General features: G+C 69.2%; 101 protein-coding genes and 4 pseudogenes (2 of these 105 running past the window's edge). 59 read left to right on the forward strand and 46 right to left on the reverse strand.

Annotated features, from left to right (window positions below):
* Positions 1–739, reverse strand: partial view of a transcriptional regulator gene (locus O7634_RS12825; RefSeq protein ID WP_278150368.1) — the 5' portion only. The gene continues 293 nt to the left of window position 1, outside the view; 739 of the gene's 1,032 nt are visible here — the first part of the coding sequence; it begins with the start codon at positions 737–739; its stop codon lies off the left edge, out of view.
* Positions 740–1,531: 792 nt separating this feature from the next.
* On the opposite strand from O7634_RS12825, the gene O7634_RS12830 reads away from it, so the two are divergent.
* The 11 genes from O7634_RS12830 to O7634_RS12880 all read left to right on the forward strand — a co-directional run bounded on the left by O7634_RS12830 (position 1,532) and on the right by O7634_RS12880 (position 11,697).
* Positions 1,532–2,737, forward strand: coding sequence for an FAD-binding oxidoreductase (locus O7634_RS12830; protein WP_278150369.1), 1,206 nt, complete (start codon positions 1,532–1,534; stop codon positions 2,735–2,737).
* Complete coding sequence (locus tag O7634_RS12835; RefSeq protein WP_278150370.1) at positions 2,734–3,441, forward strand: N-acetyltransferase; 708 nt, start codon at positions 2,734–2,736, stop codon at positions 3,439–3,441. Before O7634_RS12830 ends, O7634_RS12835 begins: the two co-directional genes overlap by 4 nt.
* A 149-nt stretch (positions 3,442–3,590) precedes the next feature.
* Complete coding sequence (locus O7634_RS12840; RefSeq protein ID WP_278150371.1) at positions 3,591–3,914, forward strand: hypothetical protein; 324 nt, start codon at positions 3,591–3,593, stop codon at positions 3,912–3,914.
* 11 nt (positions 3,915–3,925) lie between these two features.
* Positions 3,926–5,371, forward strand: coding sequence for an APC family permease (locus O7634_RS12845; RefSeq protein ID WP_278153954.1), 1,446 nt, complete (start codon positions 3,926–3,928; stop codon positions 5,369–5,371).
* 124 nt (positions 5,372–5,495) lie between these two features.
* Positions 5,496–6,353 (forward strand): hypothetical protein, encoded by an 858-nt coding sequence (locus O7634_RS12850; protein ID WP_278150372.1) that lies wholly within the window; start codon positions 5,496–5,498, stop codon positions 6,351–6,353.
* Complete coding sequence (locus O7634_RS12855; RefSeq protein WP_278150373.1) at positions 6,350–7,558, forward strand: histidine decarboxylase; 1,209 nt, start codon at positions 6,350–6,352, stop codon at positions 7,556–7,558. The genes O7634_RS12850 and O7634_RS12855 overlap by 4 nt, the downstream gene beginning before the upstream one ends.
* A 146-nt stretch (positions 7,559–7,704) precedes the next feature.
* The gene (locus tag O7634_RS12860) at positions 7,705–8,649 is read left to right on the forward strand and encodes a hypothetical protein (protein WP_278150374.1); all 945 of its coding nucleotides are present in this window, start codon (positions 7,705–7,707) and stop codon (positions 8,647–8,649) included.
* Entirely contained in the window at positions 8,646–9,407 is a 762-nt protein-coding gene (locus O7634_RS12865) for a methyltransferase domain-containing protein (protein ID WP_278150375.1), read from the forward strand. The genes O7634_RS12860 and O7634_RS12865 overlap by 4 nt, the downstream gene beginning before the upstream one ends.
* Positions 9,408–9,923: 516 nt before the next feature.
* Positions 9,924–10,175: a DUF397 domain-containing protein gene (locus O7634_RS12870; protein ID WP_278150376.1), complete on the forward strand. Its 252-nt coding sequence runs from the start codon at positions 9,924–9,926 to the stop codon at positions 10,173–10,175.
* An 84-nt stretch (positions 10,176–10,259) separates the two neighbouring features.
* Complete coding sequence (locus tag O7634_RS12875) at positions 10,260–10,781, forward strand: hypothetical protein (protein ID WP_278150377.1); 522 nt, start codon at positions 10,260–10,262, stop codon at positions 10,779–10,781.
* Positions 10,782–10,794: 13 nt separating this feature from the next.
* Positions 10,795–11,697 (forward strand): cupin domain-containing protein, encoded by a 903-nt coding sequence (locus O7634_RS12880; RefSeq protein ID WP_278150378.1) that lies wholly within the window; start codon positions 10,795–10,797, stop codon positions 11,695–11,697.
* Between the two features lie 948 nt (positions 11,698–12,645).
* Here the strand turns inward: O7634_RS12880 and O7634_RS12885 are convergent.
* Entirely contained in the window at positions 12,646–13,461 is an 816-nt protein-coding gene (locus tag O7634_RS12885; RefSeq protein ID WP_347404313.1) for a helix-turn-helix transcriptional regulator, read from the reverse strand.
* Between the two features lie 403 nt (positions 13,462–13,864).
* Between O7634_RS12885 and O7634_RS12890 the strand changes: the two genes are divergently transcribed.
* The gene (locus O7634_RS12890; RefSeq protein ID WP_278150380.1) at positions 13,865–14,080 is read left to right on the forward strand and encodes a DUF397 domain-containing protein; all 216 of its coding nucleotides are present in this window, start codon (positions 13,865–13,867) and stop codon (positions 14,078–14,080) included.
* Positions 14,081–14,562: 482 nt separating this feature from the next.
* Here the strand turns inward: O7634_RS12890 and O7634_RS12895 are convergent, their stop codons facing one another.
* The 8 genes and pseudogenes from O7634_RS12895 to O7634_RS12930 form a co-directional block, all read right to left on the reverse strand.
* Positions 14,563–15,336 carry a hypothetical protein gene (locus O7634_RS12895; RefSeq protein WP_278150381.1) on the reverse strand — a complete coding sequence of 258 codons (774 nt, stop codon included), beginning with the start codon at positions 15,334–15,336 and terminating at the stop codon, positions 14,563–14,565.
* A complete protein-coding gene (locus O7634_RS12900; RefSeq protein ID WP_278150382.1) occupies positions 15,336–16,364 on the reverse strand; it encodes a hypothetical protein in 1,029 nt (342 codons plus the stop codon). The genes O7634_RS12895 and O7634_RS12900 overlap by 1 nt, the downstream gene beginning before the upstream one ends.
* Before the next feature lie 566 nt (positions 16,365–16,930).
* Positions 16,931–17,650 carry a PaeR7I family type II restriction endonuclease gene (locus tag O7634_RS12905; protein WP_278150383.1) on the reverse strand — a complete coding sequence of 240 codons (720 nt, stop codon included), beginning with the start codon at positions 17,648–17,650 and terminating at the stop codon, positions 16,931–16,933.
* A gap of 3 nt (positions 17,651–17,653) precedes the next feature.
* A complete protein-coding gene (locus O7634_RS12910) occupies positions 17,654–19,330 on the reverse strand; it encodes an Eco57I restriction-modification methylase domain-containing protein (protein WP_278150384.1) in 1,677 nt (558 codons plus the stop codon).
* Positions 19,331–19,531: 201 nt separating this feature from the next.
* Positions 19,532–20,848 (reverse strand): AAA family ATPase, encoded by a 1,317-nt coding sequence (locus O7634_RS12915; protein WP_278150385.1) that lies wholly within the window; start codon positions 20,846–20,848, stop codon positions 19,532–19,534.
* Positions 20,848–22,014, reverse strand: coding sequence for a DUF262 domain-containing protein (locus O7634_RS12920; RefSeq protein ID WP_278150386.1), 1,167 nt, complete (start codon positions 22,012–22,014; stop codon positions 20,848–20,850). The genes O7634_RS12915 and O7634_RS12920 overlap by 1 nt, the downstream gene beginning before the upstream one ends.
* A 220-nt stretch (positions 22,015–22,234) precedes the next feature.
* A pseudogene (locus tag O7634_RS12925) lies at positions 22,235–22,343 on the reverse strand (IS5/IS1182 family transposase); the annotation flags it as partial.
* A gap of 46 nt (positions 22,344–22,389) precedes the next feature.
* A complete protein-coding gene (locus O7634_RS12930; RefSeq protein ID WP_278150387.1) occupies positions 22,390–25,737 on the reverse strand; it encodes a hypothetical protein in 3,348 nt (1,115 codons plus the stop codon).
* Positions 25,738–25,799: 62 nt separating this feature from the next.
* Between O7634_RS12930 and O7634_RS12935 the strand changes: the two genes are divergently transcribed.
* The 3 genes from O7634_RS12935 to O7634_RS12945 all read left to right on the forward strand — a co-directional run bounded on the left by O7634_RS12935 (position 25,800) and on the right by O7634_RS12945 (position 29,052).
* Positions 25,800–26,951, forward strand: a complete 1,152-nt coding sequence (locus O7634_RS12935) for a hypothetical protein (protein WP_278150388.1) — start codon at positions 25,800–25,802, stop codon at positions 26,949–26,951.
* A gap of 703 nt (positions 26,952–27,654) precedes the next feature.
* Positions 27,655–28,212: a hypothetical protein gene (locus O7634_RS12940; protein WP_278150389.1), complete on the forward strand. Its 558-nt coding sequence runs from the start codon at positions 27,655–27,657 to the stop codon at positions 28,210–28,212.
* A gap of 165 nt (positions 28,213–28,377) precedes the next feature.
* On the forward strand, positions 28,378–29,052 hold the full coding sequence (locus O7634_RS12945) for an HNH endonuclease family protein (RefSeq protein ID WP_278150390.1): 675 nt from the start codon (positions 28,378–28,380) through the stop codon (positions 29,050–29,052).
* Positions 29,053–29,219: 167 nt separating this feature from the next.
* Here the strand turns inward: O7634_RS12945 and O7634_RS12950 are convergent, their stop codons facing one another.
* On the reverse strand, positions 29,220–29,819 hold the full coding sequence (locus O7634_RS12950) for an ATP-dependent Clp protease proteolytic subunit (RefSeq protein ID WP_278150391.1): 600 nt from the start codon (positions 29,817–29,819) through the stop codon (positions 29,220–29,222).
* A 137-nt stretch (positions 29,820–29,956) separates the two neighbouring features.
* Positions 29,957–30,442, reverse strand: coding sequence for a helix-turn-helix transcriptional regulator (locus tag O7634_RS12955; RefSeq protein WP_278150392.1), 486 nt, complete (start codon positions 30,440–30,442; stop codon positions 29,957–29,959).
* Positions 30,443–30,639: 197 nt separating this feature from the next.
* On the opposite strand from O7634_RS12955, the gene O7634_RS12960 reads away from it, so the two are divergent.
* Entirely contained in the window at positions 30,640–31,653 is a 1,014-nt protein-coding gene (locus O7634_RS12960) for a potassium channel family protein (RefSeq protein WP_278150393.1), read from the forward strand.
* A 39-nt stretch (positions 31,654–31,692) separates the two neighbouring features.
* Here O7634_RS12960 and O7634_RS12965 read toward each other — a convergent pair whose 3' ends face one another.
* Positions 31,693–32,172 carry a MarR family winged helix-turn-helix transcriptional regulator gene (locus O7634_RS12965; RefSeq protein WP_278150394.1) on the reverse strand — a complete coding sequence of 160 codons (480 nt, stop codon included), beginning with the start codon at positions 32,170–32,172 and terminating at the stop codon, positions 31,693–31,695.
* An 82-nt stretch (positions 32,173–32,254) separates the two neighbouring features.
* On the opposite strand from O7634_RS12965, the gene O7634_RS12970 reads away from it, so the two are divergent.
* Entirely contained in the window at positions 32,255–32,899 is a 645-nt protein-coding gene (locus tag O7634_RS12970; protein ID WP_278150395.1) for an NAD(P)H-dependent oxidoreductase, read from the forward strand.
* 69 nt (positions 32,900–32,968) lie between these two features.
* Here O7634_RS12970 and O7634_RS12975 read toward each other — a convergent pair whose 3' ends face one another.
* The 3 genes from O7634_RS12975 to O7634_RS12985 form a co-directional block, all read right to left on the reverse strand.
* Positions 32,969–34,036 carry a 2-oxoacid:ferredoxin oxidoreductase subunit beta gene (locus tag O7634_RS12975; RefSeq protein ID WP_278150396.1) on the reverse strand — a complete coding sequence of 356 codons (1,068 nt, stop codon included), beginning with the start codon at positions 34,034–34,036 and terminating at the stop codon, positions 32,969–32,971.
* Positions 34,029–35,876 carry a 2-oxoacid:acceptor oxidoreductase subunit alpha gene (locus tag O7634_RS12980; RefSeq protein WP_278150397.1) on the reverse strand — a complete coding sequence of 616 codons (1,848 nt, stop codon included), beginning with the start codon at positions 35,874–35,876 and terminating at the stop codon, positions 34,029–34,031. Before O7634_RS12980 ends, O7634_RS12975 begins: the two co-directional genes overlap by 8 nt.
* A 290-nt stretch (positions 35,877–36,166) precedes the next feature.
* Complete coding sequence (locus tag O7634_RS12985; protein ID WP_278150398.1) at positions 36,167–37,621, reverse strand: hypothetical protein; 1,455 nt, start codon at positions 37,619–37,621, stop codon at positions 36,167–36,169.
* A 126-nt stretch (positions 37,622–37,747) separates the two neighbouring features.
* Between O7634_RS12985 and O7634_RS12990 the strand changes: the two genes are divergently transcribed.
* The gene (locus tag O7634_RS12990) at positions 37,748–38,125 is read left to right on the forward strand and encodes an NADH-quinone oxidoreductase subunit A (RefSeq protein ID WP_278150399.1); all 378 of its coding nucleotides are present in this window, start codon (positions 37,748–37,750) and stop codon (positions 38,123–38,125) included.
* Between the two features lie 67 nt (positions 38,126–38,192).
* Here the strand turns inward: O7634_RS12990 and folP are convergent, their stop codons facing one another.
* A complete protein-coding gene (folP, locus tag O7634_RS12995; RefSeq protein ID WP_278150400.1) occupies positions 38,193–39,062 on the reverse strand; it encodes a dihydropteroate synthase in 870 nt (289 codons plus the stop codon).
* Positions 39,063–39,216: 154 nt separating this feature from the next.
* Here folP and O7634_RS13000 point away from each other — a divergent pair, with 154 nt between their 5' ends.
* The 4 genes from O7634_RS13000 to O7634_RS13015 are packed head-to-tail and all read left to right on the forward strand — an operon-like array spanning position 39,217 to position 41,586.
* Positions 39,217–39,828, forward strand: a complete 612-nt coding sequence (locus tag O7634_RS13000) for a DivIVA domain-containing protein (RefSeq protein WP_278150401.1) — start codon at positions 39,217–39,219, stop codon at positions 39,826–39,828.
* Positions 39,825–40,322, forward strand: coding sequence for an SRPBCC family protein (locus O7634_RS13005; RefSeq protein ID WP_278150402.1), 498 nt, complete (start codon positions 39,825–39,827; stop codon positions 40,320–40,322). The genes O7634_RS13000 and O7634_RS13005 overlap by 4 nt, the downstream gene beginning before the upstream one ends.
* A gap of 45 nt (positions 40,323–40,367) precedes the next feature.
* Positions 40,368–40,949: a DNA-3-methyladenine glycosylase I gene (locus O7634_RS13010; RefSeq protein WP_278150403.1), complete on the forward strand. Its 582-nt coding sequence runs from the start codon at positions 40,368–40,370 to the stop codon at positions 40,947–40,949.
* 13 nt (positions 40,950–40,962) lie between these two features.
* Complete coding sequence (locus O7634_RS13015; protein WP_278150404.1) at positions 40,963–41,586, forward strand: hypothetical protein; 624 nt, start codon at positions 40,963–40,965, stop codon at positions 41,584–41,586.
* On the opposite strand, the gene O7634_RS13020 is transcribed toward O7634_RS13015, so the two are convergent.
* The 4 genes from O7634_RS13020 to O7634_RS13035 are packed head-to-tail and all read right to left on the reverse strand — an operon-like array spanning position 41,583 to position 45,810.
* On the reverse strand, positions 41,583–42,824 hold the full coding sequence (locus O7634_RS13020; RefSeq protein ID WP_278150405.1) for a DUF1501 domain-containing protein: 1,242 nt from the start codon (positions 42,822–42,824) through the stop codon (positions 41,583–41,585). The genes O7634_RS13015 and O7634_RS13020 overlap by 4 nt on opposite strands.
* A 14-nt stretch (positions 42,825–42,838) precedes the next feature.
* On the reverse strand, positions 42,839–44,137 hold the full coding sequence (locus O7634_RS13025) for a DUF1800 domain-containing protein (RefSeq protein ID WP_278150406.1): 1,299 nt from the start codon (positions 44,135–44,137) through the stop codon (positions 42,839–42,841).
* A gap of 58 nt (positions 44,138–44,195) precedes the next feature.
* Entirely contained in the window at positions 44,196–44,987 is a 792-nt protein-coding gene (locus O7634_RS13030) for an enoyl-CoA hydratase-related protein (protein WP_278150407.1), read from the reverse strand.
* A gap of 4 nt (positions 44,988–44,991) precedes the next feature.
* Positions 44,992–45,810, reverse strand: coding sequence for a PaaX family transcriptional regulator C-terminal domain-containing protein (locus O7634_RS13035; RefSeq protein ID WP_278150408.1), 819 nt, complete (start codon positions 45,808–45,810; stop codon positions 44,992–44,994).
* Positions 45,811–46,000: 190 nt separating this feature from the next.
* On the opposite strand from O7634_RS13035, the gene O7634_RS13040 reads away from it, so the two are divergent.
* The gene (locus O7634_RS13040) at positions 46,001–46,168 is read left to right on the forward strand and encodes a DUF3117 domain-containing protein (RefSeq protein ID WP_007455245.1); all 168 of its coding nucleotides are present in this window, start codon (positions 46,001–46,003) and stop codon (positions 46,166–46,168) included.
* A gap of 150 nt (positions 46,169–46,318) precedes the next feature.
* Positions 46,319–47,793 (forward strand): annotated as a pseudogene (locus O7634_RS13045) (leucyl aminopeptidase family protein).
* 9 nt (positions 47,794–47,802) lie between these two features.
* On the opposite strand, the gene O7634_RS13050 reads toward O7634_RS13045, so the two are convergent.
* The gene (locus O7634_RS13050; protein ID WP_278153955.1) at positions 47,803–48,372 is read right to left on the reverse strand and encodes an O-methyltransferase; all 570 of its coding nucleotides are present in this window, start codon (positions 48,370–48,372) and stop codon (positions 47,803–47,805) included.
* A gap of 299 nt (positions 48,373–48,671) precedes the next feature.
* On the opposite strand from O7634_RS13050, the gene O7634_RS13055 reads away from it, so the two are divergent.
* Together O7634_RS13055 and O7634_RS13060 are read left to right on the forward strand one after the other, a co-directional pair.
* Positions 48,672–50,000, forward strand: coding sequence for a trypsin-like peptidase domain-containing protein (locus O7634_RS13055; RefSeq protein ID WP_278153956.1), 1,329 nt, complete (start codon positions 48,672–48,674; stop codon positions 49,998–50,000).
* 76 nt (positions 50,001–50,076) lie between these two features.
* Complete coding sequence (locus O7634_RS13060) at positions 50,077–50,499, forward strand: preprotein translocase subunit TatB (RefSeq protein WP_278150409.1); 423 nt, start codon at positions 50,077–50,079, stop codon at positions 50,497–50,499.
* A 201-nt stretch (positions 50,500–50,700) separates the two neighbouring features.
* Here O7634_RS13060 and O7634_RS13065 read toward each other — a convergent pair whose 3' ends face one another.
* The 3 genes from O7634_RS13065 to O7634_RS13075 form a co-directional block, all read right to left on the reverse strand.
* Positions 50,701–51,849, reverse strand: coding sequence for an Mrp/NBP35 family ATP-binding protein (locus O7634_RS13065; RefSeq protein WP_278150410.1), 1,149 nt, complete (start codon positions 51,847–51,849; stop codon positions 50,701–50,703).
* Positions 51,850–51,936: 87 nt separating this feature from the next.
* Positions 51,937–52,569: a DUF1003 domain-containing protein gene (locus O7634_RS13070; protein WP_278150411.1), complete on the reverse strand. Its 633-nt coding sequence runs from the start codon at positions 52,567–52,569 to the stop codon at positions 51,937–51,939.
* Positions 52,562–53,848 (reverse strand): CBS domain-containing protein, encoded by a 1,287-nt coding sequence (locus tag O7634_RS13075; protein WP_278150412.1) that lies wholly within the window; start codon positions 53,846–53,848, stop codon positions 52,562–52,564. Before O7634_RS13075 ends, O7634_RS13070 begins: the two co-directional genes overlap by 8 nt.
* Positions 53,849–53,881: 33 nt before the next feature.
* On the opposite strand from O7634_RS13075, the gene O7634_RS13080 reads away from it, so the two are divergent.
* Both O7634_RS13080 and O7634_RS13085 read left to right on the forward strand, forming a co-directional pair.
* Positions 53,882–54,751, forward strand: a complete 870-nt coding sequence (locus O7634_RS13080; protein ID WP_278150413.1) for a PhzF family phenazine biosynthesis protein — start codon at positions 53,882–53,884, stop codon at positions 54,749–54,751.
* Positions 54,752–54,763: 12 nt separating this feature from the next.
* Positions 54,764–55,294, forward strand: coding sequence for a hypothetical protein (locus tag O7634_RS13085; RefSeq protein WP_278150414.1), 531 nt, complete (start codon positions 54,764–54,766; stop codon positions 55,292–55,294).
* Positions 55,295–55,460: 166 nt separating this feature from the next.
* Here the strand turns inward: O7634_RS13085 and O7634_RS13090 are convergent.
* Positions 55,461–56,021, reverse strand: a pseudogene (locus O7634_RS13090) (HAD family hydrolase); the annotation flags it as partial.
* Positions 56,022–56,128: 107 nt separating this feature from the next.
* On the opposite strand from O7634_RS13090, the gene O7634_RS13095 reads away from it, so the two are divergent.
* The 11 genes from O7634_RS13095 to O7634_RS13145 all read left to right on the forward strand — a co-directional run bounded on the left by O7634_RS13095 (position 56,129) and on the right by O7634_RS13145 (position 69,914).
* Positions 56,129–57,085, forward strand: a complete 957-nt coding sequence (locus tag O7634_RS13095; protein ID WP_278150415.1) for a DMT family transporter — start codon at positions 56,129–56,131, stop codon at positions 57,083–57,085.
* 303 nt (positions 57,086–57,388) lie between these two features.
* Positions 57,389–57,829: a SigE family RNA polymerase sigma factor gene (locus tag O7634_RS13100; protein WP_278150416.1), complete on the forward strand. Its 441-nt coding sequence runs from the start codon at positions 57,389–57,391 to the stop codon at positions 57,827–57,829.
* 52 nt (positions 57,830–57,881) lie between these two features.
* Complete coding sequence (locus tag O7634_RS13105) at positions 57,882–59,444, forward strand: recombinase family protein (protein ID WP_278150417.1); 1,563 nt, start codon at positions 57,882–57,884, stop codon at positions 59,442–59,444.
* A 920-nt stretch (positions 59,445–60,364) separates the two neighbouring features.
* On the forward strand, positions 60,365–60,571 hold the full coding sequence (locus tag O7634_RS13110; protein WP_029536984.1) for a hypothetical protein: 207 nt from the start codon (positions 60,365–60,367) through the stop codon (positions 60,569–60,571).
* Positions 60,572–61,044: 473 nt separating this feature from the next.
* Complete coding sequence (locus O7634_RS13115) at positions 61,045–61,662, forward strand: class I SAM-dependent methyltransferase (RefSeq protein WP_278150418.1); 618 nt, start codon at positions 61,045–61,047, stop codon at positions 61,660–61,662.
* A 501-nt stretch (positions 61,663–62,163) separates the two neighbouring features.
* Complete coding sequence (locus tag O7634_RS13120) at positions 62,164–64,509, forward strand: hypothetical protein (protein WP_278150419.1); 2,346 nt, start codon at positions 62,164–62,166, stop codon at positions 64,507–64,509.
* A 1,511-nt stretch (positions 64,510–66,020) separates the two neighbouring features.
* Entirely contained in the window at positions 66,021–66,857 is an 837-nt protein-coding gene (locus tag O7634_RS13125; protein ID WP_029536974.1) for a DUF2637 domain-containing protein, read from the forward strand.
* 444 nt (positions 66,858–67,301) lie between these two features.
* Positions 67,302–68,237 carry a replication-relaxation family protein gene (locus O7634_RS13130; RefSeq protein WP_278150420.1) on the forward strand — a complete coding sequence of 312 codons (936 nt, stop codon included), beginning with the start codon at positions 67,302–67,304 and terminating at the stop codon, positions 68,235–68,237.
* A gap of 461 nt (positions 68,238–68,698) precedes the next feature.
* Positions 68,699–68,983: a hypothetical protein gene (locus O7634_RS13135; protein ID WP_029536970.1), complete on the forward strand. Its 285-nt coding sequence runs from the start codon at positions 68,699–68,701 to the stop codon at positions 68,981–68,983.
* A 112-nt stretch (positions 68,984–69,095) separates the two neighbouring features.
* A complete protein-coding gene (locus tag O7634_RS13140) occupies positions 69,096–69,446 on the forward strand; it encodes a hypothetical protein (RefSeq protein WP_155273804.1) in 351 nt (116 codons plus the stop codon).
* Between the two features lie 123 nt (positions 69,447–69,569).
* Positions 69,570–69,914 carry an STAS domain-containing protein gene (locus O7634_RS13145; RefSeq protein WP_278150421.1) on the forward strand — a complete coding sequence of 115 codons (345 nt, stop codon included), beginning with the start codon at positions 69,570–69,572 and terminating at the stop codon, positions 69,912–69,914.
* A 269-nt stretch (positions 69,915–70,183) separates the two neighbouring features.
* Here the strand turns inward: O7634_RS13145 and O7634_RS13150 are convergent, their stop codons facing one another.
* Entirely contained in the window at positions 70,184–70,885 is a 702-nt protein-coding gene (locus O7634_RS13150) for a DUF3800 domain-containing protein (protein WP_051669291.1), read from the reverse strand.
* A gap of 110 nt (positions 70,886–70,995) precedes the next feature.
* Between O7634_RS13150 and O7634_RS13155 the strand changes: the two genes are divergently transcribed.
* Entirely contained in the window at positions 70,996–71,406 is a 411-nt protein-coding gene (locus tag O7634_RS13155; RefSeq protein ID WP_278150422.1) for a very short patch repair endonuclease, read from the forward strand.
* On the opposite strand, the gene O7634_RS13160 is transcribed toward O7634_RS13155, so the two are convergent.
* The 9 genes from O7634_RS13160 to O7634_RS13200 all read right to left on the reverse strand — a co-directional run bounded on the left by O7634_RS13160 (position 71,393) and on the right by O7634_RS13200 (position 82,542).
* Positions 71,393–72,610: a DNA cytosine methyltransferase gene (locus O7634_RS13160; protein WP_029536961.1), complete on the reverse strand. Its 1,218-nt coding sequence runs from the start codon at positions 72,608–72,610 to the stop codon at positions 71,393–71,395. The genes O7634_RS13155 and O7634_RS13160 overlap by 14 nt on opposite strands.
* A gap of 63 nt (positions 72,611–72,673) precedes the next feature.
* Positions 72,674–73,264, reverse strand: coding sequence for a hypothetical protein (locus O7634_RS13165; RefSeq protein ID WP_278150423.1), 591 nt, complete (start codon positions 73,262–73,264; stop codon positions 72,674–72,676).
* A 17-nt stretch (positions 73,265–73,281) separates the two neighbouring features.
* Entirely contained in the window at positions 73,282–74,937 is a 1,656-nt protein-coding gene (locus tag O7634_RS13170) for a DEAD/DEAH box helicase family protein (RefSeq protein ID WP_029536958.1), read from the reverse strand.
* A gap of 2 nt (positions 74,938–74,939) precedes the next feature.
* The gene (locus O7634_RS13175) at positions 74,940–77,243 is read right to left on the reverse strand and encodes an ATP-binding protein (RefSeq protein WP_029536956.1); all 2,304 of its coding nucleotides are present in this window, start codon (positions 77,241–77,243) and stop codon (positions 74,940–74,942) included.
* A 132-nt stretch (positions 77,244–77,375) separates the two neighbouring features.
* A complete protein-coding gene (locus O7634_RS13180; RefSeq protein ID WP_051669289.1) occupies positions 77,376–78,605 on the reverse strand; it encodes a tetratricopeptide repeat protein in 1,230 nt (409 codons plus the stop codon).
* Positions 78,606–78,731: 126 nt separating this feature from the next.
* Complete coding sequence (locus tag O7634_RS13185) at positions 78,732–79,412, reverse strand: GNAT family N-acetyltransferase (protein ID WP_278150424.1); 681 nt, start codon at positions 79,410–79,412, stop codon at positions 78,732–78,734.
* Between the two features lie 24 nt (positions 79,413–79,436).
* Entirely contained in the window at positions 79,437–80,114 is a 678-nt protein-coding gene (locus tag O7634_RS13190) for a GPP34 family phosphoprotein (protein ID WP_278150425.1), read from the reverse strand.
* Positions 80,111–81,139, reverse strand: coding sequence for an acetamidase/formamidase family protein (locus O7634_RS13195; protein ID WP_278150426.1), 1,029 nt, complete (start codon positions 81,137–81,139; stop codon positions 80,111–80,113). The genes O7634_RS13190 and O7634_RS13195 overlap by 4 nt, the downstream gene beginning before the upstream one ends.
* Positions 81,136–82,542 carry an APC family permease gene (locus O7634_RS13200; protein WP_029536947.1) on the reverse strand — a complete coding sequence of 469 codons (1,407 nt, stop codon included), beginning with the start codon at positions 82,540–82,542 and terminating at the stop codon, positions 81,136–81,138. The genes O7634_RS13195 and O7634_RS13200 overlap by 4 nt, the downstream gene beginning before the upstream one ends.
* 365 nt (positions 82,543–82,907) lie before the next feature.
* On the opposite strand from O7634_RS13200, the gene O7634_RS13205 reads away from it, so the two are divergent.
* Positions 82,908–84,740 (forward strand): prolyl oligopeptidase family serine peptidase, encoded by a 1,833-nt coding sequence (locus tag O7634_RS13205; RefSeq protein WP_278150427.1) that lies wholly within the window; start codon positions 82,908–82,910, stop codon positions 84,738–84,740.
* Here the strand turns inward: O7634_RS13205 and O7634_RS13210 are convergent.
* Positions 84,716–86,092 carry a helix-turn-helix transcriptional regulator gene (locus tag O7634_RS13210; RefSeq protein ID WP_278150428.1) on the reverse strand — a complete coding sequence of 459 codons (1,377 nt, stop codon included), beginning with the start codon at positions 86,090–86,092 and terminating at the stop codon, positions 84,716–84,718. The genes O7634_RS13205 and O7634_RS13210 overlap by 25 nt on opposite strands.
* Positions 86,093–86,629: 537 nt before the next feature.
* Between O7634_RS13210 and O7634_RS13215 the strand changes: the two genes are divergently transcribed.
* The 9 genes from O7634_RS13215 to O7634_RS13255 all read left to right on the forward strand — a co-directional run bounded on the left by O7634_RS13215 (position 86,630) and on the right by O7634_RS13255 (position 94,526).
* Positions 86,630–87,064, forward strand: coding sequence for an NUDIX domain-containing protein (locus tag O7634_RS13215; protein WP_029536942.1), 435 nt, complete (start codon positions 86,630–86,632; stop codon positions 87,062–87,064).
* Between the two features lie 37 nt (positions 87,065–87,101).
* The gene (locus O7634_RS13220; RefSeq protein WP_278150429.1) at positions 87,102–89,006 is read left to right on the forward strand and encodes a radical SAM protein; all 1,905 of its coding nucleotides are present in this window, start codon (positions 87,102–87,104) and stop codon (positions 89,004–89,006) included.
* Positions 88,982–89,605, forward strand: coding sequence for a hypothetical protein (locus O7634_RS13225; protein WP_029536938.1), 624 nt, complete (start codon positions 88,982–88,984; stop codon positions 89,603–89,605). Before O7634_RS13220 ends, O7634_RS13225 begins: the two co-directional genes overlap by 25 nt.
* Complete coding sequence (locus O7634_RS13230; protein ID WP_029536937.1) at positions 89,602–90,330, forward strand: hypothetical protein; 729 nt, start codon at positions 89,602–89,604, stop codon at positions 90,328–90,330. Before O7634_RS13225 ends, O7634_RS13230 begins: the two co-directional genes overlap by 4 nt.
* A 9-nt stretch (positions 90,331–90,339) precedes the next feature.
* Positions 90,340–90,975 (forward strand): hypothetical protein, encoded by a 636-nt coding sequence (locus O7634_RS13235; RefSeq protein ID WP_029536935.1) that lies wholly within the window; start codon positions 90,340–90,342, stop codon positions 90,973–90,975.
* An 11-nt stretch (positions 90,976–90,986) separates the two neighbouring features.
* A complete protein-coding gene (locus tag O7634_RS13240; protein WP_278150430.1) occupies positions 90,987–91,871 on the forward strand; it encodes a protein kinase in 885 nt (294 codons plus the stop codon).
* Positions 91,872–91,980: 109 nt separating this feature from the next.
* Positions 91,981–92,145 (forward strand): hypothetical protein, encoded by a 165-nt coding sequence (locus O7634_RS13245; protein ID WP_196246416.1) that lies wholly within the window; start codon positions 91,981–91,983, stop codon positions 92,143–92,145.
* Positions 92,146–92,247: 102 nt separating this feature from the next.
* Positions 92,248–93,171: an HEXXH motif-containing putative peptide modification protein gene (locus O7634_RS13250; protein ID WP_051669288.1), complete on the forward strand. Its 924-nt coding sequence runs from the start codon at positions 92,248–92,250 to the stop codon at positions 93,169–93,171.
* Complete coding sequence (locus tag O7634_RS13255; protein WP_029536930.1) at positions 93,168–94,526, forward strand: serine hydrolase domain-containing protein; 1,359 nt, start codon at positions 93,168–93,170, stop codon at positions 94,524–94,526. Before O7634_RS13250 ends, O7634_RS13255 begins: the two co-directional genes overlap by 4 nt.
* A 114-nt stretch (positions 94,527–94,640) precedes the next feature.
* On the opposite strand, the gene O7634_RS13260 is transcribed toward O7634_RS13255, so the two are convergent.
* The 3 genes from O7634_RS13260 to O7634_RS13270 form a co-directional block, all read right to left on the reverse strand.
* Positions 94,641–95,345 carry a hypothetical protein gene (locus tag O7634_RS13260; RefSeq protein ID WP_278150431.1) on the reverse strand — a complete coding sequence of 235 codons (705 nt, stop codon included), beginning with the start codon at positions 95,343–95,345 and terminating at the stop codon, positions 94,641–94,643.
* Positions 95,346–95,425: 80 nt separating this feature from the next.
* Positions 95,426–96,664 carry an IS701 family transposase gene (locus O7634_RS13265; protein WP_278150432.1) on the reverse strand — a complete coding sequence of 413 codons (1,239 nt, stop codon included), beginning with the start codon at positions 96,662–96,664 and terminating at the stop codon, positions 95,426–95,428.
* Between the two features lie 165 nt (positions 96,665–96,829).
* Entirely contained in the window at positions 96,830–97,879 is a 1,050-nt protein-coding gene (locus O7634_RS13270; RefSeq protein WP_029536926.1) for a hypothetical protein, read from the reverse strand.
* Between the two features lie 276 nt (positions 97,880–98,155).
* On the opposite strand from O7634_RS13270, the gene O7634_RS13275 reads away from it, so the two are divergent.
* Positions 98,156–99,529: a hypothetical protein gene (locus O7634_RS13275; RefSeq protein WP_278150433.1), complete on the forward strand. Its 1,374-nt coding sequence runs from the start codon at positions 98,156–98,158 to the stop codon at positions 99,527–99,529.
* Here the strand turns inward: O7634_RS13275 and O7634_RS13280 are convergent.
* Positions 99,526–99,801 carry a hypothetical protein gene (locus tag O7634_RS13280; protein ID WP_278150434.1) on the reverse strand — a complete coding sequence of 92 codons (276 nt, stop codon included), beginning with the start codon at positions 99,799–99,801 and terminating at the stop codon, positions 99,526–99,528. The genes O7634_RS13275 and O7634_RS13280 overlap by 4 nt on opposite strands.
* A gap of 9 nt (positions 99,802–99,810) precedes the next feature.
* Positions 99,811–100,635, reverse strand: a complete 825-nt coding sequence (locus O7634_RS13285) for an SDR family NAD(P)-dependent oxidoreductase (RefSeq protein WP_278150435.1) — start codon at positions 100,633–100,635, stop codon at positions 99,811–99,813.
* A gap of 130 nt (positions 100,636–100,765) precedes the next feature.
* Between O7634_RS13285 and O7634_RS13290 the strand changes: the two genes are divergently transcribed.
* On the forward strand, positions 100,766–101,722 hold the full coding sequence (locus O7634_RS13290; protein WP_278150436.1) for a CoA ester lyase: 957 nt from the start codon (positions 100,766–100,768) through the stop codon (positions 101,720–101,722).
* 74 nt (positions 101,723–101,796) lie between these two features.
* On the opposite strand, the gene O7634_RS13295 is transcribed toward O7634_RS13290, so the two are convergent.
* Positions 101,797–102,393: a DUF4190 domain-containing protein gene (locus tag O7634_RS13295; protein WP_278150437.1), complete on the reverse strand. Its 597-nt coding sequence runs from the start codon at positions 102,391–102,393 to the stop codon at positions 101,797–101,799.
* Between the two features lie 117 nt (positions 102,394–102,510).
* On the opposite strand from O7634_RS13295, the gene O7634_RS13300 reads away from it, so the two are divergent.
* Complete coding sequence (locus O7634_RS13300; protein WP_278150438.1) at positions 102,511–103,416, forward strand: SDR family NAD(P)-dependent oxidoreductase; 906 nt, start codon at positions 102,511–102,513, stop codon at positions 103,414–103,416.
* Between the two features lie 17 nt (positions 103,417–103,433).
* Here O7634_RS13300 and O7634_RS13305 read toward each other — a convergent pair whose 3' ends face one another.
* Complete coding sequence (locus O7634_RS13305) at positions 103,434–103,976, reverse strand: DUF4190 domain-containing protein (protein ID WP_278150439.1); 543 nt, start codon at positions 103,974–103,976, stop codon at positions 103,434–103,436.
* A 175-nt stretch (positions 103,977–104,151) separates the two neighbouring features.
* Between O7634_RS13305 and O7634_RS13310 the strand changes: the two genes are divergently transcribed.
* The 4 genes from O7634_RS13310 (at position 104,152) to O7634_RS13325 (ending at position 110,091) form a co-directional block, all read left to right on the forward strand.
* The gene (locus O7634_RS13310) at positions 104,152–105,348 is read left to right on the forward strand and encodes an acyl-CoA dehydrogenase family protein (protein WP_278150440.1); all 1,197 of its coding nucleotides are present in this window, start codon (positions 104,152–104,154) and stop codon (positions 105,346–105,348) included.
* 176 nt (positions 105,349–105,524) lie between these two features.
* Complete coding sequence (locus O7634_RS13315; protein ID WP_278150441.1) at positions 105,525–105,998, forward strand: hypothetical protein; 474 nt, start codon at positions 105,525–105,527, stop codon at positions 105,996–105,998.
* Positions 105,999–106,258: 260 nt separating this feature from the next.
* Positions 106,259–109,672 (forward strand): ALF repeat-containing protein, encoded by a 3,414-nt coding sequence (locus O7634_RS13320; RefSeq protein WP_278150442.1) that lies wholly within the window; start codon positions 106,259–106,261, stop codon positions 109,670–109,672.
* A gap of 2 nt (positions 109,673–109,674) precedes the next feature.
* On the forward strand, positions 109,675–110,091 hold the full coding sequence (locus O7634_RS13325) for a hypothetical protein (protein WP_278150443.1): 417 nt from the start codon (positions 109,675–109,677) through the stop codon (positions 110,089–110,091).
* A gap of 134 nt (positions 110,092–110,225) precedes the next feature.
* On the opposite strand, the pseudogene O7634_RS13330 reads toward O7634_RS13325, so the two are convergent.
* A pseudogene (locus O7634_RS13330) lies at positions 110,226–110,417 on the reverse strand (CoA-binding protein); the annotation flags it as partial.
* Positions 110,418–110,653: 236 nt separating this feature from the next.
* Between O7634_RS13330 and O7634_RS13335 the strand changes: the two are divergent.
* Both O7634_RS13335 and O7634_RS13340 read left to right on the forward strand, forming a co-directional pair.
* Positions 110,654–114,259, forward strand: coding sequence for an ALF repeat-containing protein (locus tag O7634_RS13335; RefSeq protein WP_278150444.1), 3,606 nt, complete (start codon positions 110,654–110,656; stop codon positions 114,257–114,259).
* Between the two features lie 44 nt (positions 114,260–114,303).
* Positions 114,304–114,690, forward strand: coding sequence for a hypothetical protein (locus O7634_RS13340; protein WP_278150445.1), 387 nt, complete (start codon positions 114,304–114,306; stop codon positions 114,688–114,690).
* Positions 114,691–114,947: 257 nt separating this feature from the next.
* On the opposite strand, the gene O7634_RS13345 is transcribed toward O7634_RS13340, so the two are convergent.
* Positions 114,948–115,343, reverse strand: partial view of a CoA-binding protein gene (locus tag O7634_RS13345; protein WP_278150446.1) — the 3' portion only. It continues 12 nt past the right edge of the window; only the last 396 of its 408 coding nucleotides appear in the window; its start codon lies off the right edge, out of view — the gene reads right to left on this strand; its stop codon occupies positions 114,948–114,950.

Genomic DNA, 115,343 nt, shown 5'->3' on the forward strand with positions numbered 1-115,343 from the left:
GCAGGTAGCATGCCGCAACCTGGGCGGAGTACTCCGCATGATCAAAGTAGCTGGCCCAGGCCGGGCTTGCTTCGTCGTCAGCGCATGACATCTCTGTTTCGGCCTCTGCGAGTCGGCGCTCGCACGCTACTGATTCACCAAGCACCGCATGTGTGCGAGCCAAACGCGTCGTGAGCATCGCTCGCACGCGGGCGGGCGCATCCTTGGCCCCAGCTCGCGCGGCGTCGGCCAGACGGAGAGCCTCGGTGGGGCGTTCCGTGTCAACCCGCTGAAGGCTCATGCACTTCAGGATGTTTGCGCCTGCCGCGCGGTCAGCTGCGGAGTGGGCAGCGTGGAGGGCGGCAAACCAGTAACGCTCAGCCGCCGCGTGGAATCCTGCATCGAAACTTGCCCAGCCGGCGATTCGCCCCAACTCGGCAGCGACAACCAGTAGACGATTTCCGGCAACCTCCGAGTAACTGCTGTGGCGCAGGAGATCCGTTACCAGCCGAAGCTCGGCGTCAACTAGCGACCGCACGCTCCCGCCGCCGAGGCTGGCGTCCATGCGGCGCAGGGCCGGCAGCCGCTGTTCAAAGCAATCTAGGAGATCTGCGTCGACGCGGCCTCCCTCAAGCGCTGCGTTGATCTTCGGAGGCTCGGTTGCGAGCCAATGTTGGGCTATCGCGACAGCCAACCCAGCCTGCATGATCAGAAACCCACGGCGATCTAGCACTGCTGGTCCTGCAGTGTCGTCAAGCAAGGCCACTGCTCCCTTGACAGTCCAGGGTGCTGACGCACTGATCGGGGGACCAGTAGGGAGCCAATGGGGCCACCCGAGCGCCTTAACTGTCTGTCTATCAACGCCGAGTTCGTCGGCCAATGCGACCTGTGAATCCTCATCCGGCACCACGCCCCATCGCTCCCAGCGCCAAGCCTTCTCGCGCCGGGCTGCAGTGTTTAGACGGCGCGCGATGACATCGACGAGATCTTGCTGCGTCCAGCTTCGCTGTTCTCGAACGTAGCTCAACGGATGCACCAAGAGCTGGCCTCGTGGCGATGGTGTCCGCGTCATCCTGCCTCCCGATCGTCGCCGTCACTCTAGTCCGATCCGGTCAGTGAAACCTGCTCCCAACTGCGGGAACTGCTCGGATTTGGCATGAGACAACAGTGAGACAACAAGCTAGGCATCGATTTGGTCTAGTCGTTCAGCTTTCCTGAATAGGCCAATCCGCATCGCTGTTGATAGGTCGCTGTAGGTGATGGACCGTGCTGGCGGAACTCATGTCGCCTGGCTCGACGGTGACCAAAGGGAGTCGCGCCCGAGATGCGCTGGCGAACCTCCTAGCTGGGGGGATGAGAGGAAGGGGGAGAGAGATGTGCCGGCGGAAGTGGTTCGTTCCGGCCGATGAGCGGTCGTTCGATCCCGTGGGCGGCGACCTGACGCGACAGAGGGAGATCGACGCGCGGGTCGGGCCGTATGCGGAGGGCACGAAGCCCAGTCGGGCGGTGCCGGGCGTTCCTAGTGCCCGCGATTCCAGGATCAGTCGGCGCGATGGCTGACCTGGGGAAATCACTGATGGTCACCCTCGGCGCACCTGATCGTGCCGCAGGCCATTTCTGGTCGTTCATGGAGGACCGCAGCGTGCGGCTACTTCCGCACCAGTTCGCGGCGGTGTTCTTTTCGACGCTTGGGCAATTGGTCGCTGGTCGGGGTGATCCGGCTGGTCGGCGTGCGGCGTTGGCGGTGTTGGGTCGGATGTACCGGCGTTTTGGTCTTCAGCCGTATCACGGGACGGCCGTTGCGGCTGCGTTGGTCGATACGGTGCGCCGGTTCTCGGGCGAGGGTTGGGAGCCTGAGCTGGCGGGGCAGTGGGAGGTGGGGTGTCGTCGGGCGCTTCGGCTCGCGGAGCGGGCGGCGGGGGCGTTGGGTGATGGTCCGCATGTGACGTTCGGCGAGGTAGAGGCGTGCGAGCCGCTCTCGGAAGGCGTCTCGGTGTTGACTGTCCGGCCTATGCGGAGGCTTCGGTATGTGCCTGGTCAGGCGATGCCGGTGTGTACTCCTCGGTTGCCGGGGTTGTGGCGGTGGTATTCGCCGGCGAGCGTTCCGCGCCCGGATGGGCGGGTGGAGTTCCACGTTCGTGCCGTACCGGGGGGTGTGGTTTCGCCTGTTCTGGTAGAGCGGGTGGCTCCGGGGGAGCTGTTGTGGCTGGGGCCGGCGTCCGATGTCGGGTTGTCGCTGGAGACCGCTGGTGACGCCGATCTGCTGTTGGCTGCCGGGGGTACCGGTCTTGCGCCGTTGCGGGCGTTGGTCGAGCAAGTCGCCGCGTCGCCCGGCGGGCGGCGAGTGACGTTGGTGGTGGGCGCGCGGACGCTTCTGGACCTTTACGACGTGGTCGCGTTGGACAAGCTTCAGCAGGCCCATGGTGACTGGCTCACGGTCGTGCCGGCTCTCTCCAACGACCGGGATGTGGAGCTGGCAGCGCAGGGCGATCTGCTCAGCTTGGCCCTGTATCACCATCAGCCGGGGCAGGCGTTCTATGTGTGCGGTTCACCGCGGTTGATTGAGGCGGCGCGGAATCGGCTGCCGGCCGCAGGGGTCGCTGCGGACAGCCTGCACCTCGCGGCGACCTTCCATCGAGCGCTCGATTCGGCGCTGTGGGTGGCTCGCCAACGCTCAGCGTCCGCTGCCCGCCTGGGGACCGTGGAGGCGGCCGGCGGCGGTAGCTCGCTCGGCCAACCCAGAGGGGATGTGCCATGAGCTTGATGGAGATGGCAGTCCGTCGCGCGACCGGCGAGGACGTTGACGCATTGTCCTCGGTTATGGCTGAGGCACTCATGGCCCAGCCCATGGGTGTTTGGCTGGTTCCTGATGTGGCCGAGCGCGCAGTGGTTCTGCGCCGTTGGGCACAACTTGTGCTGTTGCAAGGGCTGGAGCACGGTCGAGTCGATACGACCGACGATCGCGCGGCGGTGGCGGTGTGGTACGCGCGGTTGGAGCCGCCCCCGCCGGCTGCCGCATGGGTGTACGACCTGGACAGGCTCCTCGGCCCGCACGCCGCCCGGTTCGCCTTGCTGCATGCCTGTGTCGATGGGCTGCGTCCCCACCGTCCTCATCACCAGCTCGCGCACGTCGCGGTCCGTCCTGGGCATGGGGACGCCGTGCAGGCGTTGCTGGCTGCCCATCACCAGACCCTGGACCTCGCGGGGTTGCCGTCGTGTGCGGAATACAGCGGCGACCGGCCCGGAGACGGACTGCTTGCAGAAGTCGGTTATCAGCCACGCTCGCCGATCCTGCTCGCGCCAGGAGGTCCCGTTCTGTGGCGGATGTGGCGCCCTCAACCTTGCGACGAGCAGCCCTGCCGATCGGCTGGCGGCGGACTGCCGCGACGAGTCCGCCTGCACCGCAACGTGACTCCTTTCCTTGGCCGGGTCATCCCGACGGCATCGCCGCGTTCTCCCTGACCACCCGGTAAGGCACCGGTTCATCACCTGCTGGCGGCGACGTCTCGGCCAGCGGGCCACGTCCTCGCACCCTCATGACAAAGGAAGGCACCCCCATGCTGACCCGAGCCGCTCAGCCCACCACCGCACTGCGACCAGGGAGTCCCGCCTTGGGGCGCTGGTTGAGGTTGCCAGCCCGGTTCGCGCCTGCCGACCACACGCTCGAAGGCGACATGACGTCGACGGAGTACGCGTGGGGTTATGCGATCCGGCGGGAGTGGCCGGACGGAACGCATGACCTGTTCGGGTTCACGGCCGACACCGACACCGCGACTCGCCAGCTCAACCGCGACCGGAGCTTCTGGCGTTCCGGCCCGGTGCGACCGACGGCGGTCTACCTCGTGCCGGCCAACGCCGCCGATGTGGGCGCGCATCCGGTGGATGGATGCCGTAGATCGGGGTGCCCGGACTCGCCGAAGCGGGGGCAGCGGTGAAGTCGGTGCAGGTGCAGGTGGGGCTCGCTCGTCGGACGCTGACGCCGTTCGGGTTGTGGATGTTTGGAGCAGCGGCCTCAGCGCCCATGGTGGTGCTCAGCGGAGGCATTGTCGCCACCTATGCGACGACGAAGGTAGTGGCGCTTCCCTTGATCTTTGTGCTCGTGGCGGGCACGGTCGCGCTGCTGGCGGTGGGGTACGCGGCGATGGCCCGCCAGCTCGGGCACCCGGCGGCCTACTACGGGATCCTCGCGCACGGGCTGGGCCGGAGTTGGGGTGTCGCTGCCGGCGTGGTCGCCCTGGTGGCCTACAACGCGATCCAGATCAGCCTGTATGGGCTGTTCGGGGCGACGATGGCCGCGCACCTGGGCGGCACGTGGTGGGTGTGGGCGGGCCTCGCCCTGGTCGTCGTCGGGGTGCTGGGTGTGCGGGCGATCGTGTTGTCGACCCGGGTCTTGGCCGTCGTGCTGGCCGTGTCCTTGCTGATCGTCGCGGCGTTCGTCCTCGCCGGGGTGGCACAGCCAGCGGCCGGCAAGGTGTCCTGGGACGGCTTTCACGCCTCTGCGCTAGCGGCCACCGGCATCGGCGGTGCGGTCGCCTTCTGCGTGGCTGCCTACATGGGCGTCGACGCGCCGGGGTCGCTCGTCGAGGAGGCCGTCGACCGTAGGTCGGTCGGCCGGGCCACCATCGGCGGGGTCCTCGTTCTCGGCGGAGTGTATGCCGTTGCCGCGTTCGCGATGGGAGCGGCGGTCGGCCCGGACGTCGTTGGGGAGGTGGCCGCTGATCCGGCGGCGGGGCTGCCGTTCTCGGTCCTAGCGCGCCTAGGCGACTGGTGGACGACCCTCGCGAACGTGGTGCTGATCTTCGCGATCGTCACGTCGATGCTGGCGTTTCACTCGGTCCTCGCCCGGTACGTGTTCGCCATGGCCCGGGAAAAGGTGCTGCCGGCGAGTCTTGCCCGCAGCAGTAGCGCGACCCGGGTCAGTGCGCCGCGTGGTGGGTCGTTGATGCAGACGACCGTCGCCGTGGCGGTGGTGGCGGTGTTCGCGTTCAGCGGCGCTGACCCGGTGGCGGTGATGTTCACGTGGCTGTCGGCGTTGGGGGCGATGGGCCTGCTGTGTCTGTTGCTGGCCGCGTCGGTGGCCGCGATGACGGCACCGGGCAGGGTGCGCGGCCCGCAGGCCGGCGCGTGGGAGTGGCGGCTCGCGCCCGCCTTGGGGGTGCTCGGTGGGTCGGTGGTGCTCGCGCTGATGATCGGCAACGCCGGGTCTCTGCTCGGTGCCGCTCCCGGGTCGCTGTATCCGTTCCTGCTGCCGGTGATCCTCCTTGCCACTGCCGTCGCGGGCGGCGTGTGGGCCGGGCATCTGCGGCGGGCCCGCCCGGAGGTCTACGTCGGCATCGGCCGTGGCACACCCAAGAGACATGCCGTTCCGGACGCCATGAACCTCTCGATCTGAGGAGGCGATGATGAGGACCCACGCAGCCACGTCCCCTGGCAGGCACCACGGCGTCGATCCGCTGGACCCGCGCTGGCAAGCGGGTTACCCGCCCGCCGCACCACCTGCCAGTCACCGCGAACCCGTGGTCGCTGTGCCGCCGCCCGGCTACGGCGCGGCACCTGTCCCCACCGGCTACCAGCGGCCACCCGGCGCCGCCGTTCCCCCTATCCCACCCGAGGGCCCGGCCGGCTCTGACCAGCACGCCGTCGACGGCGACGGGCCGGATGACCTGCGCTGGACTGACCTGCGACTCCAGGTCGTCTACCGGTCCAAGCGGCTGAACACCGGCCACCTCATTGAAGCCGATCAGGCGTTCGGAGGGCGTGGCGCGGTCGGCCCCCACGCGCTGATGCTGTTCTTCGTCTCCGACGCCCCCAACGAGCCGCACGGCTACCGCTTGCACACCGCCCACCGCACATGGCTGCAGTCGCCGGACTCCGACGTCTTGCCGCAACTGCTCGCGGAGATGACTGAGGTCGCCGCGGACAACATCGCGTCCATCGGACGCGAGTGGAGTCCCCTCGGCCCAGAGGGTTCCATGGTCAACGGCGGAGACATGATCCTGCCTCCACGTGTCTGGTACGTCGGCGTGGGTGTCAGCACCCTCGACTCCGCCCAGGGCCGCTGGTACCAAGTCGCCCGGACAGTACGCGAAGCCGCTGCCGCCGGCCGTCACATGTCAGCGTTCAACCTCAAAGGGCAGTGCTACGTCCTGTTGACCGACGGCACCGCCCTGCACATCGACCGTGACCCGCAGGCCCGCATCGGCGACGACGGCGTGCGCTGCAACAAGACCCTCAACCCGGACCGAATCACCTACTACAACCCCTACGAGCATCTCACCGAGCAGGGCGACGACGAAACCCGCGACATCTGGCGGCATCTCGGCGCACTGCACCACACCCTCACCGCGCACCTGCTCACGGGGCGGCAGGCGTGACCCATCATCAGAGCCTCAGCCTCGCCGACGCCGCGGACCTCAGCCGCGCGCCGATCGATGTCACGGCCGTGCTCGACCACCTGATCCATGAGGCCGACGCCGCCGCCGCGACGAGCATCGGGTTTCCCGGCGCCGTGGACCTCGACTACGGCGAGGTCCTGACCCGCCTCGGCAACCGGCTGTGGAACAACATCGGCGACCCCGCAGACCTTGGCGGAGTCGCCCACACCCGAGTGCTGGAACGGGCCGTCATCGCCTGGGTCGCCGACACCCTCGCCATGCCCCCCGATGACCGATGGGGCTACGTCACCACCGGCGGCACCGAAGGCAACCTCTCCGCCCTGCACACCGCCCACCACCGCCACCCCACCGCCCGGATCTACTACTCCACCGCCGCCCACTACTCCATACCCAAGATCATCCGAATGCTCGGGGCGCGAGGCGTATTGGTCAACGCTGACGCGAGCGGAGAGATGGACTACGCCCACCTCGCCGCCCAGGTCAGCCGCCACCGACGCTGGCCCGCGATCGTGGTCGCCACCGCCGGCACGACCCTGACCGAAGCCGTCGACAACACCACCTCCATCCGCGCCGTCCTCGACGAGCACCAGGTCACCGGATACCTGCACGTTGACGCGGCCCTGTCCGGCATCCCCCTCTCACTCGATGGCCGACTACGTCTCGATGACGACAGCGGCATCAGCAGCATCGCCATCAGCGGCCACAAATTCCTGGGAGTACCAACGCCCTGCGGAGTCGTCCTCATCCGCGACCATGCGCGCCACACGGCCCGCCACGTCGCCTACACCGCCACCCTCGACACCACCATCACCGGCTCCCGCTGCGGCCTGGCCGCCGCCTTGCTCTGGCACGCCATCGCCACCCACGGCCACGAAGGGCACCGCTGGCGGGCCACCCAAGCCCGCCGCCTCGCCGCCTACACCGTCGATCAACTGAACGCCGCCGGCTGGCCCGCGTGGCGGCACCCGCACGCCTTCACCGTCGTCATGCCCACCCCACCCGAGCAGGTACGCAAAAGGTGGCTACTCGCCAGCGACGGAGCCACCAGCCACCTCATCTGCATGCCCGGAATCACCCACGGCCAAGTCGACGCCTTCCTCGCCGACCTCACCGCCATCGCACCACCACGGTCGATCCCACGACCCCGAGCGCACGGCCTACCCACCCCGAGCAGGACGCTATGAGCACCACCCCCACCAGCCCTCCGAGCCGTCCCGGCGATGCCATGGCCACACCCCGTGCTGTCCTTTCGGACGGTGCGGACACCCGCATGGAGTCTCTGCCGTCCGTCGCCGCCTCTAGCCGGCGAGCACATCGCGGGAAAGTCGGGGTGACCGTCCTCGTCACTGCCCTCATCGCCGGGCAGGTACCCCCGCCGCCCAGTCAAGAATCGCCACTCCTGCTCACCGCATCTGACGGCTGCGACGTGCCAACGCCGAACCATGATCTCGCCGACACCGCACACACCCCGACGGCGACAAACCTGCGGCCCGGTCAACCGGCCCGCCCGATCCTGCTCCGCCTAGCGCGCCACACCGCAGCGGACCCCTGCGACACGGCTGCCGGCCGTTTCAATCTCGTCCACCACCGCACCTGGTACGACAACGAAGGCGAACAAACCACGCGGGATGTCGTGCGCTGGTACGCCGACGACGACTCCGGCGCCGAGTTGATGACCCAGCACCCGAGCCATGGGTTCGATGTCATAGAGGATTTCTGGCTACCAGGGTGGCTACGCGACAGACATTTGTTCCCCGCCTACCGCAGCACCGATTGGCTCCGTGCCCAGTCAAGCCTGCAAACGGCACAGGTCAACAGAACCACACAACTCGTGGCCGGTCTCGCCGCGCTCGCCACCTGGCACAGCCCCGGCCCGCCGCAACGCGCCCTCGCCACGCAGGCCCTCGCGGACACCACCGGGCTGACCGCACACCCCCACACGCTCGACCACGCCGGCCGCACCGGCATCGCCGTAGCCGCCACCAGCGACAACGGCCGTGAACGGCACCTGCTGATCCTGCACCCCAGCACCGGCGCTGTCCTGGCCTACGAACGCGCCACCCTCACGCCGACCGGCTGGCGCACACGCGTCTACCTGCTTGTGCTCACCCGCACCCACGCGCCCTACCGCTACTGGGAGCCACCCGACACCAACACGCCACCCGTGGCCTTCCCGGACCAGCGGGAAATGCCCAGCAGGCCCGGCGTGTGGCTTGTCCCCGCCGAGCACCCCTGCGCGCCCGAGCGCGAACCAGGAAAGGAATCACCGCGATGACGACTACTCACAGCGGCCAACTGCGCCCTGCCCGACTGCGTGAACTGCTCGACCCGATCATCCGCCAGCAGCTGGACCGGCTCGACATTCAACCCGGCCAGCGCGTCCTGGAGATCGGCGCGGGCGGCGGCGAGGTCACCGCCGACCTGGCCCGCCTCGTCGGCCCTCGCGGCAGGGTCACTGCGGTCGACAAGGATACGAGCTACCTCAACCCAACGAGCGTCATCGACGTTTATCAGCGGGACCTGAACGGTGACGATCTTCCCGGCGAGCCCGACAGCTTCGATGTCGTCGTCGCCCGATGGCAGCACGGCGCACTGCCACACCCCGCAGCGGCGCTGGAGCAGATGATCGCCCGGCTGCGTCCCGGTGGCTGGCTCGTCCTGGCCGACATCACCGACACCCCGCCACGAGTCTTCCGGGCAACCGAAGACGACACCCGGCTGATCCACACCGTCATGCGACGCGTCTACCGCATCATCGCCGGACTTGACGGTGGCGGCACCTGGACAACGGACGCCCCCGCCCTGCTCGTCGTCAAGGGCATGCCGCAGGTCTGTACCCACGCGTCCACCGAGACCTGGACCGGAGGCGGTCCCGGATGTCAGCTACTCGCCGACGTGATCGACCACCTCCGCCCCGCCCTGGCCGCACCCGACACCGACCTCGATCGGTTCATCGCGCTCATGGCCGACCCACACGTGCTCCTGGGCTCCTACGAACGCCGGGCTGTCCACGCTCGCAAGGCAACCCCATGAGATGCCTTGTACGAGGCGCTGCCGCAACCGAGCCCGCCGCAGGCGGATCGAGAAGCACCGAAATTCTCTGCTCCGAGACTAGGGCCGCTGGGAGGCCGGCACCTCCCACCAGCCCTCACCTGGTAGTCGCCGTGCGGCGACTGCCTGATCGGCCGCAGTTCGGCGCGGTGGCCGGTACCGGTCGGCGGCAGGGGTACCCCCGTCCCCTGCCGCCGACCGCCTCCGGCCCTTGCTGGAACGGGCTCCACGGCGGGCATCCCGACGATGAGTGAGCCCAGGCCCGGTCGAGGGCAACCGCGGAGCGCCTTCGGCCCGCCGCGGGTGCCGAATCGAGAGCCGGAAGCGGTGGCTATGTGGCGGCACCACCTGGTCATCGAGCGGATCGAGAGGGAGCCGTCAGCACGTCCATCCCATTGACCCCCGGGCAGGCCGCTGCTGTGAGGGACGCGGCCCGTCCGGGTGCACAACGGCGCGGAGACCGAATCTCCGTACACCATCGAGGATCGGAGGATCCTGATGAAGCACGACCCTAGTGCAATCGACCTGTACGGCCTGCCGGTCGAGGGGGTGCAGCTGAGCAACTTCTGCGGCGGCAACCTCGGCAGCGAGACCCAGCAGTGCGTCGAGGTCGGCGCGATCCCGGGCGTCGAGGGCGCATATGTCCTCGGCGACAGCAAGAACCCGGGCGCCGGGCAGCTCCGCTTCACCGAGGGCGAGCTGGACGACTTCGCCCTCGGCTACATCGCCAAGCGTGGCCTGACCGCCTGACCACTCGGCCTACGGCACCATCACAGCAGGAAGCGGGCCGCCTCGCCCCACCGGGGGCGGCCCGCCTGCCAGCGGGAGGCACAGATGATCCACTGGAGCGGACACTGGCATGGGTTCGGGCCCTGGGTCGGCGCCCGGGACGAGTTCAACAAGGAGTACCTGCGGCGACCAGGCGCGAACCTCACCGACGCGCACATCAGGGAGCACCTATCCCGCGAGATGGCACCCGGCGCCTTCCGTCAATGGCTGCTAACCCAGAGCGGAGCCAACGAGCACACCAGGACGTTCCTCGCGAACGACATGACCCCAGTGCAGCTCGGCCACTCACTGCTGAAATTGACGAAGGTGTCCGCCGATCGGACGTGGACCGATATCGATGACGCCCTGAGCTGGCTCGCCAAGACCTGGACCGACAACTCGCCTGGCGGCGACATCCTTCCGCTGGAAAAGACGATCGAGTACAACCGAGAAGCGCTCCTGCTCGGCAGCGACGTCAGCGCCGGCTACTACACCCCCGGCTTCAGCTACGTCGACTTCACGATCATCTGCTGCCCGAACCGCTTCTTCCCGAACATTCCCTGCCCCTTGCCACCCCCAACGCCATGAGAAGGGAGGGAGCATGTCGCTCAAGCTGCTGCTCCCCAAGGCCGGCGTCAAAGACCTGATCACCACCTGGCCGGACGAGGTCCGCGTCTACGACGGCGTGCCGGCTGAATTGGACCGCGTAGTCAGCACCGAGGATCTGTACGACTGGATCGACACCGGATGCGTGCCCGCCGCCGAGGTCGCGGTCGTGAAGTCGCCGAACCCGTCGATCAATCCGCTCTCGTTCAGCGCCAACGGACGGACCATGCCCGGTCGGCTGCGCTACCTGCTCAACAACGGCTACACCATCCGCTTCGGCCACATGGAACGCATCACTGCGAAGATCCATCGACTGGCGAAAGCCGTGCAGCAGGAGACGGGCTACAGCACCTTCGTTCACGCGTTCGTGACTCCGGCGGGTGAGCAGGGGCTGCGGCATCACTGGGACCAGCAGATGACCCTCGCCATCCAACTGGCCGGCGAGAAGCGATGGAACCTGTGGAAGCCGCTCTTCCCCGCCCCAATGCGTGACTATCACGACTCGTCCCTGACCTGGCAGGAGAAGTGGCGCGAGGACTGGACCGCGGCCGGCCCGGACGTCACCATCGACCTCAAGGTCGGCCAGGTCCTGGTCCTGCCCCGAGGATGGGTGCACGACCCGCACAACATCAGCGACACCGAGGACAGCGTGCACCTGACCATCGCCATCGGAGAGCGCACCCCGTACTGGGCAGCCGAAGAAATGATCAAGAGTGCGATCCGCGACGAGTCACTGCGGCGCGTCATCGCGCCCGCCGAGATGACCGGGCCCGGGCTGCATGACGTCGTCGAGGACACACGCAGCAAGCTGATCGCGTACCTGCAAACCTTGGACACGGAGGCGTTCACCAGTCACCTGCGGCACCTGGGCTACACCACGCTGGAGTACAACCACTGATCGAAGCCGCAGCGACACGCCCGTGCCCTCGGAGGATCGCCTCCAGGGGCGCGGGCGTGTCCAGTCGTTGAACCGGCTGTTGCTCACCGGCGGCTCGGCCCGCGACCCCTCGTGCGGCCTGTGGCAGGCAATCACATCTATCGAAGGGTGCGGCGCGCTCCGCCGTGTCTCCATCCGGGCAGGCTGGAGGGGGCTACAGCTGCACGGCGCGGCTATCCGCCGCTCCACCCGTCGAACGCGCTCATCTGGCCGTAGCCGCCGCAGACGCAGGTGAGCCCGTCGGAAACCGTTGGTGCCTCTCGAGTTGCAATCGTTCCAGGCGAAACGACCACTTCTCTCTGTGCGCCCACCGGCCGTTCACATGTCGATCTCGAAGCTGCTGTTGCTGGTCGGGTACTTGCCAATCTTTCTCCGCGTGGCGCGGCGGCTGACGCCTCGCTGCGGCGTAATCTGCCAGTGGCAGAAAGCCTGAGGCTGATGAGAAGTTGCAGGATGCAACTCTATGTGGCCTACGCGATGAGGAGGGCACTCGATGGTGAACGCAGGGGTTGACATGACGACGGACCAGATGTCCGGCGCACCTCGACTGCCTGAGAAGAGTCTTCCGGTGACTGCGCTCGGACGTCTGATGCCGACCGCTTGGTGGCTGGGCTCGATGACCGCCCAGAGGGAGCCGCTGCGCCGCGCGGTCTGCGCGGCGGTCGGGTTGACGGCCGGGGCTTGCCTTGACGACGTGCACGCCGCTGGGCTCGCTGGCGTAGCGCTGGTCGTCTCGGTGCTCATGGTTGGGCCTAGGTCGGTCGTGCTGCTTCTTCCGCCAGCCGCCGCCCCACAACGATGGAACCGGCTGTCAGGCGGGCGAGATGCCTCGCCGGCTTCCACCGTCCCGCGGATGAACGGGGCGCGGGTGCCGGGCCCTCGACATGCTTGGGGTGGCGGGGAGAGTGGTCAGTGAGGTGCGTCGAAGTCGAGTATCCGTCGACCATCTTTGGAGTCGGCCGCGACTGCCTGGGCGTAGAGGTTCGCGAATGAGACCTTATAGGCGTCCACCATGTCGGCGTCCTCGACGAGGGCCACGTCGTCAGGCTGGTTGTCGAGGTACACCACGTCTGGATCCCGTTCGGAGTCGAACTCGTGCAAAGAGAAGGGACCCACGAAGCCAGGATCTGCCGCGCTGTCGCGCTTAAGGATGACAAGGTCTAGGCGTGGGAGAAGATCCTGAATTTTCAAGAATTGTTCCCGCATGACTTCCTTGCTGCCGACGTGCTTGAGGGCGCGCTCGTCCAGCACGATCCGCACCGCTGAGTCGCGGCCGGCGGCAAAAACTCGCGCCTGTCGCGCCATACGCAGCCTCACCCTCGCCTGGGCGGCTTGCCCGTCCGAGCGGTAGTGCGGACGGGCGCTGACTACTAGTCGGGCGTATTCCTCAGTCTGCAGCAGTCCGGGGATCAAGAACGGATGGTATTGACTGATTCGCGAGGCGTCGTCCTCGTAGCCAAGGAAGTCCATGTAGGAGGGTGAAGCGTACTCCCGGTACTCGGCAGCCCAGTGCCGTCGACGTGCCAGGCGGGCCAGGTCAATCATTCGACCAAGCTCGCCAGGGTCGACTACCCCGTAGAACGACAACAACGCCCTCAGGTCGTTGACCGAAATGCTCACCGTGCCGCTCTCGATCCGAATGACCTTCGACAGCGACCACTCCATGGCCTGACGAACGTCCTCAAGGGAGTAGCCCCGCTCACTTCTGAGCTGGCGCAACGCCAGGCGAAGGCGACGACGATGTGTTGTGGGTCCCTGTCCTTCTACCGTCACGATCACGCCTTCCCGCCAATAATTGCAACGGGCAAATTGAAGGGAGAAGTTTGCCGCCGGCATCTTGCTTCTGCCCATTCGATTGAAGCCGAAGGTAGTAAGCTAGCAGACCGGCGCACTCGGCCAAGGGCTGGGTAATGCAGCCGGACATTTGTAGCCGAACGCCCCAGCCCCCTGCTATCTTGCTTACATAGCGCGAGCGCTGGTGTAACGCAAAGTAAAGGCCACGGTGGGTGGGCGGCGCACTGCTTTGTGCCCCGCCTCAATGCGGGCGGCCTAGCCCAAATCATCCAAAATTTGCAATCGCCCATGAAGCAACCCCTGCCACGATTGTCGCTCATTGGAGGTAAACGAAATGGAATCTGCAACCAAGCCGATCTGGACCCGGCGCAGTTCACGATGCGACAACGACCACTGCGTTACCGTGTCGCGCCACAACCAAGGCGTGGACGTCTTCGACTCGATCTCGCCCGGAACCGTCTTGTCCTTTCCTGAATCGTCATGGCACGCCTTCCTCCTCGGCCTTGGAACCCGCAAAGCACGAACATCCAGCGGGGAGCAGCAAGCCTGATCACCTGCAATGCGGCCCACAAGTCCGCACTCCGACACGTGACTGTCGGTTACCTGACACACGGAGCAGGGCGCCGAGGGTGTTGCCCTGCTTGGCTCCGTCCCGCCACCCCCGTGACGGCTAGCTCATGCTGGCTCACCAGCCGCTTCTTGAGCGAAGTCCCGTTGACTAGAGCCTACGAAGACGCCAAGCGATTGCCTTGTCACGACACGGCTTAGGCGGGTGTGGGCACCTGCCCTGGTGGCTCAAACTTCGTGGCGATCCGTCATGCCGTCGGTCGGTCTAGCATTCGGGAATAAACTGTGGCAGAGCGGAAGCATGGCGCTAACGTCAATTGCTGGTCACTGGACGGCGACCTGCGGCGGCGCTGTGGCTAGACCTATTCAGACGCCGAATCCATCCGCTATCAACGTCGCGAACCTTTTCTAGTCCCAGTGGAATAATCGCCGCGCAGTGGCTCGCTGCCAGGCGTCAGCGTCGAGTTACGGCAGTCGTATCTCGTAGGTGACCGGTTCGGCGTGTCCAAGGGCTTGGGGCCCGTCGAGTTCGACGAGGTCAGGTCCGTCCACGATGATGAGTCGCCAGTCCGGATCAGCCGCGGCAGCGACTTCGGGGCGTCCAAGGACGATCCGGCCAGCCGGGCGGGTGACGACCTGAAGTACTTGCGCACCCTGCCAGCACGTCAGGTCCGAGCCGTCTGTAGTCGAAGGTTCGACCTGCCAGCCCTTGCGCCGGTAACGGTGAGCGACGATGGCGCGAGCTTGTGCAATCGGTCCGTAAGTGGCGGTGACGTGGGGATCAAGGTATCGCCCAATCGTCCTCAACTGATCGGCCGTGACCCGTTGTGGGTTGGCGGCTCTTGGATTTTGGATGATCTCCAGGCTGCGCAGCCGTGGATCCTCGGCGAGGACGGTCCTGGGAACGGGGGCGGAGAACAGCGTGATGTCCACCGGTAGCCAGTGCATGGCGGCGCTTTTGGGGGGCGCGATTAGCCAGTACTCGTCGTGATGTCCATCGGTCTGAGGTGGGCCCGTGACGACCCCGGCGCCCCAGAGACCTGGTGTCGGGACGGCCCCGGTTGGTCCGGTGACCCAGAACAGCACCGGCTGGCCTGCCGCAAGCTGGTCGCGGTAGCGGCCGACTGTCCAGCTGCGGATGGTGAGGTTGCCGTCACGGATGAACCTGTGTAGGTCCCACTTGGCCGGGTTGCACCTGAGCAGCCACGCGCCGAGGTCGAAGGCGGCAGTTGAGGTCATCAGACGTCCTGCACGTGGGGCCGAGGTCCGTAGCGCAATTCATACGGCCGAGGTATGCCTTCAAACATCCGGTAGATCACGATTGTGGCGCGACCGAGAGGCTCAACCTGTCGGGTGCTCTGCCAGCCGATCATCAACCACTCGTCGAGGTAGTGCGGCAGGCTGAACCGGAGGGTGTAGGCAAAGTCGCCGTTATCAGCAGAGTTGCTGTCGTCAACTGGCCGGATGATCCATCCGGTCGCGGTGCGGTCCTCGGCGTCGCGAACGATGTCGATCCGATGGTCGCGTCGCCGGGCGGCGTGCCGCAGGAACCCGTCGATGTCTCCGGTGAGCGCGAGCATAAACGGCGCAGGCGGGAAGGCGAGCAGGATCTCGTCGCCGAAGCTGGCCTCCAGTTCTGACCGGAGCCGTCGGATCGCATCAAGCTGCGTTTGCTGCCCAGGTATCCCCGGAGGCAGCTGCGCGACCGCCGTGCCGAGGACGTGGCGGACGACCTGGCGGAATCGACCGACGGTGCCCGCCCCCACAACGTGGGGATGCACGGTCGAAGCGGCCTGCTCGACCCCAATGCGAAGCGCGTCAAACATCGGCAACGTCAGGTCAACGACGCTGATCTGGTGCGTCATCGCGAACTCGACCGCGTTATCCGTGAACCCCGATGTCGAGAACAGGGTGTACACGTACCGATACCTGTTCGACGTCATCCCGACGTCGAACTCGTTCACGTCGCAGACCGTGGCCCAGGCGTTGCGCACGACACCCAGCCCTACAGGCTCCTTGAGCTGATAGCTCTTTGCCTCCACGAACATCCGGATCGGAAGGGAGAACGGCGGCGTGAACGGGAACTCACCCAGCACGTCGGCCTGGTGCCGAGCACCACGCCCGCGCACCGCAAGCCCGGCGCCGGTCATCTCCAGCGCCGGGTCCCCGGACATTCGTTCAGTCAGGAGCTCGTAACCGCTGCGGCGTAACAGCCAGGCGATGACCTCTTCAAGGAGATAGCCGCCTACCTGCGCCTTGGTTGCCACCGATGCAGGCTACCGGCTCGAAGCGTTACCAGAGCGTCGCCCGGACGGACGCCGAACGACTCGGCACTGCAATCACCAAGGACGAGTTGGGCCCCGTCGGTTCAGGTTGCGAGCGCTCCGGGCGGTCCGGCTCTGGTACTTCACCGGCCGTCATGATCGATATCCGGTCGGACGGCCGCTTCGCGGCCTCCAAGGCTACGTCCATAGTGTCGCCCTCAGCCCCGACGGTCGCACCTTCCCGCGAGCAGCACGTGGGCTGCAGTACCCACCAAGGTCAACAACGTCGACCCGAACCCGGAGCCGTGCCGCTGCCCGATCTGCTTCCAGCTGGTCACGGGCGTCATCGAGTCCCCGGAGGGGGTCGCCCGGGTCCTGCCCCTAATCCGTCCCGACGGCACGGTCCACATGGTCGCCGAGGACGGCCCTGCCCACGTGGTGAAGCTGTCCAAGCGGCTGCCCAGCCGCATGGTAAGCGTCGTCATGGTCGGGGCGGTCCGCCGCACCGGCGTGGCGGTCAACGGCGACGGCAACCAGCGTACGAAGCGCGGAGCGCCAGCACTCCGGCGTTATGCGTTACGTAGAGCCTGCTTGGCGAACCTCACGCGAGCCTCGATCTGCGTCCACAAGGTTTCCGCAGTGGCCGTCGGGATTGGCTCGTCGTATCCGACGGTCTGGTCGGCATTGACCCAGGTGACGATCATCCAGCCGGCGTCGTAGACCTTCTGCGAGATGAATCGTTCGATGGCGGTCGCGTACTGGGTCGCATAGGTCATGTCCTGGAACGCGGTATCTATCGCCTTTACGCGCAACTGCCCCGGTGGAACCGGCTTGATCGGTTTGCCGCTTTCGCAGTCGCGGTTGAACGTGATGCACCAGGCGGACCAGACCCCGAGTGTGCCGAAGGCCTTGGTCATCTCCTGGACGGTCTTGGCGTCGACGGAGCTGCCGATGGCCTCCTCGATGCGGTTGTTCGCGTTGTTGCCTGGGCTCGACGCCTGCGACTTCAGCTCGACGACGCCTACCAGGTTGCCCTTGTGCATCGCTACGACGTCCCAGTTCTTTGACCGGCGGAAGTAGCCGGGGACGACGCTGTCGATGGTCACCTCGTGCTCGGGGAGCCCTGCGTCGATGAACATCTGTCGGACGAACGCGGAGATGCTCTGCATGTGCCTGGCGTCGCGGGCCTGGGCTCCGGTGTTCGACTTTCCGTCTGCGGCCAGCTTGGCGACGGCGGCGTTTTTCGCCTTCCACCAGTTCTCCAGCAGTGGCTGCACATCACGGGCCATGGGTCAGAGTCCTTCGGTGAGCTCGTAGCTGGAGAGGTCGATGTCGTAGGCCCTGGCTGCGGCCTGCGTGGCTGCAAGGACGTCCCGCCTGCGGAACGCGTCACGGAGCGCGTCGGCGATGTCACCGGGGATCGCGTCGGGTGCCGGCACGCGGATCTGCTTGAGGTACTGCGCCTGGAACCGGAGGGTTCCCCCGCGCATCCGCACGCAGTAGGCCTCGATAAACGCCTGCGCGACTCTGGAGAGTAGCAACCCTCCGAGTACCTCCATGTCCCAAGTGTCGGAGACGACGTAGTAGAGGTTGTGGTGCGGGTAGTAGCCGCCGCTTTCTAGAACGGGATGGATATTGGTCTTCATGTCCTGGATCAGTAGCTTCGGCCTGTCTGTGACCGCGGCGTTCACCTTGTCAATGGTCCGGTACCAGGAGCCCGGCGCTTTCTTGGCAACGAAGCGGTCCTTTAGGCTCGGGTGCTTCCCGAGGTACGCCGCCATCCGCGGGTAGTCGGCGAGGTTGACCAGCCGGCCGTCGGCGTCCCACGGGTTCACCAGGTAGTTGCCCTGCCAAGCGAACGAGCCGGTTTTCAGGTCCTGTCGCATTGCGAGCGGGAGCATCCGATCCGGCTCGACGGCGTCGTGATCCTTGGTGACGTACGCCTTGTCCGCGCCGGTCGCGATCCCGATAGCCACCCTGGTGCCGGTGTCGGGGTCATGGAGTGGGCCGAACTGGTCGTTGAGTAGCTCGATCAGGGCGAGTCTGGCTGGGGATCCGGTCGGCCAGAAGGATCCGCTGTTGAACCAGTGCGGCAGTCGGTGGGCCTTGACACCGACGTCGAGAAAGTCGTGGAACGAACTGTCCGAGGCGGCTTTCGCGAGTGCGAACGCCTGCGCCGCTCCGAAATCCGCGGTCGTGTTCGCGACGACCGCAGGGCCCTGCGGCCTGTTCGCGAGGACGGTGATCGCCGGGTAGGCGGATACCTGGGCCTCGAAGGCATCGACGTCGTGCATCGTCCAGATCTGCTCGACCGAGTAGCGCGACGCGACGAGCTCGCGCAGCGCAGCACCGTACTGGTTGCGCATCCACCTGTCGGCGCAGATGAAGCCGAGTCGGCCCTCCGGCTTGAGCATGGCGAGACAGCGTTCGATGAACCCGACGTAGATGTCCCCGCGGCCGCGCATCGTGGACCAGGTCCGGCGGTACGCGGCGGCGGTCACGTCGTCGAGGTCGTCGTAGCGGATGTAGGGCGGATTCCCGATCGCGACATCGACCTCGCGGTCTCCCACATCGTCGAGCAGGAAGTCATTGTTCCGGACCCAGGTCGCGGCCAGCGACGTTGCGGTCGGCTGTGCTGCGCCCGCGGCAACGAGGAGTTCCCGGCACAGAGCCCGCGACGTACGAACGTGCTCGGGCTTCAGGTCGTAGGCGCGGATCGCATCAGCCAGGGTTGCGAGGTCTCGCCCGCGGGAGCGCGCGGAGGCGATCAGACGCTCGACGGCGGGCCCGAGAAATGCCCCTGAGCCACAGGACGGTTCAATGAGGTAGAGGCCGCCGAGGTCGCGATCAGCCGTGTAGCCCGTAAGGTCGAGCAGCACGTCGACGACCCATCGCCTGGTGAACACCTCGCCGTAACTCACTGGGGAGACCGCGTCGCGTTCCAGAAACACCTGCTCGACTGCGCTCACTGTCACCCTCTGCTCGCCCGATTCATCACTTCAGCTCGTGAACGAGCGATGATCTCAGGTTACCCAGAGAGGATGACATCGACGGGAAGGCCACACGTGTCGGAGGTCGTCGCGTCCCGTCCCTGCCCCGAGTCCCCTGACCGATCCGGGGGTAGCCGCCGGCGCGGACCGAGTCCCTGCCGATTCACGCAGCCGGCCCGCCTACTTCCATCCTGTCGTGAGATCGGCGACGAACTGGGAAGCCTCCGATGGATTCTGCTCAACCCAGATCGCGGCGAGGCCCGCCAAGACCTCTACTCGTCCGAACTCTTTCCCTAGATCGTTGACCCAATCATGGGGATCGCTGCCTTCGATCCCATCGAGAAATCGGGCGACCTCTTCTTTCGATCGGCTCAGTCTGGAACTCAGCTTGCCGGGATCGAGCGCTATCTGTTTGAACAGCGTGTCTGGATCTTGGTTTGTGGGCAACAATACTGCTGGCCATCCGCCTTCGCGCTCCTTGAGATTTCCACGCTGGTCCCCGTCGAAGGCGAACGCAAAGCGGATATCCGGCCGCGGGTGGCGCGGCAGGTGCTCGTGGAGTTTGGTGAGATAGCCGTTCCCGGTTCCCCACACCACCGTAGTTCCGCGAAGGAGTTGTTGATCGGCGTATTCAATCAGTGCTCGGACCAGGTACCTAGCAGACTCGTCTTCGCAGAAAATCACATGCTCGACCGCTGGACGGGTAAGCAGCACATTAGCGATATTTGGGTCGTCGGCAGCGTGCTCCGCGAGGGTCACACCGTTTTCATCCATGCGCAGAAGGGTGAACGCCTTTTGCTCCAATGCCCGAACAATGATCTCTTCCGAATGTGTGGTGAGTACAACTTTCCATCCATTGAGCAGGCAAAGTTGCAAGATGCGCGCAAGCAAGGATGAGACCCCAACGGGGGGCAGGAAAGCATCGGGCTCGTCGAGAAGCAGTATGAGGTCCTTCGCCTCTCGATACTGTTCCAATATCCAGAACAAGAAATGGACTGAAAACTCTCCCATCCCCATATCACGTGAGGAGTAGTTGAGACCGCGGTATCCAACCCGGAAGTATGGCACCAGCGGCTGATCGCCTGACCACTTGAACCGCTGAGCAATCGCTTGATCACTTGGCTCGATCTCCAGCGCGTACCACTCCACAGAAGCGTATTCGCGTCCCACGACGCGCGTTAGGTCAGCTAACCGGTCGGCGCTAGGTCCGAGTTCGTCGTATTCGTCAACCATCGCATCCAAGTCGTCGCGCGACCGCAAGATCATGAGCGCCTGTTCGCACAAGTGGTGCAGGTCCAGCAGAAGTGCGCCGTCGCCGAGTTCGTCGGAAATCTGTCGGAGCAGTCTTGATTTACCTGCTCCGTTCTTGCCTCCTACAACAACGCAAGGGTTGGAGAGGTCAAGGAGTGAACCCCCTACAACCAAAGGCCGCGCTGCTGGATTGGAGTGCGACGACTTGAGCTTAGCCCAGATGCGATCTTCCGCAGATCTTCTCATCAGGCTTCCAGGGACTCAACGAGGGGGTCGCCCCATCCCGCATTCTCGACGTAGTCAAAAACCAGCGCGGGAGCAGGACGCACAAGATCGGATCGCAGTTGATTCAACAGATCACTTGAATGTTTACGTCCGGGAGTGTCGAAGAATGCTTGAGAGAAAAGGTGGACTACGACGTCTCGAGCGAGCACTGACGACACGTCAGTGACGCGGTAGGACGCTCGATCGTCGTAGAGGCTCACAAGCTCCAAGAGCCGGCGTACCTCGGGCCTTTCGTCGTTCACATCGCCACGCTTGAGCCGCCCGCGCTCGCGCTCGAAGCGGCCGAGCAAGTCCGGCGGCAACGGCCCGGTGACTATCGGGGCCCAATAGCAATAAACGAGCCATGTCTGCAAGGTGCCCTTATTGAATTTGATCCGAGCTTCCGAGCCATCTATCTGCTCCCGCAGTGCCGCGCCAGCCGCCCGGACACCGGCGATGGTCGAGTCCGAGAATGCATGGTCGCGGTAGCGCTGCTCGACGACAGTGTTATTAATGTGCCTGCGAAGAGTGCCAACTTCAATGGCAACGCAAGTGCGGGCAACGATGTCGTCGTAAGCAAGGCGGCCATTTGTAAACCCGATCCGATCCTTTTCGAGCAGTCCAAGATCGGAAAGCTCAACAACCAGATCTCTCACTTGATTACGCGCCGCGCCGTGGAGCGCATTCCGCTTCTCTGGTGGAGTGAGATTGTAAGATTGGTTTAGCCTGAAGAATAGCTCATTCGGCTCTTGGGGCTGATAGCCTGTAAGCGTGATAATTGGCAGAACAAAACGGTTGACGGCACGACGAACGCGATCAGGAAGGTTGCGATAACGCATCCCGCCGAGCGCTCTAATCTCGTCGCTATCCGGCTCGGCCTTGCCGTCGATAACGATCTTGTTGGCGAAGAAGTCGCGAATTGCGGCGAGTCGTTGCTGACCGTCGAGAACTACCTCGTTGCCATCCGGGTGGATAACAATATGAATGGCGGGAATGTACCATTCGCGCAAAATCGTATCGACCAGTCGCTGGCGCCGCTTAGAGTCCCAGATCTCGCCGCGTTGGAAATCAGGTTGTAGATCAAGCTCACCGGCGTTGATCCGGCTCACGATCGTCTCTAGCTGAAGATCGGACTTTTCGAGCTTCACGTTAGGTCCTTCTCGTCGGCGCCGTCGGTGCGGCCATCCCGATAATGCTGCCAGGTAATGGGCTCGTGGCGCGAACCGCCTCGCCGACGCTGGCCGGAAGCGGCTCGGAGGCCAGGGCTCCCAGTGGGGGCGTCTAAACGGGCTGCAACGGGGTGGGAGCTGGCCACGCTTTGGCGGACTGCATGATGATCAACTCGCGCCTCGACGTGGTCTTGCAGGACCAGGTGGTGGCGATAGCTCCTTCGCCGCAGGGCGCGGATCTTCGCGTGGGCGCGATTCACGGTCATCTGCCGGCGTGGCGGCTTCGGCCGGAAGCGGCGCCGCTTGAACAACGCTTCGCGCCGATGCGCGCATCCACAGCCCTGGACACGTCCCTCAGTCGGTGCAGCGATCGGTCTCAGCACTGGAACTGGCGTCGCCGTCGAGCGCCGAACGGAAGTCGAAACCGTCGACCGCGAAGGCGCTGACCAGCCGGCTTGCTGCGCTCGCTGCGGCGTCATCCGCTGTGCACGCCGTCGCGATGATCACGTGAATGAGCGCCCTGTGCCGAGAGGTTTTCCAATAGTGTCCAGGACTCCCGGGCACCCGGTCGAGAACATGGAGACACGCGTGCGGATGCGTGAGCGCGAGGGTGCGCAGCCGACGCAGGACGTGCACGTTGAGCCCCATATCCGGGGCGAGGCTGAGGACTTCGTACAACTGGTTCAGTGACCACGCGTCGTCGAATCGGCCGTTGACGAACCAGTCGTCGAAGGCTGACAGCTCGTCTGGGTCGGCTCCGCGTCGGACCGCGTCGATGCGGTACTCCCACAGCCGCACGAGTCGCTCGCGGCGCTCGGGGTCGGTGGGCTCGTCGCGGTTGAAGCTGCGACCGGCCGATTCGACGATGATGCTGGCGGCCTCGGCGGGTGCCTGCTCGTAGAACCGCTGCAGGAGATGGTCCGGGTCGTCGAGGTCGAGATGGCCGAACCAGAACCGGTTACCTAGGTGAAACGCCAGCAGGTTGGCTCGTGCTTGTTCCCATTCGTTGTTCGGGGTGGGTGTGAGAATGTCTACCGCGCGCAGGTAGTGCGGTCGAAGCAGCCCCCACGCGGTGTCGGTCAGCACCCGGTTCTCAAGGTGCCCGTTCCAGGCGGCGCGCCACGCCCGGGTGTGTTCGGGCTCGATCGGCAGGATGTCGCAGAGGTGGCGGGAGGTCCAGTCGGGATCCAGTCTCAGCAGCGCTTGCAGGAGCTGGCCGAACATCGCGCGGACTGCCAATGCTGGGTCGGCGGCTGGGGTGACGTGCGCGTCGAGGACCTGCGTCACGTCAGACACGCCGGTGTATTCGGGCCGCTGCTGGGCGCGCAGGCCCCAGAGGATCGCTGCACGCAGCGCCTCTGGGCGGACGGCGTCGAGTGAGGCCGACGACAACTCACCATCGTCCTGCTCGTTCGGTGTGTCCTCTCGCTGAGGGTCGGGGTCGGCGCAGGCGGCGCTGATGATGGACCAGATGGCAGGTTCGGCGTCCGAGGGGATTCGTTCTGGGTCGGCTGTCGGGTCGGCGGTAAACAGGCGCATCACGCTATAGCGGGCCGTGCGCCACTGCCGCTCACGACGCTGAACCACTTCGGCGGCGAGCTCCCTGGCGGCTTCGCCGTCGATCCAGGCCAGCAGGGTGGTCAGTGGCTTCCAGTCGAGGCATTCCTTGGCCCTGGCTGCTTCCCAGAACCCATCCAGGATCGACGTAACGTACTCCGGTGGTAGCCCGATGAAGGCCGCGGCGTCCGTCGACCACCGAGTGGCCTCACGCGCCACCGCAGCCGAGAGCGCAGGCCTGATCGCCGACCGGTCGAGCTCCCGCCGGTCTTGCGGTGGCTGCCACTCGTGCAGCAGTAGGGCCAGCGCCTCGGCCGTTAGCTGCTGCAGTTCGGCGACCCCGACGACATCCTCACCACCCCACGCCGTGAACGCTACAGGTGGAGGTACTGACCAGTCCGGGGCGGGACCGTACTGTGCGACGAGCGCCTCGTAGCGGGCGCGGCGGTCGCCGTCCAGCAGCGGTTCGAGAGCGGCGAACCGGTCGCGGCGCCAATGGTCGATTCGTTGACGTAGAAGGTCCTCGGCCTCGACGGCGCCTACGCCTTCGCGACGGATGCGCTGCTCCCACACCGTCGTGTCGGGTTTTCCGTCGAAGAAGTCGAGCAGACTGCGAACTTTGGGCGTCTCCAGCCAGGTGTGTCCGGCGGCGGCGAGCAGAAGGTACTCCCGCTCGACGGCGTGGTCGACGGCCAGCGTCGGGTCCAGCAGAGACTCCGCGACCAAGTCAGGCGCGTCGTAACCACGAAGGCGTAGCAGGTGCAGCCGGATCCGGCGCAGCACGTCTGGCCCGCCGACCGCAAGCTCACGCGCGGTGTCCCGCACCGAGAGGATGCCGTCGTCGTGCAACGCGGTGCCGATCTCGATGAGGACATCGACGAGGGCGTTGGAAACGTTTGTGTCACTGCGACGTTCGCGCAGCGGTTCGATCGCCGGCCGCCAGATCCGGGAACGCCCCTTCGCAGGGCTTGTGACAGCCCTGTTGAGCTCGTCGACCAGCAGCGCCAGCACCGGCCGGCCGACGATACGGGCCACCGGCGGCACGGACTCTCGCAGCACCTGGACGTGGTCATAGCTGCGTCCACTGGTTGCGCCCATGTTCGAAAATCCGCCGAGTACCGCGCGGAGCAGGTCCATTCCTGCGGCTGGGTGACCGCCTTCGACCAGGCGCACGGCCAGGTCACCAATCTGGTCTGCGGCGATGACACCGTACGGTCCGGGAATCGCCGCTACGAGTTTCGGCGCCAGCGTCGCGGCCTCGTCCGGCGGGATGGCCAGGGCCAGCCGGGTCAGGTCCCACACGACACGGCTGTTCTCGGTCGGTGCCATCTCCAGGACTGCTCGTACTACGTCGGCGGGCACGTCGGCCGCTACCCGCGCCAGATAGTCCGACTCCGGCCAGGCCGGGACTTCCACGCTGCCGTCCGTGGTATCGAGTCGCGGCTCAGGCGGGAACTTGAAGAATCCCTCCTCGGTCAGCGGGCCGATCCAGGCTGCGGCAGCCCGGCTGAAGAACCGCTGGCGGGTGACTGAGTTCGATGGAAGTCGCTGCCGCAGCTCCTTGGCCAGCTCAATAGTTGGCTCGCTGCCGAGCAACGCGTCGAGCCGGTCGAAGACACGGACGTATTGTTCCTCGAACCGACCCAGCACGAGTTCGAGCAGGTCCTCGAAACGGGCGAAGTAGTTCCGGAATTCGCGGTCGAGCGGACGGGCACGTTCCAGGGCGTGTCGGTGGGCACGACCCGCGAGGTTCGACGCTGAGTCGCGCTCGGCCTGTTGAAGCCAGAACACCGCAACGGGATGGTCGGTCGGCAGGTCCAGCGCCGCGCACACGGCGGTGATGCTTTGCAGATGTCCCCGTTTCTCCTCTTGCTGTTTCCGCTTTTTGCCGCGCTTGTCTGGACTGGGGGTGTTCGGCACCGTTCGGGGTTCAAGGATGTAGCGCAGAGAACTGTCAACCTCCCGCAGGGCGTGGCTGATCAGGTGCGTGGCGCTGCGGTGAGAGGGCGACTCCACCAACATCTCGCACGCGTCACGAAAGAAGTCTGCCGCACCGGACCCTACGAGACGCGATAGCTGTGCCACGATCCGCGCCTGGCGCGGCGACAAGGAGCGAGCGCCGTTACCGTCCTGAACGTCAAGCACCGACAACCTGATCGCTCCCCTGCTATTCCGTGCTACGCGGTGGCTGCTGCGACAACATGAGCATGAGTATCCGACTGCGGCCAGATGCTCGACCAGTCAGTTTCGACCGCCACACCCCGTGCTACGGCCGGGAATCCGGTTGCCGCGTCACGGAGAATGGAGTTGTGGAAGGCCACGGCCGGTTCGGCCCAGATTTTGTGACAGCACACCGGGGGATGCACGGCGCGCGCACACCGGAGCAGCGGCAGCTGACCTACGACATCGCGGTCGACTCCGGCTTCGAGCACTGGCGGCGCTGGTACGACGCGCAACTGGCGTTGCTGCCCAGCCCGCAGGCCGACGCGCTCGCCCGGCGCCTCTGGTTGGACGAGCACTTCTGGCCCGTCACCTTCGAGCTGGCGGCCGGCGCCGCGATCCGATCAGCCGGCTACACCGCCGTGTACGAACACGACCACGGCGGCCTGACCCCCGACTGGACCGCGCACACCCCCAGCGGAGAGCTGGCCTTCCTCGTCGAGGTCCACACCGACCAGCCTGCCAAGGAAACCTTCGGGCGTATCCGCGCGTGGAAAGCGCTCGAAAGGCGCATAGCGGAGATCCCCGTAGGCGTCGTGCTCGTACTCCAGGGCACCCGGCATCTCGCGCCGAAGCCACCCGACGCAGGAACTGCCAAGAAGATCGCCCGCGAAGTACGCGCCCGTTTGCTGGACGGACCCGGCACCTCGAAGATCCACGCACACGGCTACACCCTTGTCGTGCTCGCCGACAGGTTCGGACGACCCCTACAGTCAGCGAACGGGATCCGCGCCCAGTTCGCCGCGCCAAGCGGTGTCGCCGGACCAGTCGACGCCAGCCGGCTAGTCAAAGCCGTCGACGGGAAGGTCAGCAAGTACGCAGACCTCGCCAACCATCACAACGTGCCCCTGGTCATCGCCGTCGGATCGCACCGCTTCACAAGCGTCGACCTGGCAGACCTCGACGACCTGCTCGCCGGCGCCTCCACGATCGCCTTTCATTTCAACGTCGGAGACACATACATCGGCACCAAAACGGTCAACCCGGCACGGCCTACTCAGTGGACGATGCCGACCAACCTCGCCGGCCTGCTGTGGCTACACAACCAGCCGCCGTTCAACGCCACCGTACGTCCGAACCCCGACGCTCACCGCCAGATGCCACAGCACCTTGCTCCGATAACGACCGCCGCAGAATAGGTGCTTACGACTCCGGTCGCGAAGAGCGAGACAGTGCGGGAGCGAGGAAATCGGCCAGCCAGGCTTGGCGCGATCGTGTTGGGGCGGCCGTCCGCTCACCGATGGTCCAGGCGGGCTGCCGACACTGACCTGGGTCGACGACATCTCCAAGCTAGTCGCGCCCGAGTAAATGATCGTTGCTGGCGACGGTGCCCGCCGCCGACTACCCGGCGGCGGGCACAGACCCGCAGGGCTGCTGACCGTGGTCGTTCCCCATTGCAGACGGGACGAGTTACCCGCGCTCGCCCTGGGCGTCGGCGCTCTCTCCTTGCTGCCTCTCCCAGGGCGCCAACCTGCGCCAGCATGCGTTCGCTAATGGTGCCGGGCAAGGTGCCCCCGTTTACCCCCCGAAAACCCTTCCCAAGAGTTGACTACCAGTGACAAGCCCCGATCATTGCTAGACAGCGTTTGCACAGCTCAACGCGATAAAATGACTAGCGATGACATGCTCCGCGGAGCTACGGATGGTAACCGTGTGTCGCAGGTTCGAATCCTGCCGGGGGCACCGACATAAGGCGCTCAACAGCAAGAACGGCGCTGAGCCGTCCCTGAAGCCCCAACAACGCTGGTGGGCGATCGGGTGCTGGCGGGTCCGTGGTGGGGCATGCGTCGACGTGCGGGTCGAGGTGATCATGTGGCCCCGGTGCCGCTGTACCCTTCGCCGATGGCGTTACCTACCGACGACCGCGAGCGTCTGCTGGCGCTTTACCGAGGCCGGGTTGACGGCTACGTCGGCGTGGACGGGGGCTACGGGCGGCGTTGGCGGAGTTGGTGCGGGACTTTGCTGTCGTTCGGTGGCGCGCTCGTCGTTCCGCCGGTCGGGCCCGAGTCCGATCTTGAGGAACTGCTCGCCAGCGGGTCCGCGTTCGGATCGGCGGTGCGATACGTGCGGGGCGAGGCCAACGAGTGTCATCGCAACGTGGCGGTGGGCTGGATCGACGGAGCGATCGAGTCGATCGGCACGGGCTACGCGCTCTCCGACGACGAGCTCTGGCGGCAGCACTCGTGGGGCGTGGATCAGGACGGCGTGGTGGTGGAGACCACCGATGAGCGGCGCGCCTACGTGGGCATCGTGTTGCCCGCGGGAGCGCCGAGCGTGCGGTTCGCCGGGAGCAACGCGCAGGAGCACCTGAGGACGGCGTTGCGGCAGCGTGGTCCCCGCGCTCCGGAGCTGATCAGCATGATCCGCGAGCTGGCGAGCCTGGACAGGTCTTGGATCTAGCTGACTTCACCCGGCCGTGCGCCGGCCGGCACCCCGCGGTTTCGGGGCCGGGCGGCACCGCCAAAGGCTCGATGGATGGACGATTCCCCTTTACGCGCATGACCTTCGATGGACATGATCGGCCGAGACGGTTGCCGTACCCCCCTCACCGAAAGGCTGCCGCCCATGCCGATCGCATCCTCTTCCGCCCCCTCCCGCCGCGTTCCGCGCCAGGTCGCCGCCGTCGCGGTCGCCGCCCTCGCCGGTGCCTGCCTGGCTGTCGTGAACGTCCAGCCGGCCTCGGCGACGCCTCCCGGCATTCCGTCGAAGGCGACCGCCCAGTCGCAGCTCAACGCCCTGACCGTGGCGGCGCAGGGTTCGAGCAGCGGTTACTCGCGGGACCTGTTCCCGCACTGGATCACGGTCAGCGGTAGCTGCAATACCCGGGAGCAGGTGCTCAAGCGCGACGGCACCTCGGTCGTCGTGGACAGCTCCTGCGCGGCCACCTCGGGCCGCTGGTACAGCCCGTACGACGGGGCGACCTGGACGGCGGCCTCCGACGTCGACATCGACCACGTCGTGCCGCTGGCCGAGGCGTGGCGCTCCGGTGCCAGCTCGTGGACCACCAGCCGTCGGCAGAGCTTCGCCAACGATCTGAGTCGCCCGCAGTTGATCGCGGTGACCGACAACGTCAACCAGGCGAAGGGCGACCAGGACCCGTCGACCTGGCAACCGCCGCTGTCGTCGTACCGGTGCACCTACAGCAAGATGTGGATCACGGTGAAGTACAGCTGGGGCCTCACCCTGCAGTCTTCCGAGAAGTCCGCGCTGCAGAGCATGCTGAACACCTGCGGTTCCTGACCGTCGCGCCGACCCGGCCGGCACGAACCGCGCCACGACGACGCGGGCCGGCCGGGCTCACGGCTCGATCCACTCGATTTCCGTGGAAGTCGGGCCTACCGGTGCGCGGGGATGGCCCGGTTTTCAGGAAGTGGAGTCGATCAAAGCAAGGCAGCCACCGCACCGGCTCAGAGCGCCGGTAGCTGTTCGGCGCGGGTGACCACCTGGTCGATCAGACCGTACTCGCGGGCCTGTTCGGCGGTGAACCAGCGGTCCCGGTCCCAGTCACGCTGGATCTCGTCGAGCGTCCGTCCACTGTGCTCGGCGATCAGCTCCTGCATGGTGCGCCTCACGTGCAGCATGTTCTCCGCCTGGATGGTGATGTCCGAGGCGGTGCCACCCATCCCACCGGACGGCTGGTGCATCATGATCCGCGAGTGCGGCAGCGCGTACCGCTTGCCGGCCGCGCCCGCGCAGAGCAGGAACTGCCCCATCGAGCCGGCGAACCCGAGCGCCAACGTCGCCACGTCGTTGCGGACATAGCGCATCGTGTCGTAGACCGCCATCCCCGCGCTCACCGAGCCGCCCGGCGAGTTGATGTAGAGGTAGATGTCCCGGTCGGCGTCCTCGGCGGCGAGCAGCAGGATCTGCGCGCAGATCTGGTTGGCCGACTCGTCGGTCACCTCGGTGCCGAGGAAGACGATCCGCTCCCGGAGCAGCCGCTCGAACACGTGGTCACCGAAGGACGGTTGCCCACCGTCCAGCATGCGTGCGCCGTACCTCATCATGTGCCGCCGCCTCCCACGGTGCCGGCGGGTGGTTCGGACCACCCGGGGGACCGGCCCTCCCAGCGTGCGGGCGACGGCGGTGGCGGGCCCAGTGATTCTGCCGCCGGCAGATCCGCCGACGGCAGAACCGGCGCGGCCTACCCGACGGTCACCCGCCGCGCGCCCGCCCGGGCCCGTCCGCAGCCCAACCACGCGGAGGTACGCGGACCGGGGCGGGAGCAGCCAGCGGAGACCGTCGTCCGGACGGAGAGCGTCGGCCCGCTCGCGCCGGGGCCCCGGTGCAGGATCGGGCCGCCGGCCCGCAGCGTGTGCTGCCCGGCGTGCGGGTGGCCGACGCCGGCCCGCTCCAGGCGGGTGAGCGCGGCGCGCGGGCTGGCCGGGATGCGGGGTTCGACCCGGCGCAGGTCGTCCCGGGCCTCCTCCAGCAGGTCGGAGAGGCGGATGCCGAGCGCCCGGCAGATCGCCGCGAGCACCTCCGAGGAGGCTTCCTTGCGCCCTCGCTCCACCTCGGACAGGTAGGGCACGGAGACCCCGGCGGACGCGGCCACCTCGCGCAGTGTGCGGCCCTGGCTCTGCCGCAGGCGGCGGAGCACTCCGCCGATGACTCGTCGCAGCAACGACATGCCGGCCTCGCTTTCGCAGTCGTCGTCGGGAACACCCTCATCATGCCTGTTCCCGGACCCGTTGGCCGTCCCGTGCGGGCCGTACCACCTCGGCCCGCTCCCGCCGCCGAGCGGCGCCGGGCGTCCGGCACCCGGAGTGGACGTCGTACCCGCTATGTTGTGGGCGTGCAGCAGACGGCGGGGGAGCAGGTTCGACGGTGATCCATTTTCCCGCGCAGCGTCGGGGCCCGCTGAGCGCGCTGAGTCTCCGGCTCGCCGCCGCCCTGGGCCTGGTCTTCGCCGTGGTCGCCGCTGTCTACCTGGGCCGCGACGGCTACCGTGATGTCAACGAGGACGGGCTCACCCTCCTCGACTGCTTCTACTACGCGGTCGTCTCGCTGTCGACCACCGGCTACGGCGACATCACCCCGGCCACCCCCTCGGCCCGGCTGGTGAACGTCCTGTTCATCACCCCGGCCCGGGTGGTCTTCCTGATCATCCTGGTCGGCACCACCCTGGAAGTTCTGACCGAGCAGTACCGGACCGGCCGTCGCCTGTCGCGGTGGAGGAGAGCCGTGAAGGACCACGTCATCATCTGCGGCTACGGCACCAAGGGGCGCAGCGCGGTCAACGCCCTGTTGGAGAACGGTCTGGATCGTTCCCGGATCGTGGTGGTGGAGCGCAGCGCCACAGCCCTACGGCAGGCCACCTCGGCCGGACTGGTGGCGATCGAGGGCTCGGCGACCCGCTCGTCGGTGCTCGAGGAGGCGCACGTCCGTACCGCGAAGGCGGTGATCATCGCGACCGACAGCGACGACGCGTCGGTCCTGGTCGCGCTCACCGTACGGCAGCTCACGGCTGGGCAGGTCCGGATCATCGCGGCGGCCCGGGAGGCGGAGAACGCCCCGCTGCTCAAGCAGAGCGGCGCGCACCACGTGATCGTCTCCTCCGCCACCGCGGGTCGACTGCTCGGCCTGTCCACCTCCGCCCCGCCGTTGATCGACGTGGTGGAGGACCTGCTGACTCCCGGCCAGGGCATGGCGCTGGCGATGCGCTCGGCGGAGCGCGACGAGGTGGGCCGCTCGCCGCGCGAGCTGGACTCGTTGGTGATCGCGCTGGTCCGGCGTGGCAAGGTGGTCACCCTCGCCGACCGGGCCGGCGCGGTGATCGAGACGGGCGACATGCTCGTGCACGTACGCGACGACCGCCCGCAGTCGACCACGAGCGTCTGACCGGCGGGCCGCTGCCGGGGCGGCCTCGCCAACCCGACCTCAGCAGGTGTCGTCGGCGACGCAGATCGCCTCGGTGCAGTTGATCGTCGCGCCCGTTGAGGCCCGGCTGAGCAGCTTGTAGAGCGTCTCCCGCTCGGCGGAGTCCAGTGCGCCGAGCACCTCGTCCTCGGCGCTGGCAAGGGCGCATTCGGCCTCGTTGAGGCGTTTCGCCCCATCTTCGGTGAGCTCGACGACGTGTCGCCGCCGGTCCTCGGGGGAGCGCCGTCTCTCGACCAGCCCTTTCGCCTCGAGGTCGTTGAGCAGCCCCACGATGTTGGTGCTGTCCATCTCCAGGATGGTGGCGAGCGCCTGTTGGCCGGTGCCGCCACCCGCGCGGAGCACCGTCAGCGCGACCAGATGCCGGGGCCGTAGGCCCAGCGGCGCCAGCACCGACTCCGATCGCAGCCGCATCCGTCGGGCCAGATGGTCCAGGAGCGCGCCCGAGCGGTGTTCCGAGGAGTCGAGCGGCGTGGCGGGCATGTGACCCAGTCTACCGAGCTGTTGGAACATCTCCCTGCTATAAATAGTTGGTGCTGCACAGACGATCCTTGGAGGATGAATAATGCATCTGCTGCATATTGACTCGAGCATTCGGGGTGACTGGTCGGTCAGCCGCCGGCTCACCGCCCGCGCCGCCGACGCCTGGCGTGCGGCCCACCCGGACGGCACCGTCACCTACCGGGACCTGGGCGCCGATCCGCTGCCCCACCTGGACTCGGCGGGCGGCCTGGCCCGGATGACGCCGCCGGACGAGCACACGCCGGCGCAGCGCGAGTCCTGGGACCTCAGCATGCGGATCGTCGACGAGGTGAAGCAGGCCGACGTGGTGCTGCTCGGGCTGCCGCTCTACAACTACGGCGTGCCCAGCAGCGTCAAGTCCTGGGTCGACCACCTGATCGTCGCCGGGCACACCTACGACCCGACGACCCAGGAGGGTCTGCTCGCGGGCCGCGAGTTGGTGGTGCTGGCCACCCGGGGCGGTGGCTACGGCGAGGGCACCCCACGTCACGGCTGGGACCACGCCGAGCAGTGGCTCCCGCACGGTCTGTCGATGACCGGCCTGGAGCCGCGCTTCATCAGCACCGAGCTGACCCTGGCGCCGACGGTGCCGGCGATGGCCGAGCTGATCCCGCTGCACGAGACGAGCCTCGCGGCGACCGAGAAGGAGATCGACAACCTCTGGCTCCCGGCCTCCGCCCAGCGCTGAGCAGACGCCGGTACGACGAGAGCGGCCGCCCCCGGATCGGGGACGGCCGCTCTCGTCAGTGCCGTGGGATCAGAGGATCGTCCAGGTGTCGCCGCTGTTCAGCAGGCCGGCGAGCTGCTGCTCGGGCGTCTCGGTGACGGTCGCCCTGGCCGTCGCCAACTGCTCCTGCACCACGCTGTCGTAGGACGGCCGGGTCACCGACCGGAACACGCCGATCGGCGTGTTGCGCAGGTCCAGGCCGGGCAGCCGGGACAGCGCGAACGCGTACGCCGGGTCGGTCACCGTCGCGTCGTGCACGACGATCTCCTCGGGGCGGACCGAGCTGGTCTCCCGGACCTCAAGGCCGAAGCCGCCCGGCGGGTGCACCACGCAGAACCGCCCGTCGGCACCGCCGGGCTGGCCGTTCGGCTCGCGAGCAGCGCCGAAGGTGATCGGCTGGCCGTGCTCCAGGCGGATCAGGTAGTCGTCCCGGGTGGACGGGTCCTTGAGCTGGTCGAACGCGCCGTCGTTGAAGATGTTGCAGTTCTGGTAGATCTCCACGAAGGCGGAACCCTCGTGCTCCGCGGCGGCCCGCAGCACCGACTGCAGGTGCTTGCGGTCGGAGTCGATGGTGCGGCCGACGAAGCTGGCCTCCGCGCCGAGGGCGAGCGAGAGCGGGTTGAACGGGGCGTCCGCCGAGCCGGCCGGGGTCGACTTGGTGATCTTGCCGACCTCGGAGGTGGGAGAATACTGACCCTTGGTCAGGCCGTAGATCCGGTTGTTGAACAGCAGGATCTTGAGGTTGACGTTGCGCCGCAGCGCGTGGATCAGGTGGTTGCCACCGATGGAGAGCGCGTCGCCGTCACCGGTGACCACCCAGACCGACAGGTCCGGCCGGGACACCGACAGGCCCGTGGCGATCGCCGGCGCGCGGCCGTGGATGGAGTGCATCCCGTACGTGTTCATGTAGTACGGGAAGCGGGACGAGCAGCCGATCCCGGAGACGAAGACGGTGCGTTCCCGGGGAATGTTCAGCTCCGGCATGAACTGCTGGATGGCCGCCAGGATCGCGTAGTCACCGCAGCCGGGGCACCAGCGCACCTCCTGGTCGGACTTGAAGTCCTTGGCGGTGAGCTTGAGGGCGACGGGCTCAGACATTCTTCAGGACCTCTTCCAGCGTCGTCTCCAGCTCGGCGGCCGTGAACGGAAGACCGCGGACCTGGTTGTAGCTGATCGCGTCGACCAGGTAGCGGGCCCGGATGACGTGGGCGAGCTGACCCAGGTTCATCTCCGGGATGACCACCCGGTCGTACGAGCGCAGGACCTCGCCGAGGTTGGCCGGCATCGGGGCCAGGTGCCGCAGGTGCGCCTGGGCGATGGACAGCCCTCGCTGACGCACGCCCCGGCACGCCGCGCCGATCGGCCCGTACGTGGAACCCCAGCCGAGCACCAGCACCCGGGCGTCGCCGTCCGGGTCCTCCACCTCGATGTCCGGCACCGGGATCGTCTCGATCCGGGCGGCCCGGGTGCGCACCATGAAGTCGTGGTTGGCCGGGTCGTAGGAGATGTCGCCGGTCTTGTCGGCCTTCTCCAGCCCGCCGATCCGGTGCTCCAGACCGGCCGTGCCGGGGATCGCCCACGGCCGGGCCAGGGTCTCCGGGTCGCGCAGGTACGGCAGGAAGGTGGTGCCGTCCTCGCCGTTGGGCTTGGTGGCGAACTCGACCCGCAGGTCGGGCAGCGACTCCACGTCGGGCAGCAGCCACGGCTCGGAGCCGTTGGCGACGTAGTTGTCGGAGAGCAGGATCACCGGGGTGCGGTAGGTGAGCGCGATCCGGGCCGCCTCCAGGGCGGCGAAGAAGCAGTCCGAGGGGGACCGGGGCGCGATCACCGCGACCGGCGCCTCACCGTGCCGACCGTAGAGCGCCATGTTGAGGTCGGCCTGCTCGGTCTTTGTCGGCATGCCTGTCGACGGGCCGGCGCGCTGCACGTCGACGATCACCAGCGGCAGCTCCAGCGCCACCGCGAGCGAGATCGTCTCGCTCTTGAGCGCCACACCCGGCCCGCTGGTGGTGGTCACGCCGAGCGAACCGCCGTACGACGCGCCCAGCGCCGCGCCGACCGCCGCGATCTCGTCCTCGGCCTGCATGGTGAGGACGCCGAAGCGCTTGTGCTTGCTCAGCTCGTGCAGGATGTCCGAGGCGGGCGTGATCGGGTACGCGCCGAGGAAGACCGGCAGACCGGAGCGGACCCCGGCGGCGACCAGCCCCAGCGACAGCGCCGCGTTGCCGGTGATGTTGCGGTAGGTGCCCGGCTGCATCTTGGCCGGCTTGACCTCGTAGCGGACCCCGAAGTCCTCGGTCGTCTCGCCGAAGTTCCAACCGGCCTTGAAGGCGGCGACGTTCGCGGCGACCAGCTCCGGGCGGGCCGCGAACTTGCGCTCCAGGAAGCGCAGCGTCGACTCGTAGGGCCGGGAGTACATCCAGGAGAGCAGGCCGAGCGCGAACATGTTCTTGGACCGCTCGGCGTCCTTCTTGGACACCTGGTAGTCGGCCAGCGCGCCGATCGTCATCGAGGTCAGCGCCACCGGGTGCACGACGTAGCCGGCCAGCGTGTCGTCGTCCAGCGGGCTGGTCTGGTAACCGACCTTCGCGAGGTTGCGCTTGGTGAACTCGTCGGTGTTGACGATGATGTCCGCGCCGCGCGGCAGGTCGGCCAGGTTGGCCTTGAGCGCCGCCGGATTCATCGCCACCAGCACGTTCGGCGCGTCGCCGGGGGTGAGGATGTCGTAGTCGGCGAAGTGCACCTGGAAGCTCGACACGCCGGGCAGGGTGCCGGCGGGCGCCCGGATCTCGGCGGGGAAGTTCGGCAGTGTGGAGATGTCGTTGCCGAGCTGCGCGGTCTCGGAGGTGAACCGGTCACCGGTCAGCTGCATGCCGTCGCCGGAGTCACCGGCGAACCGGATGACCACCCGGTCGAGTTGACGGATCTGCTTGGTCACTGTGCCACCTTCGTTCGCGGCTGCGCGGCTCGCCAAACCAGCTCACTCCTCGCGCTCACGCCTGCACCTCGTGCCCGGCCACGGAACCTCCCTGACGCGACGTCGCGCCGCACCGCCCCAGGCTGGCTCGGCCGCTGACGTACCTCACCTGAGAGCCTACGTCTAAGGCAGCCCTAACAATGCCGGTGAATCGGCGACTCGAAACTGGCCACCCCGGAAAATGCCCGAGTTTGCGGTGTTACGGGCCACCCGCCGTAATTCAGATCACCCCACCTGTCCGGCCCGTCGTTTCATTCGGCGGGACGGGGCGCGGGCTCGGCCGCAGGCCCGGCGAGCCGGCGGCGCAGCGACGTCGTCGCCAGCGTGAGGGCCAGCACCACGAGCAGCGCGGAGACCCCGATCAGGAGGACGGCGGTGCGCTGCACCGAGGTCATCCCACCGTCCGCGCCGCCGGCGCCGGCCGGTAGCACGCCCTGGGAGCCGGTCGGCGCGGGCGGGGAGACCGGCGGCGTCGCCAGCGCGGCCGCCGCGGTGATCCGGAAGCTCATCTGCACCCGCCGGGTCGAGCCGCTGCGCGGATCGAGTTGGCCGATCACCGCGCCGGACAACGGCGCCTGCCGCTGGGCCTGTGGCGTCGCCTCCACCGGCAGCCGCAGCTCGGCGCTGGTGCCCGCCGCCACCACGCCCGTGTCACAGCGGGTGCGGGTGGGGTCGACCGCGTGGCAGCCGGGCGGTGGGGTCGGAACCGTCACCCCGGCCGGCAGGATGACCTCCAGCCCACCGGTGGCGTCCACCGTGCCGGTGTTGTTGAGCCGCAGCGTCAGGCTGCTGGCCCCGCCGCTGATGTCGAAGGCCACCTCGCTGGCGGCGAGCGTGATCCCGGGCGCCGGCGGACCCTGCGGGAAGAGCACCGCGAAACCCTGGTCGTCCACGGCCTCGCCGGGTGCCCCCGGCGCGTCCGCGACGACCTGCACGGAGCCGCTGAGCGGCATCTGCCGCCACGCGTCGCCCGCGACGCGCAGCCGCAGGACGGCGCTGAACCGGACGCCGGCTTCGGCCGTCCAGGCCCCACAGTGGTACGCCCCGCCGCCGGCGGCGGCGCAGCCCTTCGTCCCCGCGTCCGTCAGCCCGGCCGGCAGCGTGTACGAGAGTCGGATCCGCGCCGCGGTCGTGCCGGTGTTGTGCACGGTGACCCGCAACGTGGCGACCGTGCTGGCCGCGTTCCAGTACGCCCCGGTGAGGATGACGTCCTCGGTGGTGACCCGTACCCCCAGCGGGTTCGACGGCGGCGTCGCCGAGCCCGGCGCGGGCGGCCGCACCGGCGGTGCCGGGCGCGCCGTCGACCAGGGCGGGCCGGAGGTGGGCGGTCGGACGGTGCCGTCCGGCCTGGGTGGGGTGCTGGTCGGCGCCGGCGGAACATCCGGCGCGGTGGTCACCGGGGCCGGCGGAGTCGGGTCCGCCGGCGGGGCGGTGGTGGGCGGCGCCGGCTCGGTCGGCCCCGGCTCGCCGCCGGGTCCGTCGGGCGGCGTGGGGTCCGGTGCCGGCGTGGTAGGTGGTGGGCCCTCAGGGTCGGTGACGGGCTCGGTCAGCGTCACGACCGGCTCCGTGTCCGGAGGTGCCGCGCCGGCCCAGGTCGGGCCCACGGCGAGCGCCGCGAGCAGACCGAGCGCGAGCCCGGCAGCGAGTGGGGGCGTGGGACGCCGCCCCTCAGCCCGGTTACCGGGCGACGCCTTCACGCGGGCCATCTGTCCTCCGGTGACGTGGGTGTGTCCAATATTCGGTAACAGTTGCCCGGGAGCACTAGTCCCATCCGGAAACAACTTCGTAACGTGTTCGGTACGCCGCTGCCGGCCGAACGGTAGGCTCCCCCTGTGACCGGATACCTGGGCTCGTACGCGACGCTCGGGCTGCTGCTGCTCGTGAGCGTCGTCTTCTTCGTAACAGCGTTCTCGGCCAACCGGGTGTTACGTCCCGGACGTCCGGCCGATCCGCCGGGCAAGCGGAGCAGCTACGAGTGCGGGATCGATCCGGTCGGCGCGGACTGGGCGCAGATGCAGATCCGCTACTACGTCTACGCCTATCTGTACGTGCTGTTCGCGGTCGAGGCGGTGTTCCTCTTCCCATGGGCGGTGGTCTTCGACCGACCGGGCTTCGGTCTGGTGACGGTGGTGGAGATGGCGGTGTTCGTGGCGGTGCTGGCGCTCGGCATCCTCTACGCCTGGCGTAGGAACATCCTCCGCTGGACCTGACCGGCGCGCTCTCCGGCGATCGTGCCGGTCCGCCCGGCCGTTCGCGGTCGGTACCGGCGACGACCGGTCAGGCCAGTCCCCGGCGCGTCGCGGCCGGCGAGCGGTCGCCCCGGATCGAGGCCACCATCTCCAGCACCCGGCGCGTCGGGCCGACCTGGTGGGCCCGGAACACCCGGGCGCCGAGCCAGGCCGAGATCGCCGTGGCGGCCAGCGTCCCCTCCAGGCGTTCGGCCACCGGCAGGTCCAGCGTCTCACCGATGAAGTCCTTGTTCGAGAGCGCCACCAGCAGCGGCCAGCCGGTCGAGGTCAGCTCGTCCAGCCGGCGGGTGATCTCCAGCGAGTGCCGGGTGTTCTTGCCGAAGTCGTGTGCCGGGTCGATGAGGATGCCGTCCGGGCGTACCCCGGCTGTCAGCGCGCGCTCGGCGAGCCCGGTCACCGTCGCGACCACGTCGGCGACCACGTCGGTGAAGGCGGCCCGGTGCGGCCTGGTCCGGGGCGTCAGGCCGCCGGCGTGCGAGCAGACCAGGCCGGCGCCGGTCCGCGCGGCCACCCGGGCGAGCGCCGGATCGGCGCCCGACCAGGTGTCGTTGAGCAGGTCGGCGCCGGCCGCCACGGCCTCGACCGCCACCTCGGCGCGCCACGTGTCGATCGAGATCACCACGTCCGGGAAGGCGGCGCGGACGGCGGCGATGGTCTCCACCGTGCGTCGGATCTCCTCGGCGACGTCCACGTCGGCGCCGGGGCCGGCCTTGACCCCGCCGATGTCGATGATGGCGGCGCCCTCCTGAACGGCCCGCTCCACGGCGCGCAGCGCGCTGTCGGCGGCGTAGGTGGCTCCGCGGTCGAAGAACGAGTCCGGCGTGCGGTTGACGATCGCCATCACCACCAGCTCGTCCGGGGCGAACGTGCGCCCGCCCAGCCGAAGCGCCCCGGCCATGCCCGCCTCCTGGAAGTCCGCCGTCGCCGCCGCGTCGGCCGGTCCCGACGCTAGTCGGTCGTCGGCCCGTCACGCCGGGCGGGCGTCGGGATGGATCATGACCGGGACGGGTGGCGGGGTCGCTACCGGCCGGCTGCCATGCCACGATCAGTGCATGGGTCAGCTTCTGCTCCTCCTGGTCGTGGCGTTGACCGTCGCGGCGGTGATCTTCGGCGTGACGGTGCTGGTCAGCGGCCGTGATCCCGGCCTGCTGCCGGCCGAGCCGGATTCCCAGGCCGTGGCGTTGCCGAGCACCCGTCCGCTGCGCGAATCCGATGTGGGGGCGGTCCGTTTCGACACCGCCCTGCGCGGGTACCGGATGGCCCAGGTCGATCAGGCGATGCGCCGTGCCGCGTACGACATCGGCTACAAGTCCGAGCTGATCGGCGTACTGGAGTCGGAGGTCATCGCGTTGCGTGAGGGGCGCACCGACGACGCGGACCTGCTCCGGCAGGCTCGTGAGCAGTCGGCCAGCCGGGTGCCGTCGGCGGACGCCGGCGAGCCGGGCACCGACGCGCCACCGGCCGACGAGGCGAACGCCGCCCCGGTCGGCTCGACCGCGCCCGGCCCGCTGCCCGCCGCCACCTCGTCGGCGGCCGACTCCGACGGAGTGGCGCCGGCCGTCGGGCCCGCCGACACCGAGCCGGCCGACCGGGAGCGGGCGGCCGACGCTCCGGCCGACGACACGGAGCAGCGCGACGCGGTGGTCCGGTCGGAGTCGGCGTGACCGAGCCGCAGGGCGCCGACCATCTTCGGGAGGCGGCCCAGCCCGGCGCCGGTGAGGTGACCGCCACTGTCATCGTCCGGGCCCCGGCCGAGCGTGTCTTCGCCGGGTTGCTCGCCTGGGAACGGCAGTCCGACTGGATCCCGTTCACCCGGGTCCGGGTGGTCGAGGGCGACGGGCGCGAGGGCAGCCGGATCGAGGCCGTGACCGCTCTCGGTCGGGCGGCGCTGCGCGACGAGATGCAGGTCGTCCGGGTCGACGAGCCGTACGAGATCGGGGTCGTGCACTACGGTCAGTTGCTGCGCGGGCCCGGCGTGCTGCGCTGCACCCAACTGGGCCAGGACCGCACCCAGGTGGTCTGGCACGAGTGGTTCCACCTGCCGGGTGGCCGGGCCGGGCGACTGGCCTGGCCGGTGCTCTGGCCCGGCTCCAAGTTCGGTCTCACCCAGGCGCTGAAGAGGTTCGCCCGTCTGGTGGAGCAGGGCCGGCTGCCCTGACCACGCCCGCGTGGGGTGTCGGACCGATGCCCTAGCGTGTACGAGGTGACTGACCTGGTGATCGGTGCCGACGGGCTGGCGCGCTGCGCCTGGGGGGCGAGCACCCCCGACTACGCCGTCTACCACGACACGGAGTGGGGGCGGCCGCTGCGCGGCGACGACGCGCTCTACGAGCGGATGACCCTCGAGGCGTTCCAGTCCGGGCTCTCCTGGCTCACCATCCTGCGCAAACGCCCCGCGTTCCGGCTGGCCTTCGACGAGTTCCACATCCCGACCGTCGCCGGATACGACGACGCCGACGTGACCCGGCTGCTCGCCGACGCGGGCATCGTCCGTAACCGGGCCAAGATCGAGGCGGCCATCGCCAACGCCCGAGCCGCCCTGGAGGTGCCGGAAGGGCTGTCCGAGCTGCTCTGGTCCTTCGCGCCGGCGCCCCGACCGACCCGCCCCACCTCGTTCGCCGAGCTCGCCCCGATCAGCCCGGAGTCGACGGCGATGGCCAAGGCGCTCAAGAAGCGCGGGTTCCGCTTCGTCGGCCCGACCACCGCGTACGCGCTGATGCAGGCGACCGGAATGGTCGACGATCACCTCGCCGGCTGTCACGTCACAGGCCGACCGGCGGCGTGATGAGATGGCAGGCATGACGACCGAGACCGCGTACCGTGCCGGCGCGGACGGCCACACCGACCCGACGGGCACCTGGGCCGTGCTGTTGCCCGCCGAGCGGTTCGAGGCCGAACGGCTCGTGCACCACGACACGCTGGAGCTGACCGGGCTGACCGACATCGTCCGACCTGCGCCTGGTGATCAGGTGGCGGTGCTCGTCGACGCGCCGCCGCGGCTGGTGGCGCTCGGTCGGGTCAGCGCGCCCGCCCAGCGCCACCGGGAGGACCCGGACGACCCGCAGTCGCCGGTCGAGCCGGGGGCGCTCGTCGTGGCGTACACCCGTCGGGTCTTCGACGAGCCGGTCCCGGCCGACCCGCTGACGTTCGACGGGCCGGTGACCGCGCTGGCGCCGGCGGCCTTCCGGGCGTTGGCCGACCAGCTCGGCCCGCCCCCGGCGCGGCGCTCCTGGCTGGTCAGCCTCGACCTGCCGATCGAGGCCGACACGCGCGCCGAGGCGGTCCGGCTGTTCTGGTCGTACGTGCAGGAGTTGGGCCCGCGCGAGCTGCCCGCCTTCGTCTCGCCGGCCGGTGACGAGCTGGCCATGCAGGCGTTCGTGCTGGGCGAGCAGGCCAACCAGGACCCGGAGGAGGACGACTAGAAGAGGCCGTCCAGCCGTCCCCGCCAGTCGGCGAGGACCGGGCCCGGGTCGGTGTCCAGCACCCGTTCCAGCAGCGTGGCGTAGACGTCCCGGAAGTCGGTGGTGTATTTCAGGTCGCCGTCGTCAAGGTCGGTGAGGCTGGGCGGGTCGCCGTGCCAACCGCCGCGCACCCCCGCGCCGAGCAGCAGCATGTCCGAGGCGGTGCCGTGGTCGGTGCCGTCCGAGGCGTTGGCCCGGACACGACGGCCGAACTCGGAGTAGACAGCCACCACCACCTTCCGACCCGCCTCCGTGCGACCCATCCGCTCGGTGAACGCGGTCAGCGCGCGGTCCACCTGACCCAGCAGCACTGCCTGCAACTGCTTCTCGTCGGCGTGCGTGTCGAAGCCGCCCAGCGACACCGAGAAGACCCGGGTGGACACCCCGGCCTCCACACACTGCGCGACCAGGTCGAGCTGCGCGTCGAGCGGGGTGCGTGCCCCGCCGGTGGCGGTCGCCGGCGCCTGCTCGCCGTCCTGCTCGGTCGGGTCGGCGGCGTCGGCGTCGCGGACCTCGCGGATCATCTCGTCCACCGAGCGCAGGTCGGCGAAGCAGGTGGCGGCGCGGGCACGGGCCGCCGTCTCGCCCTGCTCGGCGACGGAGAACGCCGCGAGCGTCTCCGCCGACAGGCCCTTGGCCGTCTTGCGGTCGGTCACCGGTACGGCGGCGCCCGCGCTGCGCTCCCCGGCCAGCAGCGGAGGCAGCGCCGGCTCGAACGAGACGGCCAGTCGGGGATCGCCGCCGGCGCGATCCAGCCACCGGCCCAGCCAGCCGGTGTTACCCGGCCGGTCCGGTTGGGCGGTGTGCCAGATGTCCATGGACCGGAAGTGGCTGCGGTCCGGCTTCGGGTAGCCGACCCCGCGGACGATCGCCAGGCCACCGTCGGACCAGCGTCGGTGCAGGCCGGCGAGCGCCGGGTTGAGGGCGAAGCCGTCGTCCAGCCGGCGCACCTCCCCGTCCGGGTACGCGAGTTCCGGGCGGGCCGCCCGGTAGGCCGGGTCGGCGTACGGGATGACGGTGTTCAGCCCGTCGTTGCCGCCGTAGAGGGTCACCAGCACCAGCGTGCGGGACTGCGGATCACGGTCGCCGCTGGTGTCCAGCAGGTCCCGCAGGGTGTACGCGCCGGCCCCGGCGGCCAGCGCGCCCGCGCCGACCACCCCGCTGGTCAGCAGGAACCTGCGTCGGGTCAGGGTGTCCATGTCGACTCCTCCGCTCAGCTGACTGTGTATTCGGGGCTGACCAGTCCGGCGGCCAGCAGGGCGCGTGGTTCGCCGGCCAGCGGGGTGAGGGCGGCCCGGGTGCGTGCGCTCCAGCCGTCGACCACCAGCAGCCGGGCCAGCGCGTCCGGTCGTCCGGCGGTCGGCGCGGCGGTCAGCCGGGTCAGCACGGCTGGCGCCGTGGCGGCGGCGAGCATCCCGGCCGTCCGCAGTCGGGCCTGCAACGACGAGGTGGTCAGCCACGCCGCCCCGGCCGGCCAGCCGCCCACGCTGGGCGGGCGCAGGGGCACCTGGTCCAGGGCGTTCAGACCGGCCAGCAGTTGCTTGCGCTGCTGTTCGGTCAGCGCGGACGGTCGGATGCCGAGCTGGCGCAGCGCGCCCACCAGCCACTCCACCGGCTGCTTCACCAGCGTGCCCCGGGTCTGCGCGAAGGCCGGCGCGGAGAGGATCGCGCGCAGCGTGGCGACGGTGTCCGCGCCGGCCAGACCGTCCGGCGCCGGGACGTCCGCGCCGGCGTAGCGGAACCAGAGCCGGCCGGCCACGAACGTCGCCGCCTTCGGCTGGGCGGCCAGCAGCCCGGCGTACGCCTGGGCGTCGAAGCGGCCGGTCTGTCCCAGGATCGTCTTCTCGCCGGGATCGTGCCGGCGGGCCTCGAAGCGGGCGACACCGGTACGCCTGTCGACCACCCAGCCGGTCAGCGCCCGCGCGCCGGCCTTCACGTCGGCCTCGCTGTAGCCGCCGATGCCGAGCGTGAACAGCTCCATCAACTCGCGGGCCAGGTTCTCGTTGGGCGCCTTACGGGTGTTCTTCTGCCCGTCCAGCCAGAGGATCAGGGCGGGGTCGCGCACCATCGCGGCGACCAGCGGGCCCAGCGGCCCCCGTCCGTGCCGGCGCAGCGTCTCCAACTGGGTCAGCATCAGCCGGGCCGACCTGACCTTCTGCGCGCTCGTCGCCCAGTGACCGTGCCAGAAGAAGAGCAACTTCTCGGTCAGCCCGTCCTCGGCGGCGACCATCCGGTCCAGCCACCAGAGGGTCACCTGCTGGAGCTGTTCCCGGCGCTGCGCGTTCGCCTGCTGCCGCTGTTCGCGGGTGGACTCCTTGGTCAGCGCCGCGTACGGGTCGGTGGGCAGTGCCGGCGGAGGGGTGGCCGCCGCGCCCCGGTCGGCCCGTCCCGGGGCGAGCAGACTGTCGAGTGTCGCCGTCGGTCCCGCCCGCTCGGCCGCGTCCACCTCGTCGGCGGTCGGCCCGAAGGTGGTCCGGCGCAGCAGGTGCGCCACCGCTTCACGATCGCTCATACCGGCCGACGTTAGGCTACCTCTGTTCGAGGACGGTAAGGGCGACGTGCGAGCCGGTTCAGCGTCCCTCGAAGACCGGCTTCTGCTTGTCGACGAAGGCGAACGTGGCCGCCCGGTGGTCGGCGGTGCCGCCGCAGATCGTCTGTGCCTGCGCCTCGGCGGCGAGGGCGTCCGCGAGGGTGCCGGCGTCCGCGATGGAGAGCTGCCGCTTGATCGCCCCGTACGCGACTGTCGGCCCGGCGGCGAGGCGGGCGGCCAGCTCCTGGGCGACCGGCAACACCTGCTCGTCGTCGTCGGTCAACCGGTTGAGCAGGCCCAACCGGCAGGCCTCCTCGGCGCGGACCGGCTCGGCCAGCATCAGCAGCTCGATCGCCTTCGCGTGGCCGACCAGCCGGGGCAGCGTCCAGGAGGCGCCGGTGTCGGCGGCGAGGCCGACCTTCGAGAACGCCATCAGGAAGCTCGTGGTCGGCCCGCCGATGCGGATGTCGGCGAGGAACGCCAGCGACGCGCCAGCGCCGGCGGCCATCCCACGGACCGCGGCGATCACCGGCTTGGGCAGGTTGGCGAGCCGCGCGGCGATCGGGTTGTAGTGCGCCCGGACGGTGCTCAGCGGGTCACTGGCGGCGTTCTTCAGGGTGGACACGTGCTCGCGCAGGTCCTGACCCGCGCTGAACGACCCGCCGGCCCCGGCCAGGACGACAGCCCGGCAGGACCGGTCGGTCTCCAAGCTGGCCAGGGCGTCCCGCAGCGCCTCCTTGAGCGGCACGTCGAGCGCGTTCATCGCGTTCGGCCGGTTCAGCGTGAGGGTGACGACGGCGTCGGTCCGGTCGACCAGCAGCGGCTCGGTCACGTGTCTAACGACCCTTCTGTCGGACGATGCGGTTGCCGGCGTCGAGGCACTGTTCGACGTACCGGTCGGCGGCCGGCCGCAGACGGGCGGCGTGCCTGTCGAAGAAGCTCGCCGCCGCGGTGCCGGGCCAGCGTTCGGGGAGCAGCGCCGGGGGTAGCTGCGGGTCCTGAAAGAGGAAGGTACGCCACGCGTGCACGAGCCGGAACCGGGCGGCGTACGCCTCCTCGTCACTGCTGCGCACGGTGACCGCGGCGAGCAGCGGGCGCTGGTCCGCGACGAACCGCTCGTAGGCGCGCCCGATCTCGGCCAGGTCCCACGCTCGGCGGACCACTCCTATCGCGCCCGGCGTGCCGGAGTGGTGCGCGGCGGTGAAGCGCTCGAACCGGACGCCGGTCTCGGCGAGCAGCAGATCGACGTCCTCGGCGGGGCGGGTGGCCACCCAGGTCTGCTCGTCGAGCGTGCCGTAGCCGAGGAAGCTGAGGTTGGCGGCGAGCCGCTGCCGGTCGCGCCGGGAGCCGGGGGCCTCCAGGACCAGCAGGTCGAACCGCCCGTCCCAGGTGACCCGGCCGGTCCGGTAGATCCGGGCGGCCGCCTCGTCGAGCCGCCGGGCCGCTTTTGGCGTGATCGAATATCCCGGTCCGGAGACCAGCCGGAGCGGTTCGAGCCAGCCCTGGCGCACCATCCGCGAGACGGCGGTGCGAACGGCTGGCGGTGCGATTCCCAGCGGTGCCAGCAGCTTGACCAGGGCGGCGACCGGTGCGCGGCCACCCCTCGGACGGAGGTGGTCGCCGTACAGGTCGAAGAGTGCCGACCGTGCCTGCATGACCGCACATTGTGACAGGCCTTCTCAAGATAAGCTAGATGCTGTTACATCAATGCTGCTCCGGTTTGGGTCCGGCGGTGTTCATCAGGGAAAATCGTCTCTCGACACCCCCGTGAGCGTTGCGGGTGGTCGTGACGAAGTGGCTGTGGGGCAACCCACCGACCCTGGTGTAGGTCTGAGGGGAGACAACATGGCGGCGATGAAGCCGCGGACGGGCGACGGTCCGCTGGAAGTCACCAAGGAGGGTCGGGGCATCGTCATGCGGGTCCCGCTGGAGGGCGGTGGCCGGCTCGTCGTCGAGATGACTCCCGACGAGGCCAACGCGCTCGGTGACGCACTGAAGGCAGCGGCCGGCTGAGTATGGAGTGCTCCGGGCGGCTCGCGCCGCCCGGAACGTTCTTCGGACCCTGGGCCGCCGGCATCCGCCGGTGGCTCAGGGTCTTCATCACTGCGGGTAGGCGGGCCGGGTGTCCCGCTCCGCGACGATTCCCTGGAGGTACGGTTCCGCGTGCTCGCCATCCGTCTGATCGCCGAGCCCGACCGGTTCGACATCCTCGTCCTGCCGGTTCGTCCCGTCGACGCGACGGCGGGAGGTGACGCCTCGGCCGAGCCCGTGCCGACAGCCGTGGCGCCTCCGGACGACACCGCCGACGAGGCCGCCGCGCTGACGCTGCCCGCCCGACTGACCGGTCGGGCTGGCGAGATCCACACCCAGCTGCGCCCCGGGCGTACCCCCGGGCGGCTGGTTTGCTCGGCGTCGGCGCCGGCGACGAGGCGGCCTGGCGGACCGCCGGCGCCGCCCTGGCCCGCTCGGCCGCCGCTGAGACGCAGATCACTCTCGTGCTGCCGGCCGCCGTGACCCCGGCCGAGGTGCGGGGGCTGACCGAGGGGCTGCTGCTCGCCCCGTACCGCTTCCGGCTGACCGAGGCCGGCGACCGCCCGGCGCTCGAAGCCGTCGACCTGGTGGTCGCCGACCCCGGCGCGTACGAGGCGACAGTGGCCACCGCGCGGACCACCGCGGAGATGACCCACCTCGCCCGTGACCTGACCAACACCCCCTCCTCGGTGAAGACCCCGCAGTGGTTCGCCGATCAGGTGGCTGCCGCCGCGGCCGACCTTCCGGACCTGCGCCTGCGCGTCCGTGGCCCGGCCGAGCTGGCCGCCGAGGGCTTCGGCGGGATCATCGCCGTGGGCGGTGGCTCGGCCAACGGTCCCCGGCTCGTCGAGCTGGACTGGCACCCCGCCGACGCGCGCACCCACGTGGTGCTGGTCGGCAAGGGCATCACCTTCGACACCGGCGGCATCTCGATCAAGCCGGTGGCCGCGATGAAGTTGATGCGCAAGGACATGGCCGGAGCGGCGGCCGTCGTCGCCGCCACCCTCGGCGCCGCCGCGCTGCGCCTGCCGATCCGGATCACCACGTTGGCCCCGCTCGCGGAGAACATGGTCAGCGGGGCCGCGTTCCGTCCCGGCGACGTCATCCGGCACTACGGCGGTACGACGAGCGAGACGACCAACTCCGACGCCGAGGGCCGGCTCGTCCTCGCCGACGCGCTGGCGTACGCGGTGCGGGAACTCCAGCCGGATCTCCTACTCGACCTGGCCACCCTCACCGGCGCGAACTCCGTGGCGCTGGGCAAGCGCACCGCCGCTCTCTACAGCGACAACGACGACCTGGCCGCCGACGTGCTGGCGGCGGTCGAGGCGGCTGGCGAGTCGGCGTGGCGGTTGCCGCTGCACAACGACTACGTGGAATACCTGGGCAGCGACATCGCCGACCTCCACAGCGCCCCGACGCAGGGCGCCGGCTCGGTGCTGGCCGCGCTCTACCTGCGCGAGTTCACCGGCGACCTGCGGGACCGCTGGCTACACCTGGACATGTCGGCCCCGTCCTGGGCCGACGGCGACCAGGCCGAGGTCAGCCGGGGCGCCACCGGCTGGGGCGTCCGGTCGTTGCTGCGCTGGCTGGCCAGCGTCGACTAGGGGCTGTGGTCAGCACTTCACCGCGGCGAGCAGCCCGTGTCCGACCGGAAGCACCGCCGGAATCCAGTGCTCCGACTCCCGGACCGCCTTGATCGTCTCGCGGACGGTCACCGTCTCGGCGTCCCGGGCGGCCGGGTCGCCGATCCGGCCGCCGGCCAGCACCCCGTTGAGCGCCAGCACGCCACCGGGGCGCAACAACCGCAGGGCCGCCTCCACGCAGGCGTGGAAGCCGGTCGCCTCCGCGTCGACGAAGACCAGGTCGTACGCGCCGTCGGCGAGCCGCGGCAGCACGTCCAGCGCGCGGCCGGTGATGATCCGGGTACGGCCGGCCGCGAAGCCCGCCTCGGTGAAGATCCGGCGCGCGATCCGCTGGTGCTCCACCTCGACGTCGATGGTGGTCAGCACGCCGTCGGCGCGCATGCCGCGCAGCAGCCAGACCCCGCTCACCCCGGTGCCGGTGCCGATCTCCACCACCGCGCGGGCGTTACCGGCGGCGGCCAGCAGCCGCAACGCCGATCCCGCGCCGGGAGTGACGGCGTCCAGGCCCACCTCGCGGGCCAGGCTGCGGGCGGTGCGCAGGACGAGATCCTCGGTGACGTACGACTCGGCGAACTGCTGAGCCGGCGTCGTCGAACTGCCGGAACCGGCGACCGTGGCGATGGGGCACCTCCGGGGGCGGTGCGTGGTGCGGGGGCGAGTTGGCACTGTGAGCGTAGAGGCGACCGTCGTGGGGCGCAGCCGCGCCTCCGGCTGAAGCGATCACCGGGGCAACAGCTGACTCCACCGCGTACATCCGTGCAATCCTGGAGGCGGTATCCCGTCAGCCGCGACCGGACCGGTCCGTGGCCGGGCGACGCGGCGCGGGATCCGGGGACGGACTGGGAGGCACCGACGTGACCGACGGCTGGGACTGGCGCCGGGGCGGTGAGATTCCGGCGCGACCGCCCGGGGCAGGGGCCCCACCGGCGGGATCGCCGACACCCGGGGCCGGTGTGCCGCCGGCCGGCACGTCGCCCTGGTGGTCGGACGCGCTCGCCGACCCCTGGCGGGACCCGGCGGCACCGGCCGCCGTGGTGGTGCCCGGGGTGGTGGCCGCCGGCGCGGAGCCGGAGCCGGTCAGCGATCCCGACTCGCCGGGCCGGCCCAGGCTGCGTCAGCTGGTGCTCATCCCCGTGCTCACCGCGCTGTTGGCCGGCACCCTCGGCGGCGCCCTGGGCTACTTCTTCGCGGTACGCGCCGGAGTCGGCGGCGCGGTGCTCGGCGCCGCCCCGACCGAGGTGCCGGCCCTGGCCCAGCGCAAACCGGATTCGCTGGCCGGCGTCGCCGAGCGTGTCCTGCCCAGCGTCGTCACCGTACGGGTGAGCAGCCTCGGCGGCACCAGTGAGGGTTCCGGGTTCATCGCCACCCCCGACGGGCATGTGATCACCAACGACCACGTGGTGGCCGGAGGTTCCGGCAAGGCATCCGTGGTGTTCAACGACGGCAGCACCGCGCCGGCGAGCATCGTCGGTCAGGACCCGGAGTCGGACATCGCGGTGATCAAGGTGAGTCGTCCCGGCCTGCGGCCGGTGGAGTTCGGCGACTCGGACGCGTTGGCGGTCGGTGACCCGGTGCTCGCCATCGGATCGCCGCTGTCGCTCGCCAACACCGTCACCGCCGGCATCGTGAGTGCCCTGGACCGGACGATGCAGGCCGGTGAGCCGGGTGGTCCGGTGCGCTACTACGCGGCCATCCAGACCGACGCGGCGGTCAACCACGGCAACTCTGGCGGTCCGCTCGTCGACGGTGCCGGTCGGGTGGTCGGCGTGAACTCCACGATCAAGTCGCTCGTCGCCGAGGGGCAGGAGGCGGGCAACATCGGGCTCGCCTTCGCCATCCCGATCAACCAGGCCAAGCGGGTCACCCAGGACATCATCGGCACCGGCAAGGCGCGGCGTACGGTGATCGGCGCCCGGGTGGACGGCCCGACCGGTGTGGTCGGTGGCGGCCTGCGACTGGCCGAGGTCGCCCCGTCCGGCCCAGCGGAGGGCGCGGGGTTGAAGGTCGGCGACGTGATCCTCAAGATCAACGGACGGCCGATGACCGAGCCGACCGACCTGACCGCGTTGGTGCGCAAGTACGCGCCGGGTTCGGTGGTGACTGTGGAGTACCGGCGGGGCACCAACCGACAGAACACCTCGGTGACACTCGCCGCCGACGCGAAGTGAACAGCGGCGCACCCCCTGCCCGAAGGTCGCCCGACGTGCGTAGTCTTGCGGCTGACGCCGAGAGGAGGCCCGCGGGATGCTCGACAACCTGAACTGGTGGGAGATCGGTGCGCTGCTGCTCCTGGCGCTGTTGATCTTCGGTGACCGACTCCCCGCCGTGATCAACGATGGTCTGCGGCTGGTGCGCAACCTGCGCAACATGGCCCGCAACGCCACCGGCGACCTGAGCCGCGAGCTGGGCACCGACATCCAGCTGGAAGACCTGCACCCGAAGGCGTTCATCCGCAAGCACCTCCTCAGCGAGGAGGACGAGGCGGCCATCCGCAAGCCGTTGCAGGGCGTCTACGACAACCTGCGCGCGGACGTCGGCGGCGTGCACAACGACCTGAAGGACGTGGCCAACGCCGTCGACCCGCGGTCCGGCGACAAGCGGACCGGCACGGCGACCGGCACCCCCTCGGCGCCGGCCCCCCGGGCCAGCTACGACGACGCCACCTGAGCCCGGCATGCCCGGGCCGGCCTCCGCCCGCGCCTGCCGCGGTGAGCGCCACGAACGCGGGCTTGATCGACTCGACTTTCAGGAAGTCGGCCCATCAATCGAGGCGGGATAGCCCGGCTTCCTGAAACCCGAGTTGATCAGGCCGGGGCGCGCCGAGCGGGCCGGGGCGCGCCGGGTAAGCCCGGCCGCGCGCCCGTCCGGTCAGCGGCCGGCGGGCTTGAGGCCGAGGGGCTTGCCGAGCAGCGACTCGCGCCGCACCGCGAGCCGGTCGGCGACACCGCCGAGCGCCTGCGCGGCCGGGGAGTCCGGCTCGGCCAACACGATCGGGTTGCCGGCGTCGCCGGCCTCGCGGACCCGGGTGTCCAGCGGGATCTGCCCGAGCAGCGGCACCTGCGCGCCGATGGTCCGGCTCAGCGACTCGGCGACGGTCGCGCCGCCCCCGGCCCCGAAGACCTCCATCCGGGAACCGTCCGGCAGCTCCAGCCAGGACATGTTCTCGATGACGCCGACCACGCGCTGGTGGGTCTGTAGCGCGATCGCGCCGGCCCGCTCCGCCACCTCGGCGGCGGCGGCCTGCGGGGTGGTGACGACCAGGATCTCCGAGTTGGGCAGCAGTTGGGCCAGCGAGATCGCCACGTCGCCGGTGCCCGGCGGCAGGTCGAGCAGGAGAACGTCCAGGTCACCCCAGTAGACGTCGGCCAGGAACTGCTGCAACGCCCGGTGCAGCATCGGGCCGCGCCACACCACCGCGGCGTTACCGGCGGTGAACATGCCGATCGAGATGACCTTCACGCCGTGCGACTGCGGCGGCATGATCATGTCTTCGACGCGGGTGGGTCGGCCGTCGGCGCCGAGCATCCGTGGCACCGAGTGCCCGTAGATGTCCGCGTCCACCACGCCGACGGAGAGCCCGCGGGCGGCGAGCGCCGCCGCCAGGTTGACCGTCACGCTGGACTTGCCGACGCCACCCTTGCCGCTGGCCACCGCGTACACCCGGGTGCGCGAGCCGGGCTGGGCGAACGGGATGACCGGCTCCTCGGTGGCGCCTCCGCCGCGCAGCTGCGCCTGGAGCGACTGCCGCTGCTCGGGGCTCATCACCCCGAAGTCGATCTCCACCCCGGTTACTCCGGGCACCGCGGCGACGGCGGCGGTGATGTCCGTGCGCAGCTTGTCCTTGAGCGGGCAGCCGGCCACGGTGAGCAGCAGCTCGACCCGGACCACACCACTGGCCGCGATGGTCGCGGAGCGGACCATGCCCAGCTCGGTGATGGGCCGGCGGATCTCCGGGTCGTTGACGGTGGCCAGGGCGGCCTGGATCGCGTCCTCGACGGTGCTCACGGGTGCTGACATGCCCGCAATGCTACGTCGCGGGGCATCCGCTGCCGCCGCTGCCCGGGGCGGTGTGAGGCAATCGATGGCCCCGCCCCGGCCCGCTGCTCAGCCGTCCGACCGGCGAGGGCCGGCGCCGTCCGGCCGGGCGGTGCGGGCGGTGTCGCCGTCCAGGTCGTCGCGCGGTTCGTCCAGGTTGACGCCATCGGCCGGCCGCTGCCCACGCCGCTCCTGCTGGCGGCGCTCCAACCGCTGCCGGCGCTGCCCCGCCTCGTCCAACTCCTCGGCCAGCCGGGCCAGCTCGGAGCGGAGGAAGTCGCGGGTGGCCACCTCGCCCAACGCGATCCGCAGCGCGGCGATCTCCCGGGCCAGGTACTCGGTGTCCGCCTTCTGCGCGGTGGCGCGCCGCCGGTCCTCCTCCAGGGCCAGCCGGTCCCGGTCGGCCTGCCGGTTCTGCGCGAGCAGGATCAGTGGCGCCGCGTAGCTGGCCTGCAACGACAGCACCAGGGTCAGGAACGTGAAGGTGTACGGGTCGAAGCGCAGATCCGGTGGGGCCAGCGTGTTCCAGAGGAACCAGGCCGTGATCACCACCGTCATGACGACGATGAAGTTCGCGGTGCCCATGCCCCGGGCGATGCCCTCCGACCACCTGCCGAAGGCCTCCGCGTCGAAGCGGGGCAGCTTGACGCCCCGGGGCTCGCGCGGCTGGTCCAGTCGTTCCGTCCGCCGCTGGTCAGCCATCCGTGCCGTCCAGCATCGCGTCGGTGGCGCCCGGGGCGGCGAGGGCGTCGCGGTCGCGCCAGTCCCGGGGCAACGAGTGGTCCAGGACGTCGTCCACCGTCACGGCGCCGACCAGCCGGTTGTTGCGGTCGATGACCGGCATCGCGACCAGGTCGTACGTGGCCATCCGGCGGGTGATCTCCGGCAGCGGTGTGGTGGGGCGCAGCGGGTCGATGTCATTGACCACCACCTTGCCGAGCAGGTCGGCCGGTGGCTCGCGCAGCAGCGCCTGGAAGTGGACCATGCCCAGATAGCGGCCGGTCGGCGTGTTCTGCGGCGCCCGGGTCACGAAGACCTGCGCGGCGACGGCGGGGGAGAGCTGCGGTTCCCGGATCCGGGCCAGCGCCTCGGCGACCGTCGCGTCCGGCGGCAGGATGACCGGCTCCGAGGTCATCACACTGCCCGCCGTTCCGGGCGTGTACTTCAACAGCTGCCGCACCGGGTCGGCCTCGTCCGGCTCCATCAGGTCGAGCAGCACGTCCTGCTCGGGTGGGGGCAGTTCGTTGAGCAGGTCGGCGGCGTCGTCCGGGTCCATCTCCTCCAGCACGTCGGCCGCCCGTTCCCGGTCAAGGGCGGCGAGGATCTCCACCTGGTCGTGCTCCGGCAACTCGCTGAGCACGTCGGCCAGTCGCTCGTCGTTCAACGCGGCGGCCACCTCGTTGCGCCGCGCGTCGGGCAGGTCCTGCAACGCGTTGGCCAGGTCGGCCGGGCGCATGTCCTCCAGGACGGCGAGCAGGTTCGCCGTACCCCTGTTGTCGGCGATGCCGCTGAGCCCGCGCACCCGGTCCCAGTCGACCTGGTGCAGGTGTCCGCGGCGGGTGAGCCGGCCGGTCTGCTCGCGCACGGCGACCCGGGTCAGTGTGTACTCGCCGCCCCGGGTGCACTCCATCGCGACGTCCACGACGGTGCCGGGCTGCCCACCCGGGTCGAGCTGCACCCGCCGGTCCAGCAGCTCCTGGAGGACCAGCAGCTCGTTCGGGCGCTTCTCGAACCGGCGCAGGTTGAGGGTGCCGGAGCCGAGCACCACGGCGTCCGCGTCGATGGAGGTGATCCGGTTGATGGACAGGAAGATCCGGCGACGCATCGGCATCTCGGCGACGAGACCCACCACCTCCGGCGGACGCTTGGTCGCCCGCAGCCGCGCCACGGCGTCACGGACCCGGCCCACCTGGTCGCCATTCGGGTCGTAGACGGCGACTCCGGAGAGGCGGGCTATGTAGATCCGGGTCGGCGTGCTCACGGGCACCAGCCTAAGCGCCTAGTGTTTATCAACATGTCGACCTTGGCCTACGAGATCGTGGACGTCTTCACCGACCGCCCCTTCGCCGGCAACCCGCTGGCGGTGGTCTTCGGCGCGGACGCGCTGGCCACCGAGCAGATGCAGGCACTCGCGCTGGAGTTCAACCTCTCCGAGACGGTGTTCGTGCTGCCCCCGACGCAGGTCGGCGTCACCTATCGGGCCAGGATCTTCACGCCCGTGGAGGAGTTGCCGTTCGCCGGGCACCCGAGCGTCGGGGCGGCGGTCACCGCGAGCCGGCGGGGGATGTTCGGGGTGGGTCAGGTCACCCAGGAATGCGGGGCCGGTGTGCTGCCGATCGAGGTGACCGCGACCGGTGCGACGCTGACCGGTGGCGCCCCGACGCTCGGTCCGGAGCTGGACCCGGAGCCGCTGCTGGAGATCGCCGGGCTGGACGCTGACGACCACGTCGGGCCCGCCCCCCGGGTCGCCGGCTGTGGGCTGGAGTTCCCCTTCCTGCCGGTACGGCCCGAGTCGGTGGCCCGCGCGCGGGTGAACGCCGCGGCGGCGCAGCGGTACGGGGTTTCGCACGTCAGCGTCTTCTCCTGGGACGCCGCCGCGCAAACCGCGCACGCCCGGGTCTTCGTACCGGGGATCGGCATCCCGGAGGACCCGGCCACCGGCTCGGCGGCGCTGGGCCTCGGCGTCTGGCTGGTGGCGAGCGGTCTGCTGCCCGGCGACGGACGGTCCGAGTACGCGGTCCGCCAGGGCGTGGAGATGAACCGCCCCTCCGCGTTGGCCTGCACGATCACCGCGGCGAACGGCGTGGCGCTCGGCGCGACGGTCTCCGGTCAGGTGATGCCGGTGGCCCGGGGCGAGATCGTCGTGCCGCCGTTCGTGGGCTGATGCCGGACCCGAATGCGGGAGGATGCGGGTGTGACGGACGACGACGCTCCGGTGAGTACGCCGCTTCTCGACGAGGCGATGAAGAAGGCGGCGGTGGCCTGGGTCAGCGTTGCCGGCGGGCCGGCGCTCGCGCTCTGGTGTGCGCCGCTGGAGGGCACGCTCCTGGTGGTGAGCGGGCCGGGCGAGCAGACAGCGCCGGGTCTGGCCGCCGCGACCGAGGCGCAGGTCACGCTGCGCGGTGACCACGGCGGTCGGATCGTCACCTGGCCGGCCCGGGTGAGCCGGGTGCGGCCGGGCACCGAGGAGTGGGACACCGTGGCGCCGCTGGTGGCGGCGAAGCGGCTCAACGCGCCCGGCCCGACCGCCGAGTTGGTGGCGCGCTGGGCCGCCGACGGGTGCGCGGTGAACCGGCTCACCCCGGGCGGTGCGCCGCGGGCCGGAGCGGACCTGCCGGCGGACGCGCAGGCCGAGCCGCCCCGGGCCACTCCGGCGGTGCGGGCTGCCCGTAAGCCGTTCCGTCTGCACCGGGTCCGCCGCCGCTGACCGGCGGCGGGTCGGCCCACCGGCCGACGCCGACCGGCCCGCCCCCGCCGTCGACCACCGACAGCACCTCACCGAGGGCGCCGAGCGTGGGTCCGCGCCAGTCCAGGTCGGCGTTGAACACCAGGTGCGTGGCGAGGTCCGGCGCGGCGAGTCGGACGGCTGTCATTCCGGCCCGTTCGGCGCCGGTCAGCTCCTGGCTGCCGCCGTCACCCACGTACAGGCAGTCGCCGGGCGCGAGCCCGAGCCGCTGGCACGCGGTCAGATAGAGCGCCGGGTCCGGCTTGCAGCGTCCGACCTGCACCGAGAAGACCCGCACGTCGAGCAGCGGGGCGATGGCGAGCTGGGGCAGGAAGGCCGGCAGCTCGTGCGTGCAGTCGCTGATGACGCCGGTGCGCAGGCCGCGTTCGCGCAGGGCCGCGAGCACCGGCACCGCCTCGGCCCGCAACCAGGTGTCCGCGCGCAGGGCCCGGTGCCGGGAGGCCACCGCCGCCCGCACCGCGGTGTCGGTCGGGTGTACGCCGACCTGGGCGCACACCCAGCGCAGCGTCGCCTCGGCGTTGCCGAGCCGGCCGGTGGCCCGCTCGTAGTAGGTGCGGTTCAGCACCTCGTTCAACGTGTCGCTGTGGCAGCCGAGCAACTCGGCGGTGCCGAGGTGGGCGGCGCCGCGTTGCACCGAACGGGTCAGCGTGCCGAAGAAGTCGAACAGCACCGCCTGGTAGCTGGACATGGGGGAACGCCTCCGGGCGGTCGAGGGGTCGCCGGCGCGGAACCGCGTGATCGTAACGGAGTGATGACAGTCCGTGCTGGCCGTCACACGTGTGAGGATTACGTCCCGTGTCCTCTCCTCCACACCGGCCCACGCCGGACCCGCTGACCACCGGCGCGGTCGGGCTGGCCGTGGTCGCGGTCTCCTCGTCCGCGCCGCTCATCGCGTACGCCGCCGCGCCCGCGCTGGCCATCGCGTTCTGGCGCAACCTGCTCGCGGTGGCCGTGCTCAGTCCGTTCGCGCTGGCCCGTCGCCGCGCCGAGTTCCGTCGGCTGACATTGGGCGTGGGCCGGCGGGAGGGGCTGTTCTGCGTCCTGTCCGGCATCGCGCTGGCTGGGCACTTCGCGACCTGGGTGCCGAGCGCCCAGCTCACCTCGGTCGCCACGTCCACCGCCCTGGTCGCCACCCAACCGGTCTGGCAGGGGTTGATCGCCCGGGCCCAGGGGCGTCCGCTGCCCCGGGTCGTCTGGATCGGCATCGCCGTGGCGGTCGGCGGGGCGGTGGTCGCCACCGGAGTGGACGTCGGCGTCTCCGGTCGGGCTGTCCTCGGTGACCTGCTGGCCCTGGCCGGTGGGCTGTTCGCCGCCGTCTACACCGCGTTCGGCGAGCGGGCCCGGAGCAGCATCAGCACCACCACGTACACCACCATCTGCTACGGGATCTGCGCGCTGCTCCTGCTGGCCATGTGCCTGGTCGGCGGCGTACGACTGACCGGCTTCGACGGGCGCACCTGGCTGGCAATCCTGGCCCTGGTGGCCGGTGCCCAACTGCTCGGGCACTCGATGTTCAACTACGCCCTGCGGAAGATCCCGGCGACCACCGTCAGCGTGCTGATCCTGCTGGAGGCGCCCGGCGCGGCAGTGCTCGGGTGGGCCTGGCTGGGCCAGGTTCCCCGCCCGTACGCGCTGCTGGGGATGGCGATGCTGCTGGCCGGTGTGGCGGTGGTGGTGGTTGGTGGCTCCCGCGTCGGCCGCCGTGCCGCCGCACCCACCGCCCTGCCCACCGACCCTACGCCGTTGTCCTGACGGCGATTCACAGGTACGCGGCGGTCGACTTGCCGGCCCACTGTCCGCCACCGATCCGGAGGGCCCGTCGCGCGGTGGCTGCCGCATCGAAATCCATGAGCCCACAGTGGTTGTCGCCCATGCCAAGATCAAGTCTTGTTCTCGCGGGCCGGGGATGATGACGTGAAGGGAGAGATCACCTCCCGCCCCTCGCCGATCGGGTGGTCGGCGCGGAGTCGCCGACAGCGGCGCGAACACCAATGCCCGCTGCTTCCCTCCGCGGCGGGCCCGCCGCGCGTCTATCCCGGTGAGGAGGGCGATCCGTTGACGACTGAGGACCGCACCCGGGACGGCTTCGCCGACTTCGTCCGGGCCGAGACCGCCGGGCTGACCCGGCTCGCGTACCTGTTGACAGGCGACCGGCACCACGCCGAGGACCTGGTTCAGGTGGCGTTGGCCCGGGTCGCGGTGCGCTGGGACCGGGTCGCGGACCCGCACGCCTACCTGCGTCGAGTGCTCTGCACGCAGGCGGCCAGTTGGTGGCGTCGGCGACGGGCCCGCCCGCCCGAGCGGCTGGACGGCGTGGTGCCGGAACGATCCGACCCGGGTGACGACGCCGACGTCCGGCTGGTGCTGTGGACGGCGCTGGCACGGCTGACCGTGCGACAACGTGCGGTTCTCGTGTTGCGCTACTACGAGGACCGCACCGAGACGGAGACGGCGGCGCTGCTCGGCTGCCGGGTGGGCACTGTCAAGAATCGTTAGAAGCTATGGTCGATGTTGCCGACACGAACGTCGATCTAGGGGGACGGTTCTGATGGTACGGCGGAAGGCCCGGTCGGGGAACCGGGGCCGGTTCGACAGCAAGGACGCGTTGCTGGCCGGGGGCTCGGATGTGCGGGCGTTGCGGTATCAGCGCGCGAGTCAGGACAAGAAGGAGCAGGGCAAGAGCGTTCACGACCAGGGCGTGCTCAACCTGGCGGAGATCACGAAGCGGTCGTGGACGGACGCGGGATCATTCACGGACAACCACCGCTCGGCCAGCCGCCGCGCGACGAAGGAGCGCGAGCAGTTCGAGTTGTTGATCGAGCAGATCCGCGCGGGCAAGGGCGACGTGCTCGTGGTCTGGGAGATCTCCCGCAAGGAACGCGACCTCGCGGTGTTCGTGAAGATCCGCGACATGTGCCACGAGGTCGGTCTCAACTTCTGGCTCGTCGGCGGGGTGCTGTACGACCTGCGGGACAAGAACGACCGGATGATGCTCGGCTTCCAGGCGGTACAGGCCGAGTGGATGGCCGACTCGATCCGCGACAACGTGCTGCGCGGCATCGTCGGCGCCGCCGAAGCTGGCCGCCCTCACGGGAAGATCACCTACGGGTACCGGCGGATCTACGACCAGCGCACCCGCGCCCTGCTGCGTCAGGAGCCGGACACCGAGATCCGTAAGGCCGTGGCGGCCGACGGGACGGTGACGCAGTATTCGCGGGCGCAGGTGGTGCGGGACAACTTCCGCAAGGTCTCCGAAGGCACGCCGCTGACCGCTATCGAGGCCGAACTCAACCGGCTCGGGATTCCCGCCTCCGAGGGCGGACTTTGGCGGCGCGGCATCTTGCGCAAGCAGGTGATGAACCCGGCCTACATCGGCAAGCGGGTGCTGCGCGGGGAGATCGTCGGCGATGGGATCTGGCCCGCCCTGGTCGAGGAGGAGACGTACTGGGCGGTGGTGCGGATGCTTCAGGACCCGTCCCGCACGACGACTCGACCCGGCCGCGCCGTGCATCTGCTGTCATACATCGTGCGCTGCGGGGTGTGCGACGGGCCGTTGTCGTCGCAGCGGCTGAACCGGCATGGCTGGACCGGGCAGGTGTATTCGTGCCTGCACAAGCGGTGCGCGGCGGTGAAGGCCGAGTTCCTCGACGAGTACGTGCAGCGGGCGGTGGTGGCGTGGCTGTCCCGCCCTGACGTCTACGACGTCCTCACCGCTGCCAGCGCGAGCGACGAGGAAGTCACCCACGCCCGCGCCGAAGCCCAACGGCTGCGGGGCGAGTTGGAGGAGTGGCGCAAGCTCGGAGAGGAGGGTGAAGTCACCGCGATCGCCTACGCCCGCGCCGAGAAGGGCCTGCTGACGCAGATCGCCGAGTACGAGCAACGCGCCGCCGACGCCGGGATCCCCGCCGTGCTGCGCGGACGCATCGGGGACCAGGCTGTGGCAGCGTGGCAGGAACTCGATGACGATGTCGCGGTCAAGCGGGAAATCATCCGCCTCGTCGCTGACATCAAACTCCTGCGCGCCGGGTTCAAGGGCGAACGCCGCACGTTCGGCCGCCATCGCCTCGACTGGCGGTGGAAGTTCGGCCCGCAGGACCAGCGGGTGGCCTGACGACTTGACCTTCAGGCAGAGGTGAGCGTCGATCGTGTCCGTCGTCCCGCCGTGATCGGGCGGGGCGGCGTGACCCGTCGACGGAAGGTTTCTCGCCGTGCCTCGCGAACGACTCAGTGCTCTCGCTGCCCTACCCGATGATGTGATCGATCCGCTGTTGTGGCGGCTCGCCTTCGATGTCGCCGCCGCGCACCAGCCGAATGAGCGTGGCAACTGCCGGAATCTGCAGTGTGTCGGGCAGCGGGGCATGTGCGCCGCCGCGCGCGCTGCCCGCCGCGCGATGGCCCTCGCACGGTCTTCCCGAACGACCGCCTCACGTACCCAACCAGCCCGGGGGCGCGCGACGGTGGTCAAACCTTCCCGGCGCGGTTTCGCCGGCTGGTTTTCGACGCGGTCATCACTTGAGGTGACGCGTCCCGTGAGCCGTTCGGCAACCCTTCCGCGCTGGCGACCTGTGAGGAGCGCCGTCGCGTAGCCATCCGCATCGGCGCGGCCACACCCCTTGGCGGCAGTCTGGGCACGTGGTGAGGTGCGCCTGCCGGGCCCCTGCTGGCACGGGATGCTGAAGGGCACGTGTCGGCGTACGGGCTTCGGTGCAGAGCCAGGTACGCCAGACGCACACACCCCGAAAGGTCTGCCGCTTCGGCCCCGTCGGCCGCCTGCTGACCCAGTGACCTTCAAGCCGCTGCTCACGCTGGGTTACCACTGAAGTCGGTCGGCGCCGGATCGCGGCAAATCCGGGTGCTCGCATGGTGTCGTGGTTGGATCACCCTGGCGAGGCTCTGGCGTGACTGGATGGTTTACCCGGGCAGTCGGTCCCGACTCGGGTCGGCCCGCCCGCTACCGTCTGCGTATCGCGGTGGCCACGCTTCCAGATCCGCAGCGAATAGCCCAGTCCTGAACAGCACGAGGAGACACCGATGGCCGACGCCACCAGCGACGCCGATCCCACCGCTGACGCCGAAGCGGGAACCGAGGAGCAGCCGCAGCCCTTCGAGAACCGGGCGGCACGCCGGTCAAAGGGCAAGGCCACCGCCAACCACATCGGGGGTACCGCGAGCCGCGTCCACGGCCGTTCCGGCACGGTGCAGAGTCCTCGCCAGTATGGCAACCGTCGAAGCGGCTGATCTTCGGGCCTCCTGGTCACGGCCGTGTTAGGTAGCTGTAGCCGCTACCCGCGTCCAGCCGCTGCCGCAGGTTCGTTGCAGGACGGTGAGGGCGAGCCAATCGCGTGACGATGAGGGCACGGTTAGTACCGACGCTGTTGCAACAGCAGACTCGACTCGGCAGGAGCCCTGCGTCGGCCTCCAAACGGGCGGTGACCGTCGGGTAGCGCGTGACTCCGCGGCAACCCGGGCAACCAAGTCGATCCGCACCACGGCAGCGTACGCGCGGTCGTGTCATGCTCGCCGCTCGCGCGCCGACAGCGGCAGATCCGTGCATGAAGGGGCGAGACCCAGGCCGCGAAGTACGGGTGGCTATGTTGGCCTGTGTCAGCGTCGATCCGGCGATGTCCGACGACGTCGTGGCCCTGGTCCCCCTCATGCAGCCGCACTTCTGTTCGGACGGTTCGAGCTGACACTGGATCTAGAGTGGCACGGTGAGCAACCAGCCGGTGCGTGACGCCTACTCGTACATGTCGGCGCAGTACATCTCCCTGGTCGATGGTGACTGGCAGGCCCACGTGGACGACACGGCCCTCGTCCGAGACCACCTCGTCGGTTCGGGCGGTACGGTGCTCGATCTCGGCTGCGGCCCCGGGCACTGGAGCGCCTACCTGCACTCGCTCGGCGTCGACGTGACCGGCGTCGACTTGGTCCCTGAGTTCATCGACCATGCCCGGACGCACTTTCCCGGGCCGGAGTTCCGGCTCGCATCGATGACCGACCTTGACCTTCCCAACCATTCGGTGGCCGGCATCCTCTCCTGGTACTCGACCATCCACCTACCGCCATCGGAGCTGGACGGGGTACTCATCGAGTTCCGCCGGATGCTGGCACCTTCCGGGAGGCTGGTAATCGGCTTCTTCGACAGCGACGACGAGGTCGCCGCGTTCGACCACAAGGTCTATACGGCATACCGCTGGCCCGTAGACGAGTTCTCCGCCCACCTGACACAAGCCGGCTTCACCGAGCTTCAGCGCTTGCAACAGCAGTTTCCGGACCGTCCAGACCGCAAGTACGCAGCCATCGCCGCCGCAACATCCGCTGGGCCGTAGGGGGCCTACGTTCAAAAACAGTCCCAGATAAAGCGGCCTTCCCACTGGTCCTCACTGCGGCCCGACGCACGGCTACCGGCTACGAGCGCACCTGTCGCCGCCGTTCCTCCGTCACGCGCTGTGACGCCCGGATGGCGGCAGATGAGTAGCGATCTTTCAGCCGTTCCGGGATCATTGGCGGGCAGCGAGAAGCACGACCAGCATCACGCCCGCAACCGGTGATGCGGCCAGCAAGAGCACGCAAAGACGCAGAGTCCGCTGCCAGCTCGACAAGGCATCTCCGACCACATCGCTGGGCTGCCTACCGATCGCCGGCGGCTCCAACTCACTTGACGAGGACTCCATCGCCACGCTGCCCTCCTGTTCCGTGTTGACATCGATGTGGCTAGCATCTGTAGGAGCCGCAGTTGTCCGGTAGGAGGAAGATGCGCAGCCGCAGCTCGAGATCCCGTGATCCCGGACATCCCAAGTTGTCGCAGCGACAACCTGAGACAAAGGGCGGTGACGATGGCGCTCCGTCCTGGGCGTAAGGGCGGCAGGCCATGGGGCCCACTACTCGACGGGACACCGGACTGCCATCGCCTCGCAAACTGGCTGCGCGAACGGGTGCAAGCAAGCGGTAAGACGCTGCGCGATCTCGGTCACGAACTGCCGTACAGCAAAGATGCGATATCAAGGTCGCTGAACGGCGCGAAGGTTCCCGAGTGGAATCTCGTGCGAGCTCTGGTAGGAGCCGTTACGCCAACGGAGCGGCATGCACGTCAATTGGCGGATGCTGAGGCACGCAGACTGTGGGAGTTGGCCGACAGATCGTTGCGGCTCTCCGTCAAGGTATCCTCGAGCAACGAACGCCCGGATTCGGTTCTGTCGCAGGTAACCAGTGATCTGGTGCGGGCCTATCGGGAGGCCGACGAGTACAGAAGGCACGCGCAGCTCGCGACCGAGAAGAGCCAGTCGCTGGTGTCCGGGCTGCTCTTCGTTCTCGGCGGCTTTTCCACGACGATCTCCGTCCTCACCGAGGAACGCGACCGCCTGCGCGAGGACTCCGAGAAAGGGCTAGCGGTTAAGCTCGAGCTGGAGATCAATCGGCGGCAGCTGGCGGAGATCGAGCAACGGCTCGTCATCGCCGAGGAGAAGCGGCAGCGGGCAGAACGGCAGCTCGCCCAAGCGCAACAGCAGCTGCGCCTTGCTGGCCTGTTGGGCGAGCGAGCTGCAGAGCGGCAGTCGCGCCTACTCGAACGTCTTGTCATGGTCGATGGCCCCTGGGACGACCCTGAAGAGAGGATCATCGAATCGCCCCGTGGCCGTGACGTGCCGCCTTACACTTTGATGGACGCGACCGACCAGGAGGTCGCCGACAAGATCGCACGCGAGGCCGATCGACTTCTGGGCGATACGGCTGAGGTGCTCGATGGACTCGGCCAGCAGTTGGGGCAGTCCGACGAGAAGCTGGCCGATGGTCCGTCCCCGCAAGCGCTGCCACACGTAGGAACGCAAATCGCCGATCGAGCTGTCATCGCCGCACTGAGCAGCGTCGCCCTGACCCCGTGGCAATGTATCGCGGAACTCGTAGATCTTGCCGTGGCGATTCAGCGGAGCTCGATGCCGCAGGATTCCGAAGTGGATCCATTGACAATAAATATCGCCCTACCCAACCGATCCGCCGGACCGGGGCCTGCCCGAATACGAGTCGCGGACAATGGCCAGGGACTTTCGGGTCACGCGGTTATACAGCTCATCAAAGGGTCTTGGATCGGGCGAATTCCCAATGGCGCCGAGAATAGCATCGGCCTGGGACTCATTCTGACTGCCGCCCACTCGGGATCAAAGGTCACCGTGCGATCTACCCGGCCGACCGAAGTGGTGTGGACCGAGGCCACCTTCGACCTGCGGGCTAATAGCTCGGGTTCGCATTCGGGCTTCCTGATTAGCCGTGATCGTGCGGCAGAGGCGAACTTCAGTGGAACTGAATTCATACTCGAAGACCTGAAGCCCCACCTAATGGAATACCTCAACCGCCGGCAGCACCAGCTCGTGGCCAAACTTGGCGACATTTATAGTCATCAGCTCGATGGCGGCGTCATTGAGTTGACGATCAACGGGACCAAAGTCGCTCCGCGAAGGCATTGCGTATGGAGCGAGGATCGCAGCGTTATCCAAGCCGGACGGCAGATACCCGCGGTGATTCGGGTGGACCACCGCCTCGACGATCTCCTTATCTGCCAAAGCTGTGACTACAGCCGCGTCGCCGCGCTCGAGGCTGCCCTATGCGAATCATGTGGAGGTGCTTCGTCGCGCCGTCAAGAGCGTCGCATCTGGGGCTGGCTCGGCATCCAGCGCTACGTCGACCCGACCGACTTCGGGATCGACTTCCTCAGGCACGGGCGGAAGATTCTGACTAGAGATCGTCGCGCCTTCTCCTGGGAAGATCCCGACACCGGGCAAAGTGAAATCGAATATCCGCTGGATATTCCCCATGCCGGGCGTATCGTCGGCGAGATACATTGTGACCATTTGGCCGTCAATCACTCAAAGGACGCTTTCCAGTTCGACAGTAGGGACTGGGCCCTCGTCCTTCGGATCATAAGAGGTGACGGCCCGCTCAGGCCGACTATCGCGAAGCGTTTAGGGTATCCCGAGAACACTTCCCCTCTGGGGCTCCTCTTCAAGGGATTCCGTCGCTCCACTCCCGGGCTGAGGTGCCTAGTGCCTGGCGACGGACGAACTGCCATCCACGAGACGGCAAGGGAGTGGGGAAGGAGGTTCCATCGCGGTGAAGCCGACTATCAGGACGATCGCCTTTGGTATGAAGCTGCGGTGAAGCACGATGCGGTTAGTCGGATTTAAGGGTTCCATCCTCCACGACCAGCCCTGCGGTCATCATTGACCGCGCGGGAGACTTACTCATCGGCAGATCCGCGTGCCGCCGGGTCGCCCCTACTGTCACATTGCGGAGTCGGTGATCTTCAGGCGCGGGCCCTCGCCTCCACTGCCGACCGCCCAACCGCACTTGCCGGTGCCGTTGGCTGCTATGTACATAGCTGGCGTACGCGGCTATGTACTGGGACTCGTACCCCGACAGCAACGTCGCAGAAGTACTCGCGGCACGCCGGCGTGCGTCTGTCGATCTTGGCGCAGACTGCGATCAGCTGGCGTTCCGCCCACTGGGCGCCCTGCCACTCGTCGGAGACCCAGCGGCGCTTGATGGTGAGACCGTAGCGACCGCAATCTCGCTCGTGACGCTCGTGGCGCGTGCGGGGTCGCCGGTGCGGCCCACCTTGATGACCCCGTTGTCGAACTGCAGGACGTAGAGGTGTTCCCGCCGGGCGCATTGATGTCGACTGACCTCTTGCCACGGCCGGGGAGTGTAGCGGCTACCCCTGACAGCGGCCGGCAAGGATCGGCCGCCATCGCCATCTGACGATCTTCGCCACGGCGCCGCACTCTGTGGCACCACCACAGTCGCGGGACAGAGAAGGCCACGAACCAGGCGGTTGAGGGCGGAATGACCATCCGGTTCGCGTTCCAGCGCCCGCCTACAGAGATCGACATCCCAGCATGCGAGACATCGCAGGAAGATTTTCGACCGCGATCGCGTGGACGGACAGGGACCGTCACAGACGCGGGCGACATCTATAGCACTCAGCCGGACTGGTGGCAAGACTTGGCGGCTGGTCTGTTGAAATCGGTGGTTGACTCCATCGGGTTTCCGGGGCGTAATGGAGAGACGTTCCCGCAGCGCCGGCTGGCGCGGTCGACCACAGACGCAGCGGGCAGGCACCCCCGAGCGGGGTGCCTGCCGTTGCTGGTGCCGACCCTGTCGGGGTACGTCGAGTGATGGGAGGACCCCATGAAGGATCGTCTGTCGGCGAGTTGAGCCGCCGCACCACCTGAGCGCCTGCGCGCTGTCGGTGGTGGGTCCTGATCATCTGTGGCTCGGCTTGGCCGTCCGCCCTGTGTCCACGCTGTTGACCGCAGCCTGCTGTGCGGGCCGCGGCGACGCCTGCTTGCCCTGCTGCCTGCCCCTTGCGTGGGGTCTGGCGTGTTCCTTGACTCGACCATAGTGACTTGCCGCCCCCCGCGCCCACGTGAGGGGTCCGCCCGGCCGGGCGTCACCCGGCAGGGTCGCGCCTGCCCGTACCCGGCGGGGCAGGCGCGACCCACGGGGCGATCCCGCCCTCGTGCGGCACCTGGAACCCACAACCCCAATTTGGAGAAGATCGTGACTTCACTCGACAACATCGTCCCTACGGGCCCGGCCCTCGCGGCCGTCACGCCCGTCGTCCCGGTCGTCCACATCTGGGCGACGACGCCCCACCAGGTGTCACCCGGGCCAGCCGGCCACAGGTGGTGGGCCCTTGGCGACACATGACCAGCGACGCCGCGACCCGCCCGCTGCGGCGGGGCCGGGGCGGCAGCGGCTGGAGGACCGCGCCCAAGTGGCGATCATGCTGCTGATCGGAGGCGCGGCCGGCGCGGCGTCGTTCACCCACGTGCATGACGTCGCCGCCGCGCACGGCCAGCCGGGCTGGCTGGCCTGGGCCGACGCGATCGTCCTGGAGCTGACCTCGATCGCCGCCGGCCTGGAGCTGCGCCGCAACCGGCGACTGGGCAAGAGCATCGCCTTCCCCGCCACCATGCTGACCGCGGCGGTGCTGCTGTCGCTTGCCGCTCAGGTCGTCGAGGCCGAGGCGTCGGTGATCGGCTGGATCGCCGCCGCCCTACCCGCCCTGGGCTTCCTGGCGATGGTGAAGATCGCCCTCGGCCGCGCCGACCCCACCCCACCCACCTCAACCGCCCGGCCCGCGCCTACGGAGCCCGACCCGCCACGGACCGTCGACACGTCAGTCCCGGACAACCAGCCGCCGGTCCGCGTCACCGCCGCCGCGGTCCCGGACTCCGCAACCGTGGTCCCCGCCGTCGCGGACCAACCATCGGCGGTCCCGGACCACCCGGACCACCAGCCACCGACCGACGACAGCAGTCCGGAAGTCGCCGCGCTGGTCCCGGCCGCCCGGACCGCCGCCCACACCCTCAGCGCCGAAGGGACACCCCTGTCCCGCAATGCCCTCGCCCACCAGCTACGCGCGGACGGACACCAACTGTCCAACGCCACCGCCTCAGCCCTCGTGCGCGTCCTGCGCGCCGAGACCACCCCGCCGACTGCGGATCTGTCACCTCGGGAGGCCGCGTGACGGAACCCCCCACCCCCCCCACGGCTTCTGTCAGCCCGAGCCGACGCTGTCAGACCAGCGTGCGTGCCTGTCAGCAGGCCCGCGAGCCGACAGATGCCGACCGGAACTGTCCACCCGCTCCCGCCCCCTGCGGCGGCGGGCGCACCAATCTCACACCCACTCGCACCTCTGACCTTGGAGCACCAACGATGATCACCTCGTACCGCGAACCTCACCAGCGCAACCGACCCGACTCACACCCACTCCTACCGATCGGTCATGCCAGACCCGGTGTGCCCGGCCGTTCAGCAGTCAGCGCGGATCTCCGTTCTACCGTCCGCCTTGATCCTGACCCCCAACCTGACCCCCCACCACCGCTCACAGCCCAGGTCAACCCCACTCTCAGCGCTCCGATGCCGCTCCAGACAGACCCTCCACTCTGGGGTCTCCCCCCTGGGGCTGCCCATGCGTAAACCCATACACAGTGCGGATCCGCTGCTGCGGCTGCAAGCCAGCATCACCGCCCGCGACGACCAACTCCTCGACTGGCTCTACGACCACGGCGTGCTCACCACCGACCAGATCGCCGCCGCCCTGTTCCCATCCCTGGACTTCACCCAACGCCGCCTACGCCGCCTCACCCTGCTGCGGGCCGTGGACCGGTTCCGGCCCAACCGGGCCTACGGAGGCTCCTACCCCTACCACTACGTCCTGGACCAACTCGGCTACGACCACGTCCACGCCCAACGCGGACTCGGACGACCCCGCCGCGACCAGGCCCGCCGCCGCAAACAATCGCTGACCTCCCGGCCGGACCTGCCGCACCTGCTCGGCGGCAACCAGGTCTTCACCGACCTCGCCGCCCACGCCCGCACCCACCCCGACACCGAGCTGGCCCGGTGGCAGCCCGCATCGGCCTACCACGAACCCGGCACCCTCTACCGCGCAGGCGGCGACCCGCAGATCATCATCGCCGGTGCGACCGGGTTCCCCCGCCCCGACGGCGCCGGGGTGTGGACCGAGCGCGGACGGTCCGTGCCGTTCTTCCTCGAGTACGACACCAGCGGCGAACACTTGCGGATCCTCATCGAAAAGATCGCCAAGTACGAACGGCTGTACCTCATGAGCACCTGGGCATGGCCGGTGCTGTTCCACCTACCCTCCGCACGACGGGAGGCGAACCTGCACCACCGCATCGCCGGCCTCGGCCTGGAAACCGTCGTCGCCACCACCACCGCCGAACTGCGCACCGCGCTCAACGCCAGCCCCGCCGACCAGGTCTGGCAACTCGCCGCACACAGCGGCCGTCACCGACTCACCGACCTGCCCTATACCGACACCGACCACGACGACGAGTTCCCCACCCACACCGCGCCCGACCAGGACGGCCGGTCCGCCTGATGCGGGCGGAGCGGCGCGCACGGCGCGCGCGTACGGGCGGCCCACTCGCCCACACGCCGCCGAACCCTCCCGCACCCGCCCCAACTCGGGGGCAGCCGTCGCCGCCCGCCCTGTGGCCCTCACCGAGGCGATCAGGCCAGGCTGCGTGCCGGGCGGCAGCGAAGCGGCGGCTCTCGGAAGCTGTCTCCGTCTGTCACCGGACGCTGTCCGGCGACAGACCCCGCGACCACCCGGCTCACTCACACCAGCGGCGCGCCCCTGTGAGTCGCTGTGAGTGGCGCACGTCTTCACTTCCACGGCCATCGGAGTTACAGTCCGCGGCCCTTCACCGACGCCGACCTCGACGCCGCCCCTGAACGGCGCGGTCCGGCGATCGATCTTCAACGAGTTCCTACCACCGAGAAGGAGATGCCCATGACCCCACACCACGTCCTCACGCCACGAGCCGTCCTGGGAGGGACATGGCCACACGCCGTGACCAGCAATCACGCGCGCACACACCACACCCGTCGCCGCCGACCCCGCCCACGCGGACAACCGACGGCGAGGCCCCGACCGCACACCCCGACACCGACCCCCCGGTCCTGCCGGGAACGCTGTCGATGGCCCGCTACCTGACCGACCCCGCCACCGAAACCGAGATCCAAGCCCTCGCCGCCGAAGCCGGCCTCCCCACCGTCGACCAAGCCGCCACCCTCGCCCGCCTGCTCCGCCTGCACCAACCCGCACCGCCACGCGCCGCGTGACCTGCGCCCGCCCCAATGGGGCGGGCGCAGCCTCCTTCACCCCAACGTCGTCCGAGTGAGCATCACATCGCCTGGGCGACCTGCGCCGCGCGGCGACATTACGATGCGGGTCGTGGACACCCCACGCCGACGCGAGAACGCCTACTACTTGCCGCCGGAACTGCGCGACCAGGAGATCGCACCCGAGCAACTGTTCGCTGAGCCCCGGTCTGGCTACGGCACCGTCTACGTGCACAAAGGCCGGGACCTGCACCGGCGTGTCGTCTGGGTCGCCACCTGGGTCGACGAGATCAACGGCCACTCCGCAGGCATCGACCAGGTCGAGGGCACCCGCGACACCGTCCTCGCCTGGGCACGCTCCCGGCTCGCCGCCGCGCACCTGATGCCCACCGCCGGCGGTCCGGGATGGGTGCCGCTGCCCGACACCGACGACGAGATCGACCTGCCGCCCCTCACCGACTGACCAAGCCGTCCGTCGCGGTCAGACGCTATGCCGACGCGCAGAGTAACCTTCTGGTGTCACCCAGCACCCCGCCGCGTCTCGCAACCCCTCTGCCGTCGGCGGCGAGGTGCGGAGCGAGGGATCATGGATCTGACGATTACCACCACCAGCGAGGGCCCGCTCGTGCGCCTGAGCTTGACCGGCCGCCTCGGCGCAGCCACCAGCGGACTCGTCTACGACGCCGTGCTCGCCGCGCTGCGCGCCGACACCGTCCGGGACGTCGACCTCGACCTTACCGCCCTCGACCGCTTCGATGCCGCCGCTACCAGCACGCTGGTGGCCTGCCACCGAGCGGTGCACGTTCGCAGCGGCACCCTACGGCTGACCAACATCCCGCCCGCAGTCCGGCGGCAACTGTTCACCGCCGGACTGCTCGGCCTACTCGATGGCGACGGCATCGGCGCGAAGGCCCCGACCCAGCCCGCCTAGGCTGCTCGGCGCGACTTGCTGGCGGCGCCGAGGCTGTCTCGCCAAGCGGTGCCTACTTGAGGCGGGCATCTCGCACCACGCGATGTCGTCCATCCCGCTCGCTCGCAGATAAGCCATTGGAGCTGTTCGCTGGCGAAGTTGAGTCGGCCGAACCTCTAGCGGCGTGATTGGCGTCGCGGGCCTTGCGGCGAGCGACTAGGTGGTTACACTGCCGCCAGGAGGAGACTCCGGTGAGCCTTGGGCCCCGCTTCGGTGGGGCCCTTGTGCGTCTAGGGTGTCCAGCAGGTCGAGTGTTGGACGCGCGGTCCGACGCGAGCCCAGATGGCGCTATTGGCGCGGCGTGCGCGCTCGTCGGGCGCGGTCTCGGTCTCGATTCGGCGGTATAGGAAGGCGATGAGGTCGGCGGCCTGGACGAGGCGACTGGCAGACGATGGGGCGAAGTGAAGCGTGTCCACGATGCGGGTCAGTCTGCGCGTGCTCTCACCCCACAGTCCATGCTGCTGGTAGAGGGAGAGGTCGGCTCGATAGAGACCCGGTTGGGCCACCTCGTCGGCGATGACGAGGGCGTACTCGCCTCGTCTGGCGACGTACTCGTCGACGCGTTCGAGCAGCTGGCCGAGTACGACGGAGTGGGGGTCGTCGGTGGCGTTGTAGCGTTCCCAAAGCCGTCGCGAGTTGACGCCCCTTATAATGATCTTGACGTCGTGGTCGCCGATGGCTTGGAACGCCTCGTTGTAGACGCCGATGCGCACGCGAGGCATCTTGGCCAGGTGCTCCCATGCGCCCTTGGCCTGGAAGAGGTCGTGCCCGTGCAACTCGGCGTTGGGTGCGACGCCGTGCAGGTTCGCCGCTCGGGCGACGACGGCGTCCAGCGCGCGGGTCAGGGAGATGGCCTCCTGATCCGGGCAGAGCAGGGCGGCGATGTAGTACACCTCGCGGTTGTAGCTCTCGTCGACGTACGTCAACAGCACCTCGACAGGTTACGCCACTTGAGAGCGTTCATCCCCTCACCGCGGTGTGGTCGGCGGCGTCTGCCGGGGCGACGCTGATGGCGTCCCGTCCCACGCCCCTAAGCCCGCTGGTGTCGGAGCAGATGCGCCGGATGCCCCGGGCGTCGACGCGCCCGGAGCTGGCGATCCGGCGTGAGCTGCACCGGCGTGGCCTGCGGTTCCGGGTCAACTTCCGGGAGCTCCCGGGCCGACCGGATCTGGCCTTCACCCGGGCGCGCCTAGCGGTGTTTGTCGACGGCTGTTTTTGGCACATGTGCGCCGACCATGTGCGGTTGCCCAAGAACAACCGCGAGTGGTGGGTGGCCAAGTTGGAGGCTAACGTCGCCAGGGATCGTGAAAAGGACCGGCGTCTGGCCGATCTCGGCTGGCTGGCGGTGCACGTGTGGGAGCACGAGGAGCCCATGTCCGCCGCTGACCGCGTCGAGAGGCTGTGGTCGCGGCGTCGGCAACTCGGGGTGGCGGGCCTCGTTACCGGGCCTTGAAGAGCGACTTGACCACTGATTTGGCGATGACCGTGGCGAGCTCGACCGGCACGGCGTTGCCAAGCTGGCGCATCTGTTCCCCGCGGGGGCCGTCGAGTTTCCAGTTGTCGGGGAAGGTCATCACGCGGGCGACCTCCCGGACGGTCATGTACCTGATCCGGCCGACGTCGTCTCGCAGGACCGTCTCGCCGCCGGGCACGCCATGAACGCCGGCCTTGACGGTCTTGGCGGGCCGATCGAGGACGTTGGCGGTGTGTCCCGTGTACTCGCGGGCGCCGGGCCAGCCGTAGTGGTGCAGCCAGTCCGGGTGTTCGATCTTGTCGCCGAGAGGTTCGGGCAGGGTGGCGATGGCGTCCCGTAGCGTCCGCCAGCGCTGCGTGTTCCCCGGGATCTTCAGCGAGGGCAGGGTGGTCACGGCCGGTGGCTGCAGATTGTGTTCAGCCCAGTAGCTGCCGTCGGCCTGCGCGTGTGCGAGTGCCTCGGCGGAGTGGGTGGCGTCGGGGAAGTCCCAGTCGATGGCGAGGTCTTTGCGGAAGGCCACCACGAAGACGCGGTGGCGGATCTGAGGGACCCCGTAGTCGGCGGCGTTGAGGCACAGGTGCTTGACCTCGTAGCGCTCAGTGGGATCGTACTTGCCGCTGGCGAGGGTCTTGGTCAGCCGCTTGTCGTGGTCGCGCCAATCCTCGCCGTCGACCCGTTGTTCGAAGGGGGCGCCGAGCTCCCGCAGGATGTAGTCGTAGTACGGCTTGAACGATGGGCGTAGGAGGCCCTTGACGTTCTCGGCGATGATCGCCTTCGGGCGCGTCTCGCGGACGCAGCGGAACAGCTCCGGCCAAAGGTTGCGGGGGTCGTCGTAGCCCTTGCCCACACCGCCGAGGCTCCAAGGTTGGCAAGGCACACCGCCAGCGACGACGTCGACCTTGCCCTCCCACCGTGTGAAGTCGACCTGTCCCACGTCGCCCTCGACCAGGGGCCATCGGTCGTCCAGACGCTCAGGGTCTTCCGCGTCCGGTGTAAAATCGGTGGCTTTGTTGGCGCGCAGAGTCGCGCAGGCACGCTTGTCCAATTCGACGGCGAGCAGGTGCCGGAAGCCCACGTCGTGCATGGCCAGGGCGAGGCCGCCCCCGCCCGTGAACAACTCGATACTTGTTCCGATGCCCGCCGGCTGGTCGCCGGGTGAGGGCGGTGGCGGGGTGATGACCATGGTCGGACTCTACCGGAACGGCGGGGTGTCGATCGCCTGTCGATGGCGTTGCCGCGCCGTGGGTCACACGTCGTCGCGTGCGACCAGGCGACGGTGGACATGGCGCACATCGAGGCCGCAGTGCGCGGCCAACTGTTCGTGGCGACGACGTTCCTCGCCGTTGACGTCGTGGCCGTCGCGCAGTGCCACGACGATCATCGGTCGGGTGGGCGAGTCGATGACCTTGTTCAGCGCGGCCCACATCAGGTCCCGGAATGTGCCGGGCTTGCCCCAGCACATGTACCGGGTGGTCTCGCCGTCGGTGACGGTGCAGTGGAACGGCTTGTCGCCCCGGGAGCCGGGCACCATTGTCCACTCTTCGCCGAACGCGCGACGGATCAGCTCGTCCGGGCCCGACAGGCGAACGGTGACGAGGTCCCGGAACGGGCCGGCTCCGTCGAGAGCACGGGCGTACTCCTTCATCGGGCCGTCCTTGAGCCACACCCGGGCGTCCTCAGCGCTCTGGAACTGGGTGAGCCTGCCGCCGATGCTGGGGTCCTCGATCCACCGGGCGTACTGCCGGCTCTTCTGCTGCGCGCTCAGCAGCTCCCAGTCCAAGGTCTCGACCTGCCGGTACAGCTCACGCACGACGTCGTCGCGGATATCCTTGGGCACGGGGCTGGGCGACAAACTCACTCCCTGAGGGGTTCAGTGGAGGGGAATTGGAGGCGGCTCTCATCGTAGGCGGTCTCCACGTCCGCCGCGTCCCTGATCCACTCCTCCATGAGGTTGCCCGCCGCCTGGTCCGTGAAGGAGATGGTCGAGGTGACGTGCTCGCCGAGTTCCTCGACCTCCTCGGCCAGCACACGCTTGATCCGTAGCGCGGCGGCCACCCGCCGTAGGTCGGAGACGAAGTCCAGCACCAGGACGCGGTCCTTGCCTTCGCGTAGCCGCAAGCCGCGGCCGAGTTGTTGGACGAAGATGCGGCGACTGTGGGTCACCCTGGCGAAGCAGAGGATGTTGACGTCCGGCACGTCGACGCCCTCGTTGAGGATGTCGACCGCAGTGAGGATCGGTACCCTGCCCGTCCGGAAGTCCAGGAGGCGGCTGAGGCGCTCGCGCTTGTTGAGGGCGGCATGCACGGCCAGGGCGCCGGACCAGCGCGGCGCCCGGCGGAGCAGGTCGGCCATCCGCTCGGCGTGCTCGACGGTCCGGCAGAACACGATGGCGCGGGGCTCGACCACCTTTCCCCAGGCGTCGGCCAACTCGTCGCGCACCGCCTCGTCGCGGTGAGGGAGGAACAGGGTCGCGTTGAGCTCGGCGAGGCTGTAGGAGTGCTGGCTGGCGGCGCGGACCACCTCCCAGTCGATGTTGTCGACGAAGAGGCGGTAGTCGACCTGGGCGAGGTAGCCGCGTGCCATGCCCTGCTCGATGCCGAGGGTATGACTCGCCTTGCCGAAGCGGGCGCTGATGTCGTACTCGTCGCCGCGCCAGGGTGTGGCGGTGACACCGAATTGGAGAGCTTTGTCATGGGTCCGGAGAAGCTCGTCGTATAGTCCGCCCTCGGCGACGTGGTGTGCCTCGTCGACCATGACCAGGCCGGGTGAGTACCCGAGGCGGGACACCCGTACCGCGCTGCCCAGCGTCGCGCACGTGACGCCGGGTAGATGGTCGGGGCGTTCGTCGCCGGTGAGCAGGCGGGTCGGAACCGACTTGGGGAGATGCCGCCACATCGCCCGTTCCAGCTGCTGCACGAGGTCCTTGGTGTGTGCGACGACGAGGACCTTGTCCGACGGGTGACGTCGGAGATGATCGGCGATCACCTCGCCGCCGACCACGGTCTTGCCGAGGCCGGTGGCGAGGATCAACAGGGCGCGTCCGGTCTCGTCGAGGTCGGCCAGGACCCTTCGGACAGCCTCGCGCTGGTAGTCGCGGAGTGTCAGCGTTCCCAGGGTCGCCGGGACCTCCTTGAACAGCGCCGCTATGTCACCGCCGGACCAGAGGTGGATCCGGTAGCCGAGCGCGTTGAGACGTTCCGCGCGACGCATCGCGTCGGCGCTGAAGCGGGTGTTGGTGACAACCGCCGCCCGCGGGGCCCGGTAGAGGTCGCAGGCCGCTGCGGTCTCGTCCACCGCCTGGGCCGGGACCGCCCCGCGCGCCTTCCACTTGCACTGCACCACCCAGTCGCGACCGCGGTAGCCGGCCAAGATATCGCCGCCGCCGTCTCCGGAGCCGTCGACGTTCGTCACGCCGGTGAACCCCTGATGCCAGAGCAGCCGCTCGATCTGCCGGACGAACTGGTGCGGACCGCCATCGCGTAGCAGCAGCGGATCGAGGAAGCCGTCCACACTCAGTCCGTGTCGGCCAGCTCGCGCTCGACCAGCCGGCAGCTGATCCTACTGCGGGCCAGTTCCTCGGCGTTGAGGCGCGGGTGATCGTCCACGAGCAACGCCAGATCGCTGATGTAGCCAGCGAGCCGGGACACGACCAGGCCCCGGGTGCCCTCGTCGGTAAGGGTGGCGTAGGAGCGGCGGAAGACCCGGTTATCGAGGAACGCCCCGGGCCGACGCTCGATCAGACGGACGACCGCGCTCGCGGGGATGTACAACACGAAGTCGCCCTTCTCGATGACCTCGTCCCACACGTCGGCGCCGCCCTCGAGCGCGAACCTGCGCTCGGTGAGAGCACGCTCCCCCTCGGGCAGCAGCTCCCAGTAGCCCGAGGGGTTGCCCGCGACCTCCGGCTGCATCGCCTCGCGGACACGGTCCAGCAGCCGCCGGGCTTGAACGGCGAGCACATCCGGGGTGACCTTCGGCATGCCCGACCGGACGCGCAGCGTCTGAAGGACCGCCGACAACGGCGGGGGCCCGGAGGACCCCGCTGCCCGTTGCCGCATGTACTCGGCGAGTTCGACGAGCACCAGCTCCCGGAAGTCAACGCCGTACTCGGTGAACAGCGTGTTGTCGGCGGCGACGAAGGCCTCCGCGCGCGGCGGCCGGGTCCTCTCCACGAACACCGGGACCGGCCGGTTCCCGTGGTCCTCGACCTCGGCGCCGGGAACCGCCCACACTTTCAGCTCGACGGCGCCCTGTCCGTCCGCCTCGTAGCGGCCGGCCATGTCGACCACCTCGGTCGCGCTCGCCCGGTACCGCTCCAGGCGCTGGTCACGCGTCTCCGGCTTGGGCGCGTCCCGGTCCGGACCGTCATCACCGCCCTTCGGGCCGTCGTCGTCGAGGCCCATCCGCGAGGTGGTTCCCGGGCCGGAACCCGGCGACGGCTTCGGGTCGGGGGGAGGGGTGGGCCCACTGTCGTGCAACCGGGCGGCCTCGTACCACTTCTCATCTGACTGGTACTCGGGATGGCCATCGCGGAACAGCTTCGTCCACTCGACCGCTTTGTCGCGCAGCGCGTTCTTCCCGTCGCCGGGCACCAGGTACCTCAGCCCGGGATCCTCACGGCGGTAGCCGGTGAAGAGCTTGCCCAGCGGACTGTCGTTGGTCGGCAGGCCCAACTGCCTGGCGCGGTTCGGCCGCAACGGGCTCTCGCCCCGCAGCACCCGCAGGACAGTCTTCCACTCGGCGCTGTCCAGCTCGAAGGACGTCTTCATGTAGTTGACCGGCACATGGTCGCAATGGATCTCGCCGATGATCCGGCCCTCGTTGCGGGGGCTGTCGATCGGATACTCACGCTCGGGCGCACCGAGTCCGTCCGGGTCGACCCAGTCGAACACGTTCTTGTCGAACATCATGATCTTCCGGCCGCTGCGCAGGAAGTCGACGCCGTACTCGCTCTTGTGCAGGTACCGCTGGATGCCCAACCATCCCCAGATGCGGCGCTCGACGTACTCTGTGCGTTCGCTGCCACAGGTCGGGCAAGGCGAGTCGTCACACACCCGCCCGCAGTTCACGCACGTGCGCCGCGCCGGCAGCGTCTCGTCGATCCGGATCACGGCGGGGATCTCCGCGCCGCCGCGGGAGACCGACCTGTTCTCGCCCCATACGCACGCGCGGCGGGGAGTCACCTGCGTACGGTTCACCGTGATCAGATACGCCCGCTCGGTCAGCAAGTGGCTGTAGATGTGCCCGAGCTTTTCTCTGATGGTGCGTGCCTGGCGCTTGAGCACCTCGAACTGGTCTGGACGCAGCTTCTTGATGATGACCTTCGTGCCGTGCTCCGACGGGTCGTCCTTCGGCGCGTGACGCAACGGGACCTTGTAGTTCTCATTCTGCCTGGCGCTGATGGCGGCCAGGTCCAGCGTGACGACGGTCCAGGACGGGTCGCCGGCACGGGTCGTCCAGATCTCGCTCCACCAACCCAGTCCCGCCGTGGCGATGTTCAGTCCCATGCCGAACAGCCCCAGCGCGTCGTACCTGGAGTTCGACGTCCACCCGGCCCTGACCGCGTTGTTCAACGCCCGGCGGTCCATCCCGAGGCCGTTGTCCACCACCCAGACCTCTGCGTCGGACAAAGTGCTGGTGGACCCGGGCAGAGTGATCGTGACGGCTGGCCGGATATCGGATGGTGGACGCTTCCAGAAGTCGTCGAACGCGTTGTCAATCAACTCCGCGAGGCAGTACACGGCAGGGGTCTTCAGCTCGCCGAACATGCTCAGCACCCTGCCGTGCGGCGTGACATCCATGAACTCGTCCGACATAGCCACCCTCTCGCGTCGACCGGGGGAACGCGCGGTACAGCCTAGTACGTCACGACGCTGCGAACGGGGTCCGCTGCGGAGGGTTGAGGAGTGGCTCTGCCGCGACCGCTTCTCCGGCAGACGGCTGGTTGCTCACGGGCGCAGGTCCCGTCCGCCTGCAGTGGTCCGCCAACCTCCGTCGACAGCCAGCGGTCCGCCCTCGTGTGACTGTGTTGCCGCTGCCGGCTCCGTGTGGACCTCGATGTCGGGGTGGTCGTGTCCGCGCTCTGCGCAGTGCTCCCACATCTGGTGCAGGTGGTGGAGCATGCGGGCGGTGGCCGGGTGGTGGGGGTGGGTTCGGCGGTGTGCCGTGATGGTGTCGGCGAGTAGGCGTCGGGCGGCGGCGCAGTGGCCGAGGTCGCGTAGGACCAGGGCGATGCTGGCCTGGGTGGCGAGGGTGGGCTGCGCGTCGGGTCCGGTGGTGGCGGTGAGTTGTTCGGCGAGGTGCCGGTACACGTGATAGGCGCGTTGGTGGTGTCCGGATCCGCGGTGGGCGGTAGCGAGGGTGTGAACGGCGGCGAGGGTCGGTCGGGCGGAGGGGCCGCGTAGTTGGGTGTGGCTGCGGTGGGCGTAGGTGGCCCAGCGGATGGCGGCTGCGGGGTTGCCAAGTCGGATGAGCAGTTCCGCGTACAGGTGAGTGGCGTCGGCGAGAGTGGGGTCGGCGGTGGTGGTTGCCGGGTCGACGCCGGCAAGGGCGTCGCGCAGGGTTTCCCGGGCGCGCACCGGGTCAGCGGCGGTGAGAGCGCGGGCGGATCGCAGCCGTTCGGTGAGAGCGGGACCTGGTAGCCCGGGTGTGGGGGCGAGGGCGGTGCGCCAGGTGAGACGCAGATCTGTGGCGGTGGTTCCGGCGGTGACGCGGGCAATGACGCGGCCTGCGTGGGCGGCGGCGAGGTTGGTGCTCTTGGGGTGGCCGGGGGCGGTGACGATGGCGGGTGTGTGGCGCAGGATCGCCTCGCCGACGATGTCGGCGACGAGGGTGGCGTCGAGTCCGTGTCGTCGGCAGTTGCCGGGACATTGGTAGACGAGCCGGTTGCCATCGGGGGCTCTGGTCATGGGCTGGTCGCAGATGCGGCAGAGCATGAGGTCGGGTGGCAGGAGGACCGGTGCCGGGTCCCCGACGGGTGGGGGCATTGGCGCTGGTGGCGGCGACGGGGTGCGGGGTGTCCGGGTCTTGCTGACCCATTCCTGCACGAGGCGCCGGTCGAGGTTGAGTTCGCGGGCGACGGCGGAGATCGGACCGCGGTGCCCGCTGTCGCGTAGGGCCGCCACCTGTCGGACAGCGGCGTCGATGAAGTCGTGGGAGTACTTGCGGGGGAAAGCCATCGATTGGTCGTTCCTCGGACAGAGGCGTCAGGGCCGACGTCGGGCCGCGACCGCTCGGGCCAGCGGCGGTCACTCACCGCGTGACGGCACCGCAGCCTGGGCAGTGGGTTCGGCGGCCACCCGCCGCTATCGGGACATCGAGGTCGTTCCGCTGATGGAGCGGGAGTCATCCCGTCGGGGCGCGGCGGGGCGGGCGAGGTTGCTGGGCCACGTGTCGAGGCGGCGGTCGGGGTTACGGCGCATGGGCTGCAGGACCGGCCCGTCGGGCAGCACGATCGCCGGCCTGGAGGTGTAGCCGTGGCGGGTGTAGAGGGGTTGGGCGTCGGTGGTGGTGTCGGTCCAGGAGGGCAGGTCGATGCGGTCGAGTCGGCTGCGGTGGTGGGTGAGCATCGCCGTCGCCCGCCCGCATCGCTGAGCGTCGGGCTCAACGGCGAGGAACGCCAGGTGGTAGTGCGGCTCGGTGGGCCGAGGCTCAGCGAGCATGGTGTCGAGCTGCTCGAAGCGGTGGGCGTGCGGACCGGCAGCGCCGAGCAATCGGCTGCGGTAGTTGGCTGGTGGTGGGATGGGCCGGTAGCGGTGAAAGCCGACGGTGGCGGCGCTCATGTCGTCGGTGAGGTGGGTGTCGCCGTAGAACATGGCGTGTTCCACCCAGATCGCCGCGACGTCGGTGAGCACGCGTCGCCGTGCGGCTGGGTCGGGTACGAGCCAGGCGGCGAGCGGGGTGGGCTGCAGGGCGGCGGCGATCAGCGCGGCCACGGGGTCCCTGTCGGCCCAACGGGCGGCGCGGATGCGCAAATCAGCGTCCATGAACCTGTTCTCCTTCGAAACGGGTCAGCGGTAGGCGGCGGTGGCGAGGTCGCCGACGGCGGCGTCGACGGCGGCGGTGATGTCGCGTACGGGTCGGTGGTGCTGTTCGGCGATCGCCTGCAGTTGTGTGGTGACGGTGTTGGTGTCGTCGAGGTAGAGGTGGGCGGCGAGGCCGAGGACGGCGACGAGGCCGGCGAGGGCGGCGGTGTGGTTGTCGGGCGGTTCGCGGCCGGCGGCGAGGTAGCGCAGCCGGGCGCGGGGGACGACGGCCCATTTGGTGTCGGTGGCGAGGTATACGTCGGTGCGGGCGAGCCCGCCGAGGCGGCGTCGGCTGGTGCGGTGCAGGATCCCGCCGGCGTGCAGGCCGGCGCGGGTGCGTTCGTACAGGTCCTCGGCGAACCATGTCAGCCATCCCCGCAGCGTCGGGGCGGGATTGGCGTAGCGGACCGAGGTGATGGCGGTGTCGGCGATGAGGTCGCCGACGGGCCGGTCGAGGTGAAGCCACAGGCGTCGCCCGCCGGGGCGGGTGTCCTCGGTGTCGTCGAGGGCGATCCGTCCGGCCAGGAACAGGTCGGTCAGGACAGCGCCGGCCATCCCAAGGGCGAGGGCCTGGCGGTGGATGTGAGGTTGGCCGGTGTCGTCGTTGTGACCGAGCAGGAACAACTCGTCCCGCAACGGCAACTGAGGAATCGACGCGGTCATCGCCGCGGCTCCTCCCGCAGCCCGGCCGCACGCTGCCGCAGCCGGGCGTGCACCCCGCCGTAGGCGGCGGTCGGGTTCGGAAGCAGCGCCTTGTCCACGGCGGCCAGGACCGTGTAGTTCGGATCGCACACGTTGCCGATCGGCGCTCGCCCCGCCTGCGAGACCAGTTGGTAGGCGTCGAGCTCTTCCAGGCCGGTGAGCGTGCTGGTCCAGCCGACCAGGTCGCGGTGGGCGATCCGGTAGGCGTCCTCCAACGGCCGGGCGCAGCCGACCGACATGATCGATGTGTCGGTCTCCAGCCGCGGCCACACCGTCCGAGTGCCCTTGATGACCTCGATAGCCAGGGTGGTGGTCGTGGCGATCTCCACCCCGACCCCGCAGGCCTCGCCCTCGCCCTGTCGGGCGTGCCCATCGCCGAGGGCGAGCATCGCCCCGTGCACGTTCACCCCCAGATACAGGGTCGTTCCGGCGCGCAGCTCCGGGGTGTCCAGATTCCCGCCGTGCATGTCGGGGACGATCGTGGATCGGGCCTCGAACCCACCCGGAGCGACCCCGATGGTGCCGATCATCGGATCCAGCGGCAGGTCGACGGCGTGGTCGCTGCCGGTGGCGTGGAAGCGGACCGTGCCGGCGTGCCGGTCGATGTCGTACACCCATACCCGCTCCTCAAGCGGCGGCTGCAGGGTGGCGGTGTGGGACGTGGAAGTCAGCGCTCCGAAGTGCGGGAACGTCGAGGACACGCCCCAGTCCCGGACGGGGACGATAGAGGCGAGGTGGACCGCGAGGGTGTCGCCGGGTTCGGCGTCCTCGACGAAGAACGGTCCGGACACCGGGTTCAGGTACGGCATCCGGCACACCTGCGACGGCAGGTCCGCCGGGCCGCGGACGAGACCACCGAAGCAGTCCTCGGTGTGCACCTGCAGGATGTCACCGGAGCGGACGTGCGCCACCGGCATCCGCCCGCCGAAGGTGTAGGCGAGCTCGTCGCGGGCGGGCCGGTAGGTGATCGTTTCCATGGCGGTCACACCCGTTCCACGTGGCGGGCCTGCGGCTGCGCGGGCGCCAAACCCGACAGCGCGGGACGGCGGCCGGTCAGGTAGAGGCCGGCGAGAACGACCATGCCCAGGGCGAGCCAGGCCAGACCGAGGCGCTGCGCGGCGATGTTGGCGTTGACCACCACGTAGGCGAGGATCGCGAACCCGATCCCGGGCATGACCAGGTGCGCCCACCAGTTGCCGCTGCCCTGGCGGATGAGGTGGTGCACCACTACCGAGACGTGCAGGACCAGGAAGGCGACCATCGCCCCGAAGTTGATCAGCGACGACAACACGGTGATCCCGTCGGCGCGGGTCGCCATGTACAGGCCCAGCACCAGGGACACGACGCCGGTGAGCAGAGTGGCGTTGATCGGCACGTTGCGGCGGATCGACACCTTCGCCAGAAACGCCGGGAGTTGCCGGTCGCGGGCCATCGCGTACAGCAGGCGTGAGGTGGCGACCTGGGCGACCATCGAGTTCGGCAGGCCCCACGCGATCGCGGTGGCTACCGCGCACAGGGTCGCCAGCCAGCCTCCGCCGGCCACGGCCGCGGCGTCGTAGAAGGCGGTGCCGTTCACGTCGCCCTCCGCGAGGAGGGTGCCGGGGTCGGGGACGAGCATCGCGGCCAGCCACGTCTGGGCGATAAACAGCACCCCGGCCAGGATGAGCACGGCGGCCATGGCCCGGCCGATCTGACGGGAGCCGCCCTTGGTCTCCTCGGCCAGCATGCTGATGCCGTCGAAGCCGAGGAAGGACAGCACCGCGATCGACACCGCACCCGCCACGAGGGACCAAGTGAACGTGTCGGAGCTGTAGAACGCCTCCCAACTGAACCGGCCCCTGCCCGAGGCGAGAGCCCAACCGGCGACCGCGAGGAAGACCGCCAGGATGATCAGCTCGCCGACGAGCATCACCCGGGTCACCATCGCGGTCATCCGGATGCCAACCGAGTTGACGACCGTGTTGACCGCGACGAACCCGAGCAGCCACAACCACACCGGCACCGCCGGGACCGTGGCGTGCATCGCCACCGACGCCACCAGGTACAGCAGACCCGGCACGAGAACGTAGTCGAGCAGGATCACCCAGCCGGCCAGGAAACCGACCGGCGCGCTGATGCCCCGGCCAGCGTAGTTGTAGACGCTGCCCGACATCGGGAACGCCTTCACCATCTGCGCGTACGAGAACGCGGTGAACACCAACGCCACCACACCCACCGCGTACGCCAGAGCCACCATCCCGCCAGAGCCGGCGTACACGCTGCCGAAGATCGCCATCGGCGCGATCGGCACCATGTACACCAGCCCGTACGCGACCAGGTCCCGGAACCGAAGCCTCCGAGCCAACTCCTGGCGATAGCCGTAGCGTGTCAATTCATCTTGTAGCTGCATTGCACCCTTCCGAAGAGCTCGTGTCGGCAGCGGCGAAACGTCCAATGTTGGGCCGCGTGTGAATTGCTTGACGCTCCGAATGGTCGCTCGATTCGAATGGTGTGGTCGATACCGAAAATGCGGACAAAGGAAGTTGTCCGCATCGAATTTGTCGCTCCGAACTTGAGCGGCCCAGCGGCAGTTCGAGCCGTACCGTCCAGCGGCAGGGACGAAGTGCTTGCGCGTAGAGTCGACCGTGTCTGGGGAAGCACTCGCGCCGGCTCGGCGGCACGACAGCTTCTTCTACGCCGTTGCCGGTGCCCCGGAGGCCGGTCAACGAGGGCGCTGTCTTACGGTCGCGCACGGAAGTTGTTCGAGGAGGACCCGTGAGGCTGGCGGACAGGATCGCTGTGGTCTCGACGGAGGACGCGGTTCGTGCCTCTGTGAGCTATGACCAGCTGCGTGCAGGGGATGGCGCGCTGTACTGGTTGGAGACCCGCCCCGAAGCCGGCGGGGTCGCGACGGTGACATGTTGGCGACCCGGCGAGGGTGTGCGAGACGTCAGCCCGGAGGGCTTCAACGTCACCAGCGGCGTTCACGCGTATGGAGGCGGGGCGTTCGCTGTCACTGACGGGACGTTGTGGTGCGTCGGCGGAGACGGCCTTTACCGGAGCCGTCTTGACGACGATGAACTCGAGTTGGTCAGTCTGGGATCCTTCGGCGACCTGACGGTCGGCGACGGCGAGTTACTGGCTGTGCGGGAGTCGGAGCATGGTGACGACCTCGTCGCGGTGTCGCTCACAGGCGTCCCGGACGTACGGGCTCTCGCAGCATCCCGGGGATTTCTCGGCGCACCTCGGTCGGCTCCAGGCAGGTTGGCCTGGACCAGTTGGAGCGAGCGCGACATGCCCTGGGATAGGTGTGAGATATGGGTCGCCTCCTACTCGCCGCGTGGCCAGGTCGGGAACCCGGTAAAGCTCGCCGGCGGTTCGGATGAGTCGGCGGTGGAGCCGAGGTGGGGTCCCGACGGGGCGTTGTACTTCGTGTCAGACCGCAGCGGCTGGTGGAACCTTTACCGGTGGGACGGCCATCAGGTGAAGCGGGTGGCTCCGATCGCAGGTGAGTGCGCGGCAGAGCCGTGGGAGCTGGGCTACGCGTCGTACGACTTCCTTGACGACGGCCGGATCGTTGTGGCGGTGCAGGACGGACCGCGGCACCGCCTCGTCGTCATCGGTCCTGACGGCACTATTCGTCCGGTCGACCTTCCATATACATCCATCAAGCCCTATCTGGCCGTTCAAGGAACGACGGTGGCGTTGATCGGGTCGTCGCCGACCGCGGCCCCACAGGTCGCGCTCGTGCATCTCACGGCCGCCGATCCTCAGGTGGAGGTGCTTGCCCGGTCAGAGCACGCCAAGCTCGACGGGGCGCAAGTGTCGACGCCGACGGAACTGCGGGTTCATGTCTCGGATGATCGAGAGGTGCTTGCCCTGGTGTATCCGCCGACAGCCGCGGCGGCGGACTGGCGGGCACCGGTGATCGTGAGGGCGCATCCTGGGCCCACCGCTTCGTGCCTGCTGCGTCTGGACTGGCAGGCGCAGTTCTTCACGAGTCGGGGGTTCGCCGTCGTGGACGTCGACTATGTCGGCAGCACCGGGTACGGGCGGGCCTTTCGGGAAGCGCTGTACGGCCGGTGGGGCCTCGACGACGTTGATGACTGTATGGCGGTGGCGGACCACCTGCTCGCAACAGGACGAGCCGTGCCGGGTCAAGTCTTCATTCGCGGAGCGAGCGCCGGCGGATACACGGCCCTGCACGCGGTGGCGCAGAGCGGTCCGTTCGCTGCCGCCACGGCCGTGTCGGCGATCGTGGATCCCGACCGTTGGATGGGAACCGTGCCTAGGTTTCAGCGCGCGCACGCCAGACGGCTGCGAGGCGGTGCCGGGCGGGTCGATGCCGCAACGGTTCAGCGGCCGGTGCTGCTCATCCACGGCACCGCCGATGACGTGGCGGTGGCCGAGGATGTTCGGGAACTCGCCGATCAGCTGACAGCTCACAGCGTGCCCCACGACATGCTGCTCCTTCCCGACGTCGGCCACTACGTCGCGACCTCCACCCAGGCGGGCACGGCGCTGGAAGCGGAACTCGCGCACTACCGTTTCGTGATGACGGCTGCGGCTGCCGATTGCGGGGACTACACCGCAGCCAGCGGTAGCTGAGAACGCACGTATTCGCCGAACTCACGGACCTCCGGCTCACACCGGTAGGGCTCAAGATCGGCCTGCACCTCGACGATGCGCTCCAAGCAGCGGTGCGAGGTGGTCCGCGCGGCGTGATTCACCGCCAGTCGGCCGGCGGCGCAGGCTTCGTCGATGCGGCCAGCGGCAGCCAACGATGAGGCCAGGAGCGCGGTGTCGATGGCCAGTCGGCGGACATGTGTGGGACTCAGCGCGGCAAGGGCATCGCCCAGGTGCCGTTGGGTCTGCTGCGGCCGGCCCAGATCATGGAAACAGTGGGCAAGCTCGTCGGCGAGATAGGCCGGATCGAAGTACTGGATCCACAGCGGCTCGTCCTCGGTCCTGCTGCGATTAAGCTGCCTCTCTGCGATGTCGAGGTGGACCAAGCAGTCGCTTTCGCGTCCGAGGCGGGCGTACGTCCGCGCCACCACGGCGTGTAGCGCGGCTTCCACGGCGGGCGTCACCTGAGTCTCACTACCCCTCACCGCCGTGAGCGCCATCCGCAGCGCAGGCTCGGGATGGCCGCAGTGCAGCGCCAAGTGACCGATGTTCACGGCGAGCAGGTAGCTGCCGTAGAGGCGGTCGTCGGCGGCCTGCGTCAGCCGCAGAGCGCGCAAATAGCGGCGCTGCGCGAGACCGTGGGCTCCGGTGTCGACTGCCTGATATCCGCACAGTTCGAAGAAGCCCGCCGCCAGCCTGTACAGGCGCCGACCGATCGCTTCCGAGGCGGGGGTGTTTGCCAGCAATCGGTTTAGCTCGCCTTCGACGTACCGCTGCACCTGGGCATGGACTCGTCCAGCACCGTGGGTATGGTCCATCTGCCGGAACATCGCCAGAGCGGTCTCAGCGGAACTGAGGTCCTCCTCGCGAACCTGATCAGGTGAGCCGGGCCGGCCGGCCGCAGACAGTCGGGGTCCCGCAGCAGCGTTCAGCCAGTCCAGAGCGGCGCGATCGAGGACACCTGGCTGAAATGGAACCCGGACGACCATGTCGGCCAACCCAGAGGGCTCCGCCGGCTGAGTGGAGAGCAGGGTGATGACGCCCGTCGGAGCTGTCGCTGGCTTGCCCGCGTTGACCCGATTCTTCTCGAGCAGCGGTAGCAGGCGCATCAAGGCGCCACCGGTCGACAACGCCTTGTCGCATGCCTCGACGAAGTCCCGCGAGGGGAACCGGTCCGCCGTCTCGACTCGACGCACCAGGTCGGCACTGAATCGGATCATGGCTCCCAGCCGCGCCTGCGAAAAGCCGGCGTGTTCCCGCAGCCTACGCAACTCAGCGCCGAAAAAGTGGCGCTCAGACATGGACGGTTGAAGCACCCGCGGGGTCTGACCCATGACACCGCCTTTCGGGCTGACCACTTCCGGATGGCATTGAGCAGCGTGGACATCGCGCACATAGGGTCACTCAGCGTTCAGCGCGGCGCAACCAGGAACGACGAAAGGGTGTCGATTTGAACCCGCTCACGGGGCGAGCGCCATGCGGACAACCACTCCGTCCGCATGCTCGGTGTTCACGACTGCGGCTCGAAGGGCGAGGGTGTGGAGGACGGGGTGCCGGCCACTCGTCAATCCGCTTCGGATCTTGAGAGACCCTCGGAGGTGGTTATGAAGCACAAGGCTAGACCCTCCTCCTTGGTCGTGACGGGTGCTGGGATCGGGATAGAGCCCGCAGCTCTGGCATCAGGGCGATGAGACGAGCGCACCGCCCCTGCCGATGGATCACTTGGCTCGTCGTGACGTTCGGTCACCAGACCTAGACTCAAGCTCGTTTGCCCAGCGGTCGGCGGGCGCTGCTCAGTACCGCGTGCAGTTCCGTTAGTACCTGTGGGCCTACGAGCTTCCGAAAGTCAACGAATGAGGAGGGGTTCTCCCATGCCGGAGCGGGTCACCAAGGAAAAGGTTCTCTGCTACGTCGTACGAGACGGCAAGCTGCTGGTCTTCCGGCACACCGATTACAGCTACGAGGAAGTCGGTATCCAGGTTCCGGCCGGCAGCGTCCGCCCGGGCGAGACGCCGGAGGCGGCGGCGCTGCGCGAGGCCCGTGAGGAGACCGGCCTGAAGGACTTCAAGGTCGTGCGGAAGCTCGGCGAGACCGAGTACGACATCAGCCCGTACCGGTTCGAGCTCCAGCGTCGCCACGTCTTCCACCTGGAACTGACCGAGCCGACATCGGAGCGGTGGATGAGCCAGGAGGACCACGACGGGGAGCAGGAGCCGACGCACTTCGAATGCTTCTGGATTCCGCTGGAGGCCGCCCACATCCTCCAGTCCGGCCAGGGCGCCCTGCTGGGACGCCTCTACGACTAATCCCCGCCCGGTCACGCCCACCCCTGGGAGGCAGCCGATGCACGGCACGACCGATCAGCACGACCCGATGGCCCACCTGTACCGCGGCCTCGACGTCGAAGACGCCGACAGTGCCGTGTCGGTGATCCTCAAGCTACGGGGGGAAACCTGCGACATCGACTGCCTGTACTGCTACGAGAAGCGCAAGGAGGTCCCGGGGGGAGCCCGGATCGACGCCGGTCAAGTGCGTCGGCTCACCGAGCTCTTCCCGGGGCGCCCGCTAGCTGTCGAACTACATGGCGGCGAGCCGCTGACCGCCGGACGCGACCACGTCGCCGAGGTACTGCGTGAACTCGCGTCCCAGCCCAGTGTGGTGCGGGTGTCGATGCAAACCAACGGCGTGTTGCTCGATGAGCAGTGGCTGGATCTGATCGACGCCCTGTACCCGCGGCTCCAGATCGGCATCTCCCTCGACGGAGACGAGGCGGGCAACGCCTGGCGGGTCGGTTACGACGGCCAAGCGGTGTACCCACGCGTGGCCGCCGCGCTGCGCTTGCTGGCCGAGCGCGGACGGAGGGTCGGATTGATCGCTGCGGTCACCCCGACCGTGCTCGGCCGCGCCGAAGCCGTCTTGGACCACCTCGCCGGCTTCGAAGCGGTCAACGCTGTCAGCTTCGTGCCCTGCTTCGATGCCTCTGTCCAAGGCCCCACCGCTGCCCGAGGGCAGCGCCTTCCCGCGAGCCGACTCCTTCAGCGCGCTGCTCTGCGTGGCCCGCAAGGGCCGGGATGGGCGACCACCCCGGGCCAGTACGCCGAATTCGTGCTCGCCGCCACCGTCCGCTGGATCGGCGCTGGGCACTTCACCCGGCTGAAACTGGAACCGGCCGTGTCCACCATCCGACGGCTGCGCGGACTCGACACCGGCTTCTGCCACTTCTCCAACCTGAAGTGCGACCACGTCTTCACGCTGTATCCGGACGGGCGGCTCGGCAGTTGTGACGAGCTGCCCTGGCCGCAGGCCCAACTTGCCTTTCTGGACCAGACTCTCGGGCAGAGCGCGGTCGTCGCGGCTCAGCGGCGGCTGCCGCTGCTGAACCAGGGCAAGACGCTCATGGAGCGGTGCACCACCTGCGCGTACCGGTCCACCTGCGGCGGCGGCTGCGTGGCCACCCGCTGGCGTCAGGACCAGGCTGGCGACCAGGACGCCTACTGCGACTACCGGATGCGGATGATCGACGGTATCGCCGCACTCCTCACCCAGCCCGCGCATCCGGAAGGTGCCTGGTGTCGCAGCGTGCGCCTGCGCTCCCGTACGCCGAACAGCATGCGTGACGTCGCCTCCTTCCTCGCCCGCTGGGACCACGCCGAGGCGGACCGTCCGCATGTGCGGCTGCGCACCAGCTCGCACGGCAACATCAACACCGTCGGCCTGCCCGGCGTGCACGAAGCCGACGACGTCGACCCGGCCCACCCGCAGTGGCGAGAGGCGATCGAGCCCGGCGTCCGCCCTCTCGTCGACGCTGTCACCCAGGACTGGCGCCTGATCACGTACGACAGCTGCCAGGGACATCTTTATCCAGGCCTTGATTTGCCGCCCGCCGAACGCCGGGTCGGCATCCTTCCGCGTAACCGGACCGAGTACGCACGAGCCGCTGCCGCCCTGTGCCGCGCGATCACCGCTGTGACCACCGCCCTGCCCGCCGCGGTGCAGGTGGCAATCGGACGGGCGGAGCTGACGTGCGAGACCACCGGACGTACGAGCCCCGTACTCGACCTGGTGCTGCGCCCGCGTCCTGGGCACGGCTGGCCGGGGTACTTCGACGCCGTTGACGCGGCCACCCGCGCCGTCACCGACGCGCTGTGCGGCGAGCGGCCCACCGAGGACGGCTGCTATTGCCCAGCGCCTCAGAGCACTGCTTCGACCAGTGAGGAGGCGGCATGGGTGGCGTCGCAGCCTCGCTGACGATCCATCAGTTGTTGGGGCGGATCGTGTACTTCCACGCCCTGTTCATCGAGCCCTCGCTCGCTCCCAGCGCCCCGAGCCGGCCTGGTCCGGTGTGCTGTAACCATGGCCCGGAACCGGACCGCGGCACCATCAGCGAGTTGTTGACGGACTCCGCCTGGGCGGCTCTCGTCGAGGTCGCCACCACCCTCCCCGCGCACGATCACCCGTGCCCGAAGGCCAAGGACACGTGCTGTGCCACCTGCCGCGTTGTGGCCGCCGCCGCAGCGGTCGGGGCTGGATGGGCAACTACCGAGCACCGCAGCTACCAGCGGGCTGAGCCTGCCGAAACGCTCCTGCGCTCCTGCCAACTGGCAACGGCGGCACGCCTGGGGCAGGCCTTCGCCACACAGCACGCGGCCCGGTGCCCGGCACTGGACAGGCTCGCCGAATCAGAGGCGCTGCCTGGTGCGGAGGAGTTGCCGCTGACGGGAGAACTGCTGGCTCTATGGGCCAGCCCGATCACTGACGGTCACCACCCTGTGGCCAGTTGGCTCAATCACTGCACCGGCCTGGACGACGTCCGCCGGGTGCTCGAGACGAGGAGGACCGACTCGTGATCCACATCGCCGAGACCGTCGCGGTCGGCAGCGTCGAGGGATTCGTCGACGCCGAGGAGCGGGACCGGCTCGCCGCCATGATGAACGACTTCCTCACCGAAGAGGCCCGACTCCGCTTCGGCGCGAGGCGGGCCACCTCCATCCATGAGATCCCCGGACAGTCCAACGAGCAAGCCATGGCCGTCTACGAGCCGGCCGGACGGATCGAGGTCCCGAGGATCCCGGACAGAGCCGAGGCCCTACTTCAGCACGCCTTCGACCGCGCCCGGCCCGCTCTGTCCCGCGTCATGCCATCGATCACAGCCTGCCGGCCGTGGACCTACGTTGAGTACGGCCCCGGCCAGTACATCACCGGCCACCTCGACGGCATCGCCCCCGACCCACTCGCTTGGCCGCGACAGATCGCCGGCATCAGCGTCGTCATTCACGAGGCGGAGACCGGCGGTGCGTTCTACGTCGAAAGCACGTCCAGCGACCGCCTGTGGAACACCCGCCTGGACCACGACACCCAGGGACACGGCTTCACGGACGGTATGTGGCTGGCCCACGACGGCGCCGACCACTCCGCGGACTGGTATACGGCCATGCCCCGAACCCGCTGGAGCGTGAGCCCGGCCCCGGGCACCGCCCTGCTCTACGGCTCCCAGCTCACCCACGGCACCGAACCGGTCACCCTCGGCCGCATCGCGAAATTTATCAGCTGGCTGATCGCCGAGAAGGACTAGGAGCGAGGCATGCTGCTGGCCTTGGAGGGCATCGCCGGAGCCGGGAAGAGCACGCTACGCGACCGGATCCTGGCCAACGCCGCCCGCGAGCACATCCGCCTCGGGCACATCGGCCAGTTCTCCTGGCTGTCGCTGGATGCGACCCGCTCCATCATCGGCCTGCGGGCCGGCCGTCCAGCCGCAGACGGCGTGCGAGCGATGGCCGCTGTCCGCCGCGATCTGGAACTCCATGCTCGCCACAACCTCGCCCCCGCCCTGTCCCTAGGCGCGGTCATCGCCGACCGGCTCACCTTGTCGACCGCCAGCCTGATCGCCCTGCTGCACGACCGTCCTGTCGCCCACTACGTCCAGCAGCTCGCCGAGGTCACGGCCGCGCGGGCGGACCTGATCGTCCTGCTCACCACCGAGCCCGGGCTGTGTCATGCCCGGCTGTCCATGCGGCCCACCATGCGTCGCTTCGGGGAGGACCGCTCGACCGCTGCTCGGTATGCCGACCTGTACGAACAGGCCGCCGACGCGTGGACCGAAGCAACCGGCCTGCCCGTGCTGCGCCACCCGTGCACCAGCGAACCCGAACTCGACCGGCTGGCCATCGCCTGCCTGGACCGGGTACGCCAACCCCTACCGCAGGCGTCGCGATCATGAGGAGGCAGCCCATGCACCCGATGCACCCCGCCGCCTGGGTCCTTGACCAGCTTGGTGACGCCGGCTGGCACGTCCACGATCTCCTCTGCTTCACCCGCGCCAGCACTCTGGTGCTCGCCAGCCGCAAAGCCGCACCTCCGGTGGTCCTCAAGGCCGGCTTCGGCAGCAATCACGTCCTGGCCGAGCTCGACGAGGCCACCCGAAAGGCCGCCTACGGCTTCTACTGGTACGCGGAGATGACCGAGGCCGAAAGGGCCTTGACACGTGAGGACTTCCGCCACGAGATCGCCGCCACCCGCGCCGCCCGAGGCGCCGCACACGTCGTGCCGTTACTGGAGCAGGGCAGCACCGATCGGTTCGACTGGTACACCATGCCCCACTGCCACGGAGGCAACTTCCGGGCACACCTCGCCACCACTCTCAACCGAGACGACGTGACGGCAGGGCTGCACATCCTGGCCGACGTCGCCGAAGGCCTGGGGACCCTGCACGAGCGCGGAATCGTGCACCGCGACGTCTACCAGGAGAACATCCTCATCCACGACGGTCAGGGACTGATTACCGACCTCGGTGCCGCGCGACGCGCCGACACCCCGCGCGGCCCCGCCAGTCGAGGCCCGGAGGTGCACTGGCCCCCGGAGTACGCCACCTCCTACGACCGCGCCACCCCAGCCGCTGACGTATTCAGCCTCGCGGTCCTGGCCTACCGCTACCTGTGCGCCGACATCCCCCGCCACGGCCCCTCCCGGCTGCACACCGCACCCGCCGGCCCGCGCCCGATCATCACCGCGGCGCTCTCCCCAGCACCCGAGGACCGGCCCGCCATGAGAGAGCTGCGCGACGCCCTGCGCCAAGCGGCCACCCCCGCCGCCGTGCCAGCCCAGCGCAGCATCTGACCCCCCAACAACGGAAGGAGACGCGGTGCCCACCGCCCGCTCACCGCCGCAGGAACTGGCTCCAGAAGGTGTACGGCCCACACCCCATTCGGAAAGGACGAGCGCACCCATGGACAACGACCGGATCAGCGACTTCCTCGCCGCCGTGGACGACCTGCGCGGCGACGACGAGACCGTCCGCAGCACCCGCCACACCTCCAGCGTCTCGGCCGAGGGCTGGCCGACCGCCGAGGCCCAGGCGAGCACCGCGGCAGCCGAGGGCACCGACGCCTGAACGCCCACACCCCACCGGCGGGCATGCCGCCGGTGAGTACCTCCTGGGGCCGGACCCTCACGGGGCCGGCCCCAGGCCCAGACAGCCGGAAGGACCACCGCCGTGGACGCGCCCGCCATCTCCTTCTCGTCCGCCCCCGTTCAGGCTCACCACCGCGACCGAACCCGCCGGATCCGCACCGTCCTCAAGCCCACCGCCCAACCGACGGCCACCATCTCCGACTCGCCGGGAACGGCCGCCGTCGACTACTGCCTCGCCCACCATGTCCTCGAAGGCGCTGAGGCTGCCGCTCGCAAGCGCGATACCGCCACCTTCAACTGGTACCGCGCTCATCCCGACGCGAACGCCTCGGCGCTGTCGACATCCACCGCCGTCGGTCCGCGCGTTGTACTTACCCCTGACCTGGACCGCCTGCCCCGCTCAGCGATCTCCGAGACCCCCTACTACGTACTGGGCCCGGACACCACCGCCGCCCCGCCGAACCTGCGGGAACTGGCTGCCGCCGCTTACGCCACCGGCGCCAAGAACGGCTTCGCCGACCTTCTCGCCGGCCACGCGGTCGTCGTCTGCCTGCTGCGCCACAAGCAGCTCGGCGCCACCCTCGACAGCTGGACCATCACCCGGCTACCCGGCACCATCTACTGCGACCACGTCAACGAGCCCCTCGTCCTGGCTCGCGACCTGATCCACGAGGCGGGCCACAACTGGCTCAACGACGCCCTTAACGCCACCGCCTGCGAGATCAGCGATGAAGTCAGGTTCTACTCACCCTGGAAGAAGACGAAGAGGCCCGCCTTCGGCTTCCTGCACGCCTGCTTCGCCTTTCCCCTCACCATGATCTACACCGCTCGCGTCCTGCCTGAAACCAGCGGCGACCTGTACCGATTCCTGACCGCCTACCTGGAGCAGCAGCGCGGACTGCTCGCCACCACCGCCGCCGATCACGCCCGCGCGCTCAGTCTGATCACCACGCCCGACCTACGCGAACGCCTACGCCTGGTCCACCGAGAGGCTCTCGGCCTATGAACTCCGCCAACACCTCGGCTGTTACTACAGCGGCGGCCCTCGCGGACCGACTGGGCGAACCCGGTGTCATCCTGCGCATCAGCCAGCCCGACCAGCTGACGGCGCAGTCCTACACCGGATCCGCCAGTCTCGAGCTCGCCGCGCCCATCGGGGAGAACACCGCCTTCAACGCTGGCTCCGTCGCCAAGCAGATCACCGCGTACCTGTGCATCCGCGCCGCACGCGACCGTCTCCTCACCCTGGACCGGCCCGTCGGCGACATCCTGCCCCGCTTCCGCATCCCCGACGTCACCATCGGCGACCTCATCCAGCACCAGGGCGGCGTCCGGGACGCAGAGTCCATGTTGTCCCTGGCCGGCTTCCGCGAACTCGACCACTACACCGCCGATGATCTGCTCCAGCTCGCCTACCGCCAGCGGCACCGAGCCGTCGAGCCGGGCAGCTTCCTGTACAGCAACACCGGTTACCTCCTCCTCGCTGAAGCTCTCACGCACGCGTACGGCGCGGGACTCCATGAGATCGCCGACCGGCACGTCTTCACCCCGCTCAGCATGACCTCGGCCCAATTCAAGACCGATCCACGCGAGGTGATCCCGGGCGCTGCCGCCAGTTACCAGGCCGTCGCCAGTGGATGGCAGCACCAGCAGCGCCCGGTCACCCTGCCCGGCCCTGGATCTCTGTGGTGCACCGCCGCTGACCTGGACCGCTGGCTCGCCTACCTCTGGCACGAATGGCGTCCCTCGGACGCCGACGCGCTTCCGTTCGACCAGCACCTCGGCTATCAGCCCAGCGACCACGCGCCGTTCACCTACGGTGCTGGGCTGTATGCCGACCCCCGCCCCGGCCGCACCGTGGTCTTCCACTACGGCCACGAACAGGGTTTCTCCGCCGCCGTCCATCTCACCTGCGCAGGGCTCCGCGTCATCTGCCTGTCAAACGACGCCGGAATCGCCGCTGACCACGTAGTCGCCGCGGCCTTCGCCGACCCCACCCATGACTCTGGCGCCGACCCCAACGAACTGCTGAACCGCGCTCTTGGGAGCCGTCCCGCACGAAAGACCACCTGCACGGGCCGCGCCGGCACCGAGGCGGCCCACACCATGCTCGGCACCTACGTCTGCGACGAGGTGCCCGGCAGCGTACGTCTGACCCGCAGTGCGGGCTCGCTGTACTTGTGGCGTCGGGGAACCCGCGACAGGCTCACGCGTAGCGGGTCGTCGTACCGGGCCGAGGGTTACGCGCTCACACCCAACACCTCGCCGATGGCGACATTCGATGATGTGCCGGCCCCCAGTGGCTTCGTTCTTGATCTCGACCGCGCACCAGGACTGCACTATCGACGGCGGTCGGACTGATCGATCGGCTTCTCACGTCCGGGCGACTTCCCGGATGTCTCGCCACTTCCTCAATCAGTGTGTCCAAGCGCATGGAGCTCAGATAGGGCAAGACTGCTATCTCGCGAAACGCAGTTACTCGCCTGAGAGGCTCGTCGCCTGGTCTGCGATCCCGTCCTGCTCGTGCGAGACACGGTCGGGTGGTAGGTCCAGGGCTCCGAGCAGCCGCTCGGCGTAGGTCTCGGCGGCCTGGCGCACCCACGCGGGTCGGATGAAGAAGAGCCAGGCGGCGGCAAGACTCAAGTGCAGTCCGCCGACCACTACGAGCGGGCTCGTGAGCCCGTCGCGCAGGTAGATGACAGCGTCGGCCGCAGCGGAGGCCGTGAGCACGCCGAGCGCGAGCGGTTTGATGCCAAGCAGATTGCGAGCGAAGCCGTAGGCGGCGTTCTCGTGATCGATGAGGGGAAACTGGCCAGGTCGCGAACGCACATGGGTGATCAGGCAGCGGGTTGCCGCAACGTAGGCTTCGTCCGCCTTTTGGGGGTTCGCGGCCTCTTGCCGACGGGTCGGTAGCGCAGCGCCGAACAGCACTTCCAAGGCTTGCCGACGCCGTTGCAACATAACGCTGTTCTGAGCCTCGCGGAATCGGAGCAGCTTGGTCGTGGGCATGCCATCCCACTTCACAATCAAGCGCTGCTGCGTGCGTTGGCCGAGTACGCGCACGATGTTGCTGGCAAGGAACAACGTCCCTGCGCTCAACAAGATCGGGCTCAGAGCTACGAGCGGTTTGTTGTTCGTGAGCAGCGCCGAGATCAGTGCGACGGGTAGCACGGCGAGCATCGCTGGATAGATGCGAGCCCGCCGGCTGTAGGAGTCAAAGCCGCTGACCGCCTCACTAATACTCCAGCAGGAGATCCGTTTCAGGGCTCGGTGAGGGCTTGTCGGGCGTAGTGGCTGATCTTGGCTTCGGCTTGGTGTTGGCGTCGGAAGATGGACCAGGCGATGACGTCGCCGACGCGTCGGGCGGGTTCGATGACCAGAGCGTGGAACAGCCGTCGGACTTCGTTGACGGTGATCGGGATCAAGCCGTCTGGGCTGGTGGTGCTGGCCGCTGCGGCGGCGGCGAGGAACGCGTGAGCGGCGATGACGAGGGTGGTCCAGCGGTGCCAGGCCCGCCAGCGGCGGTGCTGGTGCTGGTCCAGGCCGAGGCCGGTTTTGGTGGCCTGGAACGATTCCTCGATGCTCCACCGTCGGCCGGCAACGGCCACCAGGTGGTGTAGCGGAACCGGTTCGGGTGACCAGCAGCGGTAAAACGCCAGCTCACCGGTGCTGCGGTTGTGGCGGATCAGCAGCCAGTGGTGACCGTCGTGCTGGTCGACGGCCAGGGGCAGGGTGACGAACGCCCAGTCGTAGTAGCGGTGACCCTTCGCCCCCTGACCGGCGGAGATCCGCTGCCACGCCCGCTTCGGCAGGCCGGCGGCGATCTGGTCCGCCCGTTGGATGCCCAGTCCGGTCGGGACTCGGTGCGAGCAAGCGACCGCGAGAACGTAACCCAGCTCGTGGCCGCGCAGCGCCGCGGCCAAGTGCGGGTCACCGCCGTAGGCTTCGTCACCGGCGACCCATCGGCAGGGCAGCCCACCGGCGAGGGCGGTGTCGATCAGCTGTCGCGCCAGCTGCGGCTTCGTGGCGAACCCGACCGTGTCGGGCACCCCTGCCTCCACCCGTCGCGCGGCATCGTCGGTCCATGACTTCGGCAGGTAGAGAGCGACGTCGAGCAGGGTGTGACCTTGTGGTGAGGCGTAGGACAGGTGCACCGCGAGTTGGCAGTTCTCGATCTTCCCGGCGGTGCCGGAGTACTGCCGTTGCACCCCGACGGTGTGCACGCCCTTCTTCAGATCCCCGGTCTCGTCGATGACCAACACCCCGTCCGGGTGCCCGAGCTTGGCCGCGACGAAGTCCCGCACGTCGGCGCGGACCTGCGCGTCGTCCCACCTGGCACGACCGATCAGGTCCTGCATCCCGCCTGGCCCGTCGTCACCGGCGTGTTCCGCGATCGTCCAGCAGTTCTTCGTCGGCAACGGCGCCAGCAGCCCGGCCACGAAGTCCCGCACCCGCCGGCGGGGTTCAGGCCGCCCGAAACACGATCCGATCACGTCCATCAGCTCGTCGAACAGCCCAGACCATCGCTGGCCATCTACTCTGTAGGCGGCAGCCACCGCCGTATCTTTGGTCCACACAACCACGAGACTCAGCGGTGGCTGCTCCATGCCTACGGACAAAACCACACTGCTCCAGCAGGTCCGAACGGATCTCCTGCTGGAGTACTAAGCTTCATCGTCATCCTCGACCAGCGCCGGGAGTGGCTGCAAGGTGCCCCATCCCGGACGCGTCAGCGTTCCCGAGTTATGGCAGATGGCTTTCCCCTCGGTGGCTCCCACGAAGCAACCTCGACGCGTCAGGGCGTTGACCACCTTTGGTGAGGGATGCTTCGGAGCCGCCTTGGCGGAGCTGATGAAGGCGATCGTCGAGGGCGCGTGCGGCGAGTTGGGCATGCCGAGAATGCGGTTCAGGAGGGTGGGCCCCAGGTTGCGCTTGCTCCCGTGGTGCGGCGCCTGCATGAAGGACAGCGGGTAAGCCGCGAAAGACCCGTATGTGCTCTCGTACTGATCGGCGGCGGCCGTCATCGCGGGGATGCCGGCGTCGCCGGTGAACAACATCCGTTGTCCGTCCAGGGTCAGCAACGTGATCACCGAGGAGTTGTTCCGGTGGCTGGTCTCGCCGTCATCGGTCAGCGTCTCCACCGGCAGCCAGTCGACTGCTCGTTCGAGGAGGTTGACCCCTCGCTGCCACCAGCCCCTGGCGGACGTCGCCGACGCGACCAAGTGCTTGGCTTCCCACAACTGCTGCTCCAGCAGGTTCTCGTAGTAGCTGGTCGTCGGCCCCAGCACCGTCAGCTGACCACCAAACCGCGACTCTCCGGTGAAGGGCTCGCTCACCGCCACGTTCCGGGCTTTGGCCCTGTCCAGGAGATCGTCCAGGGCTTCGAGATTGCTGAAGTCGGACACGTCATGGGCATGTGCGCGGGGCTGGTGGACCATCAGCTCCCGCACCTCGAGGGCGTCTACGACGCCTGCCAGTCCATTCAGGTGGTCCGCATCGGGATGCGTGGAGATCATCAGATCCACCACGTTCGTACCGTAGTACTCCCTGATGTGACTGACCAGTGAGTCGGCGGTGTCCTTGAAGCCGCCGTCGATCACCACAACGGCTTGCCGCTGCTCGGCGTGCACCGTGAAATTGATCGCGATGGCGTCGCCACTCTTGCCGCCGTCCTGGTCCCGGTTCTCCACCGGCAGAAAGTCCACCTCGAACATCGTTCTCTCAATCCCACGAGATGTGTCGTACACATGATCGAACCTCGCCGAACTGTACGCCTCGACCCTCATGGACATCGGCCATTGTGAGAGACATCTTCTACTCGTCACCTGCTCGACCTGTTGCTCGTTTCTTATTGAGATGGGGTTAGGTGGCTTCTTACGCTACTTGACTACTGTGAAGAGCCAGACCCGGCACGCCCTGGGTCGGCTGCGGGTTCTCGCCCCCGAGTTGGCCGAACTCGTCGGCCGGAGTCCGCAGGAGGTGACCTCCCGATGACCGCCCGACTCTCCGAGGCGCTGCGCCGTCTCGCCGACGACGTGCCGCCCGCCCGCGTACCCGACGGGCTCTTCGACGCCGCGCGGACCCGGCACCGTCGTCGCCGGGCCGTCGTCGCCGGCGCGCTCGCCGTCCTGGTCCTGCTCCTGGGCACCGGGTACGCGCTGCACCCGGTGGCACTTCCGATGCCCGCCGGCCCGCGTCCCGACGCCCCCGGCCTGCCGAGCAGGCTCGTCGACCCGCCGCTGCGGACCGCCTCGGTGCGTCACTCGGCGCCGGGCGCGGCGGCGATGCTCTTCGGTGGCCCCGCGGTGCGCACCAACTGGTTCGAGACCCGGATGGCGGTGGTGGCCGCCGACAGCGACCGCTACCGCGTGCTCGACGGCGACCCGGTCGTCGCGGGTTTCGAGGCGTCGCTCTCCCCGGACGGCCGGTACGTCTGGACGGGCACGTCGCTGCTCGACCTGACCTCCGGAAAGACCACCTCGAACCGCCCGGACGGTTACCCGCTCGCCTTCGCGCCGGACGGCAGGCGCCTGGTCTACGCCGACGACGACACCACGTTCACCGCCCCGAACACCTACCGCACGCCGTACGTGGGGGTCTACGACCGGGACCGGGCGGCGGACGTGCTGCGGGTGTCGGTCCTGACCAGTTGGGTCCCACCGGGGCGCACGGCGGCGATGTCCTCGGACGGCGGCCACCTCGCGCTCCAGGTCCGCGACGAGGTCTGGCTGGTCCGGGTGGACGACGCGGGCACGGACCGGTTCGCCGAGCCGTACCGGAAGCTGCCGCTGGCCGGTGGGCGGCTCGCCGGGGCCGGCTCCTGGCTGCCGGACGGTCGGTCACTGGCCGTCCTGGGCAGGTCCACCTGCGCCGACTGCCCGGTGCCGTCCTATCCGCGCACCTGGACGCTGGCGACGAGGTCCACGGTCGACGGCACCGCGACGGGCGGCACGGAGTTCCCGCAGCTGCGTTCCCGCTCGTTCGTGCACCTGATCGGCTGGCGTTCGGCGGACGAGGCCGTCGCGTTGGTCGGCGTGCCGGGTCCGGGGGCGGTGGACAGTCCGGAGGAGCACGACATCGCCTGGGGTCCGTACCACGAGCCCGGCACGGAGGCGGTGGAACTCGTGGTGCTGCGCCGGGGGGCGACAGCTCCGGAGGTGCTCTTCCGAACCCCGGCGGGCATCACCGACCTGTCCGTCGCCGCCGACCTCGCGATCAGCGGGGCGGTACGCGAGTCCGGCCGCCCCCACTACGGGCCGCCGCCGTTCTGGATGCTCGCTGTGGGGTTCGTGGTGGTGGTCCTGGTCGCCCTGCCCGTGCTGTCGCTGCTACGTCGTCGGCGGGACCGGCGACGGCTGCCCTAGCCCTCGTGGACTTCGATGACCCGGGTGGTCGGCGCGGACTCGCCGAGCGCGCTCCGCAGCGCCGCCCGGTCCCCGTCGGCCAGGAACGACTCGTACCCGGCCCGGGAGTCGAACCGGATCACGTGCGCCTCGGTCCGGCCGTCGGTGCCGCGCAGCCGCCGGTCGAGGTGGCCGCCGTGTCGCTCCAGCAGGGCCAGCACGGCGTCCTCGTACCGCTGCCCGGCCGTCTCGGCGCCGGCGGCGTAGTCGACGATCGCGACGAGTGTCAGCATGGTGCGACGCTAGCCGTCGAGGCCGACGGCGCGGGCGCTCGCCGCCCAGAGCCGGGCGGCGAGCTGCGGATCGGCCGCCTTCCGGTACGGCCGGCGCAGCCGACGGTCGACGTAGTAGCCCCCGTCGACGAGCCGGGACCGGTCCTGGTTGGCCAACCACACCAGCGTCTCGGCGCCCTTTTCGGCGCTGCGGAACGGCAGGAGGCGCATGCCGAGCGCGACGATCCTGCTCTCGTTGCCGAACCGGGTGCGGACCACCCCGGGGTGGAAGCTGTACGCGGCGATGTCCGGCCAACGCCGGCTGGCCTCGGCGGCGAAGAGGACGTTCGCCTGCTTGCTGGTGCCGTACGCGCCGGCCGGTTGGTAGCCGCGCAGGGACCTGTTCAGGTCGTCCGGGTCCAGCCTGCCGAAGCGGTGCGCGCCGGAGGCGGTCACCACGATCCGGCCCAACCGGTCGGCCAGCAGGTTGGTCAGCAGGAACGGCGCCAGGTGGTTGGCCTGGATCGACATCTCGTAGCCGTCGACGGTGCGCAGTGGTTGCAGCGCGATCGCCCCGGCGTTGTTGGCCAGCACGTCGATCCGGTCGTACGCGGCCCGTAGCTGTTCGGCGAGTCGTCGTACGTCGTCGAGGCTCGCGAAGTCGGCCCGGAACAGCTCCGGGCGCTCGCCGACGGTCTCCCGTACCCGCTCGGCGGCGGCCTGCAGGCGGGCCGGGTCCCGTCCGACCAGCACGACCCGGTCGCCCCGGCGGGCCAGCTCCACGGCGGCGGCCAGTCCGATGCCGGAGCTGGCGCCCGTCACCACCACCAGTCGACGCCCAGTGAGATCTTCCACAGGTCCATTCACCCCGGTCATGGCGCGAGGTTACCGTGGCGTCACAACGCCCTTTGGGATCGTTAAGTTCTCGGATCTGTCGTCAGGTGGCGTCGGCCAGCCCGCCGGCCGCTGGAAGGAGCGCACATCCATGGCCGCAGTCGGTCGCCCCCGCAGGTCGTGCCTGGCCGTGCCGGGTTCCAGCGTGAAGATGCTCGGCAAGGCCCAGGGGCTCCCCGCCGACCAGGTCTTCCTCGACCTGGAGGACGCCGTCGCCCCGCTGGCCAAGCCGGACGCGCGCAAGAACGTCGTGGCCGCGCTGAACGAGGGGGACTGGGCCGGCAAGACCCGGGTGGTGCGGGTCAACGACCTGACCACCCCGTGGACCTACCGGGACGTCATCGAGGTGGTCGAGGGCGCCGGCGCGAACCTGGACTGCGTCATGCTGCCCAAGGTGCAGAACGCCGCCCAGGTGCAGTGGTTGGACCTGACGCTCACCCAGATCGAGAAGACGCTCGGCCTGGAGGTCGGCCGGATCGGCATCGAGGCGCAGATCGAGAACGCCGCCGGTCTGGTCAACGTGGACGCTATCGCCGCCGCCTCGCCCCGGGTGGAGACCATCATCTTCGGCCCGGCCGACTTCATGGCGTCGATCAACATGAGGTCACTGGTGGTCGGCGGGTTGATCCCCGACTATCCCGGCGACCCTTACCACTATATCCTGATGCGAATCTTGATGGCCGCCCGGATGCACGACAAGCAGGCCATCGACGGCCCCTTCCTGCAGATCCGGGACGTCGACGCGTTCCGTGCGGTGGCCAAGCGCTCGGCCGCGCTGGGCTTCGACGGCAAGTGGGTGCTGCACCCGGGGCAGATCGACGCCGCCAACGAGGTCTACCAGCCGGCGCAGGAGGACTACGACCACGCCGAGCTGATCCTCGACGCGTACCAGCACTACACCTCCGAGGCCGGCGGCAAGCTCGGCGCGGTGATGCTCGGCGACGAGATGATCGACGAGGCGTCCCGGAAGATGGCGCTGGTGATCGCCGCCAAGGGCCGGGCCGCCGGGATGAGCCGTACCTCGTCGTTCACCCCGCCGGCCCACTGACCGGCCGGGCCGGGACGACAGCCGCCGGCTGTCGTCCGGCTCGACTGTCGGCCGTACGCCGGCCCGCCCGCCGGTCAGTAGCTGCTGCTGTTGTCGCTCGTCGCGATCGCATAGATGATCGCGACGACGTAGAAGGCGATCGCCAGTACCAGGAAACCGGTGAGGATCCAGCCGACGATGATGGCGGCCTTCGCCATCCCCGCGCCGCCCTCGCCGCTGAGCCGGATCTGCTTCTGTGCGACGTGCCCGAGGATCGCGCCGATCGGCGCGGTGACGCAGGACGTGAATCCGATCAGCGCCAGTACGAACGCGGCGATGGCCAACCCGTTGGTCTTCGGCGGCTGCGGGTGGCCGTAGCCGGGGTACTGCGGTGGGTAGCCGGGCGGGGCGTAGCCGGGCACCGGCTGGGTCGCCGGCGGCTGCGCACCGGTGTACGGATCGACCGGCGCGTACGGGTTGGCCGGCGCGTACGGATCGGCCTGCGGGTACGGGCTGGCCTGCGGGTACGGGTTGGTGGGCGGGTACGGATCGGCCTGCGGGTACGGGTCTACCGGCCCCGGTTGGGTGGGCACCGGTCGACCCGCCACCAGGGTCGGGTCCGGTGTGGGGCTCGACGGCTGTCCCGACCACGTGGGGTCGTTCCGGTTGTCGGGCGGCGGGGGATTGGTCATGCGAACTCTCCGTCACATCGGGGGGCTGTGACAGGGTAGCCAGCACCGCGTAAACCCGACGGCCCCGCTACCGGGTGCCGCGTTGCCCGGGCCGCCCGCAGCGGGCAGGATCCTGGCATGGCATTCGACGTGCGCGCCGCGGACCGTTCCGGCAGCCGACCCCGACGGGACGTCAGCCGCCCGGGCACGGCCCGACGCGCCCGAGCGGCCGCCCCGGCCGGCGGCACCGGTCCCGACGAACCGGTCGCGCTCGCCGACCCGGTGACCATGCGGCTCGACGGGCGGGTCGCCCTGGTGACCGGCGCGGGCAGCCCGGACGGCATCGGGTACGCGACCGCCCGGCGACTCGCCGACCTCGGCGCCCGGGTGGCCATCGTCTCCACCACCCGACGCATCCATGAGCGGGCCGGGGAGCTCGGGGTCACCGGCTTTGTCGCGGACCTCACCGACGAGTCCGAGGTCGGCGCGCTGGCCGACGCGGTCGCCGAGCAGTTGGGCGACGTCGAGGTGCTCGTCAACAACGCCGGTCTGGCCAGTCGGGCCAGCCAGGGGGTGCTGCGGCCGGTGGCACAGCTCAGCTACGACGAGTGGCGGGGTGAGATCGACCGCAACCTGTCCACCGCGTTCCTGTGCAGCCGGGCGTTCATCGGTGGGATGGCCGAGCGGGGTTGGGGTCGGATCGTCAACCTGGCGGCCACCGCCGGCCCGGTCAACGCCCTGCCCACCGAGGCCGCGTACGCCGCGGCCAAGGCCGGGGTCGTCGGGCTGACCCGGGCGCTGGCCATGGAGATGATCGCCGACGGGGTGACGGTCAACGCGGTGGCGCCGGGCACCATCTACACCGCCGCGTCCACGATGGCGGAGATCAAGCAAGGGCTGGGCACTCCGGTCGGCCGGCCGGGCACTCCGGACGAGGTCGCCGCGGCGATCAGCTTCCTCTGTTCGCCGGCCGCGTCGTACATCACCGGTCAGATGCTCGTGGTGGACGGCGGCAACAGCGTCCGCGAGGCCCGGTTCCGCTGACCTCGGCGGGTCGCCGGTCAGTAGCCTCCGCTGTCGCCGGTGTTGCCGAAGGCGACCAGGGCCAGCCAGCCGCAGCAGGCCAGCACGACGAGGCCGGTGAAGACGTAGCCGAGGATCAACCCCCAGGTGGCGAGCTGGTCACCCTCCTCGCCGCTGGCGCGGATCTGCCGTTTGGCCACGTGACCGAGGACGGCGCCGGCCGGGGGAAACACGAAGGCGAACACCAGCGACAGGATCGCCAGGATGTTGGTGCCCCGACCGGGCCCGGCCGGGGGCGGGCCGTACTGACCATAGGGACCCTGCGGCGGGTACGGCGGCTGCTGGCTCCAGTGCGCCGACTGGTGCGGCCCCTGCTGGGGGTACGCGGGCGGCTCGTCCGCCGGCGGCCCGTACGGCGAACGCTCCGCCGGCAGCTCGAACGCCGGCCGCTCCGGCGGGGGCGCGTACGGCGACTGGCCGGCCGGCGGCGGCGCGTACGGCGACTGGTCCCGGGGTGGTGGCTCGTAGGGCGACGGCGGCTGCTCGTCGCTGGGTGGTGGTCCCGGCGGCGGGTGGCTCACAGCTGTCCTCCTCCTGCCGTGCCGGAAAAGTCCCTCTTGCCGGACGCTACCCGCAGCGGTGAACCTTTTCACAGCGGTTGTGTGGACTGGTCACCTTGGCCGCGGCAGTGGACGGGACCGATACTGACCGAGCGTTCAGTTACCCACGAGTAGTACGCGGACCCCGGAGGCTGAGATGGCCCGACTCGCCCAGACGCCCGGCCTCACCGATGTGCAGCTGTCGATCCTGGAGACCGTCCGCGACTTCGCCGACAGGGAGATCATTCCGCACGCGCAGCGGCTGGAGCACGCCGACGAGTACCCGACCGACATCCTCGACGGCATGCGCGAGATGGGGCTGTTCGGCCTCACCATCGACGAGGAGTACGGCGGGCTGGGCGAGTCGCTGCTCACCTACGCCCTCGTCGTGGAGCAGCTCTCCCGGGGCTGGATGTCGATCTCCGGCATCGTCAACACCCACTTCATCGTGGCGTACCTGATCTCACAGCACGGGTCCGCCGAGCAGAAGGCCCGGCTGCTGCCGAGGATGGCCACCGGCGAGGTGCGCGGCGCGTTCTCCATGTCCGAGCCGGAGACCGGCTCGGACGTCTCGGCGATCACGTCCCGGGCGGTCCGGGACGGTGACCGTTACGTGCTCAACGGGCAGAAGATGTGGCTGACCAACGGGGCGTACTCAGCCGTGGTGGCCACCCTGGTCAAGACCGACACCGGCGCGGAGTCCGTCTACGGCAACATGAGCACCTTCCTGCTGGAGAAGGAGCCCGGCTTCGGTGAGACCGCACCCGGCCTCACCATCCCCGGCAGGATCGAGAAGATGGGTTACAAGGGCGTCGAGACCACCGAGATGGTGCTCGACGGCGTGACGGTGCCCGACACCGCGATCCTCGGCGGCGCAGACCAGGTGGGCCGCGGCTTCTACCAGATGATGGACGGCATCGAGGTGGGCCGGGTCAACGTCGCCGCCCGCGCCTGCGGCATCTCCATCCGTGCCTTCGAGTTGGCTGTCGCCTACGCCCAGCAGCGCAAGACCTTCGGTCAGCCGCTCGCCAGGCACCAGTCGATCGCCTTCAAGCTCGCCGAGATGGGCACGAAGATCGAAGCGGCGCACGCCCTCATGGTCAACGCCGCCCGCCTCAAGGACGCCGGTCAGCGCAACGACGTCGAGGCCGGGATGGCCAAGCTGCTGGCCTCGGAATACTGTGCCGAGGTCGTCCAGGAGGCGTTCCGCATCCACGGCGGCTACGGCTACTCGAAGGAGTACGAGATCGAGCGGCTGATGCGGGAGGCGCCGTTCCTGCTCATCGGCGAGGGCACCTCGGAGATCCAGAAGACCATCATCTCCCGTGGCCTGCTCAGGGAGTACAAGATCTAGATTACCGTTCCCGGATGCGGTCGAGGGGATCCGGGAGCCGCCGGCGTCAGGTGACCACGGAGTGACCTGCGTCACATGGTTCGGGTCAATGACGACGAGCCTGACTCCCTAGAGTGGTGGATGGTCATCAAGCAGTAGTTATGTGACGCGGTGGCCAATTCGGGGAGAGGGAGTTCATGAACAAGACGGCCGTGCTTGCCTTGGTGACGCTGGGAGCCGCAGCCGCGGTGGCGGTCCCCGTGGCCCTGTACGCGGGTCCCGCTGACGCGGCTGAGGAGCCGCCTTCGCTCGTGGAGGACTTCTCCTACCCAGGCGCCGCCGCCATCAAGCAGAGCCGAGACATCGAGCTCATCAAGGGCGATGGCCGCATCACCCTCGTCGACTGCACTGACAATCCGGAACTGATCCGGGTGGAGAGCCTTCTCCGCACCGATTTCTGCTTCTCGGTCAAGGGAGACAGCGGCTGGCTGAGCCTTCGCCTGGACGGCGTCTTCCTCATCCACTCCGGTGATCAGAAAGTGGCGGCGAAGGTTGCCGCCAACGGTGTCGAGGAAACGGTCAACATCCGCGAAAACAGCATCCAGCAGGTCGGCATCGGCGATCCGGATTTTGGCGTCCTCCTCGAGCTGCGGGCCACGCCGCCGGCCTGAGCGGAAGCAGTTCACGTGACATCGATGTGACGACAATCACTATGAATGGGGCATCTAAGAATAGAAATACATGAACAAATAGATTCATGTTTTCTATTTCCCCCTTACATCGGTTCACTTATCCAAAACCCTCCTCACCCCCGACCCAGCGACGATTGCCGCGCCGCCTGATGGCCGGTGCGTTGTCGGCCTTCGTCGCGGTCGGGGCGCCTCTCGTGCCGGCGTCGGCCGCAGCAGCCCAGGACCCCATTCCCGGCCTGGTGTCCGATCGTGCCGGCGTCGTCGCGATGGTGTCGTCGGCCGGCCCGGCGACTGCCAGGGCCGCCGAGGCCGCGGTGCTCGGAGCCGACGAGCGGTTGCAGGAGTTCCTGACCACCGGGCAGCAGGAGACCCTGGTCCAGGACGACCGGGTGCGACTGGCGCAGCTGATGGCGGCCAGCGGGCCCGCGATGACGGCGGCCGCCCAGCCGGCGCTCGCGGGTTCCCCCGCTGACCTCCGCGCCTTCCTGTCGACGGGGTGGAAAGCACCCGCCGTCCAGGACCGACGAGTGCGTGTCGCGGAGTTCATGGCCGTCGGTGGCCCGGCCACCAAACAGGCGGGACAGGCCGCGTTGAACGGCGGCGACGCGGCGGTGGCGGAATTCCTGCGCAGCGGCGCGTACACGGCGCGGATCCAGGACAACCGGATCGACGTCGCGACGATCATGTCGGTCGGCGGTGCGGAGGTACGCCGAACGGCTCAGGTCGCCCTGGCGGGAACTCCCCTGGATGTGCAGGAATGGCTCGACCATGGGCAGCACGTCGCCCGAGCTCGTGATCAGGAGGTGATGACCGTCTCGCAACTGACCGCGATAGCCCGGCAGTCGCAGGCACTCGCGGCGAAGGAGACGGCGGCGGCCGAGGAGGCGTCCGAGAGAGCGGTGACCTCCGCGCGGTTGGCCAAGGAGGCCGCGGAGGTGGCTGCGGACGAAACCGAGGCGGCAAACGACTCGGCGGTGAAGGCAGCCGCCGCGGCTGGTCGTGCGGCCGACGCTGCAGCCCGTGCGGCCGAGGCGGCCCAGGACGCCATCGGTGCCGCGAACGCCGCGAACCAGGCAGCCCGGAACGCCGCCAACGCGGCATCCCGAGCGGCGTCCGCAGCCGCGCTGGCAGGTAGGGCCGCCTCACAGGCGTACCGGGCCGCCGCGGACGCCGCCACCGACGCGAGCAAGGCGAGCGCCGCACGCCAGGCCGCCGAAAAGGCCCGGGATTCGGCTCGTCTGATCGACGATATCGCCGCTTCGATGTCCAAGGTCATGGATGCCGCCGACGCGGCGAAGTCAGCCTCCAGCGCCGCACGTAGCGCGGTGGCCAACGCGAAGGCCGCCGCCGCGGCGGCGCAACGCGCCGGCAGCCAGGCCAATGTCGCGGAGAGCGAGGCTGCCCGGGCCCGTCGCGAGGCGAACCGCGCGCTGGCCCTGGCTCAGGCGGCCGACCGGGCGGCCACCAGGTCCGAATCGCTCGCCGCGCAGGCGTCCGCCGCTGCCGCGCAGGCCCTCCAACTGGCGACGAACGCCGCGCGGCACGCGCGGGCTGCCGCAGCGGCAGCGGATCTGGCGGCTGAGCATGCCGGAGACGCGGCCACCGCGGCAGCCGAGTCGACGAGACACGCCGAGGCGGCACAGGTCGCGGCGGACATGGCCTCGGCTGCGGCGGAGCAGGCGGACCTGGTCGACCGTACGGCCCGGGCGGGCGAGGCGGACCGGCTCGCCCTCGAGACCGAGCAGGCAATCGCGGAGGCACAGGAACTTCGACTCGCGGAGGACGGCCAGCCGGCACAACCGCTGCCGGACGCGCCCGAGGCGGAGCGGGTGGACAGCGCCACCCGACAGCTGCTCGCGGACGCCGCCGCCCCGGGTGCCCCGAGCGCGGTGGTCATGTCGAAGGGGCGGGCTGCGGCACTCAACGTCAATCGGTCGGGCTCCTCGTGGAGCCGGTCGGCGGCGGAGTCGGCCCTCGCCGGTGATGAGTCCGGCATGCGGAGCTGGCTCGCCACCGTGCGGATCGCCGCCGCCGAACAGGACGATCGCGACCGGGTGTCCGAGATGGCGACAATGACGAGCAAGGCCAACCTGAAGGCAGCGGCCGAGGCCGCGCTGGAGGGAACGTACGCTGATGTCCTCGCCTTCCTCGAATATCCCGCCTACGAGGGCAAGGTGCAGGACGACCGGGTGGCGATCGCGGTGGTGATGGATGCCGGTGGCCCGGCCACCAAGGCGGCGGCGCAGGTCGCCCTCAACGGCACGCCGCAGGACGCGCACGCCTTCCTCCGCACCGGTCAGTACGTCGCGGCGGCCCAGGACGATCGGGTGGCGATCGCCACGATCATGAACGGTGCCGGTCCGGAGGTGACCGCCGCCGCCCGGATCGCGTTGGCCGGTCCGCGTGCCTTCGCCCGCGACTTCGTCCAGGTGGGGCAGTTCAAGGCGGCCCAGCGGGACCACGACGCCGCGGTGCACGCCGCCACCATCAAGGGCTACGTCGCCCAGAGCGCCGAGTACGCCGCGACGGCGCAGGTCGACGCGGCACGTGCGGCCGAGGTGGCGGCGCGTGCCCGGGCGGCTGCGGGCGAGGCGCAGGCGCATGCCGACCGGGCCCGGCTGTTGGCCGAGGAAGCGGCGGGCTACGCCGAGCAGGCGGCGCAGTCGGCCCTGGCCGCGAAGCAGTCGGCGGACCAGGCCGCGGCGTCCGCGCAGGCGGCCCGTAACGCCGCCAACCGGGCTCTGCAGGCTGCCAAGGCGGCGAGTGCGTCGGCCGCACGAGCCGCTGAGTCGGCCCGGAAGGCTCGATCGTCGGCCAACTGGGCGCAGACCTCGGCCGCGCAGGCTCGGGCGTCGGCGCTCGCGGCAGGTGCGGATGCGGCGGCCGCGGCGGAGGCGTCCCAGGAGGCCTTGACGATCGCGATGGAGAAGGTCCGGGCGGAGGCGGAGGCACAGCGGGCCGCCGGACCAGAGGGGATCTTCTTCGGGCCCGAGGGGTCCGGCCACGTGCGCGGCACACAGCAGACGATGGCCACCGCGCCGGGCAACGGCATCATCGTCTTCCGGCTCTTCATCAGCGACAAGTACTTCTATTGCCCTCCCGGAGCGGTGGCGCCATGTGGCGCGGGCGACGGGCGCTCCTTCTCGACGGACTCACAGGCGGGTTACCGGGTGGCAATCGCCTGGAACACGGAGACTGGAGCCGTGAGCATCACGGCTTCCCCGAGCTGCCTCAAGATCGGGTTCTGTGTTCCGCCACGGCTGATCGGTGCCGGGAACGACCTCGAAATCATCGGCGCGGGCGCTGGTCGTCTGGACTTCTCCATAGCGGCACAGTCCTCGATCCCGCTGCTGCCGACCATCGATCAGCGGATCGGCATCGAGATTGGTTCAGCGGGGACAGTGATCCGCATCGACGGTGATCCGTACCCGGATTTCGAGGCCGTCCAATTCAAGAACAACAGCAACTCCGGCACGTTGCTCGCCACCTCGCCGCACGCCGGTCCCGGCGGGCCACAGATCCAGCTCTGGGATCTGACCGAGAACCGCAAGGACACCTGGGTCAACGGTCAGAACAGTGACCCCGCGCTGGAGTACTACCTCTTGAAGAAGGAGCTGTGTCTCATCAACCCGGCCATGTCGCTGTGCCGCTAGAAATGGAGCGTCAGCCGAGCACCTGGCAGCGACTCCGGGCACTGCCGCTGTCAGGTTTCGTGCTGGTCTACACCGGGCTGTACGGCGTGCTCACCGGAATTGTCAGCATCGTCGGATACCTGGTGTTCGCCAACCAGCCGTCCTTCGGTGGCTTCGTGACCGAGATGATCCTGGCCGCCGGATACCTCGTGATCGCATCGGTGCTGCCTTTCGCCGTCGCGCTCGGGATCCTGTTCCTCTTCCGTGACGTGCGGCCCGTCTGGTTCCGGCTGGCTGCCGTGCTGCTCTGCTGCCTACCGTCGGTCTGCACGCCCGAGCCACGACAGCTGGCCTACTTCCTGCCGATGCAGATTCTGGTCGCGTTGGTGGTACGACAGCCCTACGACCCGGCGCGGGACCAGGTCGGCAATCACTCCTGATGGTCGCGGAACGGGCTCCCCACGGCATCGTCGTGGGGAGCCCGGTGCACCAGCACAAGGACACCCGGTGCACCAGCACAAGGACAGTCACGCGCACCAGGCCGGCCGCGACGGCTGGTTCGTGCGGGCTCGGGTCAGCTCGGGCGGATCAGGCCGGCGGTGGCGCGTTCGATGATGAGGCAGCGGTCCTCGACGTAGTGCATGCCGGCCTCGGTGGCGATGCGCCGCGCTTCGGCCGAGACGATGCCCGGTTGCAGGCAGATCGCCGGGGCGCCGATCGCCGCGGCGTCCCGGATGACCTGCGCGTCGTCGGCCGCCGGCCGGAAACCAGTCCCCAACCTGTTCGGGCAGAACACCTGGGTGGGCGGAAGCGTCGACGTCGACTGCCGCATCGTTGAATGTCAAGGCGACGCGGCATCGATTCAATGACATTTGTCACGTCGAGCGGGCGTATGGCGTGAGCTGGCCCTGCCTAGGGTTGGCCGACGACCGTACAACGACTGCTACGTACTACGGGGGTAACGTGGCTGTGCCTTTGGTGTGCCCACAATTCCGGGGCCGGATGTTTCGACGAGCCCCAGGCGCGACGGCGATCGTCCTTGCCACCTTTACCGGGCTGGTCGGTGCCCTGCTGACAGCTCCGACGCCCGCCGCAGCCGATGTCCGGGCGGACCGCTACACAGTGATCTCTCTGCTCCGCACGGGTGGTCCGGCGACAGCGCGTGCGGCGGAGGGCGCCCTTCTCGGGTCGGACAGCCAGGTGGCCGAGTTCGTCGTCACCGGGCAACATGCCACGCGCGTCCAGGACGACCGGGTGCGGCTCGCGCAGTTGATGGCGATGAGCGGGCCAGCCTTGTCGCAGGCCGCGCAGGCACCGCTGGCGGGTTCTCCCGCCGAGCTCCGACAGTTTCTCGACACCGGCCTCGACGGCCCGATGGCGCAGGACCTCCGGGTGCGAACGGCCCAGATCATGGCGGCTGGTGGACCCGCCACCAGGAAGGCCGCTCAGGATGCGCTGACCGCGGGCGGCGCTGCCGTGGCTGCCTTCGTGGTGCGGGGCCAGTACCTCGCCGCACAGCAGGACGATCGCGTCGCCACAGCGTCGGTGATGGCCACCGGCGGCCCTCAGGTACGGGCCGCGGCCGTCCTCGCTCTCCAGGGCACGCCCGCTGATGTTCGCGAATTCCTCGAGTCGGGCCAGCACGTCGCGCGGGCCCGGGACGAGGAGGTGCTCACTGTCGGCCGTCTCACCGAGCTGGCCAAGGATGCGCAGCAGACGGCCGCCGCGGAAACGCGAGCCGCCAAGGAGGCATCGGACCGAGCCGTCACCGCTGCCCGACTGGCGAAGGAGGCGGCCCAGCAAGCTGCTGCCGAGACCGCCGAGGCGAAGGACTCGGCCACGCTGGCCGCTGCCGCCGCTGCTCGGGCGGCGGACGCGGCGGATCGCGCTGCCGCAGCGGCCCGCGACGCCATCGGAGCCGCCCGGGCAGCGACCAACGCTGCTCAAGTCGCATCCAATGCCGCCTCCCGGGCTGCCAACGCGGCGGCGCTCGCCGGTGAGGCAGCGTCAAGGGCATATCGTGCGGCCGCCGGCGCCGCGACTGACGCGTCCAAGGCGTCAGCAGCCCGGGTGGCAGCCCAGGAGGCGCGGGACGTCGCCCTTGCGGCAGGCCAGGCGGCCGACGCGGCAAAGGCCTCGGACGACGCCGCGACGGCCTCCGCGGACGCGGCGAAGGCCGCACGGGGAGCAGCCGGTCACGCCAGGGACGCGGCAGCCGCGGCGGATGAGGCTGGCGGCCACGCCAACGTCTCCGAGGCCGAGGCGCGCCGTGCCCGGGAGGCAGCCGAGCGGGCGAGGAACCTGGCGGCCCGGGCGGAACGCGCGGCGGCCGCTGCCGAAGGCTTGGCCCGTCAGGCTGCCCTGGCGGCCCGTGACGCCCGTCGTCACGCATTGGACGCGGCCGCGCACGCCAACGCCGCAGCCGCTGCTGCCGATCGCGCCGCGGACCACGCCGGTGACGCCTCTCAGGCTGCCGCCGCGTCCACCGCCCACGCGGCTGCCGCCGCCGTGGCGTCCGAAACAGCCGCGGCCGCCGCGGCCACCGCTGCCGACGTCGAGGAGACAGCTCGCGCCGCGGACGAGGAGCGGTTGCGGGCCGCGACCGAGGAGTCGATCGCCGCGGCGAAGGAGAACCGCGCCATCGAGCTGGATCAGCCGTCGCAGATTCCCTGGGACGCCCCTGAGCAGGACCGAATCGACGCGGAGACGCAGCGACTGCTGAGTGAGGCGTCTGCTGCCGACGCTCCGTCGGCGGTCCTCGTCGACAGCGGACGGAAGGCTGCTCTGCGCCTGATGGCCGTGGCCGGCCCCTGGACGCGGGCAGCGGCGGAGAAGGCCCTGGCCGGTGACGAGGCGGATCTTCGACGGTTCCTGTCGGTCGACCGCGCCACCGCTGCGGAACAGGACGACCGCGCCCGCGTCGCTCACCTGGCCGACCTGTCGGACAAGCCCGCGCTGAGGGTTGCGGTCCAGTCGGCGCTCGCCGGCGATCACGAGACAGTGGTGCGTTTCCTCAGATTGCCGTCGTACGAGGGCAAGACGCAGGATGACCGCGTCGCCATCGCCCAGGTGATGGCCGCGGGAGGCCCGGCAACCCACGCGGCGGCCGAGGTCGCCTTGAACGGCACCCCGGCCCAGGCACATGCCTTCCTGCGGACCGGGCGCTACGCCGCAGCCGAACAGGACGACCGCATAGCCATCGCCACCGTACTCGTCGGAGCAGGGCCGGAGGTGGAGGCAGCAGCAAACATCGCGCTCAACGGTCCCCGCTCCTACCTTCGGCACTTCCTGGAGGTCGAGCAGTTCAAGGCCCGCCAGCGCGACCACGTCGCCGCGACGCACGTCGCTACGGTCCGCTCCCTGCTCGCGGAGGCCACCCGCTACGCGGCGCTGGCTCGGGCTGACGCCGCAGAGGCCGCGCGGGTTGCGGCCGTGGCTCGTAAGGCGGCGGAGGAGGCCCAGCTGTGGGCGGACCGGGCCGCCGCGGCGTCGAACGAGGCGCAGGGGTACGCAGAGCAGGCGCGCAACTCGGCCGCCGAGGCGAAGGAGTCCGCGGCTCGGGCGGCCGCGGCTGCCCAGGTGGCTCGCGACGCCGCGCAGTCAGCCGCCGCCTCGGCGGCCGCCGCCAACCGTTCCGCCGTCAAGGCCACGGCCTCAGCGGCCCAGGCCCGAACGTCGGCTGACTCCGCCTATCAGGCAGCCGAGCAGGCGAGAGCGTCGGCCATCGCCGCGGGCAAGGACGCCGCCCTGGCGGCTGAGGCGGCGGCTGAGGCGTTGCAGATCGCCATCACCAAGCAGCGCGAGGAGCAGCAGGCTCGCCAGGAGCCGGACGTGCCCGCCCTCACCGGCCCCGAGAGCGGCTTCACCGGCCTGGAGGAGTACGACGAGGGCACGGTCGTACTGTGGTTCGACGGCGTCTGTTACCTCAACGGCACGCCCTTGCCGGGGACCCTCGGCGTGGACTCCTGCACGACGCTGGCGGAGGACTTCGACGGCTGGTTGGGCGACCACGCCGATCACATCTCCTGGGAGTCTCTCGCCAAGGCGCCGAGCCCGGCCGAAGCACTCCTTCAGGCCTACTGCATCGACAAGGACAACTGGTCCACGATGCCCTGGAACAATCGGGATGCCTGCGGCAAGGCGTTGCGGGACCAGTTGAACGCCGACAAGCCCGGGTTGGTCCTCATCTACCAGGAGGCCGGCGTAGGTGGAGCTGCGTTCCGGGGCATCGGCCGGCTGCTCGGCATCGGGCTCCGGACCCCGGCGCTCTACCGGATCCCAACCAACCGGGCGTTGTTCGAAACCTACAAGAACATTCTGCGCGCCGAGATGAAGCGGCCGCACGTCACGAACGCGGAGCTTTCGAAGGTGATGGACACCCTGTACCGCCCCGGGGCCACGATGGGCAGTGGGAGCACGGCGACCGCGGTCCGGTTCGAGACCTGGACAGGCGGATCGGTCGGCGGTGCACACCACAGCCAGAAGGCCCGCGACTACATCATCAAACTCGAGCGTTGGCTCGCCAACAACCCCACCGCGAGTTCGGGCGACCGGGCTGCGGCACAGAATGTGATTCTCGACATGCGCAACGCATTGGCGGGCAAGTGATGCCAACTCCGCAGTGGTGGCCGTCCCTCCTGGCCGCCAGCCCAGTGCTGGCGGCCGAGGACGCCGCCGAGGTGCAACGGTGGGCGCCGGTCTCGGATGCAGAGGTCGACGAGCCGGCAGAGGCAGAGGCTCCGCCACTGCTTCTCAGACTGTCGCACCTCGCCGAAGTGCTCGCCGAACGCGTCGATGACGTGCCCGAGGGCGAACGGCGTGCATTCTTCCACATCCTGGACTCGGTTCTGGCCGATGGCGGCCAGTCAGAGCGGGACGCCGTGGCGACCGGTTTCCTCGAATCCTTGATGGCCGCTGCGGACCGAGGGTTCGACCTCCGCCGGGTGTGGCATGAGCTTGGCACCCATTTGCGGCAATACTGCCGCGACTGGAACGCCTTCACTGGCATCCAGTCTCCCGACTGGATGAGGTCCGCCTGACATTCGCTCCAACGCCGGTCGCCGAGATGGGCCGCCAAGAAAGGAAACGCATACGCGAGGCGTCAGCCGTACGACCCGGACCGGCACCAGCTCGGCAACGTCGTTGATCCGGCACGAGCGGGTTCCGCGACCGGTGGCGACGTCGGCCGGGGAGCCCGGCACGACCGTTCCCGCACTCCCGCGATCTTGCACTCGCTGTGGCGACAAATAGGGCCTGGAGAGAAGGCGTCGTCCCAAGTCCAAGACCGCGGGGTGGGTCAGCCGAGGCGGGTGAGGCCGGCGGCGGCGCGCTCGACGATGAGGCAGCGGTCCTCGACGTAGTCCATGCCGGCCTCCTCGGCGATCCGACGCGCCTCCGGCGAGACGATGCCCAGTTGCAGCCAGACCGCCGGGGCGCCGATCGCCGCCGCGTCCCGCACCACCTGGACAGCGTCGGCCGCCGGCCGGAACACGTCGACCAGGTCGACCGGGTGCGGAATGTCGGCCAGCGACGCGTACGCCCGCTCCCCGAACAGCTCGTCGACGGTGGGGTTGACCGGGATGATGCGCCAGCCGAACCGCTGCATCTGTGACGGGACGGTGTGGGCGGCCTTCAACGGGTCGCGGGACGCGCCCACGACGGCGATCACGGCGGAGTCGGCGAGGATCTGCTG

It is taken from the genome of Micromonospora sp. WMMD1120, assembly GCF_029626235.1.
Taxonomy (GTDB): Bacteria; Actinomycetota; Actinomycetes; order Mycobacteriales; family Micromonosporaceae; genus Micromonospora.

Coding starts and splice junctions, on each gene's coding strand:
- O7634_RS13070 (WP_278150411.1), bottom strand. CDS start 52,569: ATGGCTGACCAGCGGCGGACGGAACGACTGGACCAGCCGCGCGAGCCC.
- O7634_RS13000 (WP_278150401.1), top strand. CDS start 39,217: ATGGGTCAGCTTCTGCTCCTCCTGGTCGTGGCGTTGACCGTCGCGGCG.
- O7634_RS13080 (WP_278150413.1), top strand. CDS start 53,882: ATGTCGACCTTGGCCTACGAGATCGTGGACGTCTTCACCGACCGCCCC.
- O7634_RS13245 (WP_196246416.1), top strand. CDS start 91,981: ATGGACAACGACCGGATCAGCGACTTCCTCGCCGCCGTGGACGACCTG.
- O7634_RS12870 (WP_278150376.1), top strand. CDS start 9,924: ATGAAGCACGACCCTAGTGCAATCGACCTGTACGGCCTGCCGGTCGAG.
- O7634_RS13200 (WP_029536947.1), bottom strand. CDS start 82,542: ATGCAGCTACAAGATGAATTGACACGCTACGGCTATCGCCAGGAGTTG.
- O7634_RS13220 (WP_278150429.1), top strand. CDS start 87,102: ATGCACGGCACGACCGATCAGCACGACCCGATGGCCCACCTGTACCGC.
- O7634_RS13325 (WP_278150443.1), top strand. CDS start 109,675: ATGGAGCGTCAGCCGAGCACCTGGCAGCGACTCCGGGCACTGCCGCTG.
- O7634_RS13190 (WP_278150425.1), bottom strand. CDS start 80,114: ATGACCGCGTCGATTCCTCAGTTGCCGTTGCGGGACGAGTTGTTCCTG.
- O7634_RS12905 (WP_278150383.1), bottom strand. CDS start 17,650: ATGGCCCGTGATGTGCAGCCACTGCTGGAGAACTGGTGGAAGGCGAAA.
- O7634_RS13015 (WP_278150404.1), top strand. CDS start 40,963: ATGACGACCGAGACCGCGTACCGTGCCGGCGCGGACGGCCACACCGAC.
- O7634_RS12955 (WP_278150392.1), bottom strand. CDS start 30,442: ATGTCGTTGCTGCGACGAGTCATCGGCGGAGTGCTCCGCCGCCTGCGG.
- O7634_RS13180 (WP_051669289.1), bottom strand. CDS start 78,605: ATGGCTTTCCCCCGCAAGTACTCCCACGACTTCATCGACGCCGCTGTC.
- O7634_RS13275 (WP_278150433.1), top strand. CDS start 98,156: ATGACCGCCCGACTCTCCGAGGCGCTGCGCCGTCTCGCCGACGACGTG.
- O7634_RS12965 (WP_278150394.1), bottom strand. CDS start 32,172: ATGCCCGCCACGCCGCTCGACTCCTCGGAACACCGCTCGGGCGCGCTC.
- O7634_RS13255 (WP_029536930.1), top strand. CDS start 93,168: ATGAACTCCGCCAACACCTCGGCTGTTACTACAGCGGCGGCCCTCGCG.
- O7634_RS13130 (WP_278150420.1), top strand. CDS start 67,302: ATGCGTAAACCCATACACAGTGCGGATCCGCTGCTGCGGCTGCAAGCC.
- O7634_RS13060 (WP_278150409.1), top strand. CDS start 50,077: ATGCTCGACAACCTGAACTGGTGGGAGATCGGTGCGCTGCTGCTCCTG.
- O7634_RS12945 (WP_278150390.1), top strand. CDS start 28,378: ATGCCGATCGCATCCTCTTCCGCCCCCTCCCGCCGCGTTCCGCGCCAG.
- folP (WP_278150400.1), bottom strand. CDS start 39,062: ATGGCCGGGGCGCTTCGGCTGGGCGGGCGCACGTTCGCCCCGGACGAG.
- O7634_RS13225 (WP_029536938.1), top strand. CDS start 88,982: ATGGGTGGCGTCGCAGCCTCGCTGACGATCCATCAGTTGTTGGGGCGG.
- O7634_RS13295 (WP_278150437.1), bottom strand. CDS start 102,393: ATGACCAATCCCCCGCCGCCCGACAACCGGAACGACCCCACGTGGTCG.
- O7634_RS12875 (WP_278150377.1), top strand. CDS start 10,260: ATGATCCACTGGAGCGGACACTGGCATGGGTTCGGGCCCTGGGTCGGC.
- O7634_RS13025 (WP_278150406.1), bottom strand. CDS start 44,137: ATGAGCGATCGTGAAGCGGTGGCGCACCTGCTGCGCCGGACCACCTTC.
- O7634_RS13105 (WP_278150417.1), top strand. CDS start 57,882: ATGGTACGGCGGAAGGCCCGGTCGGGGAACCGGGGCCGGTTCGACAGC.
- O7634_RS12975 (WP_278150396.1), bottom strand. CDS start 34,036: ATGTCTGAGCCCGTCGCCCTCAAGCTCACCGCCAAGGACTTCAAGTCC.
- O7634_RS13065 (WP_278150410.1), bottom strand. CDS start 51,849: ATGTCAGCACCCGTGAGCACCGTCGAGGACGCGATCCAGGCCGCCCTG.
- O7634_RS13290 (WP_278150436.1), top strand. CDS start 100,766: ATGGCCGCAGTCGGTCGCCCCCGCAGGTCGTGCCTGGCCGTGCCGGGT.
- O7634_RS13160 (WP_029536961.1), bottom strand. CDS start 72,610: ATGGTCATCACCCCGCCACCGCCCTCACCCGGCGACCAGCCGGCGGGC.
- O7634_RS13235 (WP_029536935.1), top strand. CDS start 90,340: ATGCTGCTGGCCTTGGAGGGCATCGCCGGAGCCGGGAAGAGCACGCTA.
- O7634_RS12835 (WP_278150370.1), top strand. CDS start 2,734: ATGAGCTTGATGGAGATGGCAGTCCGTCGCGCGACCGGCGAGGACGTT.
- O7634_RS12890 (WP_278150380.1), top strand. CDS start 13,865: ATGGAATCTGCAACCAAGCCGATCTGGACCCGGCGCAGTTCACGATGC.
- O7634_RS13260 (WP_278150431.1), bottom strand. CDS start 95,345: ATGCTCGCCGTGCTACCCGTCGCACTGATCTCGGCGCTGCTCACGAAC.
- O7634_RS13110 (WP_029536984.1), top strand. CDS start 60,365: ATGGCCGACGCCACCAGCGACGCCGATCCCACCGCTGACGCCGAAGCG.
- O7634_RS12940 (WP_278150389.1), top strand. CDS start 27,655: ATGGCGTTACCTACCGACGACCGCGAGCGTCTGCTGGCGCTTTACCGA.
- O7634_RS13035 (WP_278150408.1), bottom strand. CDS start 45,810: ATGCAGGCACGGTCGGCACTCTTCGACCTGTACGGCGACCACCTCCGT.
- O7634_RS13145 (WP_278150421.1), top strand. CDS start 69,570: ATGGATCTGACGATTACCACCACCAGCGAGGGCCCGCTCGTGCGCCTG.
- O7634_RS12895 (WP_278150381.1), bottom strand. CDS start 15,336: ATGACCTCAACTGCCGCCTTCGACCTCGGCGCGTGGCTGCTCAGGTGC.
- O7634_RS13240 (WP_278150430.1), top strand. CDS start 90,987: ATGCACCCGATGCACCCCGCCGCCTGGGTCCTTGACCAGCTTGGTGAC.
- O7634_RS13280 (WP_278150434.1), bottom strand. CDS start 99,801: ATGCTGACACTCGTCGCGATCGTCGACTACGCCGCCGGCGCCGAGACG.
- O7634_RS13135 (WP_029536970.1), top strand. CDS start 68,699: ATGGCCACACGCCGTGACCAGCAATCACGCGCGCACACACCACACCCG.
- O7634_RS12915 (WP_278150385.1), bottom strand. CDS start 20,848: ATGAGAAGATCTGCGGAAGATCGCATCTGGGCTAAGCTCAAGTCGTCG.
- O7634_RS12830 (WP_278150369.1), top strand. CDS start 1,532: ATGGCTGACCTGGGGAAATCACTGATGGTCACCCTCGGCGCACCTGAT.
- O7634_RS13040 (WP_007455245.1), top strand. CDS start 46,001: ATGGCGGCGATGAAGCCGCGGACGGGCGACGGTCCGCTGGAAGTCACC.
- O7634_RS12950 (WP_278150391.1), bottom strand. CDS start 29,819: ATGATGAGGTACGGCGCACGCATGCTGGACGGTGGGCAACCGTCCTTC.
- O7634_RS13210 (WP_278150428.1), bottom strand. CDS start 86,092: ATGGGTCAGACCCCGCGGGTGCTTCAACCGTCCATGTCTGAGCGCCAC.
- O7634_RS13310 (WP_278150440.1), top strand. CDS start 104,152: ATGGCCCGACTCGCCCAGACGCCCGGCCTCACCGATGTGCAGCTGTCG.
- O7634_RS13085 (WP_278150414.1), top strand. CDS start 54,764: ATGCGGGAGGATGCGGGTGTGACGGACGACGACGCTCCGGTGAGTACG.
- O7634_RS13300 (WP_278150438.1), top strand. CDS start 102,511: ATGGCATTCGACGTGCGCGCCGCGGACCGTTCCGGCAGCCGACCCCGA.
- O7634_RS13185 (WP_278150424.1), bottom strand. CDS start 79,412: ATGGACGCTGATTTGCGCATCCGCGCCGCCCGTTGGGCCGACAGGGAC.
- O7634_RS13215 (WP_029536942.1), top strand. CDS start 86,630: ATGCCGGAGCGGGTCACCAAGGAAAAGGTTCTCTGCTACGTCGTACGA.
- O7634_RS12985 (WP_278150398.1), bottom strand. CDS start 37,621: ATGGCCCGCGTGAAGGCGTCGCCCGGTAACCGGGCTGAGGGGCGGCGT.
- O7634_RS13270 (WP_029536926.1), bottom strand. CDS start 97,879: ATGTTCGAGGTGGACTTTCTGCCGGTGGAGAACCGGGACCAGGACGGC.
- O7634_RS13315 (WP_278150441.1), top strand. CDS start 105,525: ATGAACAAGACGGCCGTGCTTGCCTTGGTGACGCTGGGAGCCGCAGCC.
- O7634_RS12935 (WP_278150388.1), top strand. CDS start 25,800: ATGAGTATCCGACTGCGGCCAGATGCTCGACCAGTCAGTTTCGACCGC.
- O7634_RS12970 (WP_278150395.1), top strand. CDS start 32,255: ATGCATCTGCTGCATATTGACTCGAGCATTCGGGGTGACTGGTCGGTC.
- O7634_RS13020 (WP_278150405.1), bottom strand. CDS start 42,824: ATGGACACCCTGACCCGACGCAGGTTCCTGCTGACCAGCGGGGTGGTC.
- O7634_RS12865 (WP_278150375.1), top strand. CDS start 8,646: ATGACGACTACTCACAGCGGCCAACTGCGCCCTGCCCGACTGCGTGAA.
- O7634_RS13175 (WP_029536956.1), bottom strand. CDS start 77,243: ATGTCGGACGAGTTCATGGATGTCACGCCGCACGGCAGGGTGCTGAGC.
- O7634_RS13265 (WP_278150432.1), bottom strand. CDS start 96,664: ATGGACGTGATCGGATCGTGTTTCGGGCGGCCTGAACCCCGCCGGCGG.
- O7634_RS13335 (WP_278150444.1), top strand. CDS start 110,654: ATGTTTCGACGAGCCCCAGGCGCGACGGCGATCGTCCTTGCCACCTTT.
- O7634_RS12880 (WP_278150378.1), top strand. CDS start 10,795: ATGTCGCTCAAGCTGCTGCTCCCCAAGGCCGGCGTCAAAGACCTGATC.